This is a genomic window from Escherichia sp. MOD1-EC5495 (assembly GCF_002965965.1).
In the GTDB taxonomy this organism is placed as follows: Bacteria; Pseudomonadota; Gammaproteobacteria; order Enterobacterales; family Enterobacteriaceae; genus Escherichia; species Escherichia ruysiae.
On record NZ_PTRI01000005.1, the window covers coordinates 57,672 to 173,014 of the forward strand.

General features: G+C 50.1%; 105 protein-coding genes, 1 tRNA gene, 2 pseudogenes and 1 other annotated feature (2 of these 109 cut by a window edge). Of the genes and pseudogenes, 61 read left to right on the forward strand and 47 right to left on the reverse strand.

All coding sequences use genetic code 11. From position 1 onward, the window contains the following. The 3 genes from gyrB to yidA all read left to right on the forward strand — a co-directional run. Positions 1 to 971, forward strand: the end of a protein-coding gene (gene gyrB / locus BEG40_RS05370) for a DNA topoisomerase (ATP-hydrolyzing) subunit B (RefSeq protein WP_000072052.1). Its footprint begins 1,444 nt before the window's first position; 971 of the gene's 2,415 nt are visible here — the last part of the coding sequence; its start codon lies off the left edge, out of view; the stop codon is at positions 969 to 971. A gap of 197 nt (positions 972 to 1,168) precedes the next feature. Next, the gene (locus BEG40_RS05375; protein ID WP_473087412.1) at positions 1,169 to 1,609 is read left to right on the forward strand and encodes a YidB family protein; all 441 of its coding nucleotides are present in this window, start codon (positions 1,169 to 1,171) and stop codon (positions 1,607 to 1,609) included. Positions 1,610 to 1,723: 114 nt separating this feature from the next. Beyond that, on the forward strand, positions 1,724 to 2,536 hold the full coding sequence (gene yidA, locus BEG40_RS05380) for a sugar-phosphatase (protein WP_000985554.1): 813 nt from the start codon (positions 1,724 to 1,726) through the stop codon (positions 2,534 to 2,536). Between the two features lie 43 nt (positions 2,537 to 2,579). Here the strand turns inward: yidA and BEG40_RS05385 are convergent, their stop codons facing one another. Together BEG40_RS05385 and cbrA are read right to left on the reverse strand one after the other, a co-directional pair. Continuing rightward, positions 2,580 to 3,236: a YidX family protein gene (locus tag BEG40_RS05385; protein WP_000055723.1), complete on the reverse strand. Its 657-nt coding sequence runs from the start codon at positions 3,234 to 3,236 to the stop codon at positions 2,580 to 2,582. Between the two features lie 53 nt (positions 3,237 to 3,289). Then, positions 3,290 to 4,393, reverse strand: coding sequence for a colicin M resistance lipid reductase CbrA (gene cbrA, locus BEG40_RS05390; protein WP_016231523.1), 1,104 nt, complete (start codon positions 4,391 to 4,393; stop codon positions 3,290 to 3,292). A 100-nt stretch (positions 4,394 to 4,493) separates the two neighbouring features. On the opposite strand from cbrA, the gene BEG40_RS05395 reads away from it, so the two are divergent. Beyond that, positions 4,494 to 5,708 (forward strand): YidR family protein, encoded by a 1,215-nt coding sequence (locus tag BEG40_RS05395; protein ID WP_198600204.1) that lies wholly within the window; start codon positions 4,494 to 4,496, stop codon positions 5,706 to 5,708. Here BEG40_RS05395 and BEG40_RS05400 read toward each other — a convergent pair whose 3' ends face one another. Then, positions 5,709 to 6,041 carry a YceK/YidQ family lipoprotein gene (locus BEG40_RS05400; RefSeq protein ID WP_064732606.1) on the reverse strand — a complete coding sequence of 111 codons (333 nt, stop codon included), beginning with the start codon at positions 6,039 to 6,041 and terminating at the stop codon, positions 5,709 to 5,711. 238 nt (positions 6,042 to 6,279) lie between these two features. Next, positions 6,280 to 6,352, forward strand: a sequence feature (ROSE (Repression Of Heat Shock gene Expression) occurs in the 5'-region of heat shock genes and acts as an RNA thermometer to modulate expression.). On the opposite strand from BEG40_RS05400, the gene ibpA reads away from it, so the two are divergent. The 3 genes from ibpA to BEG40_RS05415 all read left to right on the forward strand — a co-directional run bounded on the left by ibpA (position 6,346) and on the right by BEG40_RS05415 (position 9,156). Further along, positions 6,346 to 6,759, forward strand: coding sequence for a small heat shock chaperone IbpA (gene ibpA / locus BEG40_RS05405; protein WP_001243437.1), 414 nt, complete (start codon positions 6,346 to 6,348; stop codon positions 6,757 to 6,759). Its footprint overlaps the feature before it by 7 nt. Positions 6,760 to 6,870: 111 nt before the next feature. Continuing rightward, complete coding sequence (gene ibpB, locus BEG40_RS05410) at positions 6,871 to 7,299, forward strand: small heat shock chaperone IbpB (RefSeq protein WP_001243431.1); 429 nt, start codon at positions 6,871 to 6,873, stop codon at positions 7,297 to 7,299. 195 nt (positions 7,300 to 7,494) lie between these two features. After that, positions 7,495 to 9,156, forward strand: coding sequence for a putative transporter (locus BEG40_RS05415; RefSeq protein ID WP_105285059.1), 1,662 nt, complete (start codon positions 7,495 to 7,497; stop codon positions 9,154 to 9,156). A 66-nt stretch (positions 9,157 to 9,222) separates the two neighbouring features. Here the strand turns inward: BEG40_RS05415 and yidI are convergent, their stop codons facing one another. Beyond that, positions 9,223 to 9,672, reverse strand: coding sequence for an inner membrane protein YidI (gene yidI / locus BEG40_RS05420; RefSeq protein WP_000352014.1), 450 nt, complete (start codon positions 9,670 to 9,672; stop codon positions 9,223 to 9,225). Positions 9,673 to 9,779: 107 nt separating this feature from the next. Between yidI and BEG40_RS05425 the strand changes: the two genes are divergently transcribed. Genes BEG40_RS05425 through BEG40_RS05435 form a run of 3 tightly spaced genes read left to right on the forward strand, consistent with a single transcriptional unit; the run spans position 9,780 to position 10,973 of the window. Then, positions 9,780 to 10,127 (forward strand): YidH family protein, encoded by a 348-nt coding sequence (locus BEG40_RS05425; protein ID WP_000703955.1) that lies wholly within the window; start codon positions 9,780 to 9,782, stop codon positions 10,125 to 10,127. Continuing rightward, positions 10,117 to 10,479 carry a DUF202 domain-containing protein gene (locus BEG40_RS05430; protein ID WP_001113439.1) on the forward strand — a complete coding sequence of 121 codons (363 nt, stop codon included), beginning with the start codon at positions 10,117 to 10,119 and terminating at the stop codon, positions 10,477 to 10,479. The genes BEG40_RS05425 and BEG40_RS05430 overlap by 11 nt, the downstream gene beginning before the upstream one ends. Further along, positions 10,476 to 10,973, forward strand: a complete 498-nt coding sequence (locus BEG40_RS05435) for a radical SAM protein (protein ID WP_105285018.1) — start codon at positions 10,476 to 10,478, stop codon at positions 10,971 to 10,973. Before BEG40_RS05430 ends, BEG40_RS05435 begins: the two co-directional genes overlap by 4 nt. Before the next feature lie 6 nt (positions 10,974 to 10,979). Here the strand turns inward: BEG40_RS05435 and emrD are convergent, their stop codons facing one another. Together emrD and tisB are read right to left on the reverse strand one after the other, a co-directional pair. Continuing rightward, complete coding sequence (gene emrD / locus BEG40_RS05440) at positions 10,980 to 12,164, reverse strand: multidrug efflux MFS transporter EmrD (protein WP_105285019.1); 1,185 nt, start codon at positions 12,162 to 12,164, stop codon at positions 10,980 to 10,982. Positions 12,165 to 12,461: 297 nt separating this feature from the next. Next, positions 12,462 to 12,551 carry a type I toxin-antitoxin system toxin TisB gene (gene tisB, locus BEG40_RS05445; protein ID WP_000060506.1) on the reverse strand — a complete coding sequence of 30 codons (90 nt, stop codon included), beginning with the start codon at positions 12,549 to 12,551 and terminating at the stop codon, positions 12,462 to 12,464. Between the two features lie 563 nt (positions 12,552 to 13,114). Between tisB and ivbL the strand changes: the two genes are divergently transcribed. The 7 genes from ivbL to uhpT all read left to right on the forward strand — a co-directional run bounded on the left by ivbL (position 13,115) and on the right by uhpT (position 20,448). After that, positions 13,115 to 13,213 (forward strand): ilvB operon leader peptide IvbL, encoded by a 99-nt coding sequence (gene ivbL / locus BEG40_RS05465; RefSeq protein WP_016159932.1) that lies wholly within the window; start codon positions 13,115 to 13,117, stop codon positions 13,211 to 13,213. A gap of 104 nt (positions 13,214 to 13,317) precedes the next feature. Then, positions 13,318 to 15,006 (forward strand): acetolactate synthase large subunit, encoded by a 1,689-nt coding sequence (gene ilvB, locus BEG40_RS05470; RefSeq protein WP_000168415.1) that lies wholly within the window; start codon positions 13,318 to 13,320, stop codon positions 15,004 to 15,006. 3 nt (positions 15,007 to 15,009) lie between these two features. After that, positions 15,010 to 15,300: an acetolactate synthase small subunit gene (ilvN, locus tag BEG40_RS05475; RefSeq protein WP_001181709.1), complete on the forward strand. Its 291-nt coding sequence runs from the start codon at positions 15,010 to 15,012 to the stop codon at positions 15,298 to 15,300. A gap of 73 nt (positions 15,301 to 15,373) precedes the next feature. Beyond that, positions 15,374 to 15,964, forward strand: a complete 591-nt coding sequence (uhpA, locus tag BEG40_RS05480; protein WP_000633666.1) for a response regulator transcription factor UhpA — start codon at positions 15,374 to 15,376, stop codon at positions 15,962 to 15,964. Further along, positions 15,964 to 17,472 carry a signal transduction histidine-protein kinase/phosphatase UhpB gene (gene uhpB / locus BEG40_RS05485; RefSeq protein ID WP_010350494.1) on the forward strand — a complete coding sequence of 503 codons (1,509 nt, stop codon included), beginning with the start codon at positions 15,964 to 15,966 and terminating at the stop codon, positions 17,470 to 17,472. Before uhpA ends, uhpB begins: the two co-directional genes overlap by 1 nt. Before the next feature lie 9 nt (positions 17,473 to 17,481). Next, positions 17,482 to 18,801 (forward strand): MFS transporter family glucose-6-phosphate receptor UhpC, encoded by a 1,320-nt coding sequence (uhpC, locus tag BEG40_RS05490; protein WP_105285020.1) that lies wholly within the window; start codon positions 17,482 to 17,484, stop codon positions 18,799 to 18,801. 255 nt (positions 18,802 to 19,056) lie between these two features. Beyond that, on the forward strand, positions 19,057 to 20,448 hold the full coding sequence (gene uhpT / locus BEG40_RS05495; RefSeq protein ID WP_000879199.1) for a hexose-6-phosphate:phosphate antiporter UhpT: 1,392 nt from the start codon (positions 19,057 to 19,059) through the stop codon (positions 20,446 to 20,448). A gap of 43 nt (positions 20,449 to 20,491) precedes the next feature. Here uhpT and adeD read toward each other — a convergent pair whose 3' ends face one another. After that, on the reverse strand, positions 20,492 to 22,258 hold the full coding sequence (adeD, locus tag BEG40_RS05500; RefSeq protein ID WP_105285021.1) for an adenine deaminase: 1,767 nt from the start codon (positions 22,256 to 22,258) through the stop codon (positions 20,492 to 20,494). 174 nt (positions 22,259 to 22,432) lie between these two features. Between adeD and adeQ the strand changes: the two genes are divergently transcribed. The 3 genes from adeQ (at position 22,433) to nepI (ending at position 25,673) form a co-directional block, all read left to right on the forward strand. Next, positions 22,433 to 23,767, forward strand: a complete 1,335-nt coding sequence (gene adeQ / locus BEG40_RS05505) for an adenine permease AdeQ (RefSeq protein ID WP_016159934.1) — start codon at positions 22,433 to 22,435, stop codon at positions 23,765 to 23,767. A gap of 52 nt (positions 23,768 to 23,819) precedes the next feature. Next, complete coding sequence (locus BEG40_RS05510) at positions 23,820 to 24,272, forward strand: DUF1198 domain-containing protein (RefSeq protein WP_105285022.1); 453 nt, start codon at positions 23,820 to 23,822, stop codon at positions 24,270 to 24,272. Positions 24,273 to 24,482: 210 nt separating this feature from the next. Beyond that, positions 24,483 to 25,673, forward strand: coding sequence for a purine ribonucleoside efflux pump NepI (nepI, locus tag BEG40_RS05520; protein ID WP_105285024.1), 1,191 nt, complete (start codon positions 24,483 to 24,485; stop codon positions 25,671 to 25,673). 41 nt (positions 25,674 to 25,714) lie between these two features. On the opposite strand, the gene yicS is transcribed toward nepI, so the two are convergent. Continuing rightward, positions 25,715 to 26,008: a protein YicS gene (gene yicS / locus BEG40_RS05525; protein WP_010344417.1), complete on the reverse strand. Its 294-nt coding sequence runs from the start codon at positions 26,006 to 26,008 to the stop codon at positions 25,715 to 25,717. A gap of 219 nt (positions 26,009 to 26,227) precedes the next feature. Between yicS and nlpA the strand changes: the two genes are divergently transcribed. Then, positions 26,228 to 27,046, forward strand: a complete 819-nt coding sequence (gene nlpA, locus BEG40_RS05530) for a lipoprotein NlpA (protein ID WP_000779442.1) — start codon at positions 26,228 to 26,230, stop codon at positions 27,044 to 27,046. Between the two features lie 3 nt (positions 27,047 to 27,049). Here the strand turns inward: nlpA and BEG40_RS05535 are convergent. After that, positions 27,050 to 27,974, reverse strand: a pseudogene (locus BEG40_RS05535) (carboxylate/amino acid/amine transporter). Positions 27,975 to 28,458: 484 nt separating this feature from the next. Here BEG40_RS05535 and fliB point away from each other — a divergent pair. Continuing rightward, positions 28,459 to 29,676, forward strand: coding sequence for a flagellin lysine-N-methylase (fliB, locus tag BEG40_RS05540; RefSeq protein ID WP_001586186.1), 1,218 nt, complete (start codon positions 28,459 to 28,461; stop codon positions 29,674 to 29,676). Positions 29,677 to 29,838: 162 nt separating this feature from the next. On the opposite strand, the gene BEG40_RS05545 is transcribed toward fliB, so the two are convergent. Further along, positions 29,839 to 29,933 (reverse strand) — tRNA-Sec (locus tag BEG40_RS05545). Positions 29,934 to 30,238: 305 nt separating this feature from the next. Between BEG40_RS05545 and yicI the strand changes: the two genes are divergently transcribed. Then, the gene (yicI, locus tag BEG40_RS05550) at positions 30,239 to 32,557 is read left to right on the forward strand and encodes an alpha-xylosidase (protein WP_105285025.1); all 2,319 of its coding nucleotides are present in this window, start codon (positions 30,239 to 30,241) and stop codon (positions 32,555 to 32,557) included. A gap of 52 nt (positions 32,558 to 32,609) precedes the next feature. Here the strand turns inward: yicI and BEG40_RS05555 are convergent, their stop codons facing one another. Both BEG40_RS05555 and xanP read right to left on the reverse strand, forming a co-directional pair. Then, positions 32,610 to 34,319, reverse strand: coding sequence for an AsmA family protein (locus BEG40_RS05555; protein ID WP_105282458.1), 1,710 nt, complete (start codon positions 34,317 to 34,319; stop codon positions 32,610 to 32,612). A 120-nt stretch (positions 34,320 to 34,439) separates the two neighbouring features. After that, a complete protein-coding gene (gene xanP, locus BEG40_RS05560; RefSeq protein ID WP_016159940.1) occupies positions 34,440 to 35,831 on the reverse strand; it encodes a xanthine/proton symporter XanP in 1,392 nt (463 codons plus the stop codon). Between the two features lie 279 nt (positions 35,832 to 36,110). Here xanP and gltS point away from each other — a divergent pair, with 279 nt between their 5' ends. Then, positions 36,111 to 37,316, forward strand: coding sequence for a sodium/glutamate symporter (gene gltS, locus BEG40_RS05565; RefSeq protein ID WP_000468835.1), 1,206 nt, complete (start codon positions 36,111 to 36,113; stop codon positions 37,314 to 37,316). A 189-nt stretch (positions 37,317 to 37,505) separates the two neighbouring features. Here the strand turns inward: gltS and recG are convergent, their stop codons facing one another. From recG to gmk, 5 genes are read right to left on the reverse strand one after another with little or no spacing between them, the layout of a single operon-like run. Continuing rightward, on the reverse strand, positions 37,506 to 39,587 hold the full coding sequence (recG, locus tag BEG40_RS05570; protein WP_105285026.1) for an ATP-dependent DNA helicase RecG: 2,082 nt from the start codon (positions 39,585 to 39,587) through the stop codon (positions 37,506 to 37,508). Between the two features lie 5 nt (positions 39,588 to 39,592). Next, on the reverse strand, positions 39,593 to 40,282 hold the full coding sequence (gene trmH / locus BEG40_RS05575) for a tRNA (guanosine(18)-2'-O)-methyltransferase TrmH (protein ID WP_001070180.1): 690 nt from the start codon (positions 40,280 to 40,282) through the stop codon (positions 39,593 to 39,595). 6 nt (positions 40,283 to 40,288) lie between these two features. Next, a complete protein-coding gene (spoT, locus tag BEG40_RS05580) occupies positions 40,289 to 42,397 on the reverse strand; it encodes a bifunctional GTP diphosphokinase/guanosine-3',5'-bis pyrophosphate 3'-pyrophosphohydrolase (RefSeq protein WP_105285027.1) in 2,109 nt (702 codons plus the stop codon). An 18-nt stretch (positions 42,398 to 42,415) separates the two neighbouring features. After that, on the reverse strand, positions 42,416 to 42,691 hold the full coding sequence (gene rpoZ, locus BEG40_RS05585; RefSeq protein ID WP_000135058.1) for a DNA-directed RNA polymerase subunit omega: 276 nt from the start codon (positions 42,689 to 42,691) through the stop codon (positions 42,416 to 42,418). 54 nt (positions 42,692 to 42,745) lie between these two features. Continuing rightward, positions 42,746 to 43,369 carry a guanylate kinase gene (gene gmk, locus BEG40_RS05590; protein ID WP_001295237.1) on the reverse strand — a complete coding sequence of 208 codons (624 nt, stop codon included), beginning with the start codon at positions 43,367 to 43,369 and terminating at the stop codon, positions 42,746 to 42,748. 257 nt (positions 43,370 to 43,626) lie between these two features. Between gmk and ligB the strand changes: the two genes are divergently transcribed. Then, positions 43,627 to 45,312: an NAD-dependent DNA ligase LigB gene (gene ligB / locus BEG40_RS05600; RefSeq protein ID WP_105285028.1), complete on the forward strand. Its 1,686-nt coding sequence runs from the start codon at positions 43,627 to 43,629 to the stop codon at positions 45,310 to 45,312. On the opposite strand, the gene BEG40_RS05605 is transcribed toward ligB, so the two are convergent. Together BEG40_RS05605 and BEG40_RS05610 are read right to left on the reverse strand one after the other, a co-directional pair. Beyond that, a complete protein-coding gene (locus BEG40_RS05605; protein ID WP_105285029.1) occupies positions 45,309 to 45,926 on the reverse strand; it encodes a trimeric intracellular cation channel family protein in 618 nt (205 codons plus the stop codon). The genes ligB and BEG40_RS05605 overlap by 4 nt on opposite strands. Before the next feature lie 249 nt (positions 45,927 to 46,175). Further along, on the reverse strand, positions 46,176 to 47,039 hold the full coding sequence (locus BEG40_RS05610) for a YicC/YloC family endoribonuclease (protein ID WP_000621334.1): 864 nt from the start codon (positions 47,037 to 47,039) through the stop codon (positions 46,176 to 46,178). 126 nt (positions 47,040 to 47,165) lie between these two features. Between BEG40_RS05610 and rph the strand changes: the two genes are divergently transcribed. Beyond that, positions 47,166 to 47,882 (forward strand): ribonuclease PH, encoded by a 717-nt coding sequence (gene rph, locus BEG40_RS05620; protein WP_001247086.1) that lies wholly within the window; start codon positions 47,166 to 47,168, stop codon positions 47,880 to 47,882. A 65-nt stretch (positions 47,883 to 47,947) separates the two neighbouring features. Then, positions 47,948 to 48,589 carry an orotate phosphoribosyltransferase gene (gene pyrE / locus BEG40_RS05625; RefSeq protein WP_000806178.1) on the forward strand — a complete coding sequence of 214 codons (642 nt, stop codon included), beginning with the start codon at positions 47,948 to 47,950 and terminating at the stop codon, positions 48,587 to 48,589. A 36-nt stretch (positions 48,590 to 48,625) separates the two neighbouring features. Here pyrE and slmA read toward each other — a convergent pair whose 3' ends face one another. The 3 genes from slmA to coaBC all read right to left on the reverse strand — a co-directional run bounded on the left by slmA (position 48,626) and on the right by coaBC (position 50,985). Further along, positions 48,626 to 49,222 carry a nucleoid occlusion factor SlmA gene (gene slmA / locus BEG40_RS05630; protein WP_000818603.1) on the reverse strand — a complete coding sequence of 199 codons (597 nt, stop codon included), beginning with the start codon at positions 49,220 to 49,222 and terminating at the stop codon, positions 48,626 to 48,628. Between the two features lie 106 nt (positions 49,223 to 49,328). After that, positions 49,329 to 49,787: a dUTP diphosphatase gene (gene dut / locus BEG40_RS05635; RefSeq protein WP_000976068.1), complete on the reverse strand. Its 459-nt coding sequence runs from the start codon at positions 49,785 to 49,787 to the stop codon at positions 49,329 to 49,331. Next, positions 49,765 to 50,985 carry a bifunctional phosphopantothenoylcysteine decarboxylase/phosphopantothenate--cysteine ligase CoaBC gene (coaBC, locus tag BEG40_RS05640; protein WP_105285030.1) on the reverse strand — a complete coding sequence of 407 codons (1,221 nt, stop codon included), beginning with the start codon at positions 50,983 to 50,985 and terminating at the stop codon, positions 49,765 to 49,767. Before coaBC ends, dut begins: the two co-directional genes overlap by 23 nt. A 171-nt stretch (positions 50,986 to 51,156) precedes the next feature. Between coaBC and radC the strand changes: the two genes are divergently transcribed. The 4 genes from radC to mutM all read left to right on the forward strand — a co-directional run bounded on the left by radC (position 51,157) and on the right by mutM (position 53,373). After that, the gene (radC, locus tag BEG40_RS05645) at positions 51,157 to 51,825 is read left to right on the forward strand and encodes a RadC family protein (protein ID WP_105285031.1); all 669 of its coding nucleotides are present in this window, start codon (positions 51,157 to 51,159) and stop codon (positions 51,823 to 51,825) included. A gap of 216 nt (positions 51,826 to 52,041) precedes the next feature. Beyond that, on the forward strand, positions 52,042 to 52,278 hold the full coding sequence (gene rpmB, locus BEG40_RS05650; protein ID WP_000091955.1) for a 50S ribosomal protein L28: 237 nt from the start codon (positions 52,042 to 52,044) through the stop codon (positions 52,276 to 52,278). 20 nt (positions 52,279 to 52,298) lie between these two features. After that, complete coding sequence (gene rpmG, locus BEG40_RS05655) at positions 52,299 to 52,466, forward strand: 50S ribosomal protein L33 (protein WP_001051798.1); 168 nt, start codon at positions 52,299 to 52,301, stop codon at positions 52,464 to 52,466. Positions 52,467 to 52,563: 97 nt separating this feature from the next. Beyond that, on the forward strand, positions 52,564 to 53,373 hold the full coding sequence (mutM, locus tag BEG40_RS05660; protein ID WP_016159945.1) for a bifunctional DNA-formamidopyrimidine glycosylase/DNA-(apurinic or apyrimidinic site) lyase: 810 nt from the start codon (positions 52,564 to 52,566) through the stop codon (positions 53,371 to 53,373). 38 nt (positions 53,374 to 53,411) lie between these two features. Here the strand turns inward: mutM and coaD are convergent, their stop codons facing one another. Together coaD and waaA are read right to left on the reverse strand one after the other, a co-directional pair. Next, complete coding sequence (gene coaD / locus BEG40_RS05665; RefSeq protein ID WP_001171853.1) at positions 53,412 to 53,891, reverse strand: pantetheine-phosphate adenylyltransferase; 480 nt, start codon at positions 53,889 to 53,891, stop codon at positions 53,412 to 53,414. Between the two features lie 7 nt (positions 53,892 to 53,898). Next, a complete protein-coding gene (gene waaA, locus BEG40_RS05670; protein ID WP_000891555.1) occupies positions 53,899 to 55,176 on the reverse strand; it encodes a lipid IV(A) 3-deoxy-D-manno-octulosonic acid transferase in 1,278 nt (425 codons plus the stop codon). 412 nt (positions 55,177 to 55,588) lie between these two features. On the opposite strand from waaA, the gene rfaQ reads away from it, so the two are divergent. The 11 genes from rfaQ (at position 55,589) to BEG40_RS22320 (ending at position 65,674) form a co-directional block, all read left to right on the forward strand. After that, a complete protein-coding gene (gene rfaQ, locus BEG40_RS05675) occupies positions 55,589 to 56,653 on the forward strand; it encodes a lipopolysaccharide core heptosyltransferase RfaQ (RefSeq protein WP_010351059.1) in 1,065 nt (354 codons plus the stop codon). Between the two features lie 2 nt (positions 56,654 to 56,655). After that, positions 56,656 to 57,780, forward strand: a complete 1,125-nt coding sequence (rfaG, locus tag BEG40_RS05680) for a lipopolysaccharide glucosyltransferase I (protein ID WP_000634279.1) — start codon at positions 56,656 to 56,658, stop codon at positions 57,778 to 57,780. After that, the gene (gene rfaP, locus BEG40_RS05685; RefSeq protein WP_105285032.1) at positions 57,773 to 58,570 is read left to right on the forward strand and encodes a lipopolysaccharide core heptose(I) kinase RfaP; all 798 of its coding nucleotides are present in this window, start codon (positions 57,773 to 57,775) and stop codon (positions 58,568 to 58,570) included. Before rfaG ends, rfaP begins: the two co-directional genes overlap by 8 nt. A gap of 36 nt (positions 58,571 to 58,606) precedes the next feature. Continuing rightward, positions 58,607 to 59,542 (forward strand): LPS core biosynthesis protein WaaS, encoded by a 936-nt coding sequence (waaS, locus tag BEG40_RS05690; protein WP_016231513.1) that lies wholly within the window; start codon positions 58,607 to 58,609, stop codon positions 59,540 to 59,542. 42 nt (positions 59,543 to 59,584) lie between these two features. After that, complete coding sequence (gene waaB, locus BEG40_RS05695) at positions 59,585 to 60,664, forward strand: lipopolysaccharide 1,6-galactosyltransferase (RefSeq protein WP_105285033.1); 1,080 nt, start codon at positions 59,585 to 59,587, stop codon at positions 60,662 to 60,664. After that, a complete protein-coding gene (gene waaO, locus BEG40_RS05700) occupies positions 60,664 to 61,683 on the forward strand; it encodes a lipopolysaccharide 3-alpha-galactosyltransferase (RefSeq protein WP_001188022.1) in 1,020 nt (339 codons plus the stop codon). Before waaB ends, waaO begins: the two co-directional genes overlap by 1 nt. A 38-nt stretch (positions 61,684 to 61,721) precedes the next feature. Further along, positions 61,722 to 62,738 carry a lipopolysaccharide 1,2-glucosyltransferase RfaJ gene (rfaJ, locus tag BEG40_RS05705; RefSeq protein ID WP_105285034.1) on the forward strand — a complete coding sequence of 339 codons (1,017 nt, stop codon included), beginning with the start codon at positions 61,722 to 61,724 and terminating at the stop codon, positions 62,736 to 62,738. A 17-nt stretch (positions 62,739 to 62,755) separates the two neighbouring features. Continuing rightward, on the forward strand, positions 62,756 to 63,454 hold the full coding sequence (gene rfaY / locus BEG40_RS05710) for a lipopolysaccharide core heptose(II) kinase RfaY (protein WP_000615156.1): 699 nt from the start codon (positions 62,756 to 62,758) through the stop codon (positions 63,452 to 63,454). A 73-nt stretch (positions 63,455 to 63,527) separates the two neighbouring features. Further along, positions 63,528 to 64,379 carry a 3-deoxy-D-manno-oct-2-ulosonate III transferase WaaZ gene (waaZ, locus tag BEG40_RS05715; RefSeq protein ID WP_016231512.1) on the forward strand — a complete coding sequence of 284 codons (852 nt, stop codon included), beginning with the start codon at positions 63,528 to 63,530 and terminating at the stop codon, positions 64,377 to 64,379. A 32-nt stretch (positions 64,380 to 64,411) separates the two neighbouring features. After that, positions 64,412 to 65,479 carry a glycosyltransferase family 9 protein gene (locus tag BEG40_RS05720; protein WP_016231511.1) on the forward strand — a complete coding sequence of 356 codons (1,068 nt, stop codon included), beginning with the start codon at positions 64,412 to 64,414 and terminating at the stop codon, positions 65,477 to 65,479. Between the two features lie 120 nt (positions 65,480 to 65,599). Next, complete coding sequence (locus tag BEG40_RS22320; protein WP_434480534.1) at positions 65,600 to 65,674, forward strand: hypothetical protein; 75 nt, start codon at positions 65,600 to 65,602, stop codon at positions 65,672 to 65,674. 44 nt (positions 65,675 to 65,718) lie between these two features. Here BEG40_RS22320 and BEG40_RS05725 read toward each other — a convergent pair. The 4 genes and pseudogenes from BEG40_RS05725 to rfaD form a co-directional block, all read right to left on the reverse strand. Beyond that, positions 65,719 to 66,771, reverse strand: a pseudogene (locus tag BEG40_RS05725) (O-antigen ligase family protein); the annotation flags it as partial. A 9-nt stretch (positions 66,772 to 66,780) separates the two neighbouring features. Then, positions 66,781 to 67,740, reverse strand: a complete 960-nt coding sequence (gene rfaC / locus BEG40_RS05730) for a lipopolysaccharide heptosyltransferase RfaC (RefSeq protein WP_105285035.1) — start codon at positions 67,738 to 67,740, stop codon at positions 66,781 to 66,783. A gap of 3 nt (positions 67,741 to 67,743) precedes the next feature. Continuing rightward, a complete protein-coding gene (gene rfaF, locus BEG40_RS05735; RefSeq protein ID WP_105285036.1) occupies positions 67,744 to 68,790 on the reverse strand; it encodes an ADP-heptose--LPS heptosyltransferase RfaF in 1,047 nt (348 codons plus the stop codon). Between the two features lie 2 nt (positions 68,791 to 68,792). After that, on the reverse strand, positions 68,793 to 69,725 hold the full coding sequence (rfaD, locus tag BEG40_RS05740; protein ID WP_000587764.1) for an ADP-glyceromanno-heptose 6-epimerase: 933 nt from the start codon (positions 69,723 to 69,725) through the stop codon (positions 68,793 to 68,795). Positions 69,726 to 69,938: 213 nt separating this feature from the next. On the opposite strand from rfaD, the gene kbl reads away from it, so the two are divergent. The 3 genes from kbl (at position 69,939) to waaH (ending at position 73,447) form a co-directional block, all read left to right on the forward strand. Then, positions 69,939 to 71,135, forward strand: coding sequence for a glycine C-acetyltransferase (gene kbl / locus BEG40_RS05745; protein WP_016159957.1), 1,197 nt, complete (start codon positions 69,939 to 69,941; stop codon positions 71,133 to 71,135). 13 nt (positions 71,136 to 71,148) lie between these two features. Beyond that, positions 71,149 to 72,174, forward strand: a complete 1,026-nt coding sequence (gene tdh / locus BEG40_RS05750; protein ID WP_021551647.1) for an L-threonine 3-dehydrogenase — start codon at positions 71,149 to 71,151, stop codon at positions 72,172 to 72,174. Between the two features lie 238 nt (positions 72,175 to 72,412). Continuing rightward, positions 72,413 to 73,447, forward strand: coding sequence for a UDP-glucuronate:LPS(HepIII) glycosyltransferase (waaH, locus tag BEG40_RS05755; protein WP_105285037.1), 1,035 nt, complete (start codon positions 72,413 to 72,415; stop codon positions 73,445 to 73,447). On the opposite strand, the gene BEG40_RS05760 is transcribed toward waaH, so the two are convergent. The 3 genes from BEG40_RS05760 to gpmM are packed head-to-tail and all read right to left on the reverse strand — an operon-like array spanning position 73,434 to position 77,234. Beyond that, positions 73,434 to 74,393, reverse strand: coding sequence for a divergent polysaccharide deacetylase family protein (locus BEG40_RS05760; RefSeq protein WP_105285038.1), 960 nt, complete (start codon positions 74,391 to 74,393; stop codon positions 73,434 to 73,436). The genes waaH and BEG40_RS05760 overlap by 14 nt on opposite strands. A gap of 3 nt (positions 74,394 to 74,396) precedes the next feature. Beyond that, on the reverse strand, positions 74,397 to 75,656 hold the full coding sequence (gene envC, locus BEG40_RS05765; RefSeq protein ID WP_016159958.1) for a murein hydrolase activator EnvC: 1,260 nt from the start codon (positions 75,654 to 75,656) through the stop codon (positions 74,397 to 74,399). Between the two features lie 33 nt (positions 75,657 to 75,689). Continuing rightward, on the reverse strand, positions 75,690 to 77,234 hold the full coding sequence (gene gpmM, locus BEG40_RS05770; protein WP_010357695.1) for a 2,3-bisphosphoglycerate-independent phosphoglycerate mutase: 1,545 nt from the start codon (positions 77,232 to 77,234) through the stop codon (positions 75,690 to 75,692). Between the two features lie 242 nt (positions 77,235 to 77,476). Here gpmM and BEG40_RS05780 point away from each other — a divergent pair, with 242 nt between their 5' ends. From BEG40_RS05780 to cysE, 5 genes are all read left to right on the forward strand, one after another. After that, positions 77,477 to 77,908: a rhodanese-like domain-containing protein gene (locus BEG40_RS05780; protein WP_001156181.1), complete on the forward strand. Its 432-nt coding sequence runs from the start codon at positions 77,477 to 77,479 to the stop codon at positions 77,906 to 77,908. Positions 77,909 to 78,047: 139 nt separating this feature from the next. Further along, on the forward strand, positions 78,048 to 78,299 hold the full coding sequence (grxC, locus tag BEG40_RS05785) for a glutaredoxin 3 (protein WP_000024392.1): 252 nt from the start codon (positions 78,048 to 78,050) through the stop codon (positions 78,297 to 78,299). Positions 78,300 to 78,361: 62 nt separating this feature from the next. Next, positions 78,362 to 78,829 (forward strand): protein-export chaperone SecB, encoded by a 468-nt coding sequence (secB, locus tag BEG40_RS05790; RefSeq protein ID WP_000003377.1) that lies wholly within the window; start codon positions 78,362 to 78,364, stop codon positions 78,827 to 78,829. Then, positions 78,829 to 79,848: an NAD(P)H-dependent glycerol-3-phosphate dehydrogenase gene (gene gpsA / locus BEG40_RS05795; RefSeq protein WP_001076199.1), complete on the forward strand. Its 1,020-nt coding sequence runs from the start codon at positions 78,829 to 78,831 to the stop codon at positions 79,846 to 79,848. The genes secB and gpsA overlap by 1 nt, the downstream gene beginning before the upstream one ends. Positions 79,849 to 79,927: 79 nt before the next feature. After that, the gene (cysE, locus tag BEG40_RS05800; RefSeq protein WP_001277564.1) at positions 79,928 to 80,749 is read left to right on the forward strand and encodes a serine O-acetyltransferase; all 822 of its coding nucleotides are present in this window, start codon (positions 79,928 to 79,930) and stop codon (positions 80,747 to 80,749) included. A 55-nt stretch (positions 80,750 to 80,804) separates the two neighbouring features. Here the strand turns inward: cysE and trmL are convergent, their stop codons facing one another. From trmL to BEG40_RS05845, 7 genes are all read right to left on the reverse strand, one after another. Next, positions 80,805 to 81,278, reverse strand: a complete 474-nt coding sequence (trmL, locus tag BEG40_RS05805; RefSeq protein ID WP_000932351.1) for a tRNA (uridine(34)/cytosine(34)/5-carboxymethylaminomethyluridine(34)-2'-O)-methyltransferase TrmL — start codon at positions 81,276 to 81,278, stop codon at positions 80,805 to 80,807. A gap of 47 nt (positions 81,279 to 81,325) precedes the next feature. Beyond that, positions 81,326 to 82,516, reverse strand: coding sequence for a quinone-dependent L-lactate dehydrogenase (lldD, locus tag BEG40_RS05810; protein WP_021551645.1), 1,191 nt, complete (start codon positions 82,514 to 82,516; stop codon positions 81,326 to 81,328). Next, positions 82,513 to 83,289, reverse strand: coding sequence for a transcriptional regulator LldR (gene lldR, locus BEG40_RS05815; protein WP_010349909.1), 777 nt, complete (start codon positions 83,287 to 83,289; stop codon positions 82,513 to 82,515). Before lldR ends, lldD begins: the two co-directional genes overlap by 4 nt. Beyond that, positions 83,289 to 84,944 carry an L-lactate permease gene (gene lldP / locus BEG40_RS05820; protein WP_105285039.1) on the reverse strand — a complete coding sequence of 552 codons (1,656 nt, stop codon included), beginning with the start codon at positions 84,942 to 84,944 and terminating at the stop codon, positions 83,289 to 83,291. Before lldP ends, lldR begins: the two co-directional genes overlap by 1 nt. A 1,006-nt stretch (positions 84,945 to 85,950) precedes the next feature. Then, complete coding sequence (locus BEG40_RS05835) at positions 85,951 to 90,453, reverse strand: YadA-like family protein (protein ID WP_105285042.1); 4,503 nt, start codon at positions 90,451 to 90,453, stop codon at positions 85,951 to 85,953. 43 nt (positions 90,454 to 90,496) lie between these two features. Beyond that, positions 90,497 to 91,180: a DUF3251 domain-containing protein gene (locus tag BEG40_RS05840; protein WP_105285043.1), complete on the reverse strand. Its 684-nt coding sequence runs from the start codon at positions 91,178 to 91,180 to the stop codon at positions 90,497 to 90,499. Positions 91,181 to 91,673: 493 nt separating this feature from the next. Next, the gene (locus BEG40_RS05845; protein WP_000665684.1) at positions 91,674 to 92,036 is read right to left on the reverse strand and encodes a YibL family ribosome-associated protein; all 363 of its coding nucleotides are present in this window, start codon (positions 92,034 to 92,036) and stop codon (positions 91,674 to 91,676) included. 269 nt (positions 92,037 to 92,305) lie between these two features. Here BEG40_RS05845 and yibT point away from each other — a divergent pair, with 269 nt between their 5' ends. Continuing rightward, a complete protein-coding gene (yibT, locus tag BEG40_RS05850; RefSeq protein ID WP_000517102.1) occupies positions 92,306 to 92,515 on the forward strand; it encodes a protein YibT in 210 nt (69 codons plus the stop codon). A 10-nt stretch (positions 92,516 to 92,525) separates the two neighbouring features. Here the strand turns inward: yibT and mtlR are convergent, their stop codons facing one another. From mtlR to mtlA, 3 genes are all read right to left on the reverse strand, one after another. Beyond that, on the reverse strand, positions 92,526 to 93,113 hold the full coding sequence (mtlR, locus tag BEG40_RS05855) for a mannitol operon repressor MtlR (protein WP_000247990.1): 588 nt from the start codon (positions 93,111 to 93,113) through the stop codon (positions 92,526 to 92,528). Then, complete coding sequence (gene mtlD, locus BEG40_RS05860) at positions 93,113 to 94,261, reverse strand: mannitol-1-phosphate 5-dehydrogenase (RefSeq protein ID WP_105285044.1); 1,149 nt, start codon at positions 94,259 to 94,261, stop codon at positions 93,113 to 93,115. The genes mtlR and mtlD overlap by 1 nt, the downstream gene beginning before the upstream one ends. A gap of 228 nt (positions 94,262 to 94,489) precedes the next feature. Next, complete coding sequence (gene mtlA, locus BEG40_RS05865) at positions 94,490 to 96,403, reverse strand: PTS mannitol transporter subunit IICBA (RefSeq protein WP_000093246.1); 1,914 nt, start codon at positions 96,401 to 96,403, stop codon at positions 94,490 to 94,492. 536 nt (positions 96,404 to 96,939) lie between these two features. On the opposite strand from mtlA, the gene BEG40_RS05870 reads away from it, so the two are divergent. The 8 genes from BEG40_RS05870 to BEG40_RS05905 all read left to right on the forward strand — a co-directional run bounded on the left by BEG40_RS05870 (position 96,940) and on the right by BEG40_RS05905 (position 107,529). After that, positions 96,940 to 97,302 (forward strand): DUF3302 domain-containing protein, encoded by a 363-nt coding sequence (locus BEG40_RS05870; RefSeq protein ID WP_105285045.1) that lies wholly within the window; start codon positions 96,940 to 96,942, stop codon positions 97,300 to 97,302. A 2-nt stretch (positions 97,303 to 97,304) separates the two neighbouring features. After that, positions 97,305 to 98,441 (forward strand): HlyD family secretion protein, encoded by a 1,137-nt coding sequence (locus BEG40_RS05875; RefSeq protein WP_000364945.1) that lies wholly within the window; start codon positions 97,305 to 97,307, stop codon positions 98,439 to 98,441. Positions 98,442 to 98,511: 70 nt separating this feature from the next. Beyond that, positions 98,512 to 99,120, forward strand: coding sequence for a glutathione S-transferase (locus BEG40_RS05880; protein ID WP_105285046.1), 609 nt, complete (start codon positions 98,512 to 98,514; stop codon positions 99,118 to 99,120). A 97-nt stretch (positions 99,121 to 99,217) separates the two neighbouring features. Then, a complete protein-coding gene (gene selA, locus BEG40_RS05885; protein WP_000206250.1) occupies positions 99,218 to 100,609 on the forward strand; it encodes an L-seryl-tRNA(Sec) selenium transferase in 1,392 nt (463 codons plus the stop codon). Then, entirely contained in the window at positions 100,606 to 102,450 is a 1,845-nt protein-coding gene (gene selB / locus BEG40_RS05890) for a selenocysteine-specific translation elongation factor (RefSeq protein WP_105285047.1), read from the forward strand. The genes selA and selB overlap by 4 nt, the downstream gene beginning before the upstream one ends. 188 nt (positions 102,451 to 102,638) lie before the next feature. After that, positions 102,639 to 103,790, forward strand: a complete 1,152-nt coding sequence (gene yiaY / locus BEG40_RS05895; RefSeq protein WP_000741518.1) for an L-threonine dehydrogenase — start codon at positions 102,639 to 102,641, stop codon at positions 103,788 to 103,790. 163 nt (positions 103,791 to 103,953) lie between these two features. Next, positions 103,954 to 105,492 (forward strand): aldehyde dehydrogenase AldB, encoded by a 1,539-nt coding sequence (aldB, locus tag BEG40_RS05900; protein ID WP_001551836.1) that lies wholly within the window; start codon positions 103,954 to 103,956, stop codon positions 105,490 to 105,492. Between the two features lie 642 nt (positions 105,493 to 106,134). Continuing rightward, a complete protein-coding gene (locus BEG40_RS05905) occupies positions 106,135 to 107,529 on the forward strand; it encodes a carbohydrate porin (RefSeq protein WP_000749924.1) in 1,395 nt (464 codons plus the stop codon). Positions 107,530 to 107,570: 41 nt separating this feature from the next. On the opposite strand, the gene rhaM is transcribed toward BEG40_RS05905, so the two are convergent. The 5 genes from rhaM to rhaB form a co-directional block, all read right to left on the reverse strand. Then, positions 107,571 to 107,885, reverse strand: coding sequence for an L-rhamnose mutarotase (gene rhaM / locus BEG40_RS05910; RefSeq protein WP_105285048.1), 315 nt, complete (start codon positions 107,883 to 107,885; stop codon positions 107,571 to 107,573). Next, positions 107,882 to 109,030, reverse strand: a complete 1,149-nt coding sequence (gene fucO, locus BEG40_RS05915) for a lactaldehyde reductase (RefSeq protein ID WP_105285049.1) — start codon at positions 109,028 to 109,030, stop codon at positions 107,882 to 107,884. Before fucO ends, rhaM begins: the two co-directional genes overlap by 4 nt. Positions 109,031 to 109,101: 71 nt before the next feature. Continuing rightward, complete coding sequence (gene rhaD, locus BEG40_RS05920) at positions 109,102 to 109,926, reverse strand: rhamnulose-1-phosphate aldolase (protein ID WP_105285050.1); 825 nt, start codon at positions 109,924 to 109,926, stop codon at positions 109,102 to 109,104. 240 nt (positions 109,927 to 110,166) lie between these two features. Next, positions 110,167 to 111,426 carry an L-rhamnose isomerase gene (rhaA, locus tag BEG40_RS05925; RefSeq protein ID WP_105285051.1) on the reverse strand — a complete coding sequence of 420 codons (1,260 nt, stop codon included), beginning with the start codon at positions 111,424 to 111,426 and terminating at the stop codon, positions 110,167 to 110,169. Then, positions 111,423 to 112,892, reverse strand: coding sequence for a rhamnulokinase (gene rhaB / locus BEG40_RS05930; protein ID WP_105285052.1), 1,470 nt, complete (start codon positions 112,890 to 112,892; stop codon positions 111,423 to 111,425). The genes rhaA and rhaB overlap by 4 nt, the downstream gene beginning before the upstream one ends. Before the next feature lie 287 nt (positions 112,893 to 113,179). Here rhaB and rhaS point away from each other — a divergent pair, with 287 nt between their 5' ends. After that, positions 113,180 to 114,016 carry an HTH-type transcriptional activator RhaS gene (rhaS, locus tag BEG40_RS05940; RefSeq protein ID WP_105285054.1) on the forward strand — a complete coding sequence of 279 codons (837 nt, stop codon included), beginning with the start codon at positions 113,180 to 113,182 and terminating at the stop codon, positions 114,014 to 114,016. A gap of 72 nt (positions 114,017 to 114,088) precedes the next feature. After that, positions 114,089 to 114,937: an HTH-type transcriptional activator RhaR gene (gene rhaR / locus BEG40_RS05945; protein ID WP_105285055.1), complete on the forward strand. Its 849-nt coding sequence runs from the start codon at positions 114,089 to 114,091 to the stop codon at positions 114,935 to 114,937. Here the strand turns inward: rhaR and rhaT are convergent. Continuing rightward, positions 114,934 to 115,343 carry the end of an L-rhamnose/proton symporter RhaT gene (rhaT, locus tag BEG40_RS05950; RefSeq protein WP_000063528.1) on the reverse strand. Its footprint extends 625 nt past the window's final position, so the window shows 410 of its 1,035 coding nt (coding positions 626-1,035); the start codon falls outside the window, past its right edge — the gene reads right to left on this strand; the stop codon is at positions 114,934 to 114,936. The two genes, rhaR and rhaT, sit on opposite strands and share 4 nt — an antisense overlap.

A 115,343-nucleotide genomic window follows, 5' to 3' on the forward strand; every position in this document is an offset into this window, starting at 1 on the left:
AATACAATCCGGACAAACTGCGTTATCACAGCATCATCATCATGACCGATGCGGACGTCGACGGCTCGCACATTCGTACATTGCTGTTGACCTTCTTCTATCGTCAGATGCCGGAAATCATCGAACGCGGTCATGTCTACATTGCTCAACCGCCGCTGTACAAAGTGAAGAAAGGCAAGCAAGAGCAGTACATTAAAGACGATGAAGCGATGGATCAGTACCAAATTTCTATCGCTCTGGATGGTGCATCTTTGCATACCAACGCCAGTGCACCAGCTTTAGCTGGCGAAGCGTTAGAAAAACTGGTGTCGGAGTACAATGCGGCGCAGAAAATGATCGTTCGCATGGAACGTCGCTATCCGAAAGCAATGCTGAAAGAGCTTATCTATCAGCCGACGCTGACGGAAGCGGATCTCTCTGACGAGCAGATTGTGACCCGCTGGGTGAACGCGCTGGTCAGCGAACTGAACGACAAAGAACAGCACGGCAGCCAGTGGAAGTTTGATGTCCACACCAATGCCGAGAAAAACCTGTTCGAGCCGATTGTTCGCGTGCGTACCCACGGCGTGGATACTGACTATCCGCTGGATCACGAGTTTATCACCGGCGGCGAATATCGTCGTATCTGCACGCTGGGCGAGAAACTGCGTGGCTTGCTGGAAGAAGATGCGTTTATTGAACGTGGTGAACGTCGTCAGCCGGTAGCCAGCTTCGAGCAGGCGCTGGACTGGCTGGTGAAAGAGTCCCGTCGCGGCCTCTCCATCCAGCGTTATAAAGGTCTGGGCGAGATGAACCCGGAACAGCTGTGGGAAACCACTATGGATCCGGAAAGCCGTCGTATGCTGCGCGTTACCGTTAAGGATGCGATTGCCGCTGACCAGCTGTTCACCACGCTGATGGGCGACGCCGTAGAACCGCGCCGTGCGTTTATCGAAGAAAACGCCCTGAAGGCGGCGAATATCGATATTTAATGGCATTAACAATGCGCGCGTGCCTGATGCGCTACGGTTATCAGGCCTACAGGATTTCTGCAATATATTGAATTTGCAATTTTTTGTAGGCCGGATAAGGCGTTAACGCCGCATCCGGCAAGAAGCTATAAAAAAAGGGCGGAGATCATCTCCGCCCTTTTTATTTCTGCAATCCGCAATTATCATCCCGCAGAACTATACTTTTTGGGTCAACACGTAACGCTTTACAGGTGATTATCATGGGGCTTTTTGATGAAGTTGTCGGTGCCTTTCTGAAAGGCGATGCGGGAAAATATCAGGCGATTTTAAGTTGGGTTGAGGAGCAGGGAGGCATCCAGGTGCTGCTGGAAAAACTGCAAAGTGGCGGTTTAGGTGCCATTCTCTCAACCTGGTTGAGTAATCAACAAGGCAATCAGCCGGTGAGCGGCGAGCAACTGGAGTCGGCGCTCGGCACAAACGCGGTGTCCGATCTCGGGCAAAAACTCGGCGTAGATACCAGTGTTGCTTCCAACATGCTGGCGGAACAATTGCCGAAGATTATTGATGCCCTCTCGCCGCAGGGTGAAGTGTCACCACAAGCCAATAACGATCTGCTTTCCGCAGGTATGGAGTTACTGAAAGGGAAACTCTTCCGCTAAGCAAAAGGGGAGCACGCAACGCGCGTTGCATCCCCCTTTTCCCTCGGGTGTTGTACTGATTTTTGAGCGGAATCGCGTTAGCATGGGGCAGGAACCAATCTACCTGGGGAACTCATGGCTATCAAACTCATTGCTATCGATATGGATGGCACCCTTCTGCTGCCCGATCACACCATTTCTCCCGCTGTTAAAAACGCGATTGCCGCCGCTCGCGCCCGTGGCGTGAATGTTGTGCTGACAACAGGGCGTCCTTATGCAGGCGTTCACAACTACCTGAAAGAACTGCATATGGAACAGCCGGGCGACTACTGCATTACTTACAATGGCGCGCTGGTGCAGAAGGCCGCTGATGGTAGCACCGTAGCGCAAACCGCTCTCAGCTATGACGACTACCGTTTCCTGGAAAAACTCTCTCGTGAAGTCGGTTCTCACTTCCACGCGCTGGATCGCACCACGCTGTACACCGCCAACCGCGATATCAGTTACTACACGGTGCATGAGTCGTTTGTGGCCACCATTCCGCTGGTATTCTGCGAAGCGGAGAAAATGAACCCTGATACCCAGTTCCTGAAAGTGATGATGATTGATGAACCCGCCATCCTCGACCAGGCCATCGCGCGCATTCCGCAGGAAGTAAAAGAGAAATACACCGTGCTGAAAAGTGCACCGTACTTCCTCGAAATCCTCGATAAACGCGTCAATAAAGGCACCGGCGTGAAATCGCTGGCTGATGTGTTGGGCATTAAGCCGGAAGAAATTATGGCGATTGGCGATCAGGAAAACGACATCGCGATGATTGAATATGCAGGCATCGGTGTGGCGATGGATAACGCTATTCCTTCGGTGAAAGAAGCGGCGAACTTTGTCACCAAATCCAACCTGGAAGATGGAGTGGCGTTTGCAATCGAAAAGTATGTGCTGAATTAATCAATGGGCGGGCAAACAGCATAAATGTGTTTGCCCGCAGCGATTAACAATTTCTGGTCGTGCATAAAATCAGGAACTGGAGTGGTGAAGTCACAATATCCAGCGTAATGGTGACTGGCAGCAGCACATTAGCGAGTCCGCGCGGGACGCCATTTGTTGTTTTGTACTCATAAAATCCCACCGTAAAGGGCTGATGGAAAACCATCACGTTTGAGTAATCCGCTTTTTTATTTTTCTGGTGGATAGAGCCTTTCAGGCCGTCCAGCATCCATGTACAACGCTGATAATCACACACAAAGCCATATTGTGTCGCCAGTGCTTTATCTTCCTCGTTATCCCAGTCGTAATAGAGCGTTATTGCACCAGAAAAATTCGTATCACTGCTGCTTAAAATAAATTTCGCATTATCGGAAACGGTGATTCTTTCGCCATGAATTGCCGGATCGTTCAGCATTTTAACCACCTCACCGCCGCCGGTGGTCAACAGGTAGTCCAGCGATTCGCCAACAAAAACATAGCCTTTCGTTCCGTTACTGTCTTCAGCCAGCGATAACCCCTTAATCGTGTCTGACCGCCATTGCTGGGCATGTGGACGGCTTGCGGTATTGGAAACCAACCCCCAGGTGATACATCCGGTCAACACGAATGCCAAAGAACATACACTGGCAGTCTTAAAAAATCCCTTAAAATTCAAACTCATGATTAATCCTTTAAACAACAATGAAACAGCTGAAAGCATACCTTTCTTTTCACTTATTTAGGATAAAGCATCCTGCTTTCAGAATAGTGCCCGGCGCAATTCATCTGCGGAATATGCGCCACACCACTGCGCATAATCCACTTTCTTAAGGCAGGTGCAGTCAGGCATCGGCTTTTTAATATCTTGCCGTAGAGTTTTAAACGCAATTTGCGGGTGGCGCGCCAGTAGGCGGTATTGATCTTCTCTGGCTGCTTCAGTAATACCGAACGAAGAATGTCTGCGCTATCGAGCGCATAGCTAATCCCCTCCAGCGAGCTGGCGCTGATGAATCCCGCCGCTTCACCAATAAGAAAGGCGTTGTCCTTACCGCAGACAAAATCCTGCCAGCGTGAGGGAAATAACACCGTGCATTTTTCGCTTTTCACCGCTTTGCCAAACTGGAACTGAAAGGCGTTCATTTTTTCTTTCAGCGCCGCGAAACGCGCCTGACCGTCTTTCATCGGATAGGCTCCGCCAAAGATAAAATAACCGTCTTTGCTAATACTCCATGAATAACAGTCCGTTATCGCATTATCAAAGATACAGGAGTAGAACGGCACCGGATGTTTCTCTGCGAACCACTGCTGGATAGCGACATATTTACGAATCTGATGATCCGGGTAGAGATGTCGCCGCACCATCGAGTTGGCACCATCGGCACCGATCAGATAGCGGGCGGTAATATGCTGCTCCCAGCCGTCTGCGCGAAAAATGACATGCCATTTATCATCCTCACGCCAGATTTTTCGACACAGGCTGTCGTGGTAAACCTCAACGCTGGCGGGGATCAGTGACTTCATCCACAAGTCGAAAGCATGGCGATTAATATTGATATAGCTTCGCTGGTAGTTACGCGTGAGCGATGCGGCGACGTCGACGGTTTTGACGCTGAAAATCTGCGGATTGGCGATCACATCGACAGGAAGCGTCAGTCCATCGCGAATAAAAGAACGCTGTGCGTCCGGTGCCAACAGACCGCCACAAGGCTTGCTGAAACCTTCAGTACCGCACTGGTGCTTTTTATCCAGCGCGATGACCTGCATTTTGCCTGCTAACTGCCGCGCTAGCGCCGAACCTGCCGGGCCGAGGCCAATAATCGCCACGTCGAAATGTTCCATCTTTTTACTCACATTCATCACGATGGCAAAAGACTATTGTCTGAAAGTGAAGTCCTTGTGAAGTATGATGGCGGGAACCGTTTTGTATCAGGATCACGCCATGAAACAACTCACCAACGCTTCACGAAATCACCTGCTCACCAATACCAATACATGGACACCCGACAGCCAGTGGCTGGTGTTTGATGTGCGCCCTTCTGGCGCGTCGTTTACCGGCGAGACCATTGAGCGTGTGAATATCCATACCGGCGAGGTCGAGGTTATCTACCGGGCGTCACAGGGCGCACACGTCGGCGTGGTGACCGTTCATCCGAAGTCAGAGAAATATGTCTTCATCCACGGCCCTGAAAATCCTGATGAAACATGGCATTACGATTTCCATCACCGTCGAGGTGTGATTGCTGAAGGCGGCAAAGTGAGTAATCTCGATGCAATGGATATTACCGTTCCGTACACTCCAGGGGCGCTACGCGGCGGCAGCCATGTGCATGTTTTTAGCCCGAACGGTGAAATGGTGAGTTTTACTTATAACGACCATGTAATGCATGAACTTGATTCGGCGCTGGATTTGCGAAACGTCGGGGTGGCGTCACCGTTTGGCCCGGTCAACGTACAAAAGCAGCATCCGCGTGAATACAGCGGTAGCCACTGGTGCGTGCTGGTGAGTAAAACTACGCCCACGCCGCAGCCTGGCAGTGATGAAATCAATCGCGCTTATGAAGAAGGATGGGTAGGAAACCACGCACTGGCGTTTATTGGCGACACGCTTTCGCAAAAGGGCGAGAAAGTGCCGGAGCTGTTTATTGTTGAGCTGCCGCAAGATGAAACAGGCTGGAAAGCAACAAGTGATGCGCCGTTAAGCGGAACGGAAACAACCCTGCCTGCGCCACCGCGCGGCGTCGTGCAGCGACGTTTAACCTTTACACACCATCGGACTTATCCGGGGTTAGTCAACGTCCCGCGCCACTGGGTACGCTGTAACCCGCAGGGAACGCAAATCGCGTTTTTAATGCGTGATGATAACGGCATTGTGCAACTGTGGTTTATCTCGCCAAAGGGCGGAGAGCCGCACCAGTTAACTCATAACAAAACGGATATTCAGTCTGCATTTAACTGGCATCCTTCAGGAGAATGGTTGGGCTTTGTGCTGGATAATCGGATTGCTTGTGCCCATGCGCAAAGCGGCGAGGTTGAGTATTTAACTGATAATCACGCCAACCCACCTTCGGCAGACGCCGTGGTCTTCTCGCCGGACGGTAAATGGCTGGCGTGGATGGAAGCAGGTCAGCTGTGGATCACCGAAACGGGTCGCTAGTCAGTTCGCTGGCATTCTGGCTGGTGGAATGACGGCATTGATGGCTTGCGCATCGGCTTCGCTTTTTTCCACGCGCGAGCGCACCGAACTGTCTTTGCGGAACGCATCCCACGGCAGCAAAAGTGTGTCCATGACTGCGGTAAATGGCATATCGAGAATCGCCAGCGATTTGGTTCCCCAGTTTGTCGTGTCATCGCCAATCATGGTGACACTAGCGCGGGTGCCGGGATACGTTCCCTCCTTACCTCCGGTATGGGACATTACGCTGGAGCATCCTCCGAGTAATGTCATTCCGCTGCATATCATGGACGCTAACAACACATTTCTTATCATAATAAATTCATCTGTTAATCGTGGGTGTTGGCATGATGTGTTATAGCGATCCCTTGCCGAAAATAACATCATCATCATGTCGCACTGTGGCGGCTATCGCACTTTAACGTTTCGTGCTGTCCTCCAGTCTATGCAATAGACCACAAACTGCAAAAAAAAGTCCGTTGGAAAGGCTTGAAAAGTGCATATCCAGACCCATTTTTATACCGTAGCTGATGAGAACGCGCCTGATGGGTGTTCTGGCTACCCGACCTGTCCATTGTGGAAGGTCTTATATTCTCGCTGATTTCAGGAGCTATTGATTATGCGTAACTTTGATTTATCCCCGCTTTACCGTTCTGCTATTGGATTTGACCGTTTGTTTAACCACTTAGAAAACAACCAGAGCCAGAGTAATGGTGGCTACCCTCCGTATAACGTTGAACTGGTAGACGAAAACCATTACCGCATTGCTATCGCAGTCGCGGGTTTTGCTGAGAGTGAACTGGAAATTACCGCCCAGGACAATCTGCTGGTGGTGAAAGGTGCTCATGCTGACGAACAAAAAGAGCGCACCTATCTGTACCAGGGCATCGCTGAACGCAACTTTGAACGCAAATTCCAGTTAGCCGAGAACATTCATGTTCGTGGTGCTAACCTGGTAAATGGTCTGCTGTATATCGATCTCGAACGAGTGATCCCGGAAGCGAAAAAACCGCGCCGTATCGAAATCAACTAATTCCCTAAGGCCGCCAGGCGCGGCCTGACATTTCCATGCTCGCCGTCAGGGAGCATATGCGAATCTTCGGATTTGCAGGTACTTACTCGCTTCTTAGAAGGAGAAATGACTATGCGTAACTTCGATTTATCCCCACTGATGCGTCAATGGATCGGTTTTGACAAACTGGCCAACGCATTGCAAAACGCCGGTGAAAGCCAGAGCTTCCCGCCGTACAACATTGAGAAAAGCGACGATAACCACTACCGCATTACTCTGGCGTTGGCTGGTTTCCGTCAGGAAGATTTAGAGATTCAACTGGAAGGTACGCGCCTGAGCGTAAAAGGCACGCCGGAGCAGCCAAAAGAAGAGAAAAAATGGTTGCATCAAGGGCTTATGAATCAGCCATTTAGTCTGAGTTTTACGCTGGCTGAAAATATGGAAGTCTCTGGCGCAACCTTCGTTAATGGTTTACTGCATATTGATTTAATTCGTAATGAGCCTGAACCCATCGCTGCGCAGCGTATCGCTATCAGCGAACGTCCCGCGTTAAATAGCTAATTAGCTATTCTTTTTGCCCCGCCAGTCTGGTGGGGCTTTTTTTATCTACCATCTTCATCTCTGTATTAATTTTCGCCAGGTTAAGATGTTCCGGCACTCTCTTTCCCGTGATAATGTGCGCCATAAGGCAAATCTGCTTCACCGATTCAGCCATAATCCCTGGTAATTAAAATGTTATTTCAAGAGAAATGGACGATGAGTGATATAGCATTAACAGTCAGTATTCTGGCTTTGGTGGCGGTTGTCGGTTTGTTTATCGGCAACGTCAAGTTTCGCGGCATAGGATTAGGCATTGGCGGCGTGCTGTTTGGTGGGATCATCGTCGGCCATTTCGTTTCTCAGGCTGGGATGACATTAAGTAGCGATATGCTGCATGTTATCCAGGAATTTGGCCTGATCCTGTTTGTTTATACCATCGGGATTCAGGTGGGGCCGGGCTTCTTTGCCTCATTGCGCGTCTCCGGGTTACGCCTCAACTTGTTTGCTGTTCTGATAGTCATTATCGGCGGTCTGGTTACCGCTATCCTGCATAAACTTTTCGATATTCCACTGCCTGTGGTGCTGGGGATTTTCTCTGGCGCGGTCACCAATACGCCAGCATTGGGGGCAGGTCAGCAAATCTTACGCGATCTCGGCACACCGATGGAGATGGTCGATCAGATGGGGATGAGTTACGCGATGGCGTATCCATTCGGCATTTGTGGGATTTTGTTCACCATGTGGATGCAGCGAGTTATTTTCCGCGTCAATGTTGAGACTGAGGCCCAGCAGCACGAGTCCACGCGAACCAACGGCGGTGCGCTAATCAGGACGATTAACATCCGTGTTGAGAACCCTAATTTGCATAATTTAGCCATTAAAGATGTGCCGATTCTTAATGGCGATAAAGTTATCTGCTCACGATTGAAACGAGAAGAAACCCTAAAAGTGCCTTCGCCAGAGACCGTTATTCAACTTGGCGATTTGCTGCATCTGGTGGGACAGCCTGCGGATTTGCATAATGCACAACTGGTGATTGGTCAGGAGGTGGATACTTCGCTATCAACGAAAGGCACCGATTTGCGCGTCGAACGCGTGGTGGTCACCAATGAAAATGTGCTCGGTAAACGTATTCGCGACCTGCACTTTAAAGAACGCTATGACGTTGTTATCTCGCGCCTGAACCGTGCCGGGGTTGAACTGGTCGCCAGTGGCGATATTAGCCTGCAATTTGGCGATATCCTCAACCTGGTGGGGCGGCCTTCTGCTATTGATGCCGTTGCTAATGTATTAGGTAATGCGCAGCAAAAACTGCAACAGGTTCAAATGTTACCGGTGTTTATTGGTATCGGTCTTGGCGTGTTGTTAGGCTCCATTCCCGTGTTTGTGCCTGGATTCCCGGCGGCATTGAAGCTGGGGCTGGCGGGGGGGCCGCTGATTATGGCGCTGATCCTTGGGCGTATCGGCAGTATCGGCAAGCTTTACTGGTTTATGCCACCAAGCGCCAACCTCGCGCTGCGGGAGCTGGGGATCGTACTGTTCCTCTCGGTAGTGGGTCTGAAATCCGGCGGCGATTTTGTCGATACCCTGGTCAATGGCGAGGGGCTAAGCTGGATTGGTTATGGTGCCCTGATCACCGCAATTCCGCTGATTACAGTCGGCATTCTGGCGCGGATGTTAGCCAAAATGAATTACCTGACCATGTGCGGGATGTTGGCTGGCTCTATGACCGATCCTCCGGCGCTGGCGTTTGCCAATAATCTTCATCCTACCAGCGGTGCGGCGGCACTCTCTTACGCCACGGTGTATCCGTTAGTCATGTTCCTGCGCATTATCACACCACAGTTACTTGCGGTGCTTTTCTGGAGTATCGGTTAATTCTTTTGCGGGTGGAGTTGCCGTAAACGGCACTCCACCCGGCATTTCAGAACACCACCGAGCCGCTTAAACCAGTGAACCGCCGGTCAGGAAGGAAAAGATCAGGAATATCAGCAGAAGACCGCAGATGATGCCGATACCAAAAAGCAAGGTATGGAAAGCCAGCGTCCCGCCGCCAAAAACCAGAGCGCCGCGAATGCCCCAGCGATTTTCCTTACGCATACCGCCAACAAATGCGCAGAGTAGCGCGGCAATGGCCAATGCGATGCCGCCTTGATCGAGGATTTTATCGATATCAGGCGTCTCTTTTTTCTCCACTGTCGTAATTTTTTCACCTTTTATTCCAGCGAGAAGACCTCTTTTAATTTCAGCCGTTTTGTCCGCCACGATGCTTTCAAGCGTTGGCGGCGGTGCGGAAAAAGGGCCGAAGGAAAAGTGGATAATGCCCATCATTAAAGCGATGGCACCGAACAGCATACCCAGTGAACTGATTTTATTTTGCGCTAAGATATCCATCTGACCTCCTTGTAGCGGATGGCAAAGCATATCAAGAAAACATCGACCAAAATTCCTAAAAATAGACGGATAAAACACCGCTATTGTGAAATTGCAAAGGAGCCACAATGAAAATATCCCGCCTCGGTGAAGCACCCGATTACCGCTTCTCGTTGGCTAATGAGCGTACATTTTTGGCGTGGATCCGTACTGCATTAGGGTTTCTGGCAGCAGGTGTGGGGCTGGATCAGCTTGCGCCGGATTTCGCCACGCCAGTCATTCGCGAGCTGCTGGCGTTATTGCTATGCTTATTTTCTGGCGGACTGGCAATGTATGGTTACCTGCGCTGGTTACGCAATGAAAAAGCGATGCGTCTGAAAGAAGATTTACCCTACACTAACAGCTTATTAATCATCAGCTTAATATTGATGATCGTGGCGGTGATCGTTATGGGACTGGTTTTGTATGCCGGATAGCCGCAAAGCCAGAAGGATTGCCGATCCAGGTCTTCAGCCGGAACGCACATCGCTGGCATGGTTTCGCACCATGTTGGGCTATGGCGCGTTGATGGCGCTGGCCATCAAACACAATTGGCATCAGTCAGGCATATTGTTCTGGATTTCTATTGGCATCCTCGCCTTTGTGGCACTAATCCTCTGGCGCTATACACGAAATCGTAATTTAATGGATGTGGCTAATAGCGATTTTTCCCAAATTTGCGTAATCCGTGACAAATTTATGATCTCCCTCGCGGTGTTATCTCTCGCAATACTGTTTGCTGTTACGCATATACACCAACTTATCGTATTAATTGAGAGAATCACATGACAGGAAGTCAGGTTATAAATGCTAAAGAGGACAGGCATAAACTGGTTGTAGAGTATAAAGATGCATTACAACCAGGTGATTTTTATCAGAATTTCAAACAGAGGGGCATCCGCGCCGTGCAACTCATTCCCCATATAGAATTTGATGACCGGGGCGAGCTGACGGCAGCGTCGGTGACAACCGAGTTATGGGGACAATTTTTAATCGCCCTGTTCGAGTGTTGGGTGCGGACAGATATCAGTCGTATATCAATCGAGCTTTTTGATGTCACGCTGCAAAAATGGTGCGGGAACGAAAGCCAACAACCACGGCGGGGCTGTCAGGAGTGTGACTGGTATCTCCTGTGCCCTCATGCCAGGGATGGTCAGTCGGGCAAGGTACTTTGTGCTGGCTATCAGGCTTTTTATTCCCACTCCGCGCCGCACATGCGGGTAATGCGCGACTTGATAAAGCAGCATCGTTCTCCAGTGGAGTTGATGACGATGCTGTGGTGAGGTGAGTTAAACGGGCTGTCCCTGCTGCGACATCCGCGTCGCCAGCGGCAGCCAACACAGCACGATCAACAATCCCATTAAGGTCATCAATAACCCCAGGCTGCCCTGACCGGTTTGCGGCAACATCGCAGAGAGCGATGCCAGCACGCCGGAACCAATGTTTTGCAGACCACCGACCAGTGCGCCAGCCGTGCCCGCCAGGAAGGGGAAAGGCTCCATCGCGCCGCTGGTTGCCAGCGGAAATAGCATCCCGGCTCCGAAAAAGAACAATGCTGCGGGAACGAGCAGCGTCCAGACATTCATCACGCCAAACCAGCTGGGGAGCCACATCATCAGTCCTGCCAGCAGGCAACAGATAACGGACTGCCACATCAACGAAGAGAACCGCTTATTTGGGCGTCCGGCAAACCATGCACCGAAAAATGCCGCCGGAATTGGCAGAATAAACAAAATACTGACCGTCATACTGCTCAGTCCTAATACTGCGCCCATCAGCACCCCAGAACAGGCTTCGAAGGCGGCAATCCCTGCCAGACCGCCAATCAGCATCAGTAAATAGCAGTTAAAACCGCCATTTCCAAAGAGCGTTTTGTAGCTGGTGAGCAGACGCGTACGTGGCGCATCGACAGGGCGCGTTTCTGGCATCCAGCGTGCCATACTGAAGGTCACGCCAGCACAAAGCACCAGTAAAAACAGGTAACAGGCTCGCCAGCTCCACATGGTATCCAGCAGGCCGCCAATTAATGGTGCGAGCAAAGGGCTGACCAGAATACCCATATTTAACATGCTATTAGCGTGGCGTAGCTGTGTCCGTTCATACAAGTCACGCGGCAATGTACGCGCCATCACACCACCGACACCGGTTCCCATCCCCTGCATTGCGCTGGCAGTAATCAATACCGTCAGGCTGGAGGTGGTGACCGCAACCAGCGTCGCTAACATAAAAATGGACATTCCGACGAGGATCACCGGGCGACGACCAACCCTGTCGGAAATTGGGCCATAAAATAGTTGTGAGACACCGTAGGTCAGCAGATAAGCGCCCATTACGCTCTGCACCGCCCCTTCACGGACGTTGAGATCGCGCGCCATATCGGCAATAGCAGGAATATAAATAGTTTGCGCCATCTGGCCGACGGCCACGAGTAATACCAACATCAATAATAAATTGACGTTTCTATGCCTTTTCATTATCACAGACGCTTATAAAAATATATTTGGAATAAGTTACTGCGCATTCGAATAAATGCGGGAGAGAAATCTATCACATTGATAAATGTTAGCCAGATATATATGAGGAATAGTAATAAGAAAAACGGCAGAATATATAAACAAAAGCGGCAATAAATGTTGCCGGAAGGGACTTTGACTTAAATAAATTCTGTAGGTCGGAAAAGATGCATCAGCATCGCATCTGACACTCATTTGCAAGCAGAATATGAAAGGGGAGCGGTTTCCCGCTCCCCTTTAGTGCGGCTTGAATCTGAATTACTTAAGATATTTCAGAACAGCATCAAGCAGTTGCAGTGCTGCAACAATGAGTTTGAGGATAAGAATGGCGATATCCACCAGGCTCATACGCGTCTCCTGTGGTTCAGGAGCACTACCAGCCGACGTACCTTTCCGCTGCCTGTGGTCGGCTGTTGTGCACGCGGTATCTCAAGGAGAAACGTTGTGCTGTTGACATAACACAGTGTGCTCACGCGGGGTTAAGGCGCTGACGGCACCACCCGTTTCAGCCAGGACTTAGTGCGCCGGGTAACGATGCGGCCCCGCATAACACATTGCGTACAGTGATATTATAGAATTGCACTGTATAAATAAACAGTAATTTTTAGACAAAACGCAAACTGTGATCGATACTCAACTATGCGCTAAATAAGTCAAAATTCGTGCCGAAATTGCGCGTTCTTCATAGAATGCGTATACTTTCAGTGTTGACATAATACAGTGTGCTTTGCGGTTACCAGCCGCGAGCGGCTGACGAAACCTCGCTCCGGCGGGGTTTTTTGTTACCCGCGATTTCAGTACAAAACGTGATCAATCCCTCAATTTTCCCTTGATGAAAAATTTTCCATTGTCTCCCCTGTAAACCTGTGCTTGTATAAATATTGTTAAACACAAAACCAACAAGGTCCCCAATGACTATTTCCATGCTCAACGCAAAACTACTACCAACTGCGCCATCCGCCGCAGTGGTCGTCGTGCGTGTGGTGGTGGTCGTCGGCAATGCGCCGTAGGGACTGGAACAACACACGATTCCAAAACCCCGCCGGCGCAAACCGGGCGGGGTTTTTCGTTTAAGCACCCCCGGAAAGTCGGCTCAAAAGAAAAGGACTGGAGCATGGCAAGTTCGGGCATAACATCGACACGCAAGCGTTTTACCGGCGCAGAATTTATCGTTCATTTTCTGGAGCAGCAGGGCATTAAGATTGTGACGGGGATACCGGGCGGCTCGATTCTCCCTGTCTATGACGCCTTAAGCCAAAGCACGCAAATCCGCCATATTCTGGCTCGTCACGAACAGGGCGCGGGATTTATCGCCCAGGGGATGGCGCGTACCGACGGCAAACCAGCGGTTTGCATGGCCTGTAGTGGGCCGGGGGCGACTAACCTGGTGACCGCCATTGCCGATGCGCGGCTGGACTCCATCCCGCTGATTTGCATCACCGGTCAGGTTCCGGCCTCGATGATTGGCACCGACGCCTTCCAGGAAGTCGATACCTACGGCATCTCTATCCCCATCACCAAACATAACTATCTGGTCAGGCATATCGAAGAACTCCCGCAGGTCATGAGCGATGCCTTCCGCATTGCGCAATCAGGCCGTCCTGGCCCGGTGTGGATAGACATTCCTAAGGATGTGCAAACAGCGGTTTTTGAGATTGAAGAACAGCCGGCTATGGCAGAAAAAGCCGCCGCACCCGCCTTTAGCGAAGAGAGTATTTGTGATGCGGCAGCGATGATTAACGCTGCCAAACGTCCGATACTTTATCTGGGCGGCGGTGTGATCAACGCACCTGAGCGGGTGCGTGAACTGGCAGAGAAAGCGCAATTGCCCACCACTATGACCTTAATGGCGCTGGGCATGTTGCCAAAAGCGCATCCACTGTCGCTGGGTATGCTGGGGATGCACGGCGTGCGCAGCACCAACTATATCTTGCAGGAGGCGGATCTGCTGATTGTTCTCGGAGCACGTTTTGATGACCGGGCGATTGGCAAAACCGAGGAGTTCTGTCCGAACGCCAAAATCATCCATGTGGATATCGACCGCGCAGAGCTGGGTAAAGTGAAGCAACCGCATGTAGCGATTCAGGCGGATGTCGATGACGTGCTGGCGCAACTGATCCCGCAGGTGGAAGCCCAGCCGCGAGAAGAGTGGCATCAACTGGTGGCTGATTTACAGCGCGAATACCCGTGTCCAATTCCAAAAGCGTGCGATCCCTTAACACATTACGGCCTGATTAATGCCGTTGCCGCCTGCGTGGATGACAACGCGATTATTACCACCGATGTTGGTCAACATCAGATGTGGACGGCGCAGGCTTATCCGCTCAATCGTCCACGTCAGTGGCTGACCTCTGGCGGGCTGGGAACGATGGGCTTTGGTCTGCCTGCGGCGATTGGCGCGGCGCTGGCGAACCCTGATCGCAAAGTGTTGTGTTTTTCCGGTGACGGCAGTCTGATGATGAATATTCAGGAGATGGCCACCGCCAGCGAAAACCAGCTTGATGTCAAAATCATTCTGATGAACAACGAAGCTCTGGGGCTGGTGCATCAGCAACAAAGTCTGTTCTACAAGCAGGGTGTTTTTGCCGCTACCTATCCGGGCAAAATCAATTTTATGCAGATTGCCGCCGGATTCGGCCTCGAAACGTGTGATTTGAATAATGAAGCCGATCCGCAGGCCGCGTTGCAAGAAATTATTAATCGCCCTGGTCCGGCACTGATTCATGTACGGATTGATGCGGAAGAAAAAGTTTACCCGATGGTGCCGCCAGGTGCGGCGAATACTGAAATGGTGGGGGAATAAACCATGCAAAATACAACTCATGACAACGTGATTCTGGAACTCACCGTTCGCAACCATCCTGGTGTAATGACGCATGTTTGTGGGCTTTTTGCCCGCCGCGCCTTTAACGTTGAAGGCATTCTCTGTCTGCCTGTTCAGGACAGCGACAAAAGCCATATCTGGCTACTGGTGAATGATGATCAGCGGCTGGAGCAGATGATAAGCCAGATCGACAAACTGGAAGATGTGGTAAAAGTGCAGCGTAATCAGTCCGACCCGACCATGTTTAACAAGATTGCTGTGTTCTTTCAGTAACCGCTCAAGGCTTGAACAGCGGCGCGCTTATCGTTAAGGTAAGCGCGTTTTTTTTACCCGCCAGGACAAGACCATGATAACCGTTGCCCTTATAGACGATCACCTTATCGTCCGCTCCGGCTTTGCGCAGTTGCTGGGGCTGGAACCTGATTTGCAGGTAGTTGCCGAGTTTGGTTCGGGGCGCGAGGCGCTGGCCGGGTTGCCAGGGCGCGGTGTGCAGGTGTGTATTTGCGATATCTCCATGCCGGATATTTCCGGACTGGAGTTATTAAGCCAGCTTCCAAAAGGTATGGCGACGATTATGCTCTCCGTTCATGACAGTCCGGCGCTGGTTGAACAGGCGCTCAATGCGGGCGCACGCGGCTTTCTCTCCAAACGCTGTAGCCCGGACGAACTGATCGCTGCGGTGCATACCGTTGCCACGGGCGGCTGTTATCTGACGCCAGATATCGCCATTAAACTGGCATCCGGTCGCCAGGATCCGCTGACCAAACGCGAACGTCAGGTGGCGGAAAAGCTGGCGCAAGGGATGGCGGTGAAAGAGATTGCCGCCGAACTGGGCTTGTCGCCGAAAACTGTGCACGTACATCGCGCTAATCTGATGGACAAACTGGGCGTCAGTAACGATGTTGAACTGGCTCGCCGCATGTTTGATGGCTGGTGATGAAGACATTTTTCTCCCGCTTAAATACTGTAATTTCCTGCTTTTTTATCTTCTCTGCAGCATGGTTTTGCCTGTGGAGTATTAGCCTGCATCTGGTTGAACGACCGGATCTGGCGGTATTGCTGTTTCCGTTTGGTCTGCGACTGGGGCTGATGTTGCAATGCCCGCGCGGATACTGGCCCGTGTTGCTGGGCGCGGAATGGCTGCTGATTTACTGGCTGACGCAGGCTGTCGGGTTAACGCATTTTCCGTTATTGATGATCGGTAGTTTATTGACGTTACTGCCCGTGGCGTTGATTTCCCGCTTTCGCCATCAGCGCGACTGGCGCACATTGTTGTTACAGGGGGCTGCGTTGACGGCGGCAGCGTTGTTACAGTCGCTGCCCTGGCTTTGGCACGGGTATGGTAACGAATCGTGGAACGCGCTGTTATTAACCTTAACTGGTGGTCTGACGCTGGCTCCTGTTTGCCTTGTGTTCTGGCACTACCTGGCGAATAACACCTGGCTGCCGCTGGGGCCGTCGCTGGTTTCTCAGCCGATAAACTGGCGCGGGCGGCATCTGATTTGGTACTTGCTGCTGTTTGTTATCAGCCTCTGGCTGCAACTGGGGTTGCCGAACGAACTGTCGCGTTTTACGCCATTCTGCCTGGCGCTGCCGATTATCGCTCTGGCCTGGCACTATGGTTGGCAAGGGGCGCTGATTGCGACGTTGATGAATGCCATTGCGCTGATTGCCAGCCAGACATGGCGCGATCATCCGGTAGATTTATTGCTCTCGCTTCTGGTGCAAAGTTTGACGGGGCTGTTACTTGGTGCAGGTATTCAGCGACTGCGTGAGCTTAACCAGTCGCTACAGAAGGAGCTGGCACGCAATCAGCATCTTGCCGAACGTTTGCTGGAAACCGAAGAGAGCGTGCGCCGCGATGTGGCTCGTGAACTGCACGACGATATCGGTCAGACCATCACTGCCATTCGTACTCAGGCGGGCATTGTTCAGCGGCTGGCGGCAGATAACGCCAGCGTGAAGCAGAGCGGGCAGTTAATCGAACAACTGTCGCTGGGAGTTTACGACGCGGTGCGCCGCTTGTTAGGGCGGTTACGTCCGCGCCAGTTGGATGATCTCACCCTGGAGCAGGCTATCCGTTCACTGATGCGAGAAATGGAGCTGGAAGGTCGCGGCATTGTCAGTCATCTCGAATGGCGGATAGATGAATCAGCATTAAGTGAAAACCAGCGTGTGACGCTGTTTCGAGTCTGCCAGGAAGGGCTGAACAACATTGTGAAACATGCCGATGCCAGTGCGGTCACGCTGCAAGGCTGGCAGCAGGATGAGCGATTGATGCTGGTGATTGACGACGATGGTAGCGGTTTGCCGCCAGATTCAGGTCAACACGGTTTTGGTCTCACCGGAATGCGCGAGCGCGTAACGGCGTTGGGCGGCACCTTGACCATATCTTGTCTGCACGGCACGCGCGTCAGTGTCTCTCTACCCCAACGTTATGTGTAAGGCTTGATGATGTTGCAGTTCCTGAAAGCGCCTGCCGACGCGCCGCTGATAAGCGATAAACGTGAAATTGATGCCCGCTATCGCTACTGGCGTCGGCATATTTTGCTGACAATCTGGTTGGGCTATGCGCTGTTTTATTTCACGCGTAAGAGTTTTAACGCCGCGATGCCGGAAATCCTCGCCACTGGCGTGCTAAGTCGTAGCGATATCGGCCTGTTAGCAACCCTGTTTTACATCACCTACGGCTTGTCGAAGTTTGTTTCCGGCATTGTCAGCGACCGCTCAAATGCGCGTTATTTTATGGGGATGGGGCTTATTGCGACTGGCATCATCAACATTCTGTTTGGATTTTCCACTTCGCTATGGGCGTTTGCCGTGCTCTGGGTGCTGAACGCCTTTTTCCAGGGCTGGGGTTCACCGGTGTGTGCGCGTCTGTTAACGGCCTGGTATTCACGTACCGAGCGCGGCGGTTGGTGGGCATTATGGAACACGGCGCATAACGTCGGCGGCGCACTCATTCCCATTGTGATGGCAGCGAGCGCGCTGCATTACGGCTGGCGTGCCGGGATGATGATTGCTGGTTGTATGGCGATAGTCGTGGGGATTTTTCTCTGCTGGCGGCTACGCGATCGCCCGCAGGCGTTAGGTTTACCGGCGGTCGGTGAATGGCGACACGACGCGCTGGAAATTGCTCAACAACAAGAAGGGGCAGGGTTGACGCGTAAAGAGATCCTCACCAAATATGTGTTGCTGAATCCGTATATCTGGCTGCTTTCGTTTTGCTATGTGCTGGTCTATGTGGTCCGGGCGGCAATCAACGACTGGGGCAATTTGTATATGTCCGAGACGCTGGGCGTCGATCTGGTCACGGCGAATACGGCAGTGACGATGTTTGAACTGGGCGGATTTATCGGTGCGCTGGTAGCCGGTTGGGGCTCGGACAAATTGTTTAACGGCAACCGTGGGCCGATGAATTTGATTTTCGCCGCCGGAATTTTGCTTTCAGTCGGCTCGCTGTGGCTGATGCCATTTGCCAGCTACGTGATGCAGGCAACCTGCTTCTTCACCATTGGTTTTTTTGTCTTTGGCCCGCAGATGTTAATCGGCATGGCGGCGGCAGAGTGTTCCCACAAAGAGGCGGCCGGGGCGGCGACGGGGTTTGTCGGCTTGTTTGCTTATCTGGGGGCGTCGCTTGCTGGTTGGCCGCTGGCGAAAGTGCTCGATACCTGGCACTGGAGCGGATTTTTTGTGGTTATCTCTATCGCCGCCGGGATTTCCGCACTGCTGTTACTGCCCTTTTTGAACGCCCAGACACCGCGCGAAGCGTGATGCATCTCACCTTTTCACTTCATATCCGGCAAAACTAAGAAATTTTCCTGGTTCTGCCTGGACGCTATCTCAGGCCTGATTTGCTGCTGATTTTTACAATGCCATCATTCATTAATTCTTTCCCAAAATAATTCAAGTTGCAGGAACGCAGCAAACGCGTGAGTCCCGGGAGCATAGTGAACTATGTGACCGGGAGGAATGCGTGCAGCTAAGGCACCTGCGGCTTGAAGTATGAAGGGAAATCAGGAGTAACCCATGCTGGCTTTCCTAAACCAGGTTCGCAAGCCGACCCTGGATCTTCCGCTCGAAGTGCGGCGCAAAATGTGGTTCAAACCGTTCATGCAATCCTACCTGGTGGTCTTTATCGGCTACCTGACGATGTACCTGATTCGCAAGAACTTTAACATCGCGCAGAACGATATGATTTCGACCTACGGGTTGAGCATGACGCAGCTGGGGATGATCGGCCTGGGTTTCTCCATCACTTATGGCGTGGGTAAAACGCTGGTTTCCTACTACGCCGACGGCAAAAACACCAAACAATTCCTGCCGTTCATGCTTATCCTCTCTGCCATTTGTATGCTGGGCTTCAGTGCCAGTATGGGCAGCGGCTCGGTTAGCCTGTTCCTGATGATTGCCTTCTATGCCTTGAGCGGCTTTTTCCAGAGTACCGGCGGTTCGTGCAGTTACTCCACCATCACCAAATGGACGCCGCGTCGTAAACGCGGGACGTTCCTCGGTTTCTGGAACATTTCTCACAACCTTGGTGGTGCAGGCGCAGCAGGTGTGGCGCTGTTCGGGGCAAATTACCTGTTCGATGGTCATGTCATCGGCATGTTTATCTTCCCGTCGATTATCGCGCTGATTGTCGGTTTTATCGGCCTGCGTTACGGCAGCGACTCCCCGGAATCTTATGGCCTTGGCAAAGCTGAAGAGCTGTTCGGCGAGGAGATCAGCGAAGAGGACAAAGAGACAGAATCTACCGATATGACCAAGTGGCAGATCTTTGTTGAGTATGTGCTGAAAAACAAAGTGATCTGGCTGCTGTGCTTCGCCAACATTTTCCTCTATGTGGTGCGTATTGGTATCGACCAGTGGTCAACCGTGTACGCGTTCCAGGAACTGAAACTTTCTAAAGCAGTAGCGATTCAGGGCTTTACGCTGTTTGAAGCAGGCGCACTGGTCGGTACGCTGCTGTGGGGCTGGCTCTCTGACCTGGCGAACGGTCGCCGTGGCCTGGTCGCCTGCATCGCGCTGGCGCTGATTATCGCGACACTCGGTGTGTATCAGCACGCCAGCAATCAATATATCTACCTGGCTTCTCTCTTTGCATTAGGTTTCCTGGTATTTGGTCCGCAACTGTTGATTGGCGTGGCGGCTGTTGGCTTTGTACCGAAAAAAGCGATCGGCGCAGCCGACGGGATTAAAGGCACCTTCGCCTACCTGATTGGCGACAGCTTTGCCAAGCTAGGTCTGGGGATGATTGCCGATGGTACTCCGGTATTCGGCCTCACCGGCTGGGCTGGAACCTTCGCCGCGCTGGATATCGCCGCAATTGGCTGTATCTGCCTGATGGCGATAGTCGCGGTAATGGAAGAACGCAAAATCCGCCGCGAGAAAAAAATTCAGCAGTTGACAGTGGCATAAACGTAACTGGTGACTTTTGCCCGGCATGACGCCGGGCATTTTTTTATTCTGCAATTTCCAGCGTAGTGAAGGCAAACTTCTCGCCATCAAACAACCCCTGGCTGGTCAGTTTCAACGCGGGGATCACTGGCAGGGAAAGAAACGCCATCTGAATAAACGGTTCATCCGGTAACGGACCACATTCGCGGGCGGCGACTTTCAGGGCGTCAATTTGTTCCGCCAGCGACTGCGCCGTGTCGGTGCTCATCAGCCCGGCAATGGGCAACGGTAGATGGCTCTGCACCTGACCGTCACGTACAACACACAGCCCGCCGCCATCCTGAATCACCTGATTGACCGCCAGCGCCATCTCTTCTGCACTACGACCGATCACCACAATATTATGGCTGTCATGGCTGACCGTCGCAGCCAGCGCGCCTTCATTCAAACCAAAGCCGCCGAGCAAGCCACAGGCCGGAGCCAGCCGTTGCCCGTAACGCTCAAGTACGGCAATAAAGCACACATCATCGCGATCAAAACCGTTTTCACTGTAAACACTGGAGCGGGAGTGCGTAATCAGCTCATTATGGATAACGTCAATGACCCGATAGCGTTTTCCAGGGGTAAATTGCAGGGCAAAGTCGCTGGCGGAAACCGGCTGGCGAGCAATAGTATTGCCATACGGTGGGGCGGATTGCGCCAGTCTCGCCGACTCTTGTGCCTGCAAAGTTTGCGCGTCAATCGGTTCGCCTTTCACCAACACCTGCTGCACCGTGACCTTTCGCGCATCACTTAACAGGACGATATCGGCCTGCTTGCCGGGCGCCAGTAAACCGAGATTATTAAGACCAAAATGGCGCGCTGTTGACCAACTGGCTACGCGATATGCCACATGCAGCGGCACATTGTGCTGTTCGATCAGGCGGCGAATTAAGGCATCGATATGCCCTTCATGGGCGATTTCCCACGGGTTACGGTCATCGGTACAGAGCATACATTGCGGGCTGTTAAATTCGTTGATCAACGGTGCCAGCGCGTTAAGGTTGCGGGCAGCGGACCCTTCGCGGATCATCAACGACATGCCGAGTTGTAATTTCCGACGGCCTTCTTCCAGCAAATAGCTCTCATGGCAGTTTTCAATACCGGCGGCAATATAGGCGTTAAGTTCTTTACCGCCTAAACCGGGGCAGTGACCGTCCAGCGTCAGATGACGAAATGCGTCCAGTTTATCGAGCAGCGCATCCTGCCCGCTAATTACGCCTGGGTAGTCCATCATCTCCGCGAGGCCAGTAACCTGCGGGTGATCTCGCCAGGCGAGCATCTGTTCGAGAGTAAAACTGGCGCCGTTTACATCGCAGCCTTCCAGTGCGGGTACGCAAGAGCTGACTTGCAAATACTGATTCTGCTTTGCCTGTTCGGCGCAGCGGGCAAACCAGGCGAATCCGGCTTCGCCCATGACATTGACGATTTCATGGGGATCGCAAATAACAGTTGTCAGGCCGCGTGGCAGGGTGGCTGTTTCAAAGGTGACCGGCGTCATCATGCTGGATTCAATATGCAGGTGAGCATCAATAAATCCTGGTACTGCCGTTGCGCCGTTAGCATCAATTCGGTGTAAAGCCGGAGCGTTGACGTATTCTGCACCAACACCGGCAATGTAACGCCCTTTAATCACAATCGGGCCGGAAATTTCTCCGCCATTGATCAGATCCAGAATAGAGACATTATCAATAATATAATCGGCAACGGCTTCGCCACGGGAAACGGCTAACAATTCCTGGTATTCGCTCCGACTAATGTAATGAAATTTATGGTTAATAGAATTATTCATGTTTTTCTCATTTTGATTTTATCAAATTGATTATTATTTATCATAAAGAAACGTCGCGAGATTATTAAAGAATATCCATTAATGTGCAATTGAAATGTGATAATTATCACTGAACCAGTGTTGTCATTTGTTTTACAAAAGCAAGGATTTAAAATTCCTTCAATGGACAAAAAAATGAATAATGACAATACCGATTACGTGAGTAATGAATCAGGGACGCTTTCGCGATTATTTAAACTTCCTCAACATGGAACCACCGTCCGCACAGAATTGATTGCGGGGATGACCACTTTTTTAACCATGGTGTACATCGTTTTTGTTAACCCGCAAATCCTCGGTGCGGCACAAATGGATCCGAAAGTGGTATTTGTCACCACTTGTTTAATTGCCGGTATTGGCAGCATTGCGATGGGGATATTTGCTAACTTGCCCGTGGCGCTGGCACCGGCGATGGGGCTGAACGCCTTCTTCGCGTTCGTGGTCGTGGGGGCGATGGGGATCTCCTGGCAGACCGGGATGGGAGCCATATTTTGGGGCGCAATCGGACTGTTTTTGCTCACGCTTTTTCGTATCCGTTACTGGATGATTTCCAACATTCCGTTAAGCTTACGTATTGGTATCACCAGTGGTATCGGGTTATTTATTGCCTTGATGGGATTAAAAAATACCGGTGTTATTGTTGCCAATAAAGATACGCTGGTTATGATTGGCGATTTAAGTTCTCACGGCGTGTTGTTAGGTATTTTAGGTTTTTTTATTATAACCGTGTTGTCATCACGTAATTTTCATGCGGCGGTGTTGGTTTCTATTGTTGTTACTTCCTGCTGTGGATTATTTTTCGGTGATGTTCATTTTAGCGGCATCTATTCCATTCCACCCGATATTAGCGGTGTCATTGGTGAAGTCGATTTGAGCGGCGCGTTGTCGCTTGAACTTGCCGGTATCATTTTCTCCTTTATGCTGATCAACCTATTTGATTCATCAGGAACATTAATTGGGGTAACTGATAAAGCTGGCTTAATAGATAGTAATGGTAAATTCCCTAATATGAATAAGGCGCTGTATGTCGATAGCGTCAGTTCGGTGGCGGGTGCGTTTATCGGCACCTCGTCTGTTACCGCCTATATTGAAAGTACTTCTGGTGTGGCGGTCGGTGGCCGCACGGGGCTGACTGCGGTTGTGGTCGGCGTTATGTTCCTGTTGGTTATGTTCTTCTCACCGCTGGTGGCAATGGTTCCCCCCTATGCGACTGCCGGGGCGCTCATCTTTGTGGGCGTGTTAATGACCTCAAGTCTGGCGCGCGTTAACTGGGATGATTTTACCGAATCGGTGCCCGCATTTATTACTACGGTGATGATGCCCTTTACTTTCTCGATCACCGAAGGTATCGCGCTGGGCTTTATGTCGTACTGCATTATGAAAGTTTGTACCGGACGATGGCGCGATCTGAACCTGTGTGTGGTGGTTGTAGCGGCGCTGTTTGCGCTGAAAATCATCCTGGTGGATTAGTATCTGATAAGTGTTTCCAGATATCATGAGTGCCGGTTACGCAGGAGAACTCATGATCTGGATAATGCTCGCTACGCTGGCGGTGGTGTTTGTGGTTGGTTTTCGGGTGCTGACATCCGGAGCCAGAAAGGCGATTCGCCGCCTGAGCGATCGGCTGAATATTGATGTCGTACCCATCGAATCGATGGTCGATCAGATGGGAAAGTCAGCGGGTGACGAATTTTTACGTTATCTGCATCGCCCGGATGAGTCGCACCTGCAAAATGCTGCGCAGGTGTTGCTCATCTGGCAAATTGTCATTGTCGATGGCAGCGAACAGAATCTGCTGCAATGGCATCGAATTTTACAAAAAGCCCGCCTTGCTGCTCCCATTACCGATGCACAAGTAAGGCTGGCGCTGGGTTTTCTGCGCGAAACAGAACCTGAAATGCAGGAGATTAACGCTTTCCAGATGCGTTATAACGCGTTCTTTCAGCCTGTTGAGGGCGTTCATTGGCTGCATTAAAACCGCTTCGTCTTATCAGCCTACAGACCGCGCCTGACCTGTAGGGGGGATAAGGCGTTCATGCCGCATTCGGTAATCTTTGCCCTGTTCCGTTTCGATCTTAACTCCAGCTCAAGCAACACCGTAAAAGTTGCAAAAACGTTAAATACGTCACACATTTCAATGCTAAACTGACCGGCTTTTCCCCTGAAACATGCCACGGGTAACACCATGAGTGAACATATCGAAGAAAACTGTGGCGCGGATGCCATCACCCAACCGAACTGGTCAGCCGTTTTCTCGGTGGCGTTTTGCGTCGCCTGCCTGATTATCGTTGAGTTTTTGCCTGTTAGTTTGCTGACGCCGATGGCGCAGGATTTAGGGATTTCGGAAGGGCTTGCCGGGCAATCGGTGACTGTGACCGCCTTTGTGGCGATGTTTGCCAGTTTGTTTATTACCCAGACAATTCAGTCCACCGACCGCCGCTACGTTGTCATTCTGTTCGCCGTCTTGCTGACGCTCTCTTGCTTGCTGGTTTCCTTTGCCAGCTCGTTCAGAATGTTATTAATCGGTCGAGCCTGTCTCGGGCTGGCGCTGGGCGGATTCTGGGCGATGTCAGCGTCGCTGACCATGCGTCTGGTGCCGCCTCGTACGGTGCCGAAGGCGCTGTCGGTGATCTTCGGCGCGGTTTCTATTGCGCTGGTGATTGCCGCGCCGTTAGGCAGCTTTTTAGGCGAGCTTATCGGCTGGCGCAATGTCTTTAATGCGGCAGCGGTGATGGGCGTGCTGTGTATTATCTGGATTATCAAATCATTGCCTTCGCTGCCTGGCGAACCCTCGCATCAGAAACAAAATACCTTCCGCCTGTTGCAGCGTCCGGGGGTGATGGCCGGGATGATTGCTATCTTTATGTCCTTTGCGGGGCAGTTCGCTTTCTTCACGTATATTCGTCCTGTGTATATGAATCTGGCGGGATTCGGCGTGGATGGCTTAACACTGGTGCTGCTGAGTTTTGGTATCGCCAGTTTTGTCGGTACGTCGCTTTCGTCGATCATTCTTAAACGTTCAGTAAAACTGGCCTTAGCGGGAGCACCGTTAGTGCTTGCTCTTAGTGCGCTGGTACTGACGTTGTGGGGAAGCGATAAAATTGTTGCTACCGGCGTGGCGATTATCTGGGGGCTGACCTTTGCTTTAATTCCCGTGGGCTGGTCAACGTGGATCACCCGCTCATTAGCCGACCAGGCAGAAAAGGCGGGATCTATTCAGGTGGCTGTTATTCAGCTTGCCAATACCTGCGGCGCGGCAATTGGCGGTTATGCACTGGATAACATTGGCCTGACTTCGCCGTTAATATTGTCCGGCATGTTGATGTTGCTTACCGCGCTGTTGGTTACTGCAAAAGTGAAAATGAAGAAATCCTGATATCAGGCTAAAGAAGTGTTGGTCAGCGGCTGTTGCCGCTCTTACATATCCGGGCATTCTACCCTGCCCAACGCTTCCCAGTAGTTACTCTGATTATTACGCTCCATCGCCACGATGGCTTCGCGTATGTGTTGTTTATTGCTTTCATCAGACAACATTAACTTTTCCCACGCTTCATCTGATAACGATGCCTGCGGGGTACAAATTTTTCGCAAATCCTGTAATACCGTATTTTTCTCTTTCGCCGATTGTAACGAGCTAAAAGGCGACTCGGCATATACCATACCCGGCATCGCGAAAACAGCGAAAATAAGAAGCAGCGTCGTTGGTTTCATGAGTTCTACCTTTTTACAAATGGCATCGAATGAAGCATAAGTGTAGTTTGTTTTCATCGCTCTAATCATGCTGTACGAAACGCGTTTTAGTATTCAGTAAGAAGTGCCAGACCTTATATTCCTCTTTTATTCCTTTTTCTTCTTATCGATAGCATTTCGTTTTTTAACCGCAGCGACCTTACCGCTATAGTCAGGTAATCATTAATAAAAGGATAAAAAATGAAACTGACAACACATCATCTACGAACAGGAGTAGCGTTATTACTGGCAGGAATACTACTGGCAGGCTGCGACCAGCAAAGTAGCGATACAAAACACATTAAAGTTGGGGTCATAAACGGTGCCGAACAGGATGTGGCGGAAGTCGCTAAAAAAGTGGCTAAAGAGAAGTATGGCCTTGAGGTTGAACTGATTGGATTTAGTGGTTCATTGCTGCCGAACGATGCAACAAATCATGGTGAACTGGATGCCAATGTATTCCAGCATCGCCCTTTCCTTGAACAGGATAATCAGGCGCACGGTTATAAACTGGTGGCGGTGGGGAATACCTTTGTCTTCCCCATGGCGGGCTATTCGAAAAAAATCAAAACGGTCGATCAGCTAGAAGATGGGGCGACAGTGGCGATTCCGAATGATCCGACCAACCTTGGGCGGGCGCTGTTACTGTTGCAAAAAGAGAAACTGATTACGTTGCAAGAGGGGAAAGGTTTACTGCCAACGGCGTTGGATATTACCGATAACCCGCGTCATTTACAGATTATGGAACTGGAAGGGGCACAGTTGCCGCGCGTACTGGACGACCCGAAAGTGGATGTGGCGATTATCAGCACGACTTATATTCAGCAAACCGGGCTTTCCCCGGTGCATGACAGCGTATTTATTGAAGATAAAAATTCGCCGTATGTGAACATTCTGGTGGCGCGGGAAGATAACAAGGATGCAGAAAACGTGAAGGAATTTTTGCAATCTTATCAATCACCGGAAGTTGCTAAAGCGGCAGAAACTATCTTTAACGGTGGCGCGGTGCCGGGCTGGTAATTATCAACCGCGCCGCGCCGGACGATTACATTTTTCTGGCGCGGCGGCGGGAATCCATTGAAATCAAAATCACCGATGACAGAATCAGCAGCGTTCCCAGCCAGTCAGGTAATGTGAAAGTGATCCCCAGCAGCAGTAAAGAGAGCAGCGCGCTACTTAATGGTTCTGCACAGCTCAAAATGCTGGCTTTTGGCCCGCCAATTAACTGTGCGCCTTTCAGATACAGACTAAAAGTCAGCGAAGTTCCAATTACCACCAGATAGAAAAACGCCAGAATCAGACTGCCATTAACCACAAAATTTGTTCCTTGTCCGGCATAAAAGGGCAGCAGGATCAGACCACCAATGAGCATACTCCAGCCAACCACTGGCAGCGTGCCGTAACGGGCAATGAGCGTTGAGGGGTATGTCGTATAGAATGCGGCAGCAAATGCCGAGGCGATACCCCAGAATAACGCAGCAGGAGAGATCGATAATGATGTCGGATTACCGTGTGTCACCAATAAAAACGTACCAATCAGCGATGTCAGAATGGCGCAAAAAACCAGGATGCCGGGGCGTGATTTACGTACCAGTGAGAACCATGCCACGATAATCGTTGGTGATAAAAATTGCAGCACCGTTGCTGTAGCGGCATTGGATTTTTCAATTGTCAGTAAGAAAGTCAGCTGGACGGTCAGTGCGCCAACAACGGAAAAAATCAGCAGGCTGATGGCATCTTTATGATTTTTAATGATTGAGAAGACTTTATCGCCGTGGACAAAGGAGAGCGTTAGCAGAATAAAACCGGCAAATATCAGTCGCGTCATGGTAAGAAACTGCGATGACATCTGGCTTTGCTCCATGATGTATTGTGCGCAGACACCTGAACTTCCCCACAATACGGCGGCAATTAGAACGTTCAGCATCCCCTTTCTGGTGGAACCCATTTTTCCCCTCTGCATACGGTTTTGTCGTTTATGTATGCAGGCATGATAGCAAAAATGGCAAGGATGGCTCTGTTCATATAAAGCATATTTATGTTGCCTTTCAGCAATAGTTACGCATCTTTATCAATAACAGGCAGGCCGTTGATACGTCTGACATTATTATCGCCAGCCAGAAGCAATCTAAAAATAAAATCGACCGTGAGGCTTTTATATTATTCTCGTCGGAACCATGAATATTCTTCTCATAAGTATCCTTCATGGTTTGCGTAGGTCGTTATTCAAAAGCATCGAAATTTCTTATCACGTCGCAATGAAATATTTTGCATTAGCGTCGCTGACAAATAGCGTGGGTAATTTGATGAGGTCGAGCATTATTCTTTATCTTTATGAAACGCGTGAAATGCTTATTAAACCGTCATGTTATGGCGTTATCATTTTTTTCTGACAACATGCTACTGTTCGCTTTTTAAACGCGAAGAATGTTATGCAAATCCATAAAGTGATCAAACCCGAGTTTGTGAAGAAGTTTTCCTGTGTCGGTCCTGACTGCCTGATTTCCTGTTGTCAGGGATGGCAAATAGATATCGACAAGAAAACTCATCATGATTACCTCAACGCACACCATCCGGAAATCTCCAGCCTGGCGAAAGAGAATTTGATGCTGGTGCGAAAAGGTAAACAAAGATATTCGAGAATTAAGCTGGACGCGCAGGGGCAGTGTCCGTTTCTCGACGAAAATAAACTCTGCCTGGTTCACCGCGAGCTGGGAGGCAACGCGCTTTCAGTTACCTGTTCTACTTATCCACGTTGTAAAAAGCACTACGCGGATACAACTCGTTATTCGATGACGCTTTCATGTCCAGAAGTAGCCCGTCTGGTATTGTTCGATGCCGACAGCATGTTAGTGCATGAACAAGATGAGCTGCTGGCGAAGGCGAAAAACAATATCATCGCCCGGCAGCAGCCGGTTAATCAGATCCAACAGATTGTGCATCTCTTTGCCTGGCACCTTCTACAGGCACCATCGTTGAACGTTGAAGAGAACCTGATGGCGCTGGCACAGTTTATGGTTTACTTGCAACGCATTGAGTTCGATCTGCATCGCCATTTTGCGCAGGCCGAACAGTATCATCAGGAACTATTAAGCGAGCTGGCGGCAGGTATAAGTTTGATTCATCGTTCAACGTCAACGGAGTCGGTTGGATTGAAGGTGCGCGCGCTGTCGGCATTGGGTTCACTTATCGCGAATGAAGGCGCCAGGGATAACATTATCGCTGGGGTGCATCGGAAGATGGCGGCGTATTTAAACATTACAGCCAGTACGGATAAGCAGGATCTGGTCGACAAGTTTGCAGTTCTGGATAAGCAATGGCAGCAACTTTGCCAGGATTCTATCCTTAGCGCCCCGCATGTATTGCGCAATTTACTGACCTACAAAATTTACCACTGTCATTTTCCAGATGCTGATTTCTCAACGATCATGCGCCAGGTTTACCGTTTAATCCTCGATTATTTCTATATAAAGCATTTGTTGAGTGTGACATCGCTGGAAGTAACTCCTGATGAGGCAACTGTGTTAAAGATTGTGGCGAGCCTTGCCGAGAAAACCTTGCATTCACCAATTATCAATCAGCGGATGGATAAAGCGATTGACATGATCAATGCCGGGGATGATCTCTCCTGCCTGCTGTTGATTTGTTAAATTCGCCTGCCGGAGACTGGGTTAAGTCTTTGTCTGACATGTCGCCGCCATTGCAATAAATGTTATGAAAGAACTCGGTTAAGCCGATTGAATCATGAACAGAAGAAAATGTCTGGTTTTAATCGTATTACAAGGGATTGGTGAACGTCAGAAGAGGCATTTTGGCGGAAGATCACAGGAGTCGAACCTGCCCGGGACCGCTGGCGGCCCCAACTGGATTTGAAGTCCAGCCGCCTCACCGGAGACGACGATCTTCCGCGCCTCGATTGCTACATGGAGGCGGGGCGCATTATAGCTAGTTCCTCGCCTTATCACATCCCCCATCACACTTTTTTCCGTATCGTTTCGTCTTGCCATGATCCCTTTCACAGAAACCTTCAGCAAATCCATAAGTTACATTTTGGCGCTACCGCGATCACAGAAAACAAGAAACGTAAGTTGATAACAAAAAATAGCAATATCCGCACTCTTAAGGATGGTTTACTTTCGGGCTGTCTGACTGGCGCCTTCTTCACTTGTCATGCTTGCGGTAACAAAAATTTCAGAACGAAAGGAACGGATTATGAAAATCAGCGATGGAAACTGGCTTATTCAACCTGGTCTTAATTTGATTCACCCCATCCAGGTTTTTGATGTTGAGCTGCGGGGAAAGGAGATGGTGGTTTACGCCGCGCCGCGTGATGTGCGGGAGCGTACCTGGCAGTTGGATACGCCACTGTTTACGCTGCGCTTTTTTTCACCTCAGGAAGGTGTGGTTGGCGTGCGGATTGAGCATTTTCAAGGGGCGCTGGATAACGGTCCGCACTACCCGCTTAATGTGTTGCATGACGTTCCGGTGGAGATGCAAAACACAATTGAATATGCCGAGCTGAAGAGCGGTAATTTGAGTGTTCGTGTTACCAAAGGTGAATTCTGGTCGCTCGATTTTCTGCGCAATGGTGTGCGTATTACCGGTAGCCAGTTGAAAAATAACGGCTATATACAGGACACCAACACCAACCGTAGCTACATGTTTGAGCGCCTGGATCTCGGTGTCGGTGAAACAGTATACGGTCTGGGGGAACGCTTCACCGCGCTGGTGCGTAACGGTCAGACGGTGGAAACCTGGAACCGTGACGGCGGAACCAGCACCGAACAGGCGTACAAAAACATCCCGTTCTATATCACCAACCGTGGCTACGGCGTGCTGGTTAATCATCCGCAGTGCGTCTCGTTTGAAGTGGGATCGGAGAAAGTCTCCAAAGTGCAGTTCAGCGTCGAGGGTGAATATCTCGAATACTTTGTTATCGATGGCCCGACGCCGAAAGCGGTGCTCGATCGTTATACCCGTTTTACCGGGCGTCCGGCACTGCCGCCAGCATGGTCCTTTGGTTTGTGGTTAACGACTTCATTTACCACTAATTATGACGAAGCTACGGTAAACAGCTTTATCGACGGCATGGCGGAACGTAATCTGCCGCTACATGTTTTCCACTTCGACTGTTTCTGGATGAAAGCCTTCCAGTGGTGCGATTTTGAGTGGGATCCGGTCACTTTCCCTGACCCGGAAGGGATGATTCGCCGCTTGAAAGCGAAAGGGCTGAAAATCTGCGTCTGGATTAACCCTTATATAGGGCAAAAATCGCCGGTATTTAAAGAGTTGCAAGAGAAAGGATATTTACTCAAACGCCCGGACGGCTCGTTATGGCAATGGGATAAATGGCAGCCAGGCCTGGCGATTTATGATTTTACCAACCCAGATGCCTGCAAATGGTACGCCGATAAACTGAAAGGCCTGGTAGCGATGGGCGTCGATTGCTTTAAGACCGACTTTGGCGAACGTATTCCAACAGACGTTCAGTGGTTTGACGGTTCCGATCCGCAGAAAATGCATAATCATTATGCGTACATCTACAACGAACTGGTATGGAACGTCCTGAAAGACACTGTCGGTGAGGAAGAGGCCGTCCTGTTTGCCCGTTCCGCTTCTGTGGGCGCACAGCAATTTCCCGTGCACTGGGGCGGAGACTGCTACGCCAATTACGAATCGATGGCGGAAAGCCTGCGCGGCGGGTTATCTATTGGCCTTTCCGGTTTTGGTTTCTGGAGCCACGATATCGGTGGCTTTGAGAATACCGCTCCGGCACACGTTTACAAACGCTGGTGTGCATTTGGTTTGCTCTCCAGCCATAGCCGTTTGCATGGCAGCAAATCTTATCGTGTGCCGTGGGCCTATGATGATGAATCCTGCGATGTCGTGCGCCATTTCACACAGCTTAAATGCCGCATGATGCCGTATCTGTACCGCGAAGCCGCTCGTGCTAACGCGCTGGGTACGCCGATGATGCGCGCAATGGTGATGGAGTTCCCGGACGATCCAGCCTGTGATTATCTTGACCGTCAATATATGTTGGGCGACAGCGTGATGGTTGCGCCAGTGTTCTCTGAAGCGGGCGATGTACAGTTTTACCTTCCAGAAGGTCGCTGGACGCATCTGTGGCGTAACGATGAAACAGAAGGCAGCCGTTGGCATAAACAGCAGCATGATTTTCTTAGTTTGCCGGTTTACGTGCGTGACAACACCTTACTGGCGCTGGGGAACAATGATCAACGCCCCGACTACGCATGGCATGAAGGCACAGCTTTCCAACTCTTTAATCTGCAAGACGGGCGTGAAGCTGTCTGTGAAGTGCCCGCCGCCGACGGTTCGGTGATCTTCACCCTGAAAGCGGCGCGTACTGAAAATACGATTATCGTGACAGGCGCGGGCGAGGCGAAGAACTGGACACTGTGCTTGCGTAATATTGCGAAAGTAAATGGTTTGCAAGGCGGTTCGCAGACCGAAACTGAGTTGGGTGTGGTGGTGTCGCCAGTGGGTAACTCACTGACAATTATGCTGTAATTTGTTGAAAAAATGCCGGGTACGGCTATGTCGTGCCCGGCGAGATTGATTTTTACTGCACTGGCTCCGTTGACGTGACTTCGCCACTGGAAACGACGCCAGCATTCATGGTTTGTGTTACCTGCTGCTTTTCTGCGTTCACAGCATGGAGTTGTCCGTTAACCGTAGGTTTTAGCGGTACATCGGTCTGAATATCGCCGCTGGCGGTGAGCTGAATATTGCCATCGCCCGTAATCGGTAACTCTGGCCATCCCCACTGTTGCAAAATGTTCATCGGCACACCGCGTCCGTTCAGGCTGATATGGGTCTGGCGCTGCGGCGTTTGTGAGACGCTGGCAGTAGCTTCAAGAATGCCTTTCTCGGTAAACGCGCTAAGTTCGCTGATATTCACCGTGCTGCTATTGGCGGTTAGCGCCAGCGACGGGCGACGAACGTCGACACGATTGAACGTTGCGGCGGCGGCATTCAGGTTCGCCGTGCCACTCCAGACGCCCCACTTATGATCGGCAACCAGCGTCAGATTCGCGCCATAACCATCCAGCGCAGTGAGCTGCCACGGGAAGTTCGGATCGATATCAATGATCAGGTTGCGGCTGGCGCTGAATCTCTTCAGTAGCAGGCGGTTTAACCAGCCTGGGGTCGTTTCCATCCACAACTGTTGCCAGTTTTTCGGCAAGGTATATTCCAGCCCGACAATCGCTGCATCGTCGAGGATCAGCGTTTTCCCGTCGCGTTGCCAGTTCCCTGACGTTCGGACCATTCCGCCTTCCCAGCGGCTGGTGAACTGGCGAAGCGCCACGCCCTGTGGGGAAAACTCCGCGTTCATAATCGGGTCAAATAAATGCAGCGAACCATAAATAAACTCGCTGGCGTTCATTGACAGCTTGCCTTCCTGCGTCTGCCAGTCATCTTTAATGAAGGTCATGTTGCGCAAGCTGAGATCGAGGTCGGTCACCGCCCAGTCCGGACCTTGCAGGCGAGCGTCGATCACTTCAAGGCGACCAATCTGCAACGACGGGACAGAGCGCAAAGGTGCAAAGAAATCGGTCAGAGATTTTTCGCTTTGCAGACGGATATCAGCCAGGCGCAGATTTTCCACCTGCCAGCTACCATCGGCATTACGCTGCGCATTACCGGTTAATGAACCACGGGCGATATCGGCGCCCAGATTCGTAAGCGTGACGCGATCGTTATCAATAGTGCCTTCAATCAGTACATTGGTAGCAGCAACATCGTTGAGCGACAGAGAGCCGGCACTGAACTGAATTTGAGCCTTCGTGCCCAGGACTTTACCGGCTTCCGGCGACCACGGAACGACGCCGCCATTTACTCGCTGTGCGCTGAGATTCCACTCGCTATTGGGGCTGTTAAACGCCATATCACGCAGTTGCAGACGATCCGCTTTGAACGGTAGTGGCGCGGTCTGGCCGGTGAGATTTAGCGTCCCGTTTTCCAGCAGGATAGTATCAACATGGCGTGGCTCGCTCAGTTGCCGACTACTTAGCGCAATATCGACACTTTTCGCCACCAGAGTGGCAGGTTGACCATCGCGACCGAATGTGACGTTCTCCAGCACGATATGAGATGGCGCGGAAAAGCGGTGATCCATCGCCCCGAAGGTCAAATGATAGTCGCTATTCCTGGATATCCATGCGCTGATATGCTCTGCTCCCCAGCGGGTTTGCAGCAGGAAATAGAGGCCAGCGATCGCCACGAATAGCGCGATGAAAATGTAGAGAAGCAGCTTCCCAATAAATTTCATGGTCTTCCATCCCGTGAAATGCACATAAGGGAGTTATGCACGATTTACGCGCATTCCTCAAGGCGGGAATGGAGAAAGCGAGTTGCTACGGCGGTAAAGAATTTTACCGCCGCGAGTGGATTACTGTTTTTCTGGCGGGAAAATCAGATTCAGCACAATGGCAGTGATACCGCCAGCGGCGATCCCGGAGGAGAGCAGGTTTTTCAGCCATTCAGGGGCAAACTGCAAAATCAGCGGTTGCTGAGACACGCCCAGACCGACCGCCAGCGACAGCGCGATAATCAGAATGGCTCGACGGTTCAGTGGCTCACGAGAAACGATACGCACACCGGATGCGGCGATAGTACCAAACATCACCAGCGTAGCGCCGCCAAGTACCGGCTCCGGAATATGCTGCACAAAACCGCTCACAGCCGGGAACAGGCCGAGCACAATCAGCATCAGTGCGACGACAAAACCGACATAACGGCTGGCAACACCGGTCAACTGGATCACACCGTTGTTCTGCCCGAAGCAGGAGTTCGGGAAGGTGTTAAACACCGCCGATACAAACGAGTTCAGGCCGTTTGCCAGTACGCCGCCTTTCAGGCGTTTCATGTACAGCGGACCGGAAACCGGTTGTTCGGAAACGTCGGAGGTGGCGGTGATATCGCCAATAGTTTCCAGCGAGGTGATCATAAAGACCAGCATTAGCGGCAGCAGCAGACTCCATTCAATACCAAGCCCGTAATAGAGCGGTGTTGGCACCATAATCAGTTCTTGCGTCATCGGCTCGTTGCTTTCTGGCAACATGCCCATAAACCACGCCAGCGCATATCCGGCTGCCATCGCAATCACCAGCGAGGCCACGCGTAAGTAAGGGTTACGTTGACGGTTAAGCAGAATGATTAAAGCTAAGACCACACCCGCCAGCAGCAGATTTTTCGGTGCGCCAAAGGTGTTATCGTTCATGGCCGCATAACCGCCGCCAATGGACGTTAACCCAACCTGTATTAGCGACAGGCCGATAATCATCACCACTACGCCAGAAACCAGCGGCGTAATAATGCGGCGCGCCAGGTGCAAAACGCGGGAGATTACCATTTCGGTGCAGCTTGCCAGCATCAGTGTGCCGAAGAGCGCCGCCATCATGGTTGGAACATCGGCGCCACCAGTCTTCAGTGCCGTTCCACCCATAATCAGCGGGGCAACGAAGTTAAAGCTGGTGCCCTGAATAGACAACAACCCGGAACCAACCGGCCCCCAGGCTTTAATCTGAATAATCGACGCCACACCGGAGGCAAACAGCGACATACTAATAATGTGTTGCGTGTCCTGTGCTGGTAAACCCAGCGCCTGGCAAATTAACAGTGCTGGCGTGATTACCGCGACAAACATCGCCAGCAGATGCTGACAGGCGGCAAACAGAGTTTGAGCAAGCGGCGGACGATCTTCAAGACGATAAATCAGTTCGCTGTTTTGAGTCTGCGCAACCGGTTGCGCATTTTCTGACTCTAGGGTGGAAACAGACATCGAAAACAATCCCGTGGTGGCAAAGCGGGCATTTTAGCTGACCGAAAGGTAAAAGCAAACGTTTGCCATGCATTCTTCTAAATATTTAAATGCGATAAATGCACTTTTTTATATAACTTTTGGTTGTTTTCTGCTTAAAATCCATGCCATTTTTTTATTTTCAGCTGAGAATTCGAACCGGGATAGCATGACTCGATACTCGTCATATTTCGCCCTAATGCACATGCGCGATGAAGTATGACGAGTGTGAAAGAGTGGTGCGGACACAAAGGAGTAACTATGTTTCATCTCGATACTTTAGCAACGCTTGTTGCTGCAACGCTGACGTTGCTGCTCGGGCGCAAGTTGGTCCATTCCGTCTCCTTTCTGAAGAAATACACCATACCTGAACCAGTTGCCGGAGGGTTGCTGGTGGCACTGGCGCTGCTGGTGCTGAAAAAAAGTATGGGCTGGGAAGTCAATTTTGATATGTCCCTGCGCGATCCGTTGATGCTGGCATTCTTCGCAACCATTGGTCTGAATGCCAATATTGCCAGCCTGCGTGCCGGTGGGCGTGTGGTGGGGATTTTCCTCATCGTGGTTGTTGGCCTGTTGGTGATGCAAAATGCTATCGGCATTGGGATGGCAAGCCTGTTAGGGCTTGATCCGCTGATGGGGCTGCTGGCCGGTTCTATTACGCTTTCTGGCGGACACGGTACGGGAGCTGCGTGGAGTAAATTGTTCATTGAACGTTATGGCTTCACCAACGCGACGGAAGTGGCGATGGCCTGTGCAACTTTTGGTCTGGTGCTGGGCGGCTTGATTGGGGGGCCGGTGGCGCGGTATCTGGTGAAGCACTCCACCACGCCGAACGGTATTCCGGATGACCAGGAAGTCCCCACCGCATTTGAAAAGCCGGACGTGGGGCGCATGATCACTTCGCTGGTACTAATTGAAACCATCGCGCTGATTGCTATCTGTCTGACGGTGGGGAAAATTGTTGCGCAACTTTTGGCTGGCACCGCTTTTGAATTGCCAACCTTCGTTTGCGTGCTTTTTGTGGGCGTGATTCTGAGCAACGGTTTGTCCATGATGGGCTTTTACCGTGTCTTTGAGCGTGCGGTATCGGTTCTGGGTAACGTAAGCCTGTCGTTGTTCCTGGCGATGGCGTTGATGGGGCTGAAGCTGTGGGAGCTGGCTTCGCTGGCGCTGCCGATGCTGGCGATTCTGGTCGCACAGACTATCTTCATGGCGTTGTACGCTATCTTCGTCACCTGGCGCATGATGGGCAAAAACTACGATGCGGCGGTGCTGGCTGCGGGTCACTGTGGTTTTGGCCTTGGTGCAACTCCAACGGCAATCGCCAACATGCAGGCGATTACCGAACGCTTTGGCCCGTCGCACATGGCCTTCCTGGTGGTGCCGATGGTCGGTGCGTTCTTTATCGATATCGTTAACGCCCTGGTGATTAAGCTGTATTTGATGTTGCCGATTTTTGCGGGGTAACCGATGAAGCGGCGGTATGTGTGCCGCCGCAACAAAGACAAATGCCAGATACGCTTCGCTTATCTGGCCTGCGTAATGATTATCAATTTATTGATTTTTTTTGGTTTTTTGTAGGTCGGATAAGGCGTTCACGCCGCATTCGGCAGGAAGGTAAATCAACCTGAAACGGCGGTCTTCTCTCCGCCGTCTTTATGCATTTGAGTAGCGTTCCGTCTCCGGCATCCAGCGTTCTATCAGGGCTTTTGCCTGTTGTGGGTAACGTTCGTGAATATGCCGTGCCAGGCGCTGAACTTCTGGGATCATGGCCTGATCGCGCAATAAATCTGCCACTTTAAATTCGGCATTACCCGTCTGACGCGTACCTAACAATTCACCAGGGCCGCGAATCTCCAAATCTTTTTGTGCAATCACAAACCCGTCGCTGCTGTCACGCAGCACTTGCAGGCGAATTTGCGCCGTTTTGGAGAGCGGCGTTTTGTAGAGCAGCACGCAGTGAGAAGCCACCGCGCCACGCCCCACGCGCCCGCGAAGCTGGTGTAACTGCGCCAGACCCAGGCGCTCCGGGTTTTCGATAATCATCAGGCTGGCGTTAGGCACATCAACGCCGACTTCAATGACGGTAGTGGCAACCAACAGGTGTAACTCGCCTTGTTTAAACGACGCCATCACCGCCTGTTTCTCGGCAGGTTTCATACGCCCATGTACCAGGCCAACGTTCAGTTCCGGCAACGCCAATTTCAACTCTTCCCAGGTAGCTTCCGCTGCCTGCGCTTCCAGTAACTCTGACTCTTCAATCAACGTACAAACCCAGTAAGCCTGACGTCCTTCAGTCATGCAGGCGTGACGCACGCGGTCAATGATGTCGTTACGACGCGTATCCGGGATTGCCACTGTCGTCACTGGTGTACGCCCTGGCGGCAGTTCATCAATGACCGAGGTATCGAGATCGGCATAGGCGGTCATTGCCAGCGTGCGGGGGATCGGCGTGGCGGTCATGATCAACTGATGAGGATGGAAGCCTTGCTGCTGGCCTTTTTCCCACAATGCCAGACGCTGATGCACACCGAAACGATGCTGTTCGTCGATGATCACCAGCGCCAGACCGTTAAACTGTACCTGTTCCTGGAAGATGGCGTGAGTGCCGACAATCATCTGCACCTGACCGTTGGCGATGGCTTCCTGCTGCGCCAGTCGCGCTTTACCTTTCTGCTTACCAGCCAGCCAACCCACTTCAATACCCAGCGGCTCAAACCAGTTGCGAAAGTTATTGGCGTGCTGTTCGGCGAGCAACTCGGTTGGTGCCATCAGCGCCACCTGTTTACCGTGAGCAATTGCACGCAGCGCGGCGAGGGCAGCAACCAGCGTTTTACCGGAACCTACATCGCCTTGTACCAGACGCATCATGGGAACATCCAGCGCCATATCGCGCTCGATCTCCGCCACCACACGTGCCTGAGCGCCCGTTGGTTTGAACGGTAAGGCGGCAAGGAGTTTATTTTTCAGCGCCTCATTGGCGCTAAGCGGTTGGGCATGAAAACGTTGTGCTCCAGCGCGTAACGCCAGCATACTGAGGTTGTGCGCCAGCAGTTCTTCCAGAATCAGACGACGTTGTGCCGGATGCTGCCCGCTTTCCAGATCGCTAAGTTGCAGCGTCGGCGGCGGGCGATGCAGCGTTCTCAAGGCTTCCGGCAGCGTCATCATCCCTTGTGACAGTTCCGGCGGCAACAGTTCTTCAATAGCGCAGGTGTCGAGCAGATCCAGCGCCTGGTCGGTTAATTTACGCAGCGTTGCCTGTTTAACGCCTTCAGTCGTTGGGTAAACCGGCGTAAGCGTTTCCTGTAGCTCCGGGGTACTGAGATCACCCTGTACGCGATATTCCGGATGGATCATCTCCGCGCCATATTTGCCGCGCTTTGCTTCGCCGTAGGCCAGCACGCGGCGGCCCGTCGCCAGGCTATTTTTCATCGCCGCGCTGAAATTGAAAAAGCGCATGGTGAGAATGCCGGAACCGTCGCTAATCTGGCAGGTCATCATCCGCCGACCGCCGAAGGAGATATTACAGTTCAGCACTTCGCCTTCCACCGTGGCATAAACGCCCGGCAGTAGCTCACCGATGGGGTAGAGATGGGTGCGATCTTCGTAGCGCAGAGGAAGGTGTAACAGTAAGTCCTGCACGGTATGCAGGTTGATTTTCGCCAGCTTATTACTTTGCGCCGCGCCAACGCCCGTTAGGGAACTGAGCGGGACAGCATCTAACAGGCGACCTTTCATGGCGCTTACCCTGCAGCCTGCATGGTGGCCCACCAGTTAGCATCGGCTTCAATTTCACCTTGCTGATTGACGTGGGGATAGGGCAGACCTTTGCGTTTTGCGACTTTCGCCAGTACCGGATAGCCGCCTTCAAACAGCAGGCGTTGTTGTTCTGCTTCCGGTAACATGCTGTTTTCACGCAGATACATGCCAGCGTTTTGCCGCTGACGCTGGGCTTCGTAAAGAATGAGTGCTGATGCGACGGAGACGTTCAGCGACTGCACCATGCCGATCATCGGAATGATGATGTCCTGATCCGCCAGTGCTAACGCTTCCTGCGTGATGCCCGTTTTCTCCTGACCCATCAAAATACAGGTCGGGCGGGTGTAATCAATTTCGCGGAAATCGACGGCGTTATCAGAAAGATGTGTAGCCAGAATCTGCATTCCCTGGCCTTTCAGATGGGCGACAGCATCGCCAATGGTGCGGTGCGTTTTCACCTGTACCCAACTGTTGCTGCCAGCCGCAGCCGAGGCCATAGTGCGCATCCGGCTGCCAGGCCAGACGGCATGAACTTCATGTACGCCAACGGCATCTGCGGTACGAATGATCGCAGAAACGTTATGGGGTTTGTGAACCTGTTCCATGCAGACGGTCAGATCAGGCTGCCGCCTGGCGAGCATTTCACAGATGCGTGCATAACGTGTTGGGTTCATAAAACATTAATTTCTGTTTCGGGTGACTTTAATCACGTCTGGCATCACACGGATTTTGCGCATGATATTTGCCAGATGTACGCGATCCCGGGCGGTCAGGCGAATAAAGGCACTGTAGACGCGACCATCTTTCTCTTCCGTATTCAAACTTTGAATATTGGAATTGGTGGTGTTGATCGCCGCTGTCAGGTTTGCCAGCGCACCCTGATGGTTGAACATTTCCACCTTGATTTCAGTAATGAACTCCTGCGCCGTCTCTTTATCCCATTCCACAGCCATAAACTTCTCTGGCTCTTTCTGGTAGCCACGGATGTTACGGCAGGACTCATGGTGGATCACCAGACCTTTACCGGGGCTAACATGGGCGATGATCGGGTCGCCGGGAATAGGGCGGCAGCATTTCGCAAAAGTGATTAACACGCCATCAGCGCCTTTAATCGGCAGATGCCCGTGGCTTTGGGTTGCTGGTGGAATGGAACCGTCTCCCTGCTGGAGATTCTTTGCTACCACTACGCTCATTGCATTGCCAAGACCGATTTCTGCCAGCAAATCGTCAAGCGTCGCCAGTTTCATGCGATCCAGTTCGCGCTGAATATTTTCCTGCGGGATTTCATTCAGCTTACGGCTGCCACCCAACGCGTGGTTGAGCAGGCGACGACCCAGACTGACGGAATCATCACGCTTGAGGTTTTTCAGCAACTGGCGAATTTTGGCGCGTGCTTTCGAGCTGACGACAAAGTTCAGCCAGGCGGCATTCGGGCGAGCGCCCGGTGCGGTAATGATTTCAACGGTTTGTCCGCTGGAGAGTGGCTGCGACAGCGGGTAAGGCTGACGATCAACTCGCGCACCCACGCAGGCATGACCGATATCGGTATGCACCGCGTACGCGAAGTCAACAGGCGTGGCACCGGCAGGCAGTTCGACAATGCGCCCTTCCGGTGTGAAAACGTAAATCTCATCCGGGAAGAGATCGGATTTAACGCTCTCGATAAATTCAAATGAGCTACCGGCGCTCTGCTGAAGCTCCAGCAGGCTCTGCATCCAACGCTGGGCGCGGATTTGCGCAGTGGTGCTGGTCTCGCCGTGCTCTTTATAAGCCCAGTGTGCGGCAACACCCATCTCCGCCATTTGATCCATATCTTCGGTACGGATCTGGACTTCAACCGGAACGCCGTGGGGGCCAATCATTGAGGTGTGCAAAGACTGATAACCGTTCGCTTTTGGAATGGCGATGTAGTCTTTCACGCGACCTGGACGCGGCTTATACAGGCTGTGCATCTGACCGAGCACGCGATAACAGGTATCGGAATCATTGACGATCACGCGGAAGGCGTAGATATCCATGATTGAGTGAAAACGCTGCTCTTTGAGCACCATTTTGCAGTAAATCGAATAAAGATGTTTCTCGCGACCACTGACGCGGCACGGTATTCCCGCTTCCTGCAAACGTCCTTCGATTTCAGAGAGGATTTTTTGGATCATCTCTTTACGGTTGCCGCGCGCGGCTTTCACCACTTCTTTAATTACGCGGTAACGGTTGGGATACAGCGCCTCAAAACCCAACTCTTCGAGTTCGGTTTTAATATGGTGGATACCTAAACGGTGTGCCAGCGGGCTGTAGATTTCGAGAGTTTCGCGGGCGATGCGGCGACGTTTGTCTGGTCGAAGTGAGCCCAGCGTGCGCATGTTGTGGGTACGGTCTGCGAGTTTGATGAGGATGACGCGGATATCCTGCACCATCGCCATAATCATCTTGCGAAAGTTTTCGGCCTGCGCCTCTTTCTTATCGCGAAACTTGAGTTTATCAAGTTTCGACACCCCCTCTACCAGCTCGGCGACGCTTTTGCCAAAAAGCTGTTCCATGTCCTGGTAGGTGGCGGGAGTATCTTCAATCACGTCATGCAGCAGGGCAGCCATCAGCGTTTCATAGTCGAGTTTCATCTCGGCCAGAATGCAGGCAACCGCTACCGGGTGCGTGATATAGGGTTCACCGCTTGAACGTGTTTGCCCCTCGTGAGCATCACGTGCAACGAGATACGCCTGCCGCAGACGCTTGATTTGGTCTTCCGGCAGGTAGGTTTGAATCAGTTGATTCAGGCTTTCAAACAGATACAAGGGCGACCCGCTTTGTGATTAACGACGACCTTCAGCAATAGCGGTAACGGCTTGTAATTCAGCGGCTTCCTGCTCTTGCTGTTCCTGGCGTTCGCGAACGTCGAGGATCTGGTTGTTGATCAGACCTTCTTCGATTTCGCGCAGCGCGATTACAGTGGTTTTATCGTTTTCTTCCGGTACCAGCGGATCCTTTCCGCCTACCTGCATCTGACGAGCGCGACGCGCGGCGACCAGTACCAGGTCAAAACGGTTACCAATTTTCTCTACAGCGTCCTGAACAGTTACGCGTGCCATACTTAAAAAGCTCCACAGGTGAAGAAATGACTGGGCATGATACTGAAATCAGGTTCAGTCTGCCAACAATTTGCTGATTAAAGCGTCATGACGCTGCTTTTGGCGGCTCATGCGCAGACGTTCGGCGCGAATAATGGTCTTCAAATCGGTCAACGCGGTATCGAAGTCATCATTCACAATCAGGTAATCATATTCGGCGTAATGGCTCATTTCTGCAACAGCTTGCGCCATACGCTTTGCAATGACCTCTTCGCTGTCCTGACCGCGACCGCGTAGACGGCGGTCCAGTTCAATTTTGGACGGCGGTAAAATAAAGATACTCCGCGCGTGCGGCATCTTCTGGCGAATTTGCTGCGCACCCTGCCAGTCGATATCGAGAAAAACATCGACACCGGTCGCCAGGACTTGCTCAATGGCCTCACGCGAAGTGCCATAGTAATTACCAAAAACTTCTGCGTGTTCGAGGAACGCATCTCTGCTAATCATTTCTTTAAATTCATCATGATTAACAAAGAAATAATGTTCACCGTGGACTTCACCAGGACGCGGTTGGCGTGTGGTGTGTGAAACAGAAACCTGGGTGTCATACAACGGTTGGGTTTTTAATAAAGCCTGAATCAGGCTGGATTTACCCGCGCCACTGGGGGCAGAAACAATATAAAGCGTGCCTTGAGCCATGAGTATCTTTCGTATGTGATTAGCGAAATAAAGCCTACATACGAGCTTATTATACACGGCGCGGTCACGTGACGTAGCCCTTGCTCATACTTTTTGCGCAAAGTTGTTGCGTTTTGCGTAGCTGTTTCCGCAATTCCCTGTCATTTGCTGCAATCAGAACGATTCTCTGGAAGCGTCCTCGCACACTTCGTTTTTGCCACTCGGATTTACATTCACCACGTTGTATACCTGCCCGCCTGACTACAGCGGAGGTGATGATGAAAGTATGGATAGCGGTGTTAATGGGGATTTTGTGCTGGCAATCATCGGCGCAGGCGGTCTGCCCAGCCTGGTCGCCCGCCAGAGCGCATGAAGAAATTTCCCGCCTGCAACAACAAATAAAACAGTGGGACGATGATTACTGGAAATTAGGGAAAAGCGACGTGGAAGACAGTGTTTACGATCAGATAAGCGCCCGTCTTACGCAGTGGCAACGTTGTTTTGGTGAAGAGACGCATCGTGACGCCATGATGCCGCTTTTAAACGGCACGGTTATCCATCCGGTTGCACATACGGGCGTACGTAAAATGGCGGATAAAAATGCGTTAAGCCTGTGGATGCGTGAACGCAGCGATCTTTGGGTGCAGCCAAAAGTTGATGGCGTTGCGGTAACCCTGGTTTATCGGGACGGGAAACTGAACAAAGCAATCAGTCGCGGCAATGGCCTGAAAGGCGAGGACTGGACGCAGAAAGTTAGCTTAATTTCCTCTGTGCCGCAAACCGTTAGCGGGCCTTTAGCCAACAGTACGCTGCAGGGGGAAATATTTCTCAAACGCGAGGGGCATATCCAACAACAAATGGGGGGAATGAATGCGCGCTCGAAAGTCGCGGGCATGATGATGCGGCAGAACAATACTGACGCGCTAAATTCACTTGGCGTGTTTATCTGGGCGTGGCCGGATGGACCGCAGTTAATGACCGAGCGATTGCAACAGCTTGCAACCGCAGGGTTTAGTCTGACGCAGATGTACACTCGCGCAGTCAAAAATGCTGATGAGGTTGAGCGGATACGTAATGAGTGGTGGAAAACAGCGTTACCCTTTGTTACCGATGGTGTCGTTGTGCGAGCGGCGAAAGAACCCGAATCCATCCATTGGCTACCGGGTCAGGCGAACTGGTTGGTGGCGTGGAAATATCAACCCGTGGCACAGGTTGCCGAAGTGAATGCGATTCAGTTTGCGGTGGGTAAGAGCGGCAAAATATCGGTGGTGGCGTCACTCGCGCCTGTCATGCTGGATGATAAAAAAGTTCAGCGGGTGAATATTGGTTCCGTCAGGCGCTGGCAGGAATGGGATATTGCGCCTGGCGATCAAATTCTCGTCAGTCTCGCCGGTCAGGGTATTCCACGCATTGATGATGTGGTCTGGCGCGGAACGGAACGTACTAAACCAATGCCGCCAGAAAACCGCTTTAATTCGTTGACCTGCTACTTTGCTTCTGATGTTTGTCAGGAGCAATTCGTTTCACGGCTAGTCTGGCTGGGGTCAAAACAGGTTTTGGGTCTGGACGGCATTGGTGAAGCTGGCTGGCGTGCGCTGCATCAGACTCATCGTTTTGAGCATATCTTTTCATGGCTTCAGTTAACGCCAGAGCAATTACGGAACACGCCGGGGATAGCGAAAAGCAAAAGCGAGCAGTTATGGCATCAGTTTAATCTGGCACGTAAGCAGCCTTTTACCCGCTGGGTGATGGCAATGGGAATACCCTTAACCCAGGCGGCGCTTAACGCCAGCGATTCCAGCACCTGGGAGCAAGTTTTGCAGAGAAGCGAACAGCATTGGCGGCAACTGCCAGAGACAGGATCTCGTCGTGCCAGCCAACTTATTGAATGGAAAGATAATGGGCAAATCAAGATGCTGGGCAACTGGCTGGCTGCCCAGCAGATCACAGGTTTTGTACCTTAGTGACCTCCGTGGCTGTAGTAAAAGACGGGTAAACCCAGCTTAAGACGCAGCGCCAGCAAGCGAGCGAAAAAGCCAAACACCAGAGTGGAAATAATCACCACATCATGGTTAGAGACGTAGTGTTGCAACGCGATATAGAGTACGGCGGAGGCAAATGAAACCCCAGCATACAGCTCTTTCTGAAAGACCAGCGGGATGCGTTTACAGAACATATCGCGCAAAACGCCGCCAAACACACCGGTCGTCACCGCCGCGACAACGGCAATGATCGGACCGTGCCCCATATCCAGCGCGACTTGTGCACCAATAATAGAAAAAACTACCAGCCCGAGCGCATCAAGCACCAGAAAGACTTTGCGCAGATAAGGCATCACCGGGGCAACAATAGTGGTCAGTACGGCGGCTGTGGCAACAATAATCACATATTCCGGATGCTTGACCCAACCGAGCGGATAGTGGCCCAAAAGAATATCCCGCACTGAGCCACCACCGATTGCGGTGGCGGTCGCAATGATAATTACGCCAAATGTATCCATTCGGCGTCGCCCAGCCGCCAGCGCCCCCGTCATGGCTTCGGCGGTAATACCAACCAAATACAAAATGTGTAAAAGCATGGTTCTCTCCCTAAAAATCTGTCTGGCAGGGTAGCGATTTGTGCACATTGTCACGATTGAGATTTTTTAAGGTGAGTTTGGATTGATAATTTATAGTTATGTGAAATTGGTACTTTCTGCAAAGCTAATGCATTTTTCTGATGTTGTGTTAAGAAAAATGCATTAGAAAAAGTATGGGGTTTTTGACGTTTTTTGGGTAGATGTACGTAGAGCCGCTGAAATTAACAATGGCCTACAATGCGATGCCGCTTACTCGATATTCTGAATCTGTTCGCGCATCTGCTCAATCAACACTTTCAACTCAATCGCGGAGTTCGTCACTTCGGCATTGATAGACTTCGAGGCCAGGGTGTTCGACTCGCGGTTGAACTCCTGCATCATAAAGTCCAGACGACGACCAACGGCTTCTTTTTTCTTGAGAATGTTGTAGGTCTCTTTGACATGCGCTTCGAGGCGATCCAGCTCTTCAGCAACATCAATTCGTTGCGCCAGCAGCACCAGCTCTTGCTCCAGACGATTGTTCTCCAGCTGAACCTGAGCATCTTCCAGCTTCGCGACCAGACGTTCACGCTGCCATTGCAGGATTTCCGGCATATGGGCGCGCACTTTAGCCACTTCGGCGGTGACGCCTTCCAGACGCTGCTCGATCAACGCTTTCAGCGCCTGACCTTCGGTTTCGCGCGCGACGATAAAGTCGTCCAGCGTACCATCAAGAGCAGCAAGAATTTCAGCGGCAATAGCGTCGAGATCCTGTTCCTGGGCTGCCATTACGCCCGGCCAGCGCAGGATATCAACGGGGTTGATTTCCCCTTCGTCGCTCTGCATCTTTACCCAATTCGCAGCAGTTACCAGCTGTTTAGCCAGTTTTTCGTTGAGAATCAGTTCACCTTGTGCGCTGACATCTGGCTCATAGCGCAGGGTACATTCCACTTTACCGCGCGTCAGGCGAGAACGAATACGCTCGCGAACGACAGGTTCCAGGCTACGGAACTGCTCCGGCAGACGAAAGTAAGTTTCCAGATAACGCTGGTTTACCGAGCGCATTTCCCAGGTTGCGCTCCCCCATTCACCCTTGATTTCACGCCGGGCGTAGGCGGTCATGCTGCGGATCATAGACGTTCCTGTTTATAAAAGGAGAGGTGGAAGGATTATAGCCATCGATGCCTTGTCAGGATAGGAATAACCGCCGGAAGTCCGTATAATGCGCAGCCACATTTGTTTCAAGCCGGAGATTTCAATATGCGTCCAGCAGGCCGTAGCAATAATCAGGTGCGTCCCGTTACCCTGACTCGTAACTATACAAAACATGCAGAAGGCTCGGTGCTGGTCGAATTTGGCGATACCAAAGTGTTATGTACCGCCTCTATTGAAGAAGGTGTGCCGCGCTTCCTGAAAGGACAGGGGCAAGGCTGGATCACCGCAGAATACGGTATGCTGCCGCGCTCTACCCACACTCGTAACGCCCGTGAAGCGGCGAAAGGTAAGCAGGGCGGACGCACGATGGAAATCCAGCGTCTGATTGCCCGTGCATTGCGTGCGGCGGTTGATTTGAAAGCGTTGGGTGAGTTCACCATTACGCTGGATTGCGACGTACTTCAGGCCGATGGCGGCACGCGCACTGCTTCAATCACTGGTGCCTGCGTGGCGCTGGCAGATGCACTGAATAAGCTGGTTGAGAATGGCAAACTGAAAACCAACCCGATGAAAGGCATGGTGGCAGCGGTTTCGGTGGGTATCGTTAACGGCGAAGCGATTTGCGATCTGGAATACGTCGAAGACTCTGCCGCAGAAACGGATATGAACGTGGTGATGACCGAAGATGGGCGCATCATTGAGGTTCAGGGCACGGCGGAAGGCGAGCCGTTCACTCACGAAGAACTCCTCACTTTGTTGGCGCTGGCCCGAGGGGGAATCGAATCCATTGTAGCGACGCAGAAGGCGGCGCTGGCAAACTGATTTTTAAGGCGACTGATGAGTCGCCTTTTTTTTGTCTGTAGAAAAGTAAGATGAGGAGCGAAGGCATGAAACCATATCAGCGCCAGTTTATTGAATTTGCGCTTAGCAAGCAGGTATTAAAGTTTGGCGAGTTTACGCTGAAATCCGGGCGCAAAAGCCCCTATTTCTTCAACGCCGGGCTGTTTAATACCGGGCGCGACCTGGCACTGTTAGGCCGTTTTTACGCTGAAGCGTTGGTGGATTCTGGCATTGAGTTCGATCTGCTGTTTGGCCCTGCTTACAAAGGGATTCCGATTGCCACCACTACCGCTGTGGCGCTGGCGGAGCATCATGACCTTGACCTGCCATACTGCTTTAACCGCAAAGAAGCAAAAGACCACGGCGAGGGCGGCAATCTGGTCGGTAGCGCGTTACAAGGACGCGTAATGCTGGTAGATGATGTGATCACCGCCGGGACGGCTATTCGTGAGTCGATGGAAATTATTCAGGCCAATGGCGCGACGCTTGCTGGCGTGTTGATTTCACTCGATCGTCAGGAACGTGGTCGCGGTGAGATTTCCGCGATTCAGGAAGTTGAGCGTGATTACAACTGCAAAGTGATTTCTATCATCACTCTGAAAGATCTTATTGCTTACCTCGAAGAGAAGCCGGAAATGGCGGAACATCTGGCGGCGGTTAAGGCTTATCGCGAAGAGTACGGGGTTTGATAAGAAACGCCGGATGGTAAGTCATCCGGCGTCATATTACTGCAACTGCGCAGCAATCAGCGGCCAGCGGGCGTCAAAGTCATCCGTCGGGCGGTATTTAAACTCGCTGCGGACAAAACGAGACAGCATACCTTCGCAGAACGCCAGAAGTTGGCTTGCCAGCAACGTTTCATCGGTGGTGTAACCTTCACCCTCACGCATTCTCTTTTCACGCAATACCTGACGCAGCTGCGCTTCAATACGCTCGAACAGTTGGTTGATGCGTCCTTGCAGACGATCCTGTTCGAACATTAGCGCATGGCCAGTGAGGATGCGGGTCAGGCCTGGATTACGTTCGCCGAAACCGAGAAGCAGCAACACAATCAGGCGCAGGCGCGCGGTAGTGTCCTTTTCATCTTTCAGAATCAGGTTAATACGAGTAATCAGGCTATCTTCGATAAACTCAATCAGGCTATCGAACATGCGGGTTTTACTGGGGAAGTGGCGATACAGAGCCGCTTCGGAAACGCCGACAGAGGCGGCCAGTTTCGCCGTCGTGATACGCTGGCTTCCATCGCTGGATTCTAACATCAACGCCAGAGACTGAAGTATTTCTTCGCGACGGTTCCTTTTCGCAGTTTGTTTTTCTGCCATGTTACAAAATACCCCTGAAAATAAGCACTTGCCAGGCGGCACCCACGCTATGACCACAAACGAAATGTTTGCGGCGATGTTATGACGTTATTTGGATGCGTATGCGTTACTGACGACCAGAGTGACCAAAACCGCCTTCACCCCGGTCGGTGGCGTCAAAATCTTCCACCAGATTAAAATCGGCCTGTACCACCGGAACAAAAATCATCTGCGCGATACGTTCGCCAGGTTGAATGGTGAAACTGTCCTGACCACGGTTCCACACGGAGATCATCAGCTGACCCTGATAGTCGGAATCGATCAATCCCACCAGGTTACCGAGCACGATACCGTGCTTATGGCCCAGCCCGGAGCGCGGCAGCATCATCGCCGCCAGTGAAGGGTCGGCAATATGAATCGCCAGTCCGGTCGGCACTAGTGTAGTGTCGCCCGGTGCCAGTTCTACGGCGTCGTCGAGACAGGCGCGCAGGTCAAGTCCGGCAGAACCAGAAGTGGCATAAGTCGGGAGTGGAAATTCCTTCCCAACGCGCGGGTCCAGAATCTTAACGTCGATTTTCTTCATCATAACGGGTCACAATCTCGTCGAGTAATAATTGGCCAAGGAGCTCTTTTCGCTCAAGCGGTAAGATTTTATCGCCATCCTGCCAGAAAAGGTGTAATGCGTTTTTGTCGCTATTAAATCCCTGATTTTTTCTGGAAACATCGTTAGCGCAGATCAGATCAAGGTTTTTGCGGATACGTTTTTGCCGGGCGTATTCTTCCACATTATTTGTTTCGGCGGCAAATCCAACAACATAAGGCCTATGGTCTTTTAATGCGGCAACACCGGCGACAATATCGGGGTTTTTAACCATTTTTATTGTTAATTCATCACCCGGCGTAGCCTGCTTTTTGATTTTTTCGCTGGCAACGGTGGCTGCGCGGTAATCCGCGACGGCAGCACAACCGATAAATATATTTTGCTGTTGCACGGATGCCTTTACTGCGGCTTCCATCTCCAGTGCGGTTACCACATCAACACGTTTAACAAACGGTGGAGTCGGTAGCGAAACTGGGCCAGAAATCAGCGTGACGTTTGCTCCACGACGTGCAGCGGCTGCGGCAATGGCGAACCCCATCTTGCCGGAGCTGTGATTGGAGATGTAACGCACCGGATCGAGCGGTTCACGCGTCGGACCTGCGGTAATCATAATGTTCAGATGTTTCAGGTCGTTGATGGGTGAAAAATGGGCGACCGCCATATCAACAATGGTTAACGGATCGAGCATTCGCCCTGGGCCGACATCACCACAGGCCTGGCTGCCGCTATCTGGCTCCCAGATCAGCAAACCGCGCGAGGCAAGCACCTCTAAATTATGCTGGGTGGCAGCAGCACGATACATCTGCTGGTTCATCGCTGGCAGCACGGCAACAGGTGCAGGAGTCGCAAGGCAAATCGTCGATACCAAATCATTCGCCATACCGGCAGCAACACGGGCAATCAAATCTGCCGTGGCAGGGGCGAGAATCACTAAATCAGCCCATTTCCCCAACTCAATGTGGCCCATTGCCGCTTCGGCTGCCGGATCCAACAGACTGTCGGAAACGGGATACCCAGAAACCGCCTGCAAACTAAGTGGAGTGATAAAGGCTTTTGCCGCTTCGGTCATTACCACACGGACGTCGGCCCCGCGATCGCGCAAACGACGCACCAGTTCAGGGGTTTTATAGGCAGCAATACCGCCGCTGACGCCGAGAACGATTTTTTTACCGGCCAGACTCATGATGATTTTTCCTGTTGGGTGACACCAGAAGTTGGCGATTTTATCACAATACTTTTGTTGTCGTGCTTTCACCTGAGAATCACTTTGCGAGGCGCTTTCCAGTACTGAAAACTGACCGTCGATTTAACCGGTCGACCATGACAGGATGCGCTCTCCACAAAGGAGGTGAAGGTGAAAAGCAATGCAGAATTGTTGATGCCACGCGAAAAAATGCTGAAGTTGGGCATTGGCTCGTTAACGGATGTTGAACTGCTGGCGCTATTTCTGCGTACAGGAACGCGCGGTAAAGATGTGTTAACCCTGGCGAAAGAGATGCTGGAGAATTTCGGTTCTCTTTACGGATTGTTATCCTCCGAATACGAACAATTTAGTGGCGTTCATGGAATTGGTGTGGCGAAATTCGCCCAGTTAAAGGGAATTGCCGAACTGGCGCGACGTTACTACAACGTGAGGATGCGCGAAGAAAGCCCGTTACTCAGCCCAGAGATGACGAGGGAATTTTTACAAAACCAGCTTACGGGCGAGGAGCGTGAGATCTTTATGGTGATCTTTCTCGACTCACAACACAGGGTACTTACCCACAGCAGATTGTTCTCCGGCACACTAAACCATGTAGAAGTCCATCCGCGTGAGATTGTTCGCGAAGCGATAAAAATAAACGCGTCGGCACTGATCCTTGCCCATAATCACCCTTCGGGTTGTGCTGAACCCAGTAAAGCGGATAAACTCATCACCGAACGGATAATAAAAAGTTGTCAGTTCATGGAATTACGCGTGCTCGACCATATCGTGATTGGGCGTGGAGAATATGTTTCTTTTGCCGAACGCGGCTGGATTTAACCCGCTATGCGCGATCCTTCGGGATCTTTGTCTGTTCGGGACTTGAGCACATCGCCGAGTCAGCGTATACTACGCCACCTTTGAGAATCTCGGGTTTGGCATTTGGGCCTGGCAATCGAGAGTTCACATAGAACTGCGATGACCGGGCTGTAAAGCCTGACGAGGCGCCAATACCCCATACGAAGCTCGAGCTAATTTGATTTTTGGAGAATAGACATGTCCCGAGTCTGCCAAGTTACTGGCAAGCGTCCGGTGACCGGTAACAACCGTTCCCACGCACTGAACGCGACTAAACGCCGTTTCCTGCCGAACCTGCACTCTCACCGTTTCTGGGTTGAGAGCGAGAAGCGTTTTGTCACCCTGCGCGTATCTGCTAAAGGTATGCGTGTAATCGATAAAAAAGGCATCGATACAGTTCTGGCTGAACTGCGTGCCCGTGGCGAAAAGTACTAAGTACTTAGAGGAAATAAATCATGGCTAAAGGTATTCGTGAGAAAATCAAGCTGGTTTCTTCTGCTGGTACTGGTCACTTCTATACCACTACGAAGAACAAACGTACTAAGCCGGAAAAACTGGAACTGAAGAAATTCGATCCAGTTGTTCGCCAGCACGTGATCTACAAAGAAGCGAAAATTAAATAATTCTTGCTTTAATGTAACGAAAAACCTCGCTCCGGCGGGGTTTTTTGTTATCTGTTTGCCCCCATATTGACTGCATCTGTTCATTCCCGGAGATGCTATGCCTGAATTACCAGAAGTTGAAACCAGCCGACGCGGCATCGAACCGCATCTCGTTGGTGCGACTATTCTTCATGCGGTGGTGCGCAACGGACGCTTGCGCTGGCCGGTTTCGGAAGAAATCTACCGTTTAAGCGACCAACCAGTGCTTAGCGTGCAGCGCCGGGCTAAATATCTTCTGCTGGAGTTGCCAGAGGGCTGGATTATCATTCATCTGGGTATGTCTGGCAGCCTGCGTATCCTTCCAGAAGAACTTCCCCCTGAAAAGCATGACCATGTTGATTTGGTGATGAGCAACGGCAAAGTGCTGCGCTATACCGATCCGCGCCGCTTTGGTGCCTGGTTGTGGACCAAAGAGCTGGAGGGGCATAATGTGCTGGCTCATCTTGGACCTGAGCCGCTTAGCGACGATTTCAATGGCGAATACTTGCATCAGAAGTGTGCGAAGAAAAAAACGGCGATTAAGCCCTGGCTGATGGATAACAAGCTGGTGGTGGGCGTGGGGAATATCTATGCCAGCGAATCACTGTTTGCGGCGGGGATCCATCCGGATCGGCTGGCGTCATCACTGTCGTTGGCGGAGTGCGAATTGTTAGCTCGGGTGATTAAAGCGGTGTTGCTGCGTTCGATTGAGCAGGGCGGTACAACTCTGAAAGATTTTCTACAAAGTGACGGTAAACCGGGTTATTTCGCTCAGGAATTGCAGGTTTACGGGCGTAAAGGCGAGGCGTGTCGGGTGTGTGGTACGCCGATTGTGGCGACTAAACATGCGCAGCGGGCGACGTTTTATTGCCGGCAGTGCCAGAAGTAATTCATGCGAGCCGGATGGTATACCATCCGGCATAAAAGTTACGCTAATTTTGCCATCAATGCCTGATGGACATTCTCCGGCAGGAAATGGGTGACATCGCCCTGATGGCGCGCCACCTCTTTAACCAGCGATGAAGAGATAAACGACCACTCTTTTGAAGGCATCAGAAATACACTTTCCAGTTCTGGCATTAAGTGGCGATTCATATGTGCCAGCTGCATTTCATATTCAAAATCTGCAACTGCGCGCAGGCCACGAATTAGCACCGTAGCGTGTTGATTACGCGCGAAGTTGGCCATCAAATCACTAAACCCGACCACTTCAACGTTTCCCAAATGCGCGGTTGCCTGCTGTGCCAGCGCCACGCGCTCTTCCAGGGTAAACATCGGTTTTTTACTGGGGCTGGCGGCAATCGCCAGAATAACGTGATCGAACATCTGCGTGGCGCGCGTCATGATATCGATATGACCATTAGTAATGGGATCGAAAGTACCCGGATAAATCGCCCGTTTTTGCATAACAACCTCAATGCGTTTTCGGTGGCAGGTAAGGTTCCAGCAGTTGAAGCAGACGCTGCAGCGCGCCCTGGTTTTGATACAGCACTTCAACGGCATGACGGCCATAAAAACTACGGTAATCAGCGTCGGTGAGTAAAGAGGAAATCTCTTTTTCCAGCGACGCGGCATCAGTGACGGTAATCAGCCCGCTTGCCTGCTCCAGCCGTGCGCAAATGTCTTTAAAGTTAAAGGTATGCGGCCCCATCAGTACCGGAATGGCGTGTGCAGCGGCTTCCAGCGGATTATGCCCACCGCGTTCGACCAATGAACCGCCAACAAAAGCGAGATCGGCAATGCCATATAGCAACATCAACTCGCCCATCGTATCGCCAACTACCACTTGTGTACTGGCGGAAGGGATTTCTCCGGAAGAGCGTGTGATATAGCTTAGTCCAGCCTGGCGGACCAGGTTAATCGCATCCGGGAAGCGTTCCGGATGGCGTGGAACAAGAATGAGCAATAAATTCGGGAACTGCTTTAACAGCGCCTGATGCGCGGCAATCACCACGCTCTCTTCACCATCATGAGTACTGGTGGCAATCCATACCGGGCGATGCGGTGCCCACTGGCGGCGCAGCGTTACTGCTTTAGCAGCCAGTTGTGGCGTTACAGAGATATCGAATTTCAGGCTACCGGTAACGGTAACCTGATTGTTTTTTGCGCCCAGCGCCACAAAACGCGCGCCATCTTCTTCATTTTGGGCGGCAATCAGCGTAATACGACGCAGTAAGCGACGAACGAATTTGCCTAGTTTTGCGTAACCTGCCGCAGAGCGCGCAGAAAGTCGCGCGTTGGCGATAACCAGCGGAATTTTACGTTTATGTAGCGCCGCAATCAGGTTAGGCCATAGCTCGGTTTCCATAATCAACACCAGTTTAGGGTCGACTTTATTAAGGAAGCGGTTAAGCGCATCGGGCAGATCGTAAGGCAGATAAACGTGTTGAACATCCTTCCCAAACGCCGATTGTACGCGCTCCGAACCGGTTGGCGTCATGGTTGTAACAGTAATCGGCAAATCAGGGTAGCGATGACGCAGCGCGCGCACCAACGGGATCGCCGCCAGGGTTTCACCGACGGAGACGGAGTGCAGCATAATGCCGCCTGGTTTCAGTGGATGGCGGTAAAAACCGTAACGTTCACCCCAGCGTTTTCGATAGGCCGGAGCCTTACGTCCGCGCACCCAGAGCCGTATCCAGATCAACGGCTGAATAAGGTAGAGAAGGGCGGTGTAAAGCAATTCGAGCATAATAAATAGCTGACTTATGGATGTGCTGGGGATTCTATGTATTTAGCTGGGGCTTTACCATTACTTTTCCCGTTTTTGACTTAAATAGCTTCTGTTTGGTCTGATCTGCCGCGACATCTTCAGTTTTTTTGTATTTTTATGCGATTCATTGAAACCCGACCCAATTTGCAACTCTATATAGGCATCGTTCGTACCAGAATTATCTGTATATTGTTTTTTATCTGTATGATTTTTATGATTAAAAACTATTTTGTGTATAAAAAACATTCGGGTCGGATTGCTGCGAAAGAAATGATACACTAGCACGCCAAAGTAAGTGCGTTATCAGTATTCAGGTAGCTGTTGAGCCTGGGGCGGTAGCGTGCTTTTTTTCTGCTTAACTTAACCAGACAATCATACAAAAGAGTCGCTAGTGGAAAAGCCATTTCGAAATATCCTGGTCATAAAGATGCGATATCACGGAGATATGTTATTAACTACTCCTGTAATCAGTACACTCAAGCAGAATTATCCCGCTGCAAAAATCGATATGCTGCTTTACCAGGATACAATTCCGATTTTATCTGAAAACCCAGAAATTAATGCACTCTACGGTATAAGCAATAAAGGTGCGGGAACATTCGATAAAATTAAAAATGTGCTTTCGTTGATAAAAACTCTGCGTGCGAATAATTATGACCTGGTCATTAATCTTACGGATCAATGGATGGTAGCACTGCTGGTACGTTGTTTACCTGCACGTATGAAAATATCGCAACTTTATGGTCATCGGCAGCATAGTATTTGGAAAAAAAGCTTTACACACTTAGCGCCAATACACGGTACACATATTGTTGAGCGTAATTTATCGGTCCTTGAGCCATTAGGTATTACCGATTTCTACACCGACACAACAATGAGTTACGCCGAGGATTGCTGGAAGAAAATGCGGCAGGAATTAGATGCTCTGGGCGTGAAAGATCATTATGTCGTCATCCAACCGACAGCTCGTCAGATATTTAAGTGCTGGGATAACGATAAGTTTTCTATGGTTATCGATGCTTTGCAACGGCGCGGTTATCAGGTTGTGCTGACCTGTGGGCCTTCGGCAGATGATCTCGCCTGTGTAGATGAAATAGCGCAAGGCTGCCAAACAAAACCTATCACTGGCCTTGCAGGTAAAACACGGTTTCCTGAACTGGGTGCGTTAATTGATCATGCCGTACTCTTTATTGGTGTGGATTCTGCGCCAGGGCATATTGCGGCGGCGGTGAAGACGCCAGTTATTAGCCTGTTTGGAGCCACTGATCATGTATTCTGGCGTCCATGGACCGATAATATTATTCAATTCTGGGCGGGTAATTATCAACAAATGCCTACCCGGCACGAACTTGACCGCAACAAAAAATATCTTTCTGTTATTCCAGCGGAAGATGTCATTGCCGCTACGGAAAAGCTGTTGCCAGAAGATGCTCCTTCAGCTAACAGGAATGCATAATTATGATCGTGGCGTTTTGTTTATATAAATATTTTCCATTTGGTGGTCTACAGCGTGACTTTATGCGTATTGCGTCAACAGTTGCCGCACGGGGCCACCATGTTCGGGTATATACACAGTCGTGGGAAGGCGATTGCCCGGAAGCATTTGAGCTTATTCGCGTACCGGTTAAATCCCATACTAACCATGGACGTAATGCAGAATATTATGCCTGGGTACAAAATCATCTCAAAGCGCATCCTGCTGATCGTGTCGTTGGGTTTAATAAGATGCCTGGGCTGGATGTCTATTTTGCCGCCGATGTCTGTTATGCCGAGAAAGTGGCGCAAGAAAAGGGATTTTTATATCGTTTAACATCACGTTATCGCCATTATGCTGCATTTGAGCGAGCGACTTTCGAACATGGTAAATCGACGAAACTCATGATGCTGACCGATAAGCAAATCGCTGATTTCCAGAAGCATTACCAGACTGAACCAGAACGTTTTCAAATTCTTCCGCCGGGCATCTATCCGGACAGGAAATACAGCGAGCAAATCCCAAACAGTCGTGAAATATATCGTCAGAAAAATGGCATAACCGAACAACAAAACTTATTGCTACAGGTTGGGTCAGATTTCGGTCGTAAAGGTGTGGATCGCTCAATTAAGGCTTTGGCATCGTTACCGGAATCATTACGCCACAATACGCTTTTGTTTGTCGTTGGTCAGGATAAACCACGCAAATTTGAAGTGCTGGCAGAAAAACTTGGGGTACGTAGCAACGTGCATTTCTTTTCCGGGAGGAATGACGTGTCTGAATTAATGGCAGCGGCAGATCTCTTACTACATCCCGCTTACCAGGAAGCTGCAGGTATTGTTCTCCTTGAAGCGATCACCGCTGGATTACCTGTTTTGACAACCGCAGTATGTGGATACGCGCATTATATTGCAGATGCTAATTGTGGAGCAGTTATCGCGGAACCATTCCGTCAGGAAGAATTAAATGCGATCTTACGCAAAGCGTTAACACAGTATTCGCTACGAATGGCCTGGGCGGAGAATGCTCGCCATTATGCCGATACTCAGGATTTGTACAGCCTGCCAGAGAAAGCCGCAGATATTATTACAGGTGGTTTAGATGGTTGAATTAAAAGAGCCGCTTGCCACACTTTGGCGTGGTAAAGATGCTTTTACAGAAGTTAAAAAACTGAATGGCGAAGTCTTTCGCGAACTCGAGACACGTCGAACATTACGTTTTGAACTGGCTGGGAAAAGCTATTTCCTTAAATGGCACAAAGGTACGACCTTAAAAGAAATTATAAAAAACCTGCTCTCATTGCGTATGCCAGTTTTAGGCGCAGACAGAGAGTGGCACGCTATTCATCGACTGCATGATGTCGGTGTTGATACGATGCACGGCATAGGGTTTGGTGAAAAAGGGTTAAATCCATTAACCCGCACATCATTTATTATTACCGAAGATCTCACTCCTACGATTAGCCTTGAAGATTATTGTGCAGATTGGGCAATTAATCCTCCTGATATACGTGTTAAGCGTATGCTGATTACACGAGTGGCAACCATGGTGCGTAAAATGCACGCAGCAGGAATAAATCACCGTGATTGTTATATCTGCCACTTTTTGCTTCATTTACCGTTCACTGGCCGGGAAGAAGAATTAAAAATTTCGGTAATAGACCTGCATCGTGCGCAGATACGGGCAAAAGTACCACGTCGTTGGAGGGATAAAGATTTGATTGGTCTATATTTTTCATCGATGAATATTGGCCTGACGCAAAGAGATATATGGCGATTTATGAAGGTTTATTTTGGGATGCCTTTACGCAAAATATTATCTCTTGAATGTAATTTATTGAACATGGCAAGTGTTAAGGCCGAGCGCATTAAAGAGCGAACTCAACGCAAAGGTTTATAAAAATATTTATCAGTATGTACTGGAACTAACTTCATTATGACTATTTATTTTATAAACTGGGTTGCAGATTATGAATTAAAAATGATCCAGTACTTGAAAAGAAAGTATAAGATAAAAAACATAACAACTCCAAAAAAATACAACTGGCTTAATAAGAAAATTTCGAAGTTAGGGATGGATAATGCATGGTTGGGGCGATTATTTATCAAACATAACCTTAATGCTGTAAAAAAGGATGATATAATTATTTTTAATGACAGCGTGATTGATAAAGGCATTAACAAACAAATATTAAAAAATATTAATTGCCATAAGGTTTTGCTGCTAAGAAATACTGTTAGCGAAGATTTTATTCTTGATAATTCTAATTATTTCGATATTATCTATGATTTTGAGCATAGATTTATAGGAAATGAAAAGACCAAAGCAATAGAACAATTTTTTCCTATAGGGATGGAGGAAATTACAAGATATAGTTTATCTGACAAAAATAACAACCAGCCAATATGTTTTTTCCTTGGCCGTGATAAAGGGCGCCTTCAAATAATTAATGAATTAGCCGATAGATTAATAAAGCTAGGATGTAAGCTTGATTTTAATGTTGTGAAAGATAAGACATCCTCTCCGACTTCAAAGTATTTGATTGAAAAACAAATACCCTATGAAGAAAATATTAGAAGAACATTAAGTTCTAATATAATTGTTGATATAACTAAAGAAAACCAATCTGGCTGGACTCTTCGGATACTCGAAGCATTATTTTTCAATAAAAAATTAATTACTAATAATATAAATATACTTGGTTCAGAAATCTATAGTGAGTCTCGCTTCTTTATAATAGGTCATGATGATTGGGATACGTTAGAGTATTTTATTAACTCATCTGTTAAACCAATGGATTATGATAGTTTATATAAATTCAGTCCTGATAAAATGATGTCAATAATTGTTTCTGATTTTATAGACAAATAAAACATTAAAACAGTGAGTTTTACTCAATTAATGAGAATTTCTATGAAAATAGCGTTTATCGGCGAAGCTGTTTCAGGATTTGGCGGTATGGAAACAGTCATTCGAAATGTTATTACCACCTTCAGACAACAAAATATCCAAAGTGAAATGTTTTTCTTTTGCCGTAACGACAAAATGGATAAGGGATGGCTGGAAGGTATTAAGTACTCGTGTTCATTTTCCAACATTCGCTTAGGTTTTTTACGTCGGGCGAAGCATATTCATGCTTTAAGCAAATGGCTTCAGGATTATCAGCCAGATGTTGTTATTTGTATTGATGTCATCTCATGTTTGTATGCGGCAAAAGCTCGTAAAAAATCTGGAGTTGATGTACCTGTATTTTCATGGCCGCATTTTTCTTTAGATCATAAAAAACATGCTGAATATATCACCTGTGCCGACTATCATTTAGCAATCAGCTCCGGTATTAAACAACAAATGATTAACCGGGGTGTACCAGAATCGACGATAAACGTTATTTTTAACCCTGTCGAAGTGAAAGATTCCGTCATTCCCGTACCCGAGGAAGGTGAAACGGCAACATTTATTTATGTTGGGCGCATGAAATTCGAAGGTCAAAAGCGCGTAAAAGATCTGCTTGATGGCTTATCACAAGTGCAAGGTGACTGGAAACTTCATGTATTGGGAGATGGTTCCGATTTCGAAAAATGCCAGGCTTATGGTAGGGAATTAAATATTGATGATCGAATTGTCTGGTATGGTTGGCAACAACATCCCTGGGAATTAGTTCAGCAAGATATTAAAAAAGTGAGTGCGTTATTACTCACGTCATCTTTTGAAGGTTTCCCTATGACTCTACTTGAAGCCTTATCGTGGGGGATTCCTTGTATCAGTGCAGATTGTATCTCCGGGCCTGCTGACATCATCCAGCCTGATATTAATGGTCATTTGTATCAACCGGGGGATATAACCGGTTTTGTCGCTCTTCTCAATAAATACATAGCCGGCGAAATTCACATCGCACATGAAAAAATTCCGGCATCGATTGATAAGTTTTACCAGCAGAAATATTACGATAGATTACAAAAGATAATTATTTCTGTTATTTCCCGGAGGAAATGATGCAGCAGGTTTTTTTCCAGGAGACTGAATTTCTCAATTCAGTTATTGATTACAATTATAAAGTGGAAACAGAAAATCTTTGTCTGGATATTGCTTATGGAACTGACAAAAATTTTCTTTTTGGTTGCGGAATTTCGATTGCTTCAATATTAAAATATAATGAAGGAAATCGCTTATGTTTCCATATTTTCACTGATCATTTTTGTGAAGATGAACGAAAATATTTTGATGCTCTGGCTCAGCAATATAAAACCAGGATTAAGGTATATTTAATTAATGGCGATCGGCTCCGTTCATTGCCAAGTACCAAGAACTGGACTCATGCAATTTATTTTCGTTTTGTTATTGCAGATTACTTTATCAATAAAACACCTAAAGTTCTATATCTGGATGCAGATATCGTTTGTCAGGGAACTATAGAACCACTTATTAATTTCACGTTTCCTGATCATACAGTCGCAATGGTTGTTACCGAAGGAAAAAATGACTGGTGGGAAAAACGTGCACATTCGTTAAGTGTTGTGGGGATTGCTAAAGGTTATTTTAACTCTGGTTTTTTATTGATCAATACTAACCAATGGGCAGTTGAGCAGGTTTCTGCACGAGCCATTGCAATGTTAAATGATCCGGAAATAGTAAAAAAAATAACACATCCTGATCAGGATGTATTAAATATGCTACTGGCAGATAAACTTATTTTTGCTGATATAAAATACAATACACAGTTTAGCTTAAATTATCAGCTCAAAGAAAGTTTTAAAAATCCAGTAACCAGCGATACTATTTTTATCCATTATATTGGTCCGACCAAGCCCTGGCATGATTGGGCCTGGGATTATCCTGTATCACAAGCCTTTATGGAGGCAAAAAATGCTTCGCCATGGAAGAATACGGCGTTGCTGAAACCAAACAATAGCAATCAATTAAGGTATAGCGCAAAACATATGCTGAAAAAGCATAGATATCTAAAAGGATTTAGCAATTATCTTTTGTATTTTATTAAAAAGATAAAGCATTAAACTGGGAATCTATAAAGTAATGATATAAGGGTAGCCTTGTGGACTCATTTCCTGCCATAGAGATAGATAAAGTTAAAGCCTGGGATTTTAGGCTAACTAATAAAAATACTTCTGAATGTTTAAATGTTGCCTATGGTGTCGATGCTAATTATCTTGATGGTGTAGGTGTTTCTATCACATCAATTGTCCTAAATAATCGACATATTAATCTTGATTTTTATATTGTTGCTGATGTTTATAATGATGATTTTTTTCAAAAGGTCGAAAAACTTGCAAGGCAGTACCAATTAAGAATCACGCTTTATAGAATTAATACTGATAAGCTTCAGTGCTTACCTTGTACACAGGTCTGGTCAAGAGCAATGTACTTTCGTTTGTTTGCGTTTCAATTATTGGGCCTGACGCTTGATCGTTTACTTTATCTTGATGCGGATGTTGTTTGTAAGGGTGATATTAGCCAACTACTGCATCTGGATTTAAACGGAGCGGTGGCTGCTGTTGTTAAAGATGTTGAGCCAATGCAGGAAAAAGCGGTATCCAGGTTGTCTGATCCTGAACTACGGGGACACTACTTTAATTCAGGAGTAGTTTATTTAGACTTAAAGAAATGGGCTAATGCAAAACTAACAGAGAAAGCATTATCTATTCTTATGAGTAAAGATAATGTTTATAAATATCCTGATCAAGATGTTATGAATGTTCTATTGAAAGGGATGACAATATTTTTGCCTCGTGAATTCAATACTATTTATACCATTAAAAGCGAATTAAAAGATAAAACACATCGAAACTATAAAAAGTTGATTACAGAAAACACGCTTCTCATCCATTATACAGGAGCAACTAAACCGTGGCATAAATGGGCAATTTATCCATCGGTAAAATATTTTAAAATAGCGTTAGATAATTCGCCATGGAAAAATGATTCTCCCAGAGATGCAAAATCAGTTATCGAATTTAAGAAAAGATATAAGCATTTGTTAGTCCAGCATCATTACGTAACCGGTGTTATAGCAGGGGTCCGTTATCTTTACCGAAAATATTACAGTAAATAACCTTTAATTGGCTTATCATGATTCAGAAAAATAAGATTAAAGATTTTGTTGTTTTTACTGATGACAACAATTCAAAGTACCTCAATGTATTAAATGACTTTTTATCTTATAATATTAAGATCATCAAAGTGTTTCGTTCTATTGATGATACAAAAGTCATGCTTATTGACACCGATTACGGTAAGTTTGTGCTTAAGGTATTTTCTCCAAAAATTAAACGCAACGAGCGGTTTTTTAAATCTCTATTAAAAGGTGATTATTACGAACGCCTTTTTGAACAAACCCAAAAAGTGCGAAATGAAGGCTTACATACTCTCAACGATTTTTATTTATTAGCAGAGCGAAAAACCTTACGATTTGTCCATACATATATCATGCTTATCGAGTATATTGATGGCATAGAGTTGTGTGATATGCCCGATATTGATGATGTGCTAAAAAATAAAATTCAGCAATCAATTAATGCCTTGCATCAACATGGCATGGTTTCTGGTGATCCTCATCGTGGTAACTTCATTATAAAAAATGGTGAAGTTCGAATTATTGATCTCTCCGGGAAACGTGCTTCAGCGCAGCGGAAAGCGAAAGACCGTCTTGATTTAGAGCGTCATTACGGTATTAAAAATGAGATTAAGGATCTTGGTTATTATCTTTTAGTTTATCGTAAAAAAATGCGCAATATTATGCGGCGTTTGAAAGGAAAACCAGCACGCTAAAGCAGAAATATCCCACAATTACGCGTCTTCGTTAGGCATTTTTATACGGAGTTATTTATTTCACAGGTTTATCATGAAGAATATTCGATACATTGACAAAAAAGATGTTGAAAACCTGATTGAAAATAAAACATCTAATGATGTTATTATTTTTCTATCTGGCCCCACATCGCAAAAGACACCTTTGTCGGTATTACGGGCAAAGGATATTATTGCTGTCAATGGTTCAGCACAATATCTGTTAAGTCATAATATTATTCCCTTTATTTATGTACTTACAGATGTTCGCTTTTTACATCAACGTCGTGATGATTTTTACAATTTTAGCCAAAGAAGCCGTTATACTATCGTAAACGTTGACGTTTATGAACACGCCTCCGAAGAAGATAAACTTTATATCCTCCAGAACTGTCTTATATTACGGTCTTTTTATCGCCGGGAAAAAGGTGGTTTTATAAAGAAGATTAAATTTAATATTTTGAGCCAAATTCACAAAGAACTGCTGATCTCTGTACCGTTGTCTAAAAAAGGTCGTCTGGTTGGATTTTGCAAGGACATTAGTCTTGGTTATTGTTCATGCCATACTATTGCCTTTGCTGCAATCCAGATAGCATATTCACTAAAGTATGCGCGGATTATTTGTTCAGGTCTGGATTTGACGGGTAGCTGTTCGCGTTTCTATGATGAAAATAAGAATCCTATGCCCTCGGAATTGAGTAGGGATTTATTTAAAATCTTGCCATTTTTCCGTTTTATGCATGATAATGTAAAAGATATTAATATTTATAATTTGTCTGATGATACGGCTATTTCTTACGATGTAATTCCATTTATTAAACTTCAAGATATCAGTACAGAAGAATCAAAGGATAGGACAAGAAAAAAAATACAATATAAAGCTTCAACTGATTCTTATGCTAATTAATCATCCTGAAACTAAAATAATATGGTATAAAAATGCGTTTAGGTACTTTTCATAAAAAGAAAAGGTTTTATATAAACAAAATCAAGATTAATTTTCTTGCTTTTTTATTTCGTAAGAAAATCAATCATCAAGTTACAGAACCAGCGCAAGTTAAATCATGCCTTATCATTCATGATAATAATAAACTCGGTGATTTAATTGTATTAAGTTCGATTTATCGTGAACTTTACAGTAAAGGGGTTAAAATAACCATTCTTACAAATAGAAAGGGTGGGGAGTTTCTCTCTAATAATAAAAATATATTTGAGTTCTGTATTAAAGAATCAATGGGTTCCTTTAAAATGCTTAGTCTATGTAAGCATCTGCGGAATTTACAGTTCGATATTGTATTAGACCCCTTTGAGACTATGCCTTCATTTAAGCATAGTTTAATATTATCAAGTTTTAAAGATTCTTACATTCTGGGTTTCGATCAATGGTATAAGCGTTACTATTCATTTTATCATCCCCACGATGAATGTTTAAAAGAACACATGAGTACACGAGCAATAGAAATACTGAAGCATATTTATGGTGAGGGTGAATTTTCCACCGACTACGACTTGCATTTACCTGTAGATGTTGAAAATAAAATAAAAAATATTATTGGCGACTCTAAAATCGTAATTATAAATCCATTGGGGGCAAAGAAAATATGTAGATTAACATCAGAGCAGATATGTTTTATATATCAACTGATCAAAAGTAAATTACCGAACTATAGAGTTATATTTACCGGTTTACATCAAGATCTAAAAACAATATCTATACCTGATATTGAAATTTTGCCATATAAAGATTTTATTTATACAGTGGCGCTTACTAAGTTTAGTAATTATGTTATATCTGTTGATACTGCTCTTGTACATATAGCATCAGCGTATAAACGTCCTACACTTGCTCTTTATCCAAATGCGCGTCGTCAAAGTTATCCCTCACACTTAATTTGGGGACCAAATAATCCTAATGCGATACAAATAATTTCTCCAACTTTTACGGTACAAGATATCGATTCAAAGATATTATTCTCATCCTTGAATAAGTTAATCACCGATAAATAAAAAGTGGGGATTCCCACTTTTTATTTATTCTATTATCTAATGCGGTTGGCTTTTACTTTTCTAATCATAATTAATAGCGTCAGTGCTGAAATTATTATAATTGGGATACTTCTAGCCCAAATGATTACATCACTAACACCGATACCAATAATACCTAAAGTTAATGCGAAAAGACCTATATTTCTCTCAGTATAAGCGGTGAAGCACAATGCAATATAAAAGAATAATACAGATATTATTCCTAAGATCCCTTTTAACGACGCGGCTTCGATTATTTCATTGTGTAAATGTATATTAGTAAATTCTAATGCTCCAGCTAAGCGACTTTGCTCAGAGACAAATAAATGCATCTTTTGCGCACGCGCTTCTGCTGATCTCAATGTAAATGCAGATTCTTTGAAAATGTCTATACCCATTTCATACATTGCTATTCTGGCACCGAGTGATGAATTACTATTATTAGAATAATGTACTAAATCATTCACTCCTTCTTCGTATCTATTTTGTAATGTTTGAGAAAATGAATATATAAGGCCTGTTAGAAGTACAATGAATACTATAGCAGATGTTAATATCTTTTTTGGATATTTAATATAAAACAAAACAAATATTATTACACAAATAAGTGGATAAACTATTAACGTTACTCTTGTCTGTGTTAACAAAAGGGCATAGAAAATAGCCAAGCTATTTAATATGAATAAATAAGGATGTTTATTTCTTGTATATAATACCGATACTGAACTTAGTATTCCAATAAACATTATAGAATACGATGCACCTGTAGGAGTCCCGATCTCAAAATATATTCTCTCCCAGTTTGTTTTCATCTTTATATAAGCTGCATAACTTGCTATAATAAATGATAAAGTATAAAGCATATAGAATATGCTATCTTTTTTCAATTTTATTCTGGTATTCAAGGATAAGAAAACAAAAATCGTACCAAATAGAAATATTTTTGCTGTGTTTAAATAATTATGATAAGTTGCTCGAAAAGGTGAATTATCAACTTTAAATAGTGAATACCAAACTAAATCAACTAATCCTATGATGAATATAGATGATGGGAGAATAAGGGTGTTTCGGTCAATACTTAGTTGCTTACCTCTAAGAATTAGGGCCAATAAACCTACCACAGCCGCAACGTTAAATAATTTTATACTAAGAGTGTTATTGACGAGGGCGATAATTAATAAGACAAAACATAAAACATAAGTCATAATCTCTAAAATTATAGATGATTTTAGAGCGTAAGGTTTCCATGATTGGAGTTTAATGAAGGTTGGCATGTTTTACCTTTATAATGATGATAATTTTTCCAAAACTGCTTGACCGTTGAGATTAATTAAACTTTTCCCCGGCGCCCTACAAACCACCTGATTCTTTCCATACCCGCCAATTAATCCCGGATCGGTCGGTCCATATACAGTAATATTGGGTTTATCCAGAGCCGCAGTTAAATGGCTTAATCCCGTATCCACCGAGACCACGAATTTCGCCCCGGCCAGCATGCTGGCAACACCTTCCAGACTCATCTTCGGCAATACGTCGACATAATCAAATCCTTCTGCCAGCCTTTTCGCCCGCGCTTCTTCATGTGGCGCGCCCCAGGGAAGTTTAATGCGAATCCCTGAACCTGCCAGTAAACCAATTAATTCTCGCCAGTGTTCTTCCGGCCAGTGTTTATCATCACGGGTCGTCGCATGAAGAAATACGGCATATTCGCCAGCATCCGTCGGCAGGTTAGCCAGGAAATGCTGCGCAATGGCATAGTCGCCCTGAGTCTGTGGTTTGCTGTAACCCAGGCTTTTGGCGAACAGCTCACGGGTGCGCTCTACGGCGTGCTGCTGTTTTGCAATATGATGCTTGCGATTGTAAAACAGGCTTGCCAGTGGTTCGCGAGCGGTTTGCCAGTCCATTCCATGCTTAATACCATGCGCCAGACGTGTCACCAGCGCGGCACTTTTTACCAGCCCTTGCGCATCAATAATCGCGTCATAGTTTTCTGCCTGTAGCGTTTCACGAAACGCTTTCCGCTCCGCTTTAATAGGGGCAGAAAACCACTCTTTACGCCAGCGACGTATCGCTACCGGAATAACCCGTTCAACGGCGGCGTGCCAGGAAGGGATCTGTGCAAAGCCTTCTTCCACCACCCAATCAAACTTTATTCCAGGGATTGCCTGCTGTGCATCGGTTAGCGCGGGCAGCGTATGGAGGACATCGCCCATCGACGATGTTTTAACGATCAAAACCCGCATCCGTCAGGCTTCCTCTTGTAACAACAGTGCGTTGAGTTCTTCCAGCACGCGCTGTGGCGTAATGTCGATCAGACTCTGGTGATACCCTTCTGCGGCATCGCCTTTACGCACTTTGTGGTAGCCTGTAATCAGACGAATTACTCGCGCTTTATGAGAAAGCGGCGGCGTAAAGTCCGGGCTGCTTGGCCCATACAGTGCGACCAGCGGACGATTCAGTGCTGCTGCGACGTGCATCAGACCAGAATCGTTGGTGACTATGGCTTTACAGGCCGCAATCAGAATAACGGCTTGATCAAGCTGTGTGTCTCCCGCCAGATTACGACACCATGCCTGCTGCTCAGTATTCAGTGCAGCGAGTATCTCATTGCCCGCCTCATGATCTTTCGCCGAACCAAACAGAACCACCTGATAACCTTCATCAATTAGCTGCTTTGCCAGCTCTGCGTAGTGGTAGTGCGGCCAGCGTTTTGCCGGGCCAAACTCCGCGCCCGGGCAAAAGCCAATCATCGGACGTTCTGATGAGAGGGAAAATTGGTTACAGGTATACGATTTTTCACCTTCGCTCACCTGCAATTGCGGCCATAACAACGGTTTTGGTAGATCTTGTGCGGTACGCATTACGCCTTTGTCATAGGCCAGCGCGACATAGCGTTCCACCATTAGCGGCCAGTCTTCTTTATCAAGCACACGCACATCGTTGAGTAAACCGTAGCGCATTTCACCGCGCCAGCCGGTGCGATGTGGAATGCCCGCGAAGAAAGGCACTAATGCGGATTTAAAGGAGTTGGGTAAGACGTAGGCGCGGTCGTAACGTTTTTCGCGCAGGCTATGTCCCAGCTTGCGGCGTTCGCTGATCTCCAGCGCCCCGTGACCGAGGGGCATAGGGATAGCTTCGTTAACTTCCGGCATCCGCGACAATAACGGACGGCACCACGCCGGTGCCATCACGTCGATTATTGCCTGGGGATAGCGCGCCTGGAGCGTGCGATAGAGACTTTGCGACATCATCATGTCGCCAACCCAAGACGGGCCTATCACCAAAATTTTCATAGTTACGCGTCGCGATTCAGCCAGGCCATATATTCCGTTACACCTTCAGCAACGGTTTTGAACGGTTTGTCGTAACCCGCCGCGCGCAGATTAGTCAGATCCGCCTGAGTAAACGCCTGATAGCGGCCTTTCAGTTTATCCGGGAACGGAATGTATTCGATCTGACCTTTCTTGTGATAAGCAAGCGTAGCATCCGCTACTGCCTGGAAGGATTCTGCACGACCAGTACCGAGGTTGAAGATACCGGAAACGCCATTTTCCAGGAACCACAGATTCACATCTGCCACGTCGCCCACGTAGACGAAGTCGCGTTTAAAGTTCTCGCTACCTTCGAACAGTTTCGGTGATTCACCGTTGTTAAGCTGGGTGTTGAGATGGAAAGCGACGCTCGCCATGCTGCCTTTATGACCTTCACGCGGCCCATAAACGTTGAAATAACGGAAGCCAACAATCTGCGAGTTCGCTTCTGGCAGAATTTGACGAACATATTCATCAAACAGGAATTTTGAGTAACCGTAGACGTTCAGTGGTTTTTCGTATTCACGGGATTCAATAAAGTCGGAGGTGCGTCCGCCATAGGTTGCTGCGGAAGATGCATACAGGAACGGAATTTCGCGCTCCAGACAGTAGTGCAGCAGCTCTTTGGAGTATTGATAGTTGTTATCCATCATATACTTGCCATCCCACTCGGTGGTGGATGAGCACGCGCCTTCGTGGAAAATCGCTTCGACATCGCCGAACTCTTCGCCAGCCATAATCTGGATCAGGAAGTCTTCCTTATCCATATAGTCCGCGATATTCAGATCCACCAGGTTCACAAACTTGGTGCCGTCTTTCAGGTTGTCCACCACCAGAATATCGGTGATGCCTTTATCATTCAGGGCCTTAACGATGTTGCTGCCGATAAAGCCCGCGCCGCCGGTAACGATGATCATAACTGTAACCTTCGAATTATGGAGTCAGAGACAATCTCAGACACGAATACTTCTATCATATCACTACACGACGTTGGCTTCAGCCATTCGCCGAAAGTGAGAGTGATGGGCGTTATTTATTCTAAATTTTACAGAAGTGTTAACGCGTCATCTCGTCGCGACCTATAAGTTTGGGTAATATGTGCTGGAATTTGCCCTGTCTGGAGAATCGCAATGCGTGGAGAATTTTATCAGCAGTTAACCAACGACCTGGAAACCGCACGGGCGGAAGGGTTGTTTAAAGAAGAGCGCATTATCACGTCTGCGCAGCAAGCAGACATCACTGTGGCTGATGGAAGCCACGTCATCAACTTTTGTGCCAATAACTATCTTGGGTTGGCGAACCACCCAGAGCTGATTGCGGCGGCAAAAGCGGGAATGGATTCTCATGGTTTCGGCATGGCTTCAGTACGTTTTATCTGCGGCACTCAGGATAGCCATAAAGAGCTTGAGCAGAAACTGGCGGCATTCCTGGGTATGGAAGATGCGATTCTCTACTCTTCCTGTTTTGATGCCAACGGCGGCCTGTTTGAAACGCTGCTGGGCGCGGAAGACGCCATTATCTCCGACGCACTGAACCACGCGTCTATTATTGATGGTGTGCGTCTGTGCAAAGCCAAACGCTATCGCTACGCCAACAATAATATGCAGGAGCTGGAAGCGTGCCTGAAAGAGGCGCGTGAAGCCGGGGCGCGTCATGTGCTGATCGCCACCGACGGCGTGTTCTCGATGGACGGCGTGATTGCCAACCTGAAAGGCGTTTGCGATTTGGCAGATATTTACGATGCGCTGGTGATGGTGGATGACTCCCACGCGGTTGGTTTTGTCGGTGAAAACGGTCGTGGTTCCCATGAATACTGCGATGTGATGGGTCGTGTCGATATTATCACCGGCACGCTGGGTAAAGCCTTAGGTGGTGCTTCCGGCGGTTACACTGCGGCGCGCAAAGAAGTGGTTGAGTGGCTGCGCCAGCGTTCTCGTCCGTACCTGTTCTCCAACTCACTGGCACCAGCCATTGTCGCCGCTTCCATTAAAGTGCTGGAGATGGTCGAAGCGGGCAGCGAACTGCGTGACCGCCTGTGGGCTAACGCGCGTCAGTTCCGTGAGCAAATGTCGGCGGCGGGCTTTACCCTGGCGGGAGCCGATCACGCCATTATTCCGGTCATGCTTGGCGATGCGGTAGTGGCGCAAAAATTTGCCCGCGAGCTGCAAAAAGAGGGCATTTACGTCACCGGTTTCTTCTATCCGGTCGTACCGAAAGGTCAGGCGCGTATTCGAACCCAGATGTCTGCGGCGCATACCCCTGAGCAAATTACGCGTGCGGTAGAAGCGTTCACGCGGATTGGTAAACAACTGGGCGTAATCGCCTGAGTGAGGATGTGAGATGAAAGCGTTATCCAAACTGAAAGCGGAAGAGGGCATCTGGATGACCGACGTTCCTGAACCGGAACTCGGGCATAACGATCTGCTGATTAAAATCCGTAAAACAGCCATCTGCGGGACTGACGTTCACATCTATAACTGGGATGAGTGGTCGCAAAAAACCATCCCGGTGCCGATGGTCGTAGGCCATGAATATGTCGGTGAAGTGGTAGGTATTGGTCAGGAAGTGAAAGGCTTCCAGATTGGCGATCGCGTGTCTGGCGAAGGTCATATCACTTGTGGTCACTGTCGCAACTGTCGCGGCGGTCGTACCCATCTGTGCCGCAACACTATCGGAGTTGGCGTTAACCGTCCGGGCTGCTTCGCCGAATATCTGGTGATTCCAGCCTTCAACGCCTTCAAAATCCCGGACAATATCTCCGACGACCTGGCTTCCATTTTTGATCCCTTCGGTAACGCCGTGCATACCGCGCTGTCGTTTGATTTAGTGGGCGAAGATGTTCTGGTCTCCGGTGCAGGCCCGATTGGTATTATGGCGGCGGCGGTGGCGAAACATGTCGGCGCACGTAATGTGGTTATCACCGACGTTAATGAATATCGTCTCGAACTGGCGCGCAAAATGGGTATCACGCGCGCGGTTAACGTCGCGAAAGAAAATCTCAATGACGTGATGGCGGAGCTAGGCATGACCGAAGGCTTTGATGTCGGTCTGGAAATGTCCGGTGCGCCGCCAGCGTTTCGTACCATGCTCGACACCATGAACCACGGCGGTCGTATTGCGATGCTGGGTATTCCACCTTCTGACATGTCGATCGACTGGACAAAAGTGATCTTTAAAGGCTTGTTCATTAAAGGCATTTACGGTCGTGAGATGTTTGAAACCTGGTACAAGATGGCGGCGCTGATTCAGTCTGGCCTCGATCTCTCGCCGATCATTACCCATCGTTTCTCCATCGATGATTTCCAGAAGGGCTTTGACGCCATGCGTTCGGGCCAGTCCGGGAAAGTTATCCTGAGCTGGGATTAACACGAATAAGGGCTGGTATTCCAGCCCTTTTGCCTGAGGATAATCCGTTAAATATGTAAAATCCTGTCAGTGTAATAAAGATATCGTAATTGCGCTGTTATCTTATATTGCTGCTCTCATCAACTCTCTAGCCTGAAGTGACTCTCTCACCTGTAAAAATAATATCTCACAGGCTTAATAGTTTCTTAATACAAAGCCTGTAAAACGTCAGGATAACTTCAGAGGTCGTCGGTAATTTATGATGAACAGCACCAATAAACTTAGTGTTATTATTCCGTTATATAATGCGGGCGGTGATTTCCGCACTTGTATGGAATCTTTAATCGCGCAAACCTGGCCTGCTCTGGAAATCATTATTATTAACGATGGTTCAACGGATAATTCTGTTGAAATAGCAAAGTATTACGCAGAAAACTATCCGCACGTTCGTTTGTTGCATCAGGCGAATGCTGGCGCATCGGTGGCGCGTAATCGCGGGATCGAGGCAGCGACGGGCAAATATGTTGCTTTTGTCGATGCTGATGATGAAGTCTATCCTACCATGTACGAAACGCTGATGACAATGGCGTTAGAGGACGATCTCGATGTGGCGCAGTGCAATGCTGACTGGTGTTTTCGTGAAACGGGAGAAACCTGGCAATCTATCCCCATCGATCGCCTTCGCTCAACCGGCGTATTAACCGGCCCGGACTGGCTGCGGATGGGACTTTCTTCTCGCCGCTGGACTCACGTTGTCTGGATGGGTATTTATCGCCGCGACGTTATTGTAAAAAATAACATTAAATTTATTGTTGGATTACATCATCAGGATATTGTATGGACAACAGAATTTATGTTTAACGCGCTGCGTGTGCGATATACCGAACAATCGTTATATAAATATTATCTGCATAATACGTCAGTGAGTCGGTTGAATCGACAAGGGAATAAAAATCTTAATTATCAACGGCACTATATTAAAATTACCCGCCTGCTGGAGAAATTAAATAGAAATTATGCCGACAAAATTACGATTTATCCGGAATTTCATCAACAAATAACTTACGAAGCATTGCGCGTTTGCCATGCGGTGCGCAAAGAGCCGGATATTATTACCCGCCAGCGGATGATTGCCGAGATATTTACTTCCGGCATGTATAAACGTCTGATTACTAATGTCCGCAGCGTAAAGGTAGGTTATCAGGCATTACTGTGGTCTTTCCGCTTATGGCAATGGCGCGACAAAACACGGTCGCACCATCGCATTACGCGCAGCGCCTTTAATTTGCGCTAGCGTTAAACTTCGCCGCTTCGGGCTGTTTGCCCCAGCCCTGCCACTGATGCTGGAAGTAAACGATCAGCGTGCTCTGGCTGATGCTTTCGCTTAATACTTCAAAGAAGCGATTAGCATAAACAGGTTCTATCGGTTTCTTCGGTTTGCACAGCTTCACGCCACGGAACGGATTACGCGGTGCGTCGGGCACAGTGTTCTTCGGCGGTGTAGACGTATCGACCTGCGGTTCATTCAGCAAGCTGCTGGCTTTCACCAGCGTAATGCCTGGCGGCAGGTTATAAACCATCTGTTGCAATACGCGAACTGTTGAAGGGTGAGGATGACCAATGGCGATGGTTGAACCGTTGCGACGCGCCAGGTCAATTGCGCGATTGAACTGCATACGGATGTCCGCTTCGTTCTGGGAATCATCGAGAAACACTTTCCGTTTGATGACTTTTACGCCAGTACCTTGTGCGGCGCGCATCGCCTGGGTATTACCGATAGTCACACTGTCGAGGAAGTAAAGATTGTAACGCTCCAGCGCCTGCATCACTTTCTGCATACCAAAAAGGTTAGAGGTCATCTTGCTGCCCATGTGGTTGTTGATCCCCACGGCATAGGGCACGTTATTGACCGCGCTGCGAATAATGCGCTCAATCTCGTCGCTGCTCATCTCCGGGCGCAGCGTATTTTTCTCCAGCGGCTGCTTACTCAGCGGTGCCATCGGTAGATGAATCAATACTTCGTGACCGCTGTTATGCGCTTTAGTCGCCATCTCTCTGGCGTGTGGCGAGTCGGGTAACACGGCGACAGAGATAGCAGAGGGCATCGCCAGCACCTGGTTTTCGTTGTGCGGGCGATAACCAAAATCATCAATGACGATGGCAAGTTTTCCAGCAAATACAGGGGAGGAGAGAGCCAACAGAGCGGCAAATGCAAGAACGTTACGACGAAATGGAAACAAAACTTATCTTCCCAACCACGGCTGTGGATTGACCGCCTGACCCTGGCGGCGAATTTCGAAATAGAGTGAAGGCCGACCCTGACCGCCACTGCTGCCCACCAGTGCAATTGGCTGACCCGCGCGAACCTGCGAACCAACGCTCACCAGTGCGCTCTGATTATAGCCATAAAGGCTCATATCGCCTTTACCGTGCTCAACCACCACCACCAGGCCGTAGCCTTGCAGCCAGTCAGCCAGAATCACCCGACCGTCGGCAATCGCTTTAACTTCAGTACCTTCAGAGGCACCAATCACCATCCCTTTCCAGCGCAGCTCACCCTGTAGCTGTTCGCCATAGCGGTGCAGCGTCGGCCCGCGAACAGGCCAGAATGCCTGACCACGCGGCGCACCCAGACCACCGGTTCGGGACATCAGTGATTTTTCGCTTTCAGTCGGTTTGTAGGTGGTGCCTTTGCGCGTCGCTTCTTTTTGCCTGTCGCGAACAGCCTGAGCCTCACGCGCTTCTCGTTCAGCACGCGCTTTCGCTGCCGCTTCTGCACGAGCAATGCTATTGCGCAGACGAGATTCGTTGGCGCGCAGTTCACTTAGCTGCTGCTGACCTTGTTGAATGGAAGACTCCAGCCCTGCCAGCGTCTTCTTACGCTCGTTCAGCGCCTGGGTCAGCTTCGCCTGCTGAGCGCGTTGTTCGTATAACAGCGTTTGTTGCTCGCTCTGTTTCTCTTCCAGCTCGGCGCGCTGCATGGCGACTTCTGCGCGTGTTTGCTTCAGTTCGGCGATGGTTTCTTGTCGCGCCTGGTTGAGATAGCCGAAATAAGCCTGTAAACGCTGACCGCGCTGGCTTTCTTCACCGCTGAGAATGAGCTGTATACCCGTATGCTCACCCTGGCGAAATGCGGCGTCCAGTTGCGCAGCGAGACTGCGTTCCTGAGCCGCTTTTTGCTGTTCCAGTTTGGCAATCGAGGCGTTCATCTCATCAATCTGTTTATTCAGTTGATTGAGCGTATTTTGCGTTTCGCGCAGCTTACGAGTGGCTTCGGAGATCGCCTCTTCCTGCTTTTTCAATTGTGCCAGCAGGCTTGAGCGTTGTTGCTGTTGTTGGCGTACCGCACGCTCTTTGGCAGCGATATCAGCCTGAATAGACTTGAGTTGGTCACGGTCATCCGCGTGGGCAGAAAAAGTGCACAACAATACGCCAGCGCAAAGAACGCTGGCGTAAATGATGGGCCTGACTGCAAACCTGCGCGGTTTCGTGGCCCGTGTCATGGTATTAATCGCCTTTCCCCTCATGGGGAGGGATTATTCCACGATGAACAGCGGCTTACCAGTCATCTCTTGCGGGATTTCCATACCCATTAAAGAGAGCATGGTCGGCGCGATGTCAGAAAGTTTGCCACCTTCAACTGCTTTCACGTTCTTATCACCAACGTAAATCAGCGGAACAGGCAGGTTGGTATGCGCCGTGTGAGCCTGACCAGTAGCCGGATCGCGCATCTGTTCAGCGTTACCGTGGTCAGCGGTGATCAGCAGTTGTCCACCCACGGACTCAACAGCTTTGGTCACTTCTGCCACGCAGTGATCCAGTGCTTCAACCGCTTTAACCGCAGCTTCCATCACCCCGGTGTGACCTACCATGTCGCCGTTCGGATAGTTACAGATGATGGTGTCGTATTTGCCGCTCTTAATTGCCGCAACCAGTTTCTCGGTCAGTTCAGCGGAGCTCATTTCCGGCTGCAAATCGTAAGTAGCCACTTTCGGTGAGTTGATCAGAATGCGATCTTCGCCTTTGAACGACTCTTCTACGCCACCGTTGAAGAAGAAAGTGACGTGGGCATATTTTTCGGTTTCGGAAATACGCAGCTGAGTTTTGTCGTTTTTCGCCATCCACTCGCCGAAGGTGTTAACCAGAGAGGCTGGTGGGTAAGCAACGGCGGTTTTGATGTCGGCGGCGTATTCGGTCAGCATCACGAAATCGATGTTAACCACTTTCTTACGCGCGAAGCCGTCGAAATCAGCGTTTACAAATGCACGAGTGATTTCACGCGCGCGGTCAGCGCGGAAGTTCATGAAAATCAGCGCATCGCCGTCTTCCATCGCTGCATCTGGCTGGCCTTCAGCACGAATAACGGTCGCTTTCACGAACTCGTCGTTTTCGTCGCGAGCATAAGCGGCCTGCAAACCAGCAACGGCGGTATCAGCCTGGAACTCACCCTGCGCCAGAGTCAGCAGGTCATAAGCTTTTTCAACGCGATCCCAACGGTTATCGCGATCCATCGCGTAGTAACGACCAATGATGGACGCTACGCGGCCTTTACCCAGCGCGGCAAATTTCTCTTCGAATTTTTTCAGCGAGGATTCAGCACTGCGCGGCGGGGTGTCACGACCGTCAAGGAATGCGTGCAGGTAGATTTTCTCTGCGCCACGTTCAGCTGCCAGCTCTACCATTGCCATGATGTGATCTTCGTGGCTGTGTACACCGCCTGCGGAGAGCAGACCCATGATGTGTACCGCTTTGCCCGCGTTCTTCGCTTTATCTACCGCGCCAGTCAGCGTCGGGTTGGCGAAGAAAGCGCGATCTTTGATTTCAACGTCCAGACGAGTCAGGTCCTGATACACGATACGGCCGGCACCCAGGTTAACGTGACCTACTTCGGAGTTACCCATCTGACGGTCAGGCAGACCGACTTCCAGACCGGAAGCGTCGATCAGGGTATGCGGACGATTGGCCCACAGTGCATCCATTACCGGGGTTTTAGCACTAAAAATGGCGTTATCCTGCTGTTCTTCGCGATAGCCATAGCCATCCAGAATCACCAGTACCATAGGTTTTTTAGAAACCGACATTGCGACAACCTCATACTCAAGAGTCAAAATTTGCGTAATTTTACTACAGCTGAATCGATAAAATAGCCTCTGAAGATCAAAATATACGACCGCTCGCGGCAAGCTGATGCCAGATTTGCGATTTTTTTTCGTAGCGTGCCGCAAAATTGCATTCCAGTGCACGCGCTGGCTGTATTTGCCGCAACGCGCAGGTATACTCCTTCCCTGGTTTTTAATCACTACGTCGGGAGTTATTACCCCCCATGCAAGAAATTATGCAATTTGTTGGCCGTCATCCCATACTGAGTATCGCCTGGATCGCGTTACTGGTGGCGGTTCTTGTTACTACGTTTAAGAGCCTGACCTCGAAAGTGAAGGTAATTACTCGTGGTGAAGCTACGCGTCTGATCAACAAAGAAGACGCAGTGGTTGTGGATTTACGTCAGCGTGATGACTTCCGTAAAGGCCATATCGCAGGTTCTATCAATCTGTTGCCGAGCGAAATCAAAGCCAACAATGTTGGTGAACTTGAGAAGCACAAAGACAAACCGGTTATCGTGGTAGACGGTTCTGGTATGCAGTGCCAGGAGCCTGCAAATGCGCTGACGAAAGCAGGGTTTGCGCAAGTATTCGTGCTGAAAGAAGGCGTCGCTGGCTGGGCTGGTGAAAACTTGCCTCTGGTGCGCGGCAAATAATTTACCTGTCATCTTTCATGCCGCAGGCAGTTAGCTGTAATTAGACCCCCAGCGACTTATTGATATAAGCTTCTGGGGACATACTATTTGTCGCTACCCTGCAACATAAAACTACAGGTAAAAAAACAGGAGCTAAGTTATGGCCAATGTTGAAATCTATACCAAAGAAACCTGCCCGTATTGCCATCGTGCGAAAGCACTGCTGAGCAGCAAGGGCGTGAGTTTTCAGGAGCTACCGATTGATGGCAACGCCGCTAAGCGTGAAGAGATGATCAAACGCAGTGGTCGCACCACGGTTCCGCAGATTTTTATTGACGCACAGCACATTGGCGGCTGTGACGACTTGTATGCATTGGATGCACGTGGTGGACTGGATCCCCTGCTGAAATAACGTATTAACGTTGGCATTACACTGCGCAGTATTTAAGGACAACACTTAAGGGTTTTCTACACATGTCAGAACAAAACAACACCGAAATGACCTTCCAGATCCAGCGTATTTATACCAAGGATATTTCTTTCGAAGCGCCGAACGCGCCGCACGTTTTCCAGAAAGATTGGCAGCCAGAAGTTAAACTTGATCTGGATACGGCATCTTCTCAACTGGCAGATGACGTTTACGAAGTGGTACTGCGTGTTACCGTAACGGCATCCCTGGGTGAAGAAACCGCGTTCCTGTGCGAAGTTCAGCAGGGCGGTATTTTCTCCATCGCGGGTATCGAAGGCACCCAGATGGCACATTGCCTGGGCGCATACTGCCCGAACATTCTGTTCCCGTATGCTCGTGAGTGCATCACCAGCATGGTATCTCGCGGTACGTTCCCGCAACTGAACCTTGCGCCGGTTAACTTCGATGCGCTGTTCATGAACTATTTACAGCAGCAGGCTGGCGAAGGTACTGAAGAACATCAGGATGCCTGATGAACCAACGTAATGCTTCAATGACTGTGATCGGTGCCGGCTCGTACGGCACCGCTCTTGCCATTACCCTGGCAAGAAATGGCCACGAGGTTGTCCTCTGGGGCCATGACCCTGAACATATCGCAACGCTTGAACGCGACCGCTGTAACGCCGCGTTTCTCCCCGATGTGCCTTTTCCCGATACGCTCCATCTTGAAAGCGATCTCGCCACTGCGCTGGCAGCCAGCCGTAATATTCTCGTCGTCGTACCCAGCCATGTCTTTGGTGAAGTGCTGCGCCAGATTAAACCGCTGATGCGTCCTGATGCGCGCCTGGTGTGGGCGACAAAAGGACTGGAAGCGGAAACCGGACGTCTGTTACAGGACGTAGCGCGCGAGGCGTTAGGCGATCAAATTCCACTGGCGGTTATCTCTGGCCCAACTTTTGCGAAAGAACTGGCGGCAGGTTTACCGACGGCCATTTCGCTGGCTTCTACCGATCAAACCTTTGCTGATGACCTCCAGCAACTGTTGCACTGTGGCAAAAGTTTCCGTGTTTACAGCAACCCGGATTTCATTGGTGTCCAGCTTGGCGGCGCGGTGAAAAACGTCATTGCGATTGGTGCCGGCATGTCCGACGGTATCGGTTTCGGGGCGAATGCGCGAACGGCGCTGATCACCCGTGGTTTGGCTGAAATGTCGCGTCTGGGCACGGCGCTGGGCGCCGATCCTGCCACCTTTATGGGCATGGCAGGTTTGGGCGATCTGGTGCTTACCTGTACCGACAACCAGTCGCGTAACCGCCGTTTTGGCATGATGCTTGGTCAGGGCATGGATGTACAAAGCGCGCAGGAGAAGATTGGTCAGGTGGTTGAAGGCTACCGCAATACGAAAGAAGTCCGCGAGTTGGCACATCGCTTCGGCGTTGAAATGCCAATAACCGAGGAAATTTATCAAGTATTATATTGCGGAAAAAACGCGCGCGAGGCAGCATTGACTTTATTAGGTCGTGCACGCAAGGACGAGCGAAGCAGCCACTAAACCCAGGGAACCTTTGTTACCGCTATGACCCGGCTCGCGCAGAACGAGCCGGTCATTATCTCATCGTGTGGAGTAAGCAATGTCGTGTGAAGAACTGGAAATTGTCTGGAACAATATTAAAGCGGAAGCCAGAACGCTGGCGGACTGTGAGCCAATGCTGGCCAGTTTTTACCACGCAACGCTACTCAAGCATGAAAACCTTGGCAGTGCATTGAGCTACATGCTGGCGAACAAGCTGTCATCGCCGATTATGCCTGCTATTGCTATCCGTGAAGTGGTGGAAGAAGCCTACGCCGCTGACCCGGAAATGATCGCCTCTGCGGCCTGTGATATTCAGGCGGTGCGTACCCGCGATCCGGCAGTCGATAAATATTCAACCCCGTTGTTATACCTGAAGGGTTTTCATGCCTTGCAGGCCTATCGCATCGGTCACTGGTTGTGGAATCAGGGGCGTCGCGCACTGGCAATCTTTCTGCAAAACCAGGTTTCTGTGACGTTCCAGGTTGATATTCACCCGGCAGCAAAAATTGGTCGCGGTATCATGCTTGACCACGCGACAGGCATTGTCGTTGGTGAAACAGCGGTGATTGAAAACGACGTGTCGATTCTGCAATCCGTCACCCTTGGCGGTACGGGCAAAACCAGCGGCGACCGTCACCCAAAAATTCGTGAAGGCGTGATGATTGGCGCGGGCGCGAAAATCCTTGGCAATATCGAAGTCGGGCGTGGCGCGAAGATTGGCGCGGGTTCTGTAGTGCTGCAACCAGTGCCGCCGCATACCACCGCTGCTGGCGTTCCGGCGCGTATCGTCGGTAAACCAGACAGCGATAAACCGTCAATGGATATGGATCAGCATTTTAACGGCATTCACCATACGTTTGAGTATGGTGATGGGATCTGACGTCCTGTGCTCGTGCCGGATGCGATGCTAACGCATCTTATCCGGCCTGGCGTAACTAATCTCTCAACACCGCTCCCGGATATCCCAACTGCCGCCAGGCTTCATACACCACGACCGACACCGCATTGGACAGGTTCATGCTGCGGCTGTCCGGCACCATCGGAATCCGAATTTTTTGTTCAGCGGGCAGGGCATCAAGAATGCTCGCTGGCAGACCGCGTGTTTCCGGACCGAACATCAGATAGTCACCATCCTGATAGCTTACGGCGCTATGTGCGGGCGTACCTTTCGTGGTGAGGGCAAACAGACGCTGGGGATTTTCTGCTTCGAGGAACGCGCTATAGTCATGATGACGCGTAACGGCGGTAAACTCGTGATAGTCCAGCCCCGCGCGGCGCAGGCGCTTATCGTCCCAGGCAAATCCCATCGGTTCAATGATATGCAGACGAAAGCCGGTGTTGGCGCAAAGACGGATGATGTTGCCAGTGTTTGGCGGAATTTCTGGTTCGTAAAGTACGATGTTTAGCATACTGCCCCCTTAGTGCGGGGGCAGGATAGCAGATATTCATCTAACCCTTAAGCTGCATTCCCTTTCGCCATCGGAGCCAGCGCCGCCGGCAACTCTTTGCCCAACCCCTGCACCAGCGAATCTTGCGTAATTTCACCGATCGATTTCGCGCCAGTCAGTGTCATTGCCACTTTCATCTCTTTCTCGATCAGGTTCAGCAAGTTCGCCACGCCCGCCTGGCCCGCTGTTGCCAGCGCATACAGGAAAGCACGACCCAGCAGTACGGTATCGGCACCGAGCGCGATCATACGCACCACGTCAAGCCCGTTACGAATGCCGCTATCTGCCAGAATGGCGATATCGCCTTTCACCGCATCCGCAATAGCAGGCAGCGCACGGGCAGAAGAGAGTACGCCATCTAACTGGCGGCCGCCGTGGTTAGAAACCACAATCCCGTCAGCGCCAAAACGCACTGCATCACGCGCATCTTCCGGGTCGAGGATCCCTTTGATCACCATCGGACCATCCCAGAAATCGCGGATCCACTCAAGGTCTTTCCATGAGATGGACGGATCGAAGTTATTCCCCAGCCAGCCGATGTAATCTTCCAGTCCGGTCGGTTTGCCGAGGTAAGCCGAAATATTACCTAAATCATGTGGACGACCGTTCAGGCCGACATCCCACGCCCATTGCGGATGCGTCACCGCCTGCAAGTAGCGGCGCATTGCGGCATTCGGGCCGCTCATACCAGAGTGTGCGTCACGATAACGTGCGCCCGGCGTCGGCATATCCACGGTGAAAACCAGTGTCGAACAGCCCGCCGCTTTTGCCCGTTCCAGCGCGTTACGCATAAAGCCGCGATCGCGCAGCACATAAAGCTGGAACCACATCGGACGTTTGATAGCTGGAGCGACTTCTTCAATCGGGCAAACTGAAACCGTTGAGAGAGTAAACGGAATGCCGTGAGCATCAGCCGCTTTGGCAGCCTGAACTTCACCGCGACGCGCATACATGCCGCACAAACCCACCGGAGCCAGCGCCACCGGCATCGACAGCTTTTCATTAAACAGCGTCGTTTCCAGGCTTAAGTCGGACATGTTTTTCAGAATGCGTTGGCGCAGCGCCACTTCTGACAAATCCTCCACGTTGCGGCGCAGTGTGTATTCAGAATATGCACCACCATCCATATAGTGGAACAGGAACGGCGGCAGAATGCGTTGCGCTGCGGCGCGATAATCGCTGGCTGCGGAAATAATCATGCGTTTTTCTCCCTCGAATGCTCATTATGCTCACCGGGCAGGCGGGTAATGCGTGCACGGCGAGCCTGATCTTCATCGAATCGTTTCATGGTGGTGTGGACAAAGCTGAGGTGCGCCATCATTGCTTTACGCGCACCGTCGGCATCACCGGCAAAAATGGCGTTAATGACCGCCTGATGCTGTTCAGTCAGTTGCGAAAAAACGGGCGGCACCAGATACATCCGCTGACGACTTTGCATCACTGAAGATTGCAGGACATCAAAGAAACCGCGCATGGTTTGCAGCAGCACGATGTTATGTGAGGCTTCGGCAATTGCCAGATGAAAACGAACGTCCGCTTGCGAGGCGAGATCCGGGTCTTCACTCAGCGTCGCTTCAAAGCAGAGCTGTATCTTTTCCTTATCGGCTTGTGTGGCGCGCATTGCTGCGTGCCAGGCGGTGCTGGCCTCAATGGCGTAGCGGGCTTCCAGAATATCGAAGCTGTAATCCGGATCATCAGCCATCAGCGTTTTCAGCGGCTGGACGATGTTTTGCTCCGACCACGCGTCATGGCGCCAGCGGATAAACGTCCCGCCACCGCGACGACTAAGAAGCACACCTTCACTCACCAGTTTCGCCAGCGCCTCGCGCAGTGAATTACGCGACACGCCGAGCTGCATCGCCAGTTGGCGTTCAGCGGGCAACTTCATGCCCGGTTCCAGATTTTGTTCGTCAATTAGCGCCCGCACACGGGAAGCTACCTCGTCTGACAGGCGTCTGGGTATAACCATCATTACGGAATCATCCACGTTAAGACGTAGGCCTGAAGCGTGGTAATCACGCCCACCATACAGGTGAATATCAGGCTGTGTTTGACAGTAAAGCGGAACAGATCTGACTCTTTGCCCACGAGTCCTACCGCCGCACAGGCAATGGCGATGGACTGCGGAGAGATCATCTTGCCGGTGACGCCGCCGGTGGTGTTGGCAGCAACCAGCAACAGATCAGAGACGCCAATTTGTTGTGCTGCGGTGGCTTGCAGCGCGGCAAACAGGGCGTTAGATGACGTATCCGACCCGGTCAGGAATACCCCCAGCCAGCCGAGGAACGGCGAGAAGAAGGTGAATGCATGACCGGTATGCGCCAGTGCCAGCGCCAGCGTTGACGACAGCCCGGAATAGTTTGAGATAAAGGCGAACGCCAGCACCATGCCGATGGAGTAGATGGGGAGCGCCAGTTCTTTCAGTGTGCTGCCGAAGGTGCTGATGGCGTCAGAGGGTTTCATCTTCAGCCAGACGATAGAGAGCAGCGCAGCAAACAGAATGGCAGTACCGGTGGCAGAGAACCAGTCAAACTTAAATACGGCGGCGTAGGCAGTGGCTTCGCTGACCACCGGCGGCATACGGGCAACCAGCTTGTCGAGATACGGCACCGGAATGTTGATGACCCACTCATACAGCGCGCCACCCGAAGCGAACAGGGCTTTAAACGGCGGAATACTCCATAGCGTTACGGTGGCGGTCAGGAACAGGAACGGTGTCCAGGCACGCAACACCTGACCCGCCGTATAACCGGTATGAGCCAGCGTCATATCAACTTGCGATGCACCCAGATCGCCGAAGCGGAAAACGCGCACTGGCTGCCAACGTTTCAGGAACAGTGTCAGGCAGAGCAGCGATACCAGCGAAGAGATAATGTCCGGCAGTTCTGGCCCAATAAAGTTAGAGCTGAGGTACTGTGCGATGGCAAACGAGCCGCCCGCAACCACGACCGCAGGCCACGTCTCTTTGATACCGCGCCAGCCATCCATAATCGCCATGATCCAGAACAGGACGATAATGGTCATAAACGGTAGCTGACGACCCACCATCTGGCCAATCTCAAAGCTGTCGATGCCTGTCACCTGTCCGGCAACCAGAATCGGAATGCCCATCGCGCCAAATGCCACCGGCGCGGTGTTAACAATCAGGCACAGCCCGGCGGCGTACAGCGGTTTAAAGCCCAGCCCGACCAGCAATGCGGCGGTAATTGCCACTGGTGCGCCAAAGCCTGCGGCACCTTCGAGAAATGCGCCGAAACAGAAACCGACGATCAGCATTTGCAGGCGCTGGTCAGGGGTTATTGAAAGAATAGACGAGCGGATGATGTCAAACTGTCCGGTTTTCACCGAGATCTTATAGACGAACACCGCTGCAATAATGATCCACGCGATGGGCCACAAACCGTAGAAGAAGCCATAAACGACCGAGGCCAGCGCGTTGGCGACCGGCATTTTGTAGAACAGCAAGGCCACCGCAAGGGCGATTGCTACCGTCCATGTAGCGGCGACATAGCCTTTTAGTTTGAGCTTAATCAGCGCAAAGAAAAAAAACAGGATGGGAAGCGATGCTATCAGGCTGGAAAGCCAGATATTCCCGGCGGGATCATAGTTTTGTTGCCAGAGATTCATTGCAGGTCTCCTGGAGGCCACGCACATCGTGTAATGAGTCTGTTGCTCATCTGCTTGTCACACGTTGTGTAAAAGTGGCACTGCCAATTTTGTTGTGTAGGGATAATGACAATGAATGGTTAACTAAATGTTATGCATTGGCAACGTTAATGTGAGTTTTAATTGGGGAACTGTGAACCAGAGGTCAGATAAGCGAAGAATTGGTAGGGCCAATTATTGTGGGGGAGAAAAATTTGCTGCGGAGCTGGCTTGTGCCCCTCACCCTAACCCTCTCCCCGGAGGGGCGAGGGGACTGATTGTGCTCGGTGTTAGATGGAGCGCGTCCTTCAGCAATGCAAGAAAACCATTATGCACGGTATCAGATGCAGCACGTTTCCCCCTCGCCCCTTTGGGGAGAGGGTCGGGGTGAGAGGGGCAGCGCGCACGAGCCCCCACATCAGCCCGGTAATGCAAGAAAACCATTATGCACGGTATCAGATGCAGCACGTTTTTCCCCCTCGCCCCTTTGGGGAGAGGGTCGGGGTGAGAGGGGCAGCGCGCACGAGCCCCCACATCAGCCCGGTAATGCAAGAAAACCATTATGCACGGTATCAGATGCAGCACGTTTTTCCCCCTCGCCCCTTTGGGGAGAGGGTCGGGGTGAGAGGGGCAGCGCGCACGAGCCCCCACATCAGCCCGGTAATGCAAGAAAACCATTATGCACGGTATCAGATGCAGCACGTTTTTCCCCCTCGCCCCTTTGGGGAGAGGGTCGGGGTGAGAGGGGCAGCGCGCACGAGACCCCACACCAGCCCGGCGATGCAAGAAAACCATTATGCACGGTATCAAATGCAGCACGTTTTTCCCCCTCGCCCCTTTGGAGAGTGGGTCGGGGTGAGGGGAGCAGCGCGCATGTAGCCTCAAGCTAATGTCAAAAAGCCGAAGTCACAATTTGTGCAATTTTCAAACAAAAAAAGGGCAACCCTCCTCAGAGAATTGCCCTTCGTCACACTAACTTAATGAGTCATTACCACTGAATACCGGCACCGAGTGCGGCGGAGTATTCACCCTGGCTATTGGTACTACCTTGTAATTTGTAGACCCAACGACCGTTGGCGCTCACCATCGACACACCTAAAGCAACTGCCGATTCACCGTTGTAAGTACCGCCACCAATGGAGGCCATGCTGGCACCTGGCGTGTAAGCCTGCGGCAGACCGGTCATCGCCATTGCAGAAGCGATACCACCGCTCAACTTGCTTTCGGTTTTGGACAGTTTGTTATCCATCTCAACCATGCGCTGATCGGTGTATTGCTTCGTTTCCTGCACGCTTTGCTTCAACTGCGCGTAGTTCACCGCGTCGTTGTTGTTAACGCCAGCGGAAACGTTGCTGATGCGAGTCGTTCCGCCATTACCACCGCCGAGAGTGATGTTGCTGTAATCAACAGAACCGTCAGCTTTGGTGTCATAGCGCACGCCGCCTGCTTCGGAAGACTTCAACTGCGCAACGTTAACCGCGTCAGTAGCATTTTTACCAGCGGCAACGTTGGTGATACGGCGTTGGTTAGTGGAAGAACCTACGGAGATCGTATTTTCTTCGTTTGCCACAGAGCCAGTACCCAGCGCAACGCTGTTATCAGCGGCAGCAATAGAGCCAGAGCCAATCGCAACACTGTCTTTACCCTGCGCGTTAGCATCTACGCCATCGGTGTTGGTCTTGAAGTACTTGGTGCTACCGGTGCTTACGATATCGCCAATACCGTTTTCGATATTGGTGACGCGGGTATCCAGATTCGTTACCTGAGTATTCAGGTTAGTAATGCTCTGGGTGTTCTGGGAAACCTGTGCGTCCGTCACTTTCAACTGACCAACGTTAACGGCATCGGTATCTGCCGAACCCGCCGCGACATTAGTGATCTGACGTTGACCGTCTTCACTGCCGACAGAGAACTCACCGACAGAGTTCTGCGGCGCGTCCATGTTGTAGGCGGTGTAGCCAGTCTGAGCGCCGCGAGTGGTCTGAGAACCATTACCCATTGCAATACTGTTTGCATGGTTGGCGCGTGCGTTAGAACCGATAGCAATACCGTTGATGGCATCTGGCAGAACCAGAGTGTTCAGGCCGATACCAATACCCGCGTCAGCATTAACGATAGTTTTCGCGCCCATCGCCAGCGAGTCAGTACCTACCGCCAGTGAATCTTCTTCCGTTGAGTTGGCATGGTAGTACTTGGTCGGCGTAGTGGCGACCGCACCAATGGCGTTTTGCAACTGGCGTACAGTCACGGCGTCATGGGATTCAGTACCATCAGCAACGTTGATGATTTGACGATATTTACCATCATCGCCAATCGACAATGCGCCAAGCAGTTCGCCGTCTGTGGTGTCGTAACCAATCACAACGCCTTCTTCGGTTACGCTGGTGTTACGAGAACCTTTAACAATCACACGACTGGAGACGGATTCGCTACCCAGCGCGATACCAGTATCAACGCTGCTGCTGCTATTCTGACCAATTGCGACACTGCTTTCGCCGGAAGCGACAGCGTTATAGCCCACCGCTGTAGCGCCAGTACCTGATGCGCTCGCATCAATAAAGGTTAAGCCAGCGTCATTGGTACGCGCATAGTTCAGACCCGCACCGTTCTCTTCGATGTAGTCTATGCTGGTATTACCGGCAATCTGGTTGATGATCTCATTTTGCTGATTGATCAACGTGTTGGTGGCGAACAACTGTGAACCATTAATTGCATCAGTACTGGTTTCAGAAATATCACCATTAGCAACATTAGTGATTACGCTGGCTTTGCCGTCGCGGCTGGCGCTGAACGCACCATCTTCACCGGCGGTTGCGTCCCAGAGCAGGGCATCATCCAGGGTTGAGTCGATCGCGTCCAGAGCATCACCGACGTTATTGTAATCGGTGTTGGCAATGGAGTACGTCGGCGCACTGATGCTACCGTCAGCATTTACTGCGGCACCACCGCCCAGAGCATCAACAACAGAGTTGCTCACACCGTAGAGTTGTCCACCATTGATGGCATCGGTACTGGTTTCAGAAACGACACCGCTTGCGACATTGGTAATTTTGCTGGCATTGCCACCGTGACCGGCGCTGAATGCACTTGCAGTTTCATCCCACAGCAGAGCGTCGCCCAATGAAGTGCTAAATGAGGTGTTAATCGCCGCCAGCGCATCACCTACGTTATCGTAGCTGTTACTACCGATAGTGTACGACGGACCAGTAAATACACCGTTTTCATCAACCGAGGCGTTACCGCCAAAATAGTCTGCCAGTGAATCACTTAGGCTAAACAGTTGCCCACCGTTAACGGCGTCAGTACTGGTAGACGATATTGTTCCAGCGGTGACATTAGTGATTTTGCTGGTGGCTTCGGTGCCGTGTGCGGCAGTAAATGCGCCTGTGGTGTCATCCCATTTCAGCGCATCTTCACCGAGGTTGTTCACCGTATCAGTCAGGTTGTTGATGTTGGTGGTGTTAGTAGCGATGTTAGTGGTGTTGGTTGCCACGTTGTCGTTAGTGGTTTTCAACTGAGAGCCGTTAACGGCATCTTTACTGTCAACAGTCAAATCACCGTCTTTAACGTTGGTAATTTTGTTGGTGTCATCGGTGCCGTGTTTGGCGGTGAATGCACCTGAGGCGTCATCCCATGCCAGCGCATCCGCACCAAGGTTAGTCACTGTATCCGCCAGGTTGGTGATACTGGTGGTATTGGCGGCAACGTCATTCGTCAGATTAGTGATATTGGTGGTGTTGTTAGCAACATCGCCGGTCAGGTTGCTGATATTAGTGGTGTTGGTTGCCACGTTGTCGTTAGTGGTTTTCAACTGAGAGCCGTTAACGGCATCTTTACTGTCAACAGCCAAATCACCGTCTTTAACGTTAGTGATTTTGCTGGTGGCATCGGTGCCGTGTTTGGCGGTGAATGCACCTGTGTCGTCATCCCATGACAGTGCATCCGCACCAAGGTTAGTCACCGTATCAGCCAGGTTGGTGATACTGGTGGTGTTGGCGGCAACATCATTCGTCAGGTTAGTGATGTTAGTGGTGTTGCTAGCAACATCGCCGGTCAGGGTGCTGATATTGGTGGTGTTGGTGGCGATGTTGTCAGCGTTAATTTGCACATTGTCGTTAGTGGTTTTCAACTGAGAACCGTTAACCGCATCGGTACTGGATGCGTTCAGCTCACCCGCCGTAACGTTGGTGATTTTGCTGGTGGCATCGGAACCGTGTTTTGCACTGTAGACTTTTTTAAGCGAGTCCCATTGCAATGTATTATCGTCAAGACTTTTTAACGCTTCGCCAACATTATTAAAAGTACCGCTTTGCAGTTTGTAGTTAGGGGCGTTAACAATCCCTGCAGTACTCACGGAGGCACCGCCGCCCAGACGGTCTGCGACTGACTTACTGATATCATAAAGCTGTGAACCATTGATGGCATCAGTACTGGTACTGCTAATATCGCCTTTTGCCATGTGGACAATTTTACGCTGTAGTGTGTCGTTACCTACTGAAACAGTATTATCTTCCACCGCTGTGGAACCCGTGCCCAGAGCAACGGAGTTGACACCCGTTACACTGGACAGGCTACCAATTGCAATACTTTTTTCAGTACCGGCAACGCTTTCTTGTCCAAGCGCAATACTGTTTTCGCCGCTTGACTGACTTTTATTACCCAGCGCAATAGAATTTAAACCGTCTGCTTTTCCTGCCTGACCGAAAGCCATTGCTCCAGCTTTGGTTGCATTGGCTCCATATCCAAGCGCAACGGTATTGTCCGCGTTAGCTATGCTGCTTGAACCCAATGCCAAACTATATAATCCATTGGCTTCGCTTGCGGCACCCATTGCAATGGCACCATCGGCATTCGCTAAAGCCAGTCTTCCAAATGCCAGGCTATCAATGGCATTGGCTTTTGTATCTGAGCCGAGTGCCAGACTATACTTTCCTGCGGCTAATGCCTGGTAACCAAGGCTGGCTGCATAATCAGCACCATCTTCTACTCTTGCACTTCTACCTATTGCAATGGAGGATGCACCACCGGTATAAGCTACCAAACCCAATGCAACGGAATACTCTGCTTTTGACTCTGCGCCGCTACCGAATGCTACGGATCTGTTCCCCGAGGCTTTAGACATGTGCCCTATAGCTATGGATAGCTCACCCAATGACTGACTCTTGTAGCCGAATGCGGTACTTCCTATTCCACTGGCTGTCGCGTCGATTCCTATTGCAATTGCGACTCCTCCATCTGTCTTTGATGTAGCTTTTGCATTCTTTCCGATAGCAATCCAGCTATCGTGTTCTTCGGGAGTTTCAATGCTCGTACCACCATCAAGACTGACAGAAGCACCCGCCCCGAACGACGACATCAGTCCACCGGCAACTAATGCAGAAATTAACAGCTTGCTGCGCCCGGACTTCTTTCCACGGCTTTTTGCCGTTTCGCTGGCGACGCTGTAACTCCCCGTTGCAGGGTTCCAGATAACTTTAAAAATTTTGTTCATTGTTGTTGCTCTCTATTCCTTGATATAAGTGCAATGACTGCATTTATTTTTTGCTTTTTTTCTGCCGGTTATCAGCAGGTGGAAGGTCGTCGAAGTTGATATTCTGCATATTAATAGCCAACTTCAGGTATTTCAGGTTGTTGGGAGACACCCCTTTTAACGTCAAGTTAATGTCTTGCCATTGACCCGGTAATAATTTCAGCGTGGAGTTCATGGTGGTGCTAAATAGCAGTTGTTGCCATTTTGCATATTCTTTTTGATCAGTAGGTTTTTCACCGCCCCAGGTGGCATGAAAACCAATGTTAGAAACAGGCACGCTTAATAAATTAACCAGCGACATATGTATAACACTGCCATTTTCAGAGGCCTCTATTGATAATATGCGCCCCGCTAAACCCACAGACCCATTATTCAAAATAAAATATTTTGTTTGAGCTGGGTTAAATTCAGTAAAGACAAAGTAGTCTTGCTGACGCTTAATCTCTTTCACCACCTGAGCCAGCGTTTTTGTACTGTTTATTACGCTAATGTTTTGTTTTTCAATGGTGCCTATTTTTTTGTGTTGTTGTTCTAATTGTTTTTCGAGTTGATCGATTCTGGCCTTTTGTTCTTCCTGTTGTTTTGTTAGTTCATCAACCACTTTCGTTTTTTCGACGTAATCACAACCTGACAATACCAGCATTGTCGAAGCCGCCATGACGCCTGTAAAAAATTTATTCACATTCATACAAAGTTATCCTTACATATCATCCCTGCTAGCAATTTGAACTAAGGGATGTGTCCATTTGTGGTTGATGCTTTTGTGATTTATATGGCTGGCTTTATAATTATTGCTTATACATTCATTTTGAAAATTATTTATTAAATTTTAAAATTGTTTATTTGTATTAAGGAGGCGGATTTTAATGAGGAGGGTTGTCAGATGTCAAACACTGCATTTAAAGCAGAAAAATAGCTTTAATTTAATATTCATACAATCAATGTTTGGGGTGGATTTTTAGAATGCGGATGGAGAAAATAAGGGCAAAAGTTTTATTTTATGAATGATATCGTCCATTTTCAGGCGTAGAACCAAACCTTTTACTGAACGCATTTTCAGATTGAGTGCCACTGGTAAAAAACTGACTCTACGAGGAAACAGAGGAAAAAGAGGAAGATAATTGTTACATCCCGCATTTATCTGCAACGCGGGATGTGAAGGAGATAGACAGGTAAGAGGGTTAAAACGCTGTCTTTGAGAACCCGGTCATCTCTTGCAGACCCATTTCACGACCCAGTGCGGTCATCGGATGCACTACGACTAACCCACGGACACTCTTCTTCAGCTTACCCATATCGGCTTGTTCTTTTTTGGTAATCGCACGCTGAAACGGCATCTTCATCAGCTTTTGTGCTTCTTTGCTGAGTTTCTGGCTATGAACTTCACGCAGGCGGGCAATTTCCGCTTCCAGCGTAGCTTTCTCTTTTTCCAGCTCGGCATACTTGTCTGCGGCTTCAACCAGCGACAGTTCGGCCTGCTGGTGGCGGATGGCGTCCAGGCGATCGCTAAGACGTTTAATTTCGTTTTTTTCGACTTCTTTCATGGGATGGCTTCTGATAAAGATAAATTTATAGCCCCTAGTATGCGCGACCAGGTGCTTTGTTCACAACTGATGGCATTGTAATAGTTTTGTCGGGTAACAAATCTGGGGTTCAAAAATCATATAATGCATTGATTAATAAATAATATAATCAGAAGGTGAGGGCAAGCGTTGTGGATTTCGCACGTTTTCCTTAATGTCATTTTTATCGGGATCTAAACTAAAATCGGCGGTCGCGCATTCCCGGCGCGGGGTAATACGGAGATATTATTATGGGCAAATTAGGTGAAAACGTTCCGCTTCTTATTGATAAAGCCGTAGATTTCATGGCATCAAGCCAGGCGTTCCGGGAGTATCTGAATAAACTTCCCCCCCGTAACGCGATTCCATCCGGTATACCTGAGGAAAGCGTGCCGTTATATCTACAACGTCTGGAATATTATCGCCGACTTTATCGGCCGAATCCGGTAGAGGAGAAGTAAGCGAAAGTACTTACTTTTGAAAGGCTTTTTTTAAGCTGATTTTGGAAATCAGCTCTGTCAGTGAAAGGACCATTGTTGATCGCACAGCCTGTTGATAGCGTTGAACTTGCATCGCATACAAACTGGAGTCTATTGGTTCAAACTGTGGCGGCGGAGGCAGTGCCGCCACGCAATGCAGTTCGCCAAATGGCCCAAGAATTTCATCATCGGTAAATGCGTACTCGTTGCCGTCGTGATTCAGCTCTTCCCGCAGTGCCATCAACAGTTCCGCATCTTCGTATTCATGGCGACTAATTACGCCAAGCCCATAAATCAGCTTTAAGCGCACGGACAAGTCGCCCAGCGGACCATCGCCGTCGAGTAATGGTTCTACAGCATACTTCACCGCGTAATCGTCTTTGCGGAATACCTGAAGCACCAGAAGATTCACCGCCTCGGTCAGGAGATCGACGGCGGTAATCAGAAAGCTTCGCACGGTTTTGCCAGCATTCAGACGCTCAAGCACACGGTTTTCAAAGGCCTGGGTTTGTTCCATTGTTGCCTGCATATCTGACAATCTGTTATTCGGGCGCAGGGAGTCCTGCGCCTGGTTCACCATTATTGCATTGCGTTATAAGCGGTTACCGCCTCGGTGACAACCTCGCTGTTGGCATCAAGCCCGGAAATGTGCGCCAGCGCAGCCTGCGGGCCTTTGTCGGCAATCAGTGCCGCCAGTTCTTGTGCCTGCGGATCATCTTCACTGCGGAAGTGCATTGCAGCGGCAATACCTTCAATCAGATTTTTGTGCGGCAAGCTATATTCCAGCGTACCCAGCAGCGGCTTGATCAGACGGTCGCCAGCACTCAGTTTACGCAGCGGTTGACGGCCTACGCGCTCAACATCATCTTTCAGATACGGGTTTTCAAAACGACCGAGGATTTTCTGGATGTACGCTGCGTGCTTGTCCGCGTCAAAACCGTAACGCTTAATCAGTACTGCGCCGCTTTCTTCCATCGCCCCTTTTACCACCGCACGGATTTTCTCGTCGAGAATCGCGTCACGAATGGTCTGATGCCCCGCCAGTTTTCCAAGGTACGCGGTTATAGCATGACCCGTATTCAGGGTGAAGAGCTTACGTTCGACAAACGCCATCAGGTTGTCGGTTAACTCCATACCAGGAATATTTGGCAGTGTGCCTTTGAACTGGGTTTTATCGACAATCCATTCGCTGAAGGTTTCTACCGTCACTTCCAGCGGATCGTTAGTTGCCGAAGCAGAAGGCGGCACGATACGGTCAACGGCGGAATCCACAAAGCCAACGTGTTCTTCTACCCACGCTTTGGCATCTTCCGGCAGGGCGTTCATCACATGACCTTTCAGTTGTGTTGTGCCACGTACCATGTTTTCACAGGCGATAATGTTCAGCGGGGATTCATTACCTTGCTCTTTACGTTTCACCAGCCCTTTGGCGATTGCCGGAGCAATGCGTTCCAGCACGACCGGGCCAACGGCGGTGGTGACTAAATCAACCTGGGCGATTAAATCAACCACGTCGTCGCCAATGCTGCTGACGGCATTAACGCCGGAAACGGTATCCACCTGCTCGGTTTCGCCGACAACGTGAACCTGATAGCTATGACGGGCATTCAGGGCATCAAGTACCACCTGATTGACATCGGCAAACGTCAGTTGGATACCCGCGTCTGCCAGCAGTTTACCGATAAAGCCACGACCGATATTACCTGCGCCAAAATGTAATGCTTTCATAGTATTAACCTTCATCAATGTTTTTACCCGAGAGGGCTGGGGTGAGGCTTTTCCCTCACCCAAACCCTCTCCGTGAGGAGAGGGGCAGCGCCGGATGCGGCGTAAACGCCTTATCCGGGCTACAAGAGCGTGCAAATTTAACAAACTGCGCTTTGTTTTGTAGGCCTGATAAGCAAAGCGCATCAGGCAATTAGCCCACCTTCTCCATGTGGAGAGGGTGGGCCTGGATTACTTACGACCTGCCAGCAGCTCCAGCACTTCATCCACGCTGGTGGTGTGTGCCAGACGCTCGATGACGGACTCATCATCCAGTGCGTTGGTCAGGCTGGTGATAACCTGAATGTGCTCGTTATTACGGGCAGCAATACCAATCACCAGACGGGCGATGTCATCTTCTTCTTCACCGAAGCGCACGCCTTCCGGGTACTGACAGAACACGACGCCTGTTTTCAGTACGCGATCTTTCGCTTCAACCGTACCGTGTGGCACCGCGATAGACTCACCCAGATAGGTCGGGGTCAGTTTTTCACGATCTAGCATCGCCTGTACGTATTCCGGCTCAACATAGCCGCCTTTCACCAGTTGTTCACCGGCAAAGCGAATCGCTTCTTCTTTGGTTGCCGCTTTGCGACCGAGGAAGATGTTCTCCGCGCCGAGCTTAAACAGGTTGGCGTTAGAATCGTCAAAGCTGTCTTTCAGGCTGTCTTTCACTTTCACTTCGTTTTCAGTATGGCGCTGGGCAGCAACCAGACGTTCGGTCAGGCTGGTGTACAGGCCGCTGTCGAGGAAGTTGGTCAGCGAAATATGCTGTGCCTGCGGAACCTGACGCATAGCACGTTCGGTCAGGTCACGGTGAGTGATGACCAGGTCCACATCCGGCGGCAGGTTGTTGATCGCGCTGTTAGTAACAGAAATCTGCGACAGACCTGCATCCTGAATTTTCTTACGCAGCACGCCCGCACCCATCGCACTGGAACCCATACCCGCGTCACAGGCAACGATGATTTTACGCACGTGGCTCAGGTCGTTAGTCACATCGCCAGCAGACAGTGGAGTAGCGCCTTTTGATTCAGCTTTCATCTCCTGGACACGACGTGCAGCAGCTTCAATATCGTCTTCTTCTTTCACTTTGCTGGTTTTCAGCAAAATAGCAGAGACAACGAAGGAGACCGCCATCGCCGCACACACACCTGCGATGTTAGCGAAGTAAGCACCTTTTGGCGTCATCGCCAGTACCGCGAGGATAGAACCCGGAGATGCCGGAGAAACCAGACCACCGCCCAGGATAGTCAGCGTGAACACGCCAGTCATACCGCCGAGAATAACGGCCAGAATCAGACGCGGATTCATCAGCACATACGGGAAGTAGATTTCGTGGATACCACCCAGGAAGTGGATGATTGCCGCACCGCCCGCAGACTGTTTCGCACTACCGCGACCAAAGAACATGTACGCCAGCAGAACACCCATACCCGGCCCCGGGTTCGCTTCAATCAGGAAGAAGATGGATTTGCCAAGTTCATGGGACTGCTGAATACCCAACGGCGAGAAGATACCGTGGTTAATAGCGTTGTTGAGGAACAGGATTTTCGCCGGTTCAACAAAGATAGACGCCAGCGGCAGCATGTCATGGACAACCATGAAGTTAACGCCCGCAGCCAGCATTTTGGACAGGGCTTCAACAATTGGACCAATGCCGAGGAATGCCAGAATGGCGAGGATCATCCCGATGATGCCAGCGGAGAAGTTATTCACCAGCATCTCAAAACCGGATTTGATCTTACCGTCTACCCAGCGGTCGAAGTGCTTAATGCACCAGCCACCCAGCGGACCTGCAATCATAGAACCGAGGAACATCGGCATGTCTGCGCCGACGATAACGCCCATGGTAGTGATAGCACCAACCACGCCGCCACGTTCGCCACCTACCAGCTTACCACCGGTATAACCGATCAGCAGCGGCAGGAGATAAGTGATCATCGGCCCGACCAGCTTCGCCAGCGTTTCGTTCGGTAACCACCCTGTTGGAATAAATAACGCGGTGATGATACCCCACGCGATAAACGCGCCGATATTTGGCATCACCATGTTGCTGAGGAAACGACCAAAGCTTTGCACTTTGATCTTAATATCGGATGACATAAAAACACCCCTTCTTATGTTTGCTGTCGCGCAGGCTGGAAGCCCGAGGTTTTTTGTTAATGTGGCGGCAGAGGTAGCCGGACCTTGTAGATACTGCGAAATCTGGCACTGAATCGGTTAACTGTCCAGTCGACGGCCTTTTGTGTGATATTAGTCACATAAATATAGGGGGTAGAGAGGTAATTGGCGTGATGCTCATCACAAAACGCTTGTGTAAAAAAGCAACAAGGCGGCAATTTTCGCTAAAAATGGCATTAAAATGTGAATAACATCACATTTTTGTTTTGGTTGTTTGTTGAATTATTGTGATCTGAATCACAAGATATTTTCTTCGGTAATTCATCTGGTGTGATCTGCAGCATGTTCTGACTTTGCCTTAAGACCGTTTTGTAACTGAGCAACTTATCGCCTTTTAAAATTATCCTTCGGTGTGATGGCGAGATTGGCAAACGCGGATTAATGTCAAAGTATCAGCCTGACTCCCTTACGGCTGCCAGCCAAAAAACAACACTGATAAGCGTGAATCCGAGGCAGATATGTTTCTAAACTACTTCGCGTTGGGAGTGCTGATCTTCGTCTTTCTGGTGATTTTTTATGGAATCATCGCGATACATGACATCCCCTATCTGATTGCCAAAAAGCGCAACCATCCCCACGCCGACGCCATTCATACGGCGGGTTGGGTAAGTCTGTTTACCCTGCATGTAATCTGGCCGTTCTTGTGGATCTGGGCAACGCTTTACCAGCCAGAGCGCGGCTGGGGAATGCAGTCACATACTGCGTCGCAAGAGAAAGCGACTGACCCGGAAATTGCCGCGCTTTCTGACCGTATTTCCCGGCTGGAGCACCAACTTGCCGCCGAAAAAAAGACTGACTATTCCACGTTCCCGGAGATCTGATTATGGATCTGTTAATTGTTTTAACTTACGTGGCGCTGGCGTGGGCGGTCTTTAAAATCTTCCGCATTCCGGTGAATCAGTGGACGCTGGCGACGGCGGCGCTGGGTGGCGTATTTCTGGTGAGTGGTTTGATTTTATTGATGAACTACAACCATCCTTACACTTTTACCGCGCAAAAGGCAGTGATAGCTATCCCCATCACGCCACAGGTGACGGGGATCGTGACTGAAGTCACCGACAAAAATAATCAGCTTATTCAAAAGGGCGAAGTGCTTTTTAAGCTCGACCCGGTACGTTATCAGGCGCGAGTAGACAGACTTCAGGCTGATTTGATGACGGCGACGCATAATATCAAAACGCTGCGCGCGCAGCTCACTGAAGCGCAGGCCAACACCACTCAGGTTTCAGCAGAGCGCGACCGTCTGTTTAAAAATTATCAACGTTACCTGAAAGGTAGTCAGGCGACGGTCAATCCGTTCTCGGAACGTGACATCGACGACGCGCGGCAAAATTTTCTCGCGCAGGATGCGCTGGTGAAAGGTTCGGTGGCGGAGCAGGCGCAGATCCAGAGCCAGCTCGACAGTATGGTTAACGGCGAGCAATCGCAGATTGTGAGCTTAAGGGCGCAACTGACCGAAGCGAAATATAACCTTGAGCAAACTATTATTCGCGCGCCGAGCAATGGCTACGTTACTCAGGTACTGATCCGCCCAGGCACTTACGCGGCAGCTTTGCCGTTACGTCCGGTGATGGTCTTCATTCCAGAGCAAAAACGGCAAATCGTCGCCCAGTTCCGGCAAAACTCGCTGTTACGTCTGAAACCCGGTGATGATGCGGAAGTCGTATTTAACGCGCTGCCGGGGCAGGTATTCCACGGCAAACTGACCAGCATCTTGCCAGTGGTGCCAGGCGGTTCGTATCAGGCGCAGGGGGTGCTGCAATCGTTAACGGTCGTGCCCGGAACGGATGGTGTGCTGGGAACCATTGAACTCGACCCTAACGCTGATATCGATGCCTTACCCGACGGCATCTACGCCCAGGTAGCCGTTTACTCCGACCATTTCAGCCATGTTTCGGTGATGCGGAAAGTACTGCTAAGAATGACCAGTTGGATGCATTATCTTTATTTGGATCATTGAGACTTGTATCACCTGTGTTTTGCGCGAGCCTGAGCCATACTGATATTTTTCCTCGCACAAAGGACATGGCATGAAACTTATCGGTAGCTACACCAGCCCGTTTGTACGCAAACTTTCTATTCTGTTGTTAGAAAAGGGCATAACTTTCGAATTTATTAATGAACTGCCCTATAACGCGGACAACGGCGTGGCGCAATTTAACCCGTTAGGGAAAGTGCCGGTGTTGGTGACCGAAGAGGGCGAATGCTGGTTTGATTCACCGATCATCGCCGAATATATTGAATTAATGAATGTCGCTCCGGCGATGTTGCCGCGCGATCCGCTGGCGTCGTTGCGAGTGCGTAAAATTGAGGCGCTGGCCGACGGTATTATGGATGCTGGGCTGGTGTCGGTGCGCGAACAGGCGCGTCCGGCGGCGCAGCAGTCTGAAGATGAATTGTTACGCCAGCGAGAGAAAATCAACCGTAGCCTGGATGTGCTGGAAGGATATCTGGTCGATGGCACGCTCAAAGTCGATACGGTCAATCTGGCGACTATCGCCATTGCCTGTGCCGTTGGATATCTCAATTTCCGCCGCGTTGCGCCGGGCTGGTGTGTCGACCGCCCACACTTAGTCAAACTGGTCGAAAACTTGTTTAGCCGCGAAAGTTTTGCCCGCACCGAACCACCAAAGGCTTGATGCGCGATATGTCCTCCTGACCCATCTCACGTTACAATCCGTGGTTATGTTAAACGCCCTTCTCCGTGTGAGAGGGCCTTGATCAGCCAGGTTTCCTATGACAACCGAAACGCGTTCCCTCTATAGTCAACTTCCGGCTATTGATCGCTTATTGCGCGATAGCTCCTTCCTTTCTTTGCGTGATACTTATGGTCACACCCGCGTGGTGGAATTGCTGCGTCAGATGCTTGATGAAGCGCGAGAAGTGATTCGTGACAGCCAGACGCTGCCCGCGTGGTGTGAGAACTGGGCGCAAGAAGTCGATGCCCGGCTGACGAAAGAGGCGCAGAGCGCGCTGCGTCCGGTGATCAACCTGACGGGAACCGTGCTGCATACCAACCTTGGGCGAGCTTTACAGGCGGAAGCAGCGGTGGAAGCCGTTGCGCAGGCTATGCGTTCGCCGGTGACGCTGGAGTACGATCTGGACGACGCCGGACGCGGGCATCGCGATCGCGCACTGGCGCAACTGCTGTGCCGCATTACCGGCGCGGAAGATGCCTGTATCGTCAATAACAATGCGGCGGCGGTGCTGCTGATGTTGGCAGCCACTGCCAGCGGTAAAGAGGTGGTGGTGTCTCGTGGCGAACTGGTGGAGATTGGCGGCGCGTTTCGTATTCCTGACGTAATGCGTCAGGCAGGCTGCACCCTGCACGAAGTGGGGACGACCAACCGTACCCACGCCAGTGATTATCGTCAGGCAGTAAATGAAAATACCGCGCTGTTGATGAAAGTACATACCAGTAACTACAGCATTCAGGGATTTACCAAAGCGATAGACGAAGCGGAACTGGTGGCGCTCGGCAAAGAGCTGGATGTTCCCGTGGTGACTGATTTAGGCAGTGGTTCGCTGGTCGATCTTAGCCAGTACGGTTTGCCGAAAGAGCCGATGCCGCAGGAGTTGATTGCGGCGGGCGTCAGTCTGGTGAGCTTCTCTGGCGACAAGTTGTTAGGCGGGCCGCAGGCAGGGATCATCGTTGGTAAGAAAGAGATGATTTCCCGCCTGCAAAGCCATCCGCTGAAACGTGCATTACGCGCAGATAAAATGACCCTCGCGGCGCTGGAAGCGACGCTGCGCCTTTATTTGCACCCCGAAGCACTGAGCGAAAAATTACCGACCCTGCGTCTGCTTACCCGCAGCGCAGAGGTTATTCAAATCCAGGCACAACGTTTACAGGCTCCCCTTGCCGCACATTACGGCGCGGAGTTTGCGGTACAGGTTATGCCGTGTCTTTCGCAGATTGGCAGTGGTTCGCTGCCGGTTGATCGCCTGCCGAGCGCGGCATTAACGTTTACACCCCATGACGGACGCGGCAGCCACCTTGAAGCATTAGCCGCCCGCTGGCGTGAATTGCCGGTTCCGGTGATTGGACGTATCTACGACGGGCGATTGTGGCTGGATCTACGCTGCCTTGAAGATGAGCAACGGTTTATGGAGATGTTGTTGAAATGATTATTGCGACTGCCGGACACGTTGACCACGGCAAAACAACCTTATTGCAGGCGATTACTGGCGTAAATGCCGACCGTCTGCCGGAAGAAAAAAAGCGCGGTATGACCATCGATCTCGGCTATGCCTACTGGCCGCAGCCAGATGGGCGCGTGCCTGGTTTTATCGACGTTCCCGGTCATGAAAAGTTTCTTTCCAACATGCTGGCGGGCGTCGGGGGTATCGATCATGCGCTGCTGGTGGTGGCTTGCGATGACGGTGTGATGGCGCAGACCCGTGAGCATCTGGCGATTTTGCAGCTTACCGGTAACCCGATGCTGACAGTGGCGCTGACTAAAGCCGATCGCGTGGACGAAGCGCGTGTTGATGAGGTTGAACGTCAGGTAAAGCAGGTGCTGCGGGAATATGGTTTTGCTGAGGCAAAACTGTTTGTCACCGCAGCAACCGAAGGTCGGGGAATTGATGCCCTGCGTGAACATCTGCTTCAGTTGCCTGAACGTGAACACGCCAGCCAACATAGTTTCCGCCTCGCTATCGACCGCGCTTTTACCGTAAAAGGTGCCGGGCTGGTGGTCACTGGTACGGCGTTAAGCGGGGAAGTGAAGGTGGGTGATTCACTATGGCTGACCGGTGTAAATAAGCCGATGCGCGTGCGTGCTCTCCATGCGCAAAATCAACCAACAGAAACCGCCCATGCCGGGCAACGTATTGCGCTTAACATCGCCGGTGATGCGGAGAAAGAACAGATTAACCGTGGCGACTGGCTGCTTGCCGATGCGCCGCCGGAGCCGTTCACGCGGGTGATTGTCGAGCTACAAACTCATGTACCGTTGACCCAGTGGCAGCCGCTGCATATTCACCACGCCGCCAGCCACGTTACGGGGCGCGTTTCGCTGCTGGAAGATAACCTTGCCGAGCTGGTGTTCGACACGCCTCTGTGGCTGGCGGATAACGATCGCATAGTGCTGCGCGATATCTCGGCTCGCAACACGCTGGCGGGGGCGCGCGTGGTGATGCTCAACCCGCCACGTCGCGGTAAGCGTAAGCCGGAATATCTGCAATGGCTGGCGTCTCTTGCACGCACACAAAGCGATGCCGACGCACTGACGGTTCATCTGGAACGCGGAGCGGTGAATCTTGCCGATTTCGCCTGGGCGAGACAGCTCAACGGCGAAGGGATGCGCGAACTGCTGCAACAGCCTGGCTATATTCAGGCTGGTTATAGCTTGTTGAATGCGCCGGTTGCCGCCCGCTGGCAGCGGAAAATCCTCGACACATTAGCGGCTTATCATGAGCAGCATCGCGACGAACCAGGTCCGGGGCGCGAGCGCCTGCGGCGCATGGCGTTGCCGATGGAAGATGAAGCTCTGGTTCTGTTGCTGATTGAAAAGATGCGCGAAAGCGGCGATATCCACAGCCACCACGGCTGGCTGCATCTGCCGGATTACAAAGCGGGCTTCAGCGAAGAGCAGCAGGCCATCTGGCAAAAAGCAGAGCCGCTATTTGGCGACGAGCCGTGGTGGGTGCGTGACCTGGCAAAAGAGACGGGAACCGACGAGCAGGCAATGCGCCTGACGCTACGCCAGGCGGCGCAGCAGGGGATAATTACGGCGATCGTCAAAGATCGTTATTACCGTAATGATCGGATTGTCGAATTTGCCAATATGATCCGCGATCTCGATCAGGAATGTGGTTCAACCTGCGCGGCGGATTTCCGCGATCGCTTAGGTGTAGGCCGAAAGCTGGCAATTCAAATTCTGGAATATTTTGACCGCATTGGCTTTACGCGGCGTCGTGGAAATGATCATTTATTGCGCGATGCATTATTATTTCCCGAAAGATAAGGAAATGATTAATTCATAATAAATATGAATTAATACAAAATTCTTATTAATATTAAGGAAGCACGTTATTTGATGAATGTAACGTGCTTTTTATTAAAAATATTTTAATAAACGGTAATGTCGATCATATTTCCGAATGAAAATACTTTGTAATCTGCCAGCCCTTTTTACTCTTCCAGGAGTGTTTTATGGCAGCTTCAACCTTTTTTATTCCTTCAGTGAATGTCATCGGCGCTGATTCATTGACTGATGCAATGAATATGATGGCAGATTATGGATTTACCCGTACCTTAATTGTCACTGACAATATGTTAACGAAATTAGGTATGGCGGGCGATGTGCAAAAAGCACTGGAAGAACGCAATATTTTTAGCGTTATTTATGATGGCACCCAACCTAACCCAACCACGGAAAACGTCGCCGCAGGCCTCAAACTGCTGAAAGAAAATAATTGTGATAGCGTAATTTCCTTAGGTGGTGGTTCTCCGCACGACTGTGCGAAAGGCATTGCGCTGGTAGCAGCCAACGGCGGTGATATTCGCGATTACGAAGGCGTTGACCGCTCTGCAAAACCACAGTTGCCGATGATCGCCATTAACACCACGGCGGGTACTGCGTCTGAAATGACCCGTTTCTGCATTATCACTGACGAAGCGCGCCATATCAAAATGGCGATTGTGGATAAACACGTAACTCCGCTGCTTTCTGTCAATGACTCTTCTCTGATGATCGGTATGCCGAAGTCACTGACCGCCGCAACGGGTATGGATGCCTTAACACACGCTATCGAAGCGTATGTGTCTATTGCCGCAACGCCGATCACCGACGCTTGCGCACTGAAAGCCGTGACCATGATTGCCGAAAACCTGCCGTTAGCCGTAGAAGATGGCAGCAATGCGAAAGCGCGTGAAGCGATGGCTTATGCCCAGTTCCTCGCCGGTATGGCGTTCAATAATGCGTCTTTGGGTTATGTTCATGCGATGGCGCACCAGTTAGGCGGTTTCTACAATCTGCCGCACGGTGTATGTAACGCCGTTCTGCTGCCGCACGTTCAGGTATTCAACAGCAAAGTAGCTGCCGCACGTTTGCGTGACTGCGCTGCTGCAATGGGTGTGAACGTGACAGGTAAAAACGACGCGGAAGGTGCAGAAGCCTGCATTAACGCTATCCGCGAACTGGCGAAGAAAGTCGATATTCCGGCAGGTCTGCGCGATCTGAACGTGAAAGAAGAAGATTTCGCGGTACTGGCGACCAATGCTCTGAAAGATGCCTGCGGATTTACTAACCCGATTCAGGCAACTCACGAAGAAATTGTGGCGATTTATCGCGCTGCGATGTAATTACCTTCTCGTAACGGCTGACGTGTTGTCAGCCGCTTTTTTAACTATCTCTGTAATCCTTGCCCGTAAATTCGTGATTGCTGTCGTAAAGCTATCACCCGCTGGCGAAGATTTCGCCAGTCACGTCTACCCTTGTTATACCTCACACCGCAAGGAGACTACCATGACCAACAATCCCCCTTCAGCACAGATTAAGCCCGGCGAGTATGGTTTCCCCCTCAAGTTAAAAACCCGCTATGACAACTTTATCGGCGGCGAATGGGTAGCACCCGCCGATGGCGAGTATTACCAGAACCTGACGCCGGTGACCGGGCAGCTACTGTGCGAAGTGGCGTCTTCGGGCAAACGCGACATCGATCTGGCGCTGGATGCCGCGCATAAAGTGAAAGACAAATGGGCGCATACTTCGGTGCAGGATCGCGCGGCGATTCTGTTTAAGATTGCCGATCGAATGGAACAAAATCTCGAACTGTTGGCGACGGCAGAAACCTGGGATAACGGCAAGCCCATTCGTGAAACCAGTGCTGCCGATGTGCCGCTGGCGATTGACCATTTCCGCTATTTCGCTTCGTGTATTCGGGCGCAGGAAGGTGGTATTAGTGAAGTCGATAGCGAAACCGTGGCTTATCACTTCCACGAACCGTTAGGCGTGGTGGGGCAAATTATCCCGTGGAACTTCCCGCTGCTGATGGCGAGCTGGAAAATGGCTCCCGCGCTGGCGGCGGGCAACTGTGTGGTGCTAAAACCCGCACGACTTACCCCGCTTTCAGTGTTGCTTTTGATGGAGATCGTCGGTGATTTACTGCCGCCAGGCGTGGTGAACGTGGTCAACGGCGCGGGTGGGGAAATTGGCGAATATCTGGCGACCTCAAAACGCATCGCCAAAGTTGCGTTTACCGGCTCAACGGAAGTCGGTCAACAGATTATGCAGTACGCCACGCAAAATATTATTCCGGTGACGCTGGAGCTGGGCGGTAAGTCGCCAAATATCTTCTTTGCTGATGTGATGGATGAAGAAGATGCTTTCTTCGATAAGGCGCTGGAGGGCTTTGCATTGTTCGCCTTCAACCAGGGCGAAGTCTGTACCTGTCCGAGCCGTGCTTTAGTGCAGGAGTCTATCTACGAACGCTTTATGGAACGTGCTATCCGCCGAGTTGAAAGCATTCGTAGCGGTAACCCGCTCGACAGCGTGACGCAAATGGGCGCACAGGTTTCTCATGGGCAACTGGAAACCATCCTCAATTACATTGATATCGGTAAAAAAGAGGGGGCAGATGTACTCACCGGCGGGCGGCGTAAGCTGCTGGAAGGGGAACTGAAAGACGGTTATTACCTCGAACCGACGATTCTGTTTGGTCAGAACAATATGCGCGTGTTCCAGGAGGAGATTTTTGGCCCGGTGCTGGCGGTAACCACCTTCAAAACGATGGACGAGGCGCTGGAGCTGGCGAACGACACGCAATATGGCCTGGGCGCGGGCGTCTGGAGCCGCAACGGTAATCTGGCCTATAAGATGGGGCGCGGCATTCAGGCTGGGCGCGTGTGGACCAACTGTTATCACGCTTACCCGGCACATGCGGCGTTTGGCGGCTACAAACAGTCGGGCATCGGACGCGAAACCCATAAGATGATGCTGGAGCATTACCAGCAAACCAAGTGCCTGCTGGTGAGCTACTCGGATAAACCGTTGGGGCTGTTCTGATATAAGAAGCTGGTCGCATCGGGCATTCATTGCCTGATGCGACGCTTACGTGTCTTATCGGTTCAAATGTTTACGTCTCCTGGGGCTGAGCATTCACTGAACTAAATTAAGAGCATCTTTTCTACAAATTACTGCACACCGTTATTCTTCTTACGAATATCCCTATTAGCCCCCCTTTAAACTTATTTTCGTTGATTGTAATGAGAGTGATAAGCGGCGATATGCCGTGAAGCTGTGACAATGTAAGGAAGAGAGAAAGGCACCTTTTGCGGAGCAGGACACATATTGGTGGCTAAAATAAATATCGCGAATAAAAAAATACTTTTTAATGATTTGATGAATATTTAAATATCTCGAATGTTTCTGTGCAAAGCTATTTATTTTTATGGTTTATGAATTGGCAGGAGTCATATCTAATATTTTTTATGATATTTGGTTAAAAACGGCACTATTGTTATATTCCTCACGTTCCAGGAAATCAGCTGATTTACTCGTATTATGTGGCGGGATACTATTCGCTGGCTTGCTGATGTTGCATTAAAATCGAAAGTGCACATCCTATTAAAACAACTTTTATATTTTTCTATATACGCACTCATTCTTGAAAGCGTAGGGCATCCTTTATTTCAGGGAACGTAAATAATGAAAAAATCGACGTTATCTTTAGCCATAGGTTTATTATTGGCATGTAGTACCGGTATGGCAAAAACACAGCATTTAACGCTGGAACAACGCATGGCATTGCTGGAAGAACGCCTGGAAGCGGCAGAAATGCGGGCAGCAAAAGCAGAGGGGCAGGTAAAACAGCTGCAGACACAACAAGCCGCTGAGATCCGCGAAATTAAGGCTGCCCAGGGCAATACGCCGGTAAATGGACAGGCAACGGCGGAATCTGCAAAGAAAAATGCCACCTCACCTAATCTTTTGCTTTCAGGTTATGGCGATTTAAAAATCTACGGCGACGTAGAATTTAATATGGATGCGGAAAGTAATCATGGCCTGCTGGCAATGACCAACGCTGATGTGAATAGCGATCCCACCAATGAACAGTGGAATCTCAATGGCCGTATTCTGTTAGGCTTTGATGGTGTAAGAAAGCTGGACAACGGTTATTTCGCCGGGTTCTCCGCACAACCGCTGGGGGATATGCACGGTTCTGTGAATATCGATGACGCGGTTTTCTTCTTTGGCAAAGAAAATGACTGGAAAGTCAAAGTAGGGCGTTTTGAAGCCTACGATATGTTCCCGCTAAATCAGGATACCTTTGTTGAGCATTCAGGTAATACTGCGAACGATCTTTATGATGATGGCAGCGGTTATATCTATATGATGAAAGAGGGGCGCGGGCGTTCTAACGCTGGTGGTAATTTCCTTGTCAGCAAACAACTCGATAACTGGTATTTTGAATTAAACACGTTACTGGAAGACGGAACATCTTTATATAACGACGGTAATTATCATGGTCGCGATATGAAGCAGCAGAAAAATGTTGCTTACCTGCGCCCGGTGATAGCCTGGTCGCCGACGGAAGAATTAACCGTTTCCGCAGCGATGGAAGCGAACGTGGTAAATAATGCTTACGGTTATACCGATAGCAAGGGTAATTTTGTCGATCAGTCCGATCGTACCGGTTATGGTATGAGCATGACCTGGAACGGCCTGAAAACCGATCCGGAAAATGGTATCGTGGTTAATCTTAATACCGCCTATTTAGATGCCAATAATGAGAAAGATTTCACTGCCGGGATTAACGCGCTGTGGAAACGTTTCGAGCTGGGTTATATCTACGCGCACAATAAGATTGATGAATTCAGTGGGGTAGTTTGTGATAACGACTGCTGGATTGATGATGAAGGGACGTACACCATTCACACCATTCATGCGTCTTATCAGTTCGCTAACGTGATGGATATGGAGAACTTTAATATTTACCTTGGTACTTATTACTCCATTCTGGATAGCGACGGCGATAAAAAACACGGCGACGATAATGATGATCGTTACGGCGCACGCGTTCGTTTTAAATACTTCTTCTGATGAAAGTGCGGCGCCGGAAAAATATCCGGCACCGCAACTCATTAAGGCAGGTAAAACACTTCTTGTAGCTCGCTGCTGACCGGGCTGTTATCCGGATTAGCGGGCATAACGTCGGTCATATATTTCCACCAACGTTGGCAAACGTCAGTGCTGGCAACCGCATTCCAGCGTTCTTCAGATTCAATTTCTACTGTGGCAAACAGCAAATTTCGCGCTTTATCGAGATAGATGGCGTAGTTATGCGCACCGTGAGATTTCAATACCGCTTCCAGTTCCGGCCAGATCGGGTTATGCCGACGCTGATACTCGTCATGGGCGCCTGGGTTGACTTGCATAACAAAGGCTTTGCGGATCATAACGCCTCCAGATAAAGCTCACGCACTTCGTCGCGGCTGGCGGTACGTGGGTTACATGGTGCGCATGGGTCGGCCAGGGCTTTATCTAACCAGCCTTCGATATCCTCTTTGCTGATGCCAAGCTGACTAAATCCCGCAGGTATGCCTACGCGATGGCTCAAGGCTCGAATGGCATTAATCGCTTCCAGACTTGCCGCTTCATCACTCATCCCGCGCGTATCGACCCCCATCGCCTGGGCGATACGGGCAAAGCGTGCGATGGCATTCGGGCGGTTAAAGTTTTCGATTACTGGCAACAAGATGGCATTACACACCCCGTGTGGCAGGTTGTGGGTAGCACCGGGCTGATGCGCCAGTGCGTGAACCAGTCCCAGTCCCGCGCTGTTAAAAGCCATACCCGCCAGATATTGCCCGAAAGCCATCTGTTCGCGAGCTTCCAGATTATGACCATCTTCTACCGCTTTCGGCAGCCACAGAGAAATCAAGCGGATAGCCTCCAGCGCGTTGGCATCAGTTAGCGGATGGGCGCCAACGGAAACAAAGGCTTCTATGGCATGGGTTAGTGCGTCCATACCGGTGGCAGCGGTAACGGAGGCAGGGATCTCCAGCATTACACTGGCATCATCCACGGCGATATCAGGAATAATATTCGAATCGATGATGACTTCTTTCACCTGCCGCGCAGTGTCGATGATCACCGCATTGCTGGTCATCTCAGCGGCAGTTCCGGCAGTAGTATTGATCGCCACCAGCGGCACGCCTGGGGTTCTTACTTTGCCAATGCCAGAGTAAGCAGTAGAAGGGCCTGGATTAGCGGTAAGGATTTTCACGGCTTTTGCGGTATCAATCGGGCTACCGCCACCGAAAGCAATAATGTAGTTACATGCGGCGTCCTGAAATGCAGCGTAGCCTTTTTGCACCAGTTCTTCGGTGGGATTTGGAAAGACTTCATCGAATAGGTGGTAAGACATTTCGTGTTGATCCAGCGCGGTGAACAGACTGTCCAGCAATCCCAACTTAACCAGTTGCCCATCGGTAACGATCAGTGCTTTTCCCCACTGCTTATTCGCAACCAGGTTTACCATATCGCCAATTGCCCCAGCGCCATGCAGGCTGATTTTCGGTAATGCCAACATAAAACTCATGATTATTCTCCTTAAGATCAAATCCTTCTGTCCGACGACATAACCCGCGCCGCCAGATGCGAAACGGGGTGTTAAAGTGCCAGTGCGCTTGCCAGTGGGGTGACGCCGAAACGCTTGCCCAGGGCTATCAACTCTTCACGGCTGATGGTCTGTTTCATGCCACCCATCGAATATACTTTCACCAACACTTCCGCCGATTTTTCTGCGGTATCGATCAGGCCAAACGCTTCGTCCAGCGTCGGACCACTGCCGAAGACGCCGTGGAAAGGCCAGAGAACCATTGAATGTTTTTGCATTTCCTGCGCGGTGGCCAGGCCGATTTCGTCCGTGCCGGGCACCATCCACGGCAAAATGCCAACGCCATCCGGGAATACCACCAGGCACTCGGTGCTGCCTTCCCACAGTTGGCGAGTGAAGACCGCCGTGTCGTTTTCCAGTACATAGGTGAGGGCGATCAGGTTGGTGGCATGGCAGTGCATGATCACCCGATCTTTGCCGTTGGTGGCTTTAATACGCTCGCAGTGGGAGAGAAAGTGCGCCGGAAGTTCAGAGGTTGGGACGGCTTCGTTGGTTAGCCCCCAGAGAATATGGTAGCCCGCGCCGTCGCTGTCGACCTTTACGACGCCTAAATTGGCAGCGGGATCTAGCTGGACGTTGCGGAAGAATTTGCCGGAGCCGGTGACGATAAACGGTGTATTTGCCAGTAAAGGCATTGGCTGGCTGAGCGGGATATAGCGCGGTTGTGGGTGAAAATTGTCGTTATACGGCGCGATATCAGCGTCATCCAGGCGCAGCGTCAGGTTGCCGCCGTTGCGCTCGTCCCAGCCTTTCAGCCAGGCGTCGGTGGTGGCTTTGATCATTCCCTGGACAAACCAGGACTGGGTAATGTTTTGCATGTTCTGTGTTCCTGTAAATTCGGTGCCTTGTTGATACATGGTGCGGCTTGTTCCCCTCACCCTAACCCTCTCCCCAAAGGGGCGAGGGGACTGTCCGGCGCTGTGTTTATCTCCGTTGCCGGAGGGGGCTATGTTTTTCCCCCTCTCCCTTTCAGGGAGAGGGCCGGGGTGAGGGTGACAGCCAGCACGGTCATTCGACCTGTAGGCCGGATAAGGCGCTCGCGCCGCATCCGGCGGTGTTTACCCACGCTGACGCAAAATCGTATTCTCATAAGCCCGCACGCTTTCCAGCCATTCGCTACCCGCTGGCGTATCGTGACGCTGGCAATACATTTCCCACACCGCCTGCCACGGCAACGATTTCTGCTCTTCCAGCAGCGCCAGTCGTGCGGTGTAATCCCCTGCCGCTTCCAGCTTGCGCAGTTCGGCTGTCGGTTCTAACAACGCACGCAGCAGGGCTTTTTTCATATTGCGCGTGCCAATGACCCACGCGGCAATGCGGTTGATAGAGGCATCGAAGAAGTCGAGACCAATGTGTACCCGGTCAAACAGGTCATGACGGACAATCTCACTGGCGATTGCCTGGGTTTCATCATCCAGCAGCACCACGTGATCGCTGTCCCAGCGAACCGGGCGGCTGACGTGCAGCAGCAACTGCGGCACATACAGCATGGCGGCGGAAATCTTGTCGGAAATCACTTCAGTCGGGTGGAAATGTCCGGCGTCCAGACACAAAGCGGTCTGGCGGCTGGTGGCATACCCCATGTAAAACTCATTGGAGCCAACCGTGTAGCTCTCCGCGCCAATACCAAACAATTTGCTCTCTACCGCGTCGATATGGTGTGCCGGGTTCAGCTTTTCGCTGATTACCTCATCCAGAGCTGCCAGCAAACGCTGACGCGGGGCGAGACGGTCAACGGTGATATCTTTCATGCCATCCGGGATCCAGATGTTCATCACCGACGGTGTGCCAAGTTGCTCGCCAAAATAGGCCGAAATACGGCGGCTGGCCTTGCAGTGATCAATCCAAAATTGGCGAATACTGTCGTTGGCATGGGAAAGCGTAAAGCCATCGGCACTTAGCGGATGCGAAAAACAGGAGGGGTTAAAATCCAGAGCGAGGTGATTGGCTTTTGCCCATTCAACCCAGTTTTTGAAGTGCTCTGGTTTGATTTGGTCGCGCGAGACGGGTGTGTCTGATTCCAGATAGATGGCATGTAAATTAAGCCGTTTCGGCCCCGGAATCAGCCGCATAGCCTGTTCCAGATCGGCACGTAGCTCTTCGGCATTACGCGCTTTACCCGGATAATTACCTGTGGCCTGAATCCCACCAGTCAGCGAACCTTCCGGGTTTTCAAAACCAGAAACATCATCGCCCTGCCAGCAGTGCATTGAAACGGGTAAACGATCAAGTTGGCGCAGCGCCTCCTCGACATCAATCCCTACCGCCGCGAAACGCTGTTTCGCCAGTTCCCAGGCCTGTTCCAGTTGTGTGGTCATGCGCAAAGCTCCTTTGTCTGTCGTGTAGAGCGAAACTGCGCCGCGTAACGGGCAATTTCACTGTCAGGATTAGGGGTAAAGGTGGTCAGATTCGCGGTGGCGCCTACGACCTGACGGAAATCATCCACATTGTTGAGTTCATCCAGCGTCATTAACTGGATGCCGATATTGCCGAGTGTTGAGGCTTCAACTGGCCCGGCGATCACCCGAATACCGCAGGCATCGGCACACAACTGGTTGAGCAGCGCGTTCTGGCTGCCGCCGCCGACAATATGCAGTTGCGAGAAATCTTCACCGCGTAGCTGCGCCAGTTCGTGCAGTACGTCGGCATACAGCAGCGCCAGACTGTCGAAAATACAGCGTGCCAGTTCAGCATCATTTTCTGGGATTGGTTGCGCCGTTTCCCGACACGCTGCCTGAATTTCGCTGCACATCTCGTCAGGATTAATAAAGCGATCGTCATTGGGGTTGATGATGAAGCGACAGGCCGGGAGTGCCTGTGTCGCGGCGATAAGCGTCGGGAGATCGTTGATTTGTCGCTCCTGAAGTACCCGCTGGAGCAGCCATAAACCCATGATATTTTTCAGCACCCGATAGCGACCTTCCGCACCGCCTTCATTGGTGATGTTGGCTGCCAGCGCCGCATCATCGGTGAATGGCGTCTGGCTTTCGAAGCCCATCAATGACCAGGTGCCGGAGGAGAGATAAGCGGCGCGGGAACCGTTTAACGGCGAGGCGATAACCGCGCTGGCGGTATCATGGCTGGCAACGGCGACCACCGGAATTTCATTACCCTGCGGGCAAATCCAGTGACCTATGACATTACCCGGATGCGTCGGGCGACCAAACCAGGCTTTGTTGGCACCGCTCCACGCCAGCAGGGACTCGTCCCAGTCGTCGCTATTGATATTGACCAGTTGCGTGGTGGTGGCGTTGGTGTATTCCCAGTTCATCTTGCCGGTCAGACGATAACTAAAGTAATCCGGCATCAGCAGAGCGTGAGCAATGTGCGGGATAAGTTCAGGTTGTTGCTCCGTCAGCGCACGTAGCTGATAGATCGTATTGAAGGGCAGAAACTGGATGCCGCTACGCTGATAAATGTCGCGTTTGCCAATTTGCTGCTGTGCCAATGTCATCAGTCCGTTAGTGCGGCTATCACGATAGGAAATCGGTAAACCGACGCGCTGACCGTGTTGATCCAGCAGCACATAGTCTACGCCCCAGGTATCAATGCCGATGCTATCGATACGAATCCCTTCCTCGCACACCTTGTTTAACCCAAGGCGAATGGCGTTTTCCAGACTATCGACATCCCAGGTGGCATAACCGCTCTGGTAATACAGCCCATTGGTAAAACGATGGATTTCACGCAGCGTCAGGCTGCGACATTCACGGTGGTAACGCGCCAGCATTACGCGCCCACTGGATGCGCCAAGATCAACGGCGACGCAGTAGCGAAAGGTCATAATGAGATCCTTCTAGGTTTCATTACGCCCAGTCTAAGAAGCACCCGACTTCGCTACCTTCTCGTTACTGACAGGAAAATACACCGCTGGCAACCAGGGAAAGATGAACGTGATAGCGTTCACAATTTTCAAAAATGTGGTGGTGTGATGTTTGCCGCATTTTCTGAAAAATCACGCTTTATCTTGAAAAATCGACATTTTTTACGTGTTTTGCTGTCGAAAATTTAAGGTAAGAACCAAATCGCTTGATTACTATTCCGCCATGTTGACGGCATCAGGAGGCTTATATGGACGTATTACATTGCGTGGATTTTTTTCCGTCTGGTAACGTGTCTGTGGCAATAGAACCCCGGCTTCCACAGGTGGATTTTCCTGAACATCACCATGATTTCCATGAGATTGTGATTGTCGAACACGGCACAGGTATCCACATTTTCAATGGGCAGCCTTATACCATCTCCGGTGGAACAATCTGTTTCGTGCGCGATCATGATCGGCATTTATACGAACATACGGACAATCTGTATTTGACCAATGTGCTGTATCGCTCCCCGGAGCGATTTCAGTTTCTTGCCGGGCTGCATCAGCTTCTGCCGCAAGAGCAAGACGGGCAATATCCGTCCCATTGGCGCGTGAGCCACAGCATATTGCAGCAGGTACGGCAGCTGGTTTCGCAACTGGAACAGCAGGACAGAACGAATGATTTACCCTCGAAAGCCAGCGGTGAGATTTTGTTTATGCAATTACTGCTCTTGCTGCGTAAAAACAGTTTGCAGGAGAGCATGGAAAGTCGCGAATCGCGCCTGAACTTGTTGTTGGCCTGGCTGGAAGAACATTTTGCCGACGAGGTGAATTGGGAAATGATGGCGGATCAATTTTCTCTGTCACTACGCACGTTGCATCGTCAGCTAAAACAGCAAACCGGTTTGACGCCCCAGCGTTACCTTAACCGTTTACGGTTGGTGAAGGCGCGTCATCTGTTACGTCATAGCGAGGACAGCGTGACCGAAATCGCATATCGCTGCGGATTCAGCGACAGTAACCACTTTTCGACGCTGTTTCGCCGTGAGTTTAACTGGTCACCACGCGATATTCGCCAGCGGCGGGATGGCTTTCTGCAATAACGCGAATCTTCTCAACGTATTTCCACGCCAGTTTATGAATAATCAAACGCGTCTTCCGGCTGAGGTGGCACGGTGGTTCATCAGTTTGTCCTTCGTAAAAAAGATTTTTTTGCCAGCGAACAGCAGGCGGTCGCGGTTGCTGATCGTTATCCGCAGGATGTCTTTGCCGAGCATACACATGATTTTTGTGAACTGGTGATCGTCTGGCGCGGTAACGGTTTGCACGTGCTCAACGACCGTCCTCATCGTATTACCCGTGGCGATCTCTTTTATATCCACGCAGACGATAAACACTCCTACGCTTCCGTTAACGATCTGGTTTTGCAGAACGTTATTTATTGCCCGGAGCGGCTGACACTTAATCTCGACTGGCAGGGGACGATTCCGGGGTTTAACGCCAGCGCAGAACAACCACACTGGCGTTTAGGTAGTGCGGGCATGACGCAGGTGCGGCAGGTCATCGGGCAGCTTGAGCACGAGAGCAGTCAGCCCGCGCCGTTTGCCAACGAAATGGCGGAGTTACTGTTCGGGCAGTTGGTGATGCTTTTGCAGCGCCATCGCTACACCAGTGATTCATTACCGCCAACATCCAGTGAAACGTTGCTGGATAAGCTGATCACCCGGCTGGCGGCTAGCCTGAAAAGTCCTTTTGCGCTGGATAAATTCTGTGATGAGGCGGCGTGCAGTGAACGCGTCTTGCGCCAGCAATTTCGCCAGCAGACCGGGATGACTATCAATCAATATCTGCGGCAGGTCAGAGTGTGCCATGCGCAATATCTTCTCCAGCATAGCCGCCTGTTAATCAGTGATATTTCGACAGAATGTGGCTTTGAAGATAGCAACTATTTTTCGGTGGTATTTACCCGTGAAACCGGGATGACGCCCAGCCAGTGGCGTCATCGCAATTCCCGGAAAGATTAACTCGCCATGCCCATGCCGACGATGTTGGCAGCGACAATAATCACCACACAACCGAGGCTCAACACGGTAACCGGACGGCGTCCCGCATTGTTCCACTCTTTCAGCACCAGCCCGACGATACCGCCGCACAATACATAGAAGCTCATATGCAGCATCCAACTGATGTAGTCATACTGCGCCGGAATGCGGGCGTGGCCCCAGGCATAGAAAAAGAATTGCAGATACCACATTAAACCGCCCAACGCCGAGAGCAATACGTTGTGAATGATCAGCGGTTTTGCCAGCGAGAAGTCGGCTTTTAGCGACAAATCTTTCACTTTTGCCAGACGAATAAAACAGAAACCGAGGTTGATGATCGCGCCGCCACCCATGATGACAACATAGCTTGGCAGAGCGACATACAGTG

Coding starts and splice junctions, on each gene's coding strand:
- yidA (WP_000985554.1), top strand. CDS start 1,724: ATGGCTATCAAACTCATTGCTATCGATATGGATGGCACCCTTCTGCTG.
- BEG40_RS05385 (WP_000055723.1), bottom strand. CDS start 3,236: ATGAGTTTGAATTTTAAGGGATTTTTTAAGACTGCCAGTGTATGTTCT.
- cbrA (WP_016231523.1), bottom strand. CDS start 4,393: ATGGAACATTTCGACGTGGCGATTATTGGCCTCGGCCCGGCAGGTTCG.
- BEG40_RS05395 (WP_198600204.1), top strand. CDS start 4,494: ATGAAACAACTCACCAACGCTTCACGAAATCACCTGCTCACCAATACC.
- BEG40_RS05400 (WP_064732606.1), bottom strand. CDS start 6,041: ATGATAAGAAATGTGTTGTTAGCGTCCATGATATGCAGCGGAATGACA.
- ibpA (WP_001243437.1), top strand. CDS start 6,346: ATGCGTAACTTTGATTTATCCCCGCTTTACCGTTCTGCTATTGGATTT.
- ibpB (WP_001243431.1), top strand. CDS start 6,871: ATGCGTAACTTCGATTTATCCCCACTGATGCGTCAATGGATCGGTTTT.
- BEG40_RS05415 (WP_105285059.1), top strand. CDS start 7,495: ATGAGTGATATAGCATTAACAGTCAGTATTCTGGCTTTGGTGGCGGTT.
- yidI (WP_000352014.1), bottom strand. CDS start 9,672: ATGGATATCTTAGCGCAAAATAAAATCAGTTCACTGGGTATGCTGTTC.
- BEG40_RS05425 (WP_000703955.1), top strand. CDS start 9,780: ATGAAAATATCCCGCCTCGGTGAAGCACCCGATTACCGCTTCTCGTTG.
- BEG40_RS05430 (WP_001113439.1), top strand. CDS start 10,117: ATGCCGGATAGCCGCAAAGCCAGAAGGATTGCCGATCCAGGTCTTCAG.
- BEG40_RS05435 (WP_105285018.1), top strand. CDS start 10,476: ATGACAGGAAGTCAGGTTATAAATGCTAAAGAGGACAGGCATAAACTG.
- emrD (WP_105285019.1), bottom strand. CDS start 12,164: ATGAAAAGGCATAGAAACGTCAATTTATTATTGATGTTGGTATTACTC.
- tisB (WP_000060506.1), bottom strand. CDS start 12,551: ATGAGCCTGGTGGATATCGCCATTCTTATCCTCAAACTCATTGTTGCA.
- ivbL (WP_016159932.1), top strand. CDS start 13,115: ATGACTATTTCCATGCTCAACGCAAAACTACTACCAACTGCGCCATCC.
- ilvB (WP_000168415.1), top strand. CDS start 13,318: ATGGCAAGTTCGGGCATAACATCGACACGCAAGCGTTTTACCGGCGCA.
- ilvN (WP_001181709.1), top strand. CDS start 15,010: ATGCAAAATACAACTCATGACAACGTGATTCTGGAACTCACCGTTCGC.
- uhpA (WP_000633666.1), top strand. CDS start 15,374: ATGATAACCGTTGCCCTTATAGACGATCACCTTATCGTCCGCTCCGGC.
- uhpB (WP_010350494.1), top strand. CDS start 15,964: ATGAAGACATTTTTCTCCCGCTTAAATACTGTAATTTCCTGCTTTTTT.
- uhpC (WP_105285020.1), top strand. CDS start 17,482: ATGTTGCAGTTCCTGAAAGCGCCTGCCGACGCGCCGCTGATAAGCGAT.
- uhpT (WP_000879199.1), top strand. CDS start 19,057: ATGCTGGCTTTCCTAAACCAGGTTCGCAAGCCGACCCTGGATCTTCCG.
- adeD (WP_105285021.1), bottom strand. CDS start 22,258: ATGAATAATTCTATTAACCATAAATTTCATTACATTAGTCGGAGCGAA.
- adeQ (WP_016159934.1), top strand. CDS start 22,433: ATGAATAATGACAATACCGATTACGTGAGTAATGAATCAGGGACGCTT.
- BEG40_RS05510 (WP_105285022.1), top strand. CDS start 23,820: ATGATCTGGATAATGCTCGCTACGCTGGCGGTGGTGTTTGTGGTTGGT.
- nepI (WP_105285024.1), top strand. CDS start 24,483: ATGAGTGAACATATCGAAGAAAACTGTGGCGCGGATGCCATCACCCAA.
- yicS (WP_010344417.1), bottom strand. CDS start 26,008: ATGAAACCAACGACGCTGCTTCTTATTTTCGCTGTTTTCGCGATGCCG.
- nlpA (WP_000779442.1), top strand. CDS start 26,228: ATGAAACTGACAACACATCATCTACGAACAGGAGTAGCGTTATTACTG.
- fliB (WP_001586186.1), top strand. CDS start 28,459: ATGCAAATCCATAAAGTGATCAAACCCGAGTTTGTGAAGAAGTTTTCC.
- yicI (WP_105285025.1), top strand. CDS start 30,239: ATGAAAATCAGCGATGGAAACTGGCTTATTCAACCTGGTCTTAATTTG.
- BEG40_RS05555 (WP_105282458.1), bottom strand. CDS start 34,319: ATGAAATTTATTGGGAAGCTGCTTCTCTACATTTTCATCGCGCTATTC.
- xanP (WP_016159940.1), bottom strand. CDS start 35,831: ATGTCTGTTTCCACCCTAGAGTCAGAAAATGCGCAACCGGTTGCGCAG.
- gltS (WP_000468835.1), top strand. CDS start 36,111: ATGTTTCATCTCGATACTTTAGCAACGCTTGTTGCTGCAACGCTGACG.
- recG (WP_105285026.1), bottom strand. CDS start 39,587: ATGAAAGGTCGCCTGTTAGATGCTGTCCCGCTCAGTTCCCTAACGGGC.
- trmH (WP_001070180.1), bottom strand. CDS start 40,282: ATGAACCCAACACGTTATGCACGCATCTGTGAAATGCTCGCCAGGCGG.
- rpoZ (WP_000135058.1), bottom strand. CDS start 42,691: ATGGCACGCGTAACTGTTCAGGACGCTGTAGAGAAAATTGGTAACCGT.
- gmk (WP_001295237.1), bottom strand. CDS start 43,369: ATGGCTCAAGGCACGCTTTATATTGTTTCTGCCCCCAGTGGCGCGGGT.
- ligB (WP_105285028.1), top strand. CDS start 43,627: ATGAAAGTATGGATAGCGGTGTTAATGGGGATTTTGTGCTGGCAATCA.
- BEG40_RS05605 (WP_105285029.1), bottom strand. CDS start 45,926: ATGCTTTTACACATTTTGTATTTGGTTGGTATTACCGCCGAAGCCATG.
- BEG40_RS05610 (WP_000621334.1), bottom strand. CDS start 47,039: ATGATCCGCAGCATGACCGCCTACGCCCGGCGTGAAATCAAGGGTGAA.
- rph (WP_001247086.1), top strand. CDS start 47,166: ATGCGTCCAGCAGGCCGTAGCAATAATCAGGTGCGTCCCGTTACCCTG.
- pyrE (WP_000806178.1), top strand. CDS start 47,948: ATGAAACCATATCAGCGCCAGTTTATTGAATTTGCGCTTAGCAAGCAG.
- slmA (WP_000818603.1), bottom strand. CDS start 49,222: ATGGCAGAAAAACAAACTGCGAAAAGGAACCGTCGCGAAGAAATACTT.
- dut (WP_000976068.1), bottom strand. CDS start 49,787: ATGATGAAGAAAATCGACGTTAAGATTCTGGACCCGCGCGTTGGGAAG.
- coaBC (WP_105285030.1), bottom strand. CDS start 50,985: ATGAGTCTGGCCGGTAAAAAAATCGTTCTCGGCGTCAGCGGCGGTATT.
- rpmB (WP_000091955.1), top strand. CDS start 52,042: ATGTCCCGAGTCTGCCAAGTTACTGGCAAGCGTCCGGTGACCGGTAAC.
- rpmG (WP_001051798.1), top strand. CDS start 52,299: ATGGCTAAAGGTATTCGTGAGAAAATCAAGCTGGTTTCTTCTGCTGGT.
- mutM (WP_016159945.1), top strand. CDS start 52,564: ATGCCTGAATTACCAGAAGTTGAAACCAGCCGACGCGGCATCGAACCG.
- coaD (WP_001171853.1), bottom strand. CDS start 53,891: ATGCAAAAACGGGCGATTTATCCGGGTACTTTCGATCCCATTACTAAT.
- waaA (WP_000891555.1), bottom strand. CDS start 55,176: ATGCTCGAATTGCTTTACACCGCCCTTCTCTACCTTATTCAGCCGTTG.
- rfaG (WP_000634279.1), top strand. CDS start 56,656: ATGATCGTGGCGTTTTGTTTATATAAATATTTTCCATTTGGTGGTCTA.
- rfaP (WP_105285032.1), top strand. CDS start 57,773: ATGGTTGAATTAAAAGAGCCGCTTGCCACACTTTGGCGTGGTAAAGAT.
- waaS (WP_016231513.1), top strand. CDS start 58,607: ATGACTATTTATTTTATAAACTGGGTTGCAGATTATGAATTAAAAATG.
- waaB (WP_105285033.1), top strand. CDS start 59,585: ATGAAAATAGCGTTTATCGGCGAAGCTGTTTCAGGATTTGGCGGTATG.
- waaO (WP_001188022.1), top strand. CDS start 60,664: ATGCAGCAGGTTTTTTTCCAGGAGACTGAATTTCTCAATTCAGTTATT.
- rfaY (WP_000615156.1), top strand. CDS start 62,756: ATGATTCAGAAAAATAAGATTAAAGATTTTGTTGTTTTTACTGATGAC.
- waaZ (WP_016231512.1), top strand. CDS start 63,528: ATGAAGAATATTCGATACATTGACAAAAAAGATGTTGAAAACCTGATT.
- BEG40_RS05720 (WP_016231511.1), top strand. CDS start 64,412: ATGCGTTTAGGTACTTTTCATAAAAAGAAAAGGTTTTATATAAACAAA.
- rfaC (WP_105285035.1), bottom strand. CDS start 67,740: ATGCGGGTTTTGATCGTTAAAACATCGTCGATGGGCGATGTCCTCCAT.
- rfaF (WP_105285036.1), bottom strand. CDS start 68,790: ATGAAAATTTTGGTGATAGGCCCGTCTTGGGTTGGCGACATGATGATG.
- rfaD (WP_000587764.1), bottom strand. CDS start 69,725: ATGATCATCGTTACCGGCGGCGCGGGCTTTATCGGCAGCAACATCGTT.
- kbl (WP_016159957.1), top strand. CDS start 69,939: ATGCGTGGAGAATTTTATCAGCAGTTAACCAACGACCTGGAAACCGCA.
- tdh (WP_021551647.1), top strand. CDS start 71,149: ATGAAAGCGTTATCCAAACTGAAAGCGGAAGAGGGCATCTGGATGACC.
- waaH (WP_105285037.1), top strand. CDS start 72,413: ATGATGAACAGCACCAATAAACTTAGTGTTATTATTCCGTTATATAAT.
- envC (WP_016159958.1), bottom strand. CDS start 75,656: ATGACACGGGCCACGAAACCGCGCAGGTTTGCAGTCAGGCCCATCATT.
- gpmM (WP_010357695.1), bottom strand. CDS start 77,234: ATGTCGGTTTCTAAAAAACCTATGGTACTGGTGATTCTGGATGGCTAT.
- BEG40_RS05780 (WP_001156181.1), top strand. CDS start 77,477: ATGCAAGAAATTATGCAATTTGTTGGCCGTCATCCCATACTGAGTATC.
- grxC (WP_000024392.1), top strand. CDS start 78,048: ATGGCCAATGTTGAAATCTATACCAAAGAAACCTGCCCGTATTGCCAT.
- secB (WP_000003377.1), top strand. CDS start 78,362: ATGTCAGAACAAAACAACACCGAAATGACCTTCCAGATCCAGCGTATT.
- gpsA (WP_001076199.1), top strand. CDS start 78,829: ATGAACCAACGTAATGCTTCAATGACTGTGATCGGTGCCGGCTCGTAC.
- cysE (WP_001277564.1), top strand. CDS start 79,928: ATGTCGTGTGAAGAACTGGAAATTGTCTGGAACAATATTAAAGCGGAA.
- trmL (WP_000932351.1), bottom strand. CDS start 81,278: ATGCTAAACATCGTACTTTACGAACCAGAAATTCCGCCAAACACTGGC.
- lldD (WP_021551645.1), bottom strand. CDS start 82,516: ATGATTATTTCCGCAGCCAGCGATTATCGCGCCGCAGCGCAACGCATT.
- lldR (WP_010349909.1), bottom strand. CDS start 83,289: ATGATGGTTATACCCAGACGCCTGTCAGACGAGGTAGCTTCCCGTGTG.
- lldP (WP_105285039.1), bottom strand. CDS start 84,944: ATGAATCTCTGGCAACAAAACTATGATCCCGCCGGGAATATCTGGCTT.
- BEG40_RS05835 (WP_105285042.1), bottom strand. CDS start 90,453: ATGAACAAAATTTTTAAAGTTATCTGGAACCCTGCAACGGGGAGTTAC.
- BEG40_RS05840 (WP_105285043.1), bottom strand. CDS start 91,180: ATGAATGTGAATAAATTTTTTACAGGCGTCATGGCGGCTTCGACAATG.
- BEG40_RS05845 (WP_000665684.1), bottom strand. CDS start 92,036: ATGAAAGAAGTCGAAAAAAACGAAATTAAACGTCTTAGCGATCGCCTG.
- yibT (WP_000517102.1), top strand. CDS start 92,306: ATGGGCAAATTAGGTGAAAACGTTCCGCTTCTTATTGATAAAGCCGTA.
- mtlR (WP_000247990.1), bottom strand. CDS start 93,113: ATGGTGAACCAGGCGCAGGACTCCCTGCGCCCGAATAACAGATTGTCA.
- mtlD (WP_105285044.1), bottom strand. CDS start 94,261: ATGAAAGCATTACATTTTGGCGCAGGTAATATCGGTCGTGGCTTTATC.
- mtlA (WP_000093246.1), bottom strand. CDS start 96,403: ATGTCATCCGATATTAAGATCAAAGTGCAAAGCTTTGGTCGTTTCCTC.
- BEG40_RS05870 (WP_105285045.1), top strand. CDS start 96,940: ATGTTTCTAAACTACTTCGCGTTGGGAGTGCTGATCTTCGTCTTTCTG.
- BEG40_RS05875 (WP_000364945.1), top strand. CDS start 97,305: ATGGATCTGTTAATTGTTTTAACTTACGTGGCGCTGGCGTGGGCGGTC.
- BEG40_RS05880 (WP_105285046.1), top strand. CDS start 98,512: ATGAAACTTATCGGTAGCTACACCAGCCCGTTTGTACGCAAACTTTCT.
- selA (WP_000206250.1), top strand. CDS start 99,218: ATGACAACCGAAACGCGTTCCCTCTATAGTCAACTTCCGGCTATTGAT.
- selB (WP_105285047.1), top strand. CDS start 100,606: ATGATTATTGCGACTGCCGGACACGTTGACCACGGCAAAACAACCTTA.
- yiaY (WP_000741518.1), top strand. CDS start 102,639: ATGGCAGCTTCAACCTTTTTTATTCCTTCAGTGAATGTCATCGGCGCT.
- aldB (WP_001551836.1), top strand. CDS start 103,954: ATGACCAACAATCCCCCTTCAGCACAGATTAAGCCCGGCGAGTATGGT.
- BEG40_RS05905 (WP_000749924.1), top strand. CDS start 106,135: ATGAAAAAATCGACGTTATCTTTAGCCATAGGTTTATTATTGGCATGT.
- rhaM (WP_105285048.1), bottom strand. CDS start 107,885: ATGATCCGCAAAGCCTTTGTTATGCAAGTCAACCCAGGCGCCCATGAC.
- fucO (WP_105285049.1), bottom strand. CDS start 109,030: ATGAGTTTTATGTTGGCATTACCGAAAATCAGCCTGCATGGCGCTGGG.
- rhaD (WP_105285050.1), bottom strand. CDS start 109,926: ATGCAAAACATTACCCAGTCCTGGTTTGTCCAGGGAATGATCAAAGCC.
- rhaA (WP_105285051.1), bottom strand. CDS start 111,426: ATGACCACACAACTGGAACAGGCCTGGGAACTGGCGAAACAGCGTTTC.
- rhaB (WP_105285052.1), bottom strand. CDS start 112,892: ATGACCTTTCGCTACTGCGTCGCCGTTGATCTTGGCGCATCCAGTGGG.
- rhaS (WP_105285054.1), top strand. CDS start 113,180: ATGGACGTATTACATTGCGTGGATTTTTTTCCGTCTGGTAACGTGTCT.